Source organism: Agrobacterium sp. ST15.16.024 (genome assembly GCF_027956545.1).
In the GTDB taxonomy this organism is placed as follows: Bacteria; Pseudomonadota; Alphaproteobacteria; order Rhizobiales; family Rhizobiaceae; genus Agrobacterium; species Agrobacterium cucumeris.
On the sequence record NZ_JAQKGO010000006.1, the window covers coordinates 57672 to 173014 of the forward strand.

The following is a 115343-nucleotide window of genomic DNA, read 5'->3' on the forward strand; positions in this document are numbered from 1 at the left end:
GGCTCGAATACGTGACCATCGGGATCGGCGAAGGTGCGGAGATACATGAAACCTAAATCCTGCGGCTCTCGAACATCCGCTTGCCCGCCGGCCTTTGCCGCGGCCTCAACCATGGCGTCGACCTCGTCTCGGCTGTCGCGCGAAAGGGCGATCAGCATGCCATTTGTTGTGTGGGCATCGGCGATCGGTTTGGTGGTGAAGGTTTTATAATAATCATGCTGCAGAAGCTGGAAGGTGATGGTCTCAGACCACACCATCGAGCTTGCGACTTCGTTGGAGAACTGCTCGTTCTTCGTACAGCCGATTGCCTCATAGAAGGCGGTTGAGGCAGCCAGATCTTTCACCGGCAGGTTCAGGAAAATCATCTTGGCCATTGTCTTTCTCCTCATGGTGGAAAGGGATTACAGAAAAGTCTGCTGGAAGGTCTCACTCGGATGGATGCAGATGATCTCCAGCCGGTCAGCGCCGATATTTTCGAAGCGGTGGGGGATATTGGCAGGTCCGACAATGATGTCACCGGATGAACCACGCGCCTGGCTGTCGCCGATGGTGAATTCGACCTCGCCTTTTCGGACGACCCATGTTTCCGGATAGGGATGAACATGCAGATCAGGGCCGCGACCCGGATCGGCGCTGACGAGAAAGATGGATACGCCGCTTCCGTATTCGCATCCTTCATAACGTACCGTTCGGCTCTCGCCAGCTTTCGGTTCCTGATGACGGCGGATTGAAAACATCTGATCTCCTCCCTGAGACAAAACTATCTTCGCGAGAAGATATATGCAGGATTTATCTTCCTGTCAAGATATCTATCTTCCTGTCAAGATATCTATCTTCTCGCAAAGATATATTCACGGAAGAGGTAAAGCCGTATATGGTTTTCAGAGTGGTGATGGGGTGATGAGATGAAGCAGGCGATGCCGGACGCAACGACGGATCGGACGATTGAAACTGACAGGGAAGATCATGTCGACCGTCTGCGTGGCCAATGGGCGCAGGAACTGCCCGATATCAATACGGAGCCGATGGCCATCTTCGGACGCGCCAAACGGCTGAGCAACCTTCTGGCGCCGTCTATCGAAGAGACGTTTGCCCGCTTCGGCCTTGATCGTGGCGAGTTCGATGTTATCGCGACATTAAGACGGTCGGGAGCGCCCTACCAGTTGACGCCAACGGAGATGTACACAACGCTGATGCTCTCTTCGGGTGGCCTGACGCACCGGCTTGACCGATTGGAAAAGGCCGGGCTCATCGAGCGCAGAAAATCGAGGCTTGATGGGCGCAGTGTCGTCGTCTGCCTTGCGCCGGCCGGCATTGAGCTGGCCGAAAAGGCGTTTCGCGAAGACATGGCAAGCGAGGTGGATTTCCTGCAAGGCCTCAGCCCGCAGGAGCGCGAAAACCTTGCTGCGCTGCTGAAAAAGCTGGTGCTGGATATCGAGTCTCGATTGTAGCTTTCGGTGCGGATTTTAGCGGGTACCGCTGAAGATATGTATCGGCGAAACCATTTGTCGCGACCCGCCACGCAGCCGTGAAACCTTTCAAACCGCCGTTCGTTTAAGCATCCATGACCGATGCTGACGCAAACCCGAAACCGGTCGATGGCACCGGCCAGAATGGTGCGAAAAACGCGCCCACGACCGATGATCGTGACATGAATGATCCACTCCCGCCCGAGGAAATAGAGCCCGCTTCCGGGTTGACGCCGGAGGAGGCCGAGCAGGCTCGAAAGAGATATCTGCTGAAGCGCTTCTGGATCAGCGCGCGCGGTTACTGGAGCCGCCGTGGTGATGGGCTGGCGTGGCCGTTCTCGCTCGGGCTGCTGGCGATGATCGGCATAAATGTCGGTTTCCAATATGGCATCAATATCTGGAATCGCGGGATTTTTGATGCGATTGAAAAGAGAGACGCATCTACCGTCTATTTTCTTGGATCCATCTTTCCGCCGCTGGTCCTCGGAAGCGTTCTGATCGTGACGTCCCAGGTCTATGTAAGAATGCTGATCCAGCGTCGCTGGCGTTCATGGCTGACGAAGCTGCTGGTGGCGCGATGGATCGCAAATGGCCGTTACTATCAGCTCAATCTGATCGACGGCGATCACCAAAATCCTGAGGCGAGGCTATCGGAAGATACACGGATCGCCACCGAGGCGCCGGTGGATTTTGTCGCAGGTGTCATCGCCGCGTTTGTGTCGGCTTCCACCTTTATCGTTGTCCTGTGGACGATTGGCGGGGCGTTGACGCTGTCGGTCGCAGAAGTGTGGATTACAATACCCGGCTTTCTCGTGGTCGCGGCAGTGATCTACGCCGTCATTACATCCAGTTCCATAGCGTTGATTGGCCGGAACTTCGTTCGAGTGTCCGAGGTCAAGAACCAGCTGGAGGCGGAATTCCGGTACACGCTGACGCGCGTCAGGGAAAATGGCGAGAGTATCGCCCTGCTTGGCGGCGAAGAGGAGGAACGGAGCGACCTCGACAAGAGGTTTGGCAATGTTCGACGGCAATGGCGGCTGATGGCGCAACAATATATGCGCACAACGATCGTGTCGCATGGGTCGATGCTGATTGCTCCCGTCGTGCCGGTTCTGCTTTGCGCGCCGAAGTTTCTCGACGGAAGCATGTCTCTTGGCGAAGTCATGCAATCCGCATCGGCATTCACCATCGTTCAATCCGCCTTTGGCTGGCTGGTCGATAACTATCCCCGGCTGGCCGACTGGAATGCATGCGCACGGCGCGTCGCATCTTTGATGATGTCGCTTGATGGTCTCGAGCGGGCCGAACAGAGCGACACCCTCGGACGGATCGTGCGCGGTGAGACAGAGGGCGAAACAATGCTCAGCCTCAAGGATGTTTCCGTTTCGCTGGGTGACGGTACCGCTGTTGTCAAAGAGACGGATGTCGAAATCGGGCCGGGAGAAAGGGTGCTGGTTGCGGGGGAATCCGGATCGGGCAAAAGCACGCTTGTCCGCGCAATCGCCGGCCTGTGGCCATGGGGCGGTGGCGACGTGAGCTTTCGCGCTGGCAGTCGGCTTTTCATGTTGCCGCAGCGCCCATACATTCCGTCGGGCACGCTGCGTCGAGCGGTTTGTTATCCGCAGGCGGCCGAGAGCTGGACCCTCGAAGAGATAGGAGCAGCCCTCGACAAGGTTGGCCTTGGTCACCTCAAGGACAAGGTGGAAGAAGAGGCGCCGTGGGACCAGACGCTGTCGGGTGGTGAAAAGCAAAGGCTGACCTTTGCGCGCCTTTTGCTGAACGATCCTGACATCATCGTCATGGACGAAGCAACCGCAGCCCTGGATGAAAAGAGCCAGGACAGGATGATGCAGATGGTGATCGATGAATTGCCCGATGCCACGATCGTCAGTGTGGCGCATCGTGCCGAACTAGAAGCTTTCCACAGCCGAAAGATAACGCTGGAACGTCGGGAGGGCGGCGCAAAACTGGTCAGCGATATCCACCTCGCTCCTCGCAAGGGCAGGTCCCGCTCCCTGCTTCGGCGCATGGTCAAACGCAGGTGAGCACCTTGTGCCTCCGGATGCCGCCTTTGTCGAGTGTGGCATCCGGCACCACTGACAATGTGCACTTCAGACATTTGAGTGCAAAGCAGGAGCGGGAGTGGCGTACGCGCTCGGAAGCTTGCGACGCAGAAACTGATGAAATAATGCATTCGCCAGTCGTCAGATAGGCTTCCAGCACCTCCGGAAGCGCCGCGATGGTGCCGCCGCAACGCCGCAACGAATGTAAATCCTTGGGAGAATTTATGGGCGGCGGTCGCCAGTGCTGACGATTTGTGACAGCGTCGGCGGCTATAAAGGTTGTCCTGGGCAGGTGGAACGATGTATTCGGGGCAGGATAATCATTTGACCCTGCAGGCACATGGAAACTTCGCTTTATCTGCCCGTCAAAGGCTTTCTTGAAAAGGCAGGTTACACTGTCAAAGGTGAGGTCGGCGGTTGCGACCTCGTCGGTTTGAGCGATGATGATCCGCCCGTTGTCGTGATCTGCGAGCTGAAGCTCAGCTTCAACCTGGAGCTCATCCTGCAGGCTGTCGATCGCGCAGCTATTGCAGATGAGATCTGGATCGCGGCCCGAATTTCAGCCAAGGGCAAGGGCCGGGAGGCGGACAAGCGCTATCGCGATCTTTGCCGCAGGCTCGGGATCGGCATGCTCGGGATTTCTGATAGCGGTGATGTCAGTGTTGTCGTCGGTTCCGTATCACCGATGCCGCGAACCAATCCGAAGCGGCGTTCGCGGCTTATGCGTGAACACCAGAGGCGACGCGGAGATCCGGCAGTCGGCGGAAGCACCCGGGCACCGATCATGACGGCTTACCGCCAGCAGGCGCTTGGCTGCGCTTTGGCGCTGGCATCGGGGCCGCTGCGTGTGCGCCAGGTCAGGTCCAGCATACCGGATGCCGGAAAAATTTTGCTTTCGAATGTCTATGGCTGGTTTGAACGGCTCGATCGGGGAGTTTATGACCTGACTGACGCCGGGCGGGAAGCGCTGCAGCGGTGGCCGCAGCAGGACATGCCCGCGACAGCCGCCATTCCAGACTGATTTTATTCAGTGACAGACCCTGAGCTGAGACGTCGATGGCCATCTGCAAGAGATATGGCGCAGCCATCACAATGGAACAGCCGCTTAAGCGGAGGCCTGAAACGGCATCGACGTCGGCTGCCTGACGGATTTACGGCTCATTCTCTGCCATGATCGCCAGAAGCAAGGCGGTGGCATTGGCAGCTCGCGCGCTGATATTCAGCCCGGGGCGAATTCGCAAGCCAACAGGGTTTTACCGCCAAGAGCGTCACCTTCCCGTGCGACAATGGAGACTTTTCCGGGGCCTGCCAGACCTTCCGGGGGCTGCAGGTCCTGCGAAAGTTCCCGCGCATAGCCTTTGCTGGACGTGCCCATCAGGTCGGAAGTTTCCGGCTTCAAATCATACTTCGCTGCCAGATCGTCGGCACGCTGGCCCTTGATCAAAACGCCGACCGCGCCATTGGCGAAGAACACTTCATCAGTTTCAAATCCATCACGGCCGATCTGAAACGGAAGCGTGTAGATTGCCGCGCCCAGTGACGATGTGTCGGGTTTTGCAAGCTTTTCCGCCGCATCGTAAATCTCGGTCGCAGATGTCATTGAGTAAGGCGGATTGCACAGCGCCGCGTCATAAAATGTGGGATCGGTTTCGGCCGCTACAGCGCTTCCGACTTGAAGCATGGCGAAGGCGACGCACATTACGGCCGTGCCGTGACGAAGGTGTGTGAAAGCGAGCATGGGCGATCCTTGAAATTTGCCTGTCGTCTATTAGCGGAGATGCGTCAGGTATCGCTTTTGCTTGGAGCACCAAAGTCCACGCCTGTCGATATCCTATGGAGCCTTTTCACAAAAACAGCCGGCTGGCGCGCAAACAACGCAGCAGCAGGGACAGGCTGTTATGTCACGGCTTTATCGCTGTCGTCTCCTTGCCAAGGGAGAGAGCCTCTTTCACCGCCAGCTCCGCCATGGCCAGCGCAGCATCGCGGGTTTTGGCCGCTGCGACAAACCGGCCGTTGTGACAGAAGCTCGCGCCCTCGACGCCAGACACCGCTTCCAGATCCTTGTCCGTCAGACCGGCCCAGGCGGCTGGCAGATCCGCCCGTAGATCAAAGCCCTCATCGGCGCGACGGATACCGGTCAGGCACCAATCGTTGTTGCGGGGGTGAACGACAAACAGCAGATGGTCGGCGCCCGACTTCACGATGGCGGGCCGAAACGGCATTCCCACCGGCAGTTCCAGAATATGCCCTTCGCCGGCATCCACGATGGCCCGGTTCACAAGCGCCTCAGCCCGCAATTTTGCAGCGCTGTTGGCAATCTTCGCCTCGATGAAGCTGCGGGCAATGGCGAGCGCCGCATGGAAACCGCGATTGTCCGCGTCCGGATCTGTCTCGTCAAAAACAGGTTTCAGGGTTTCCAGCAAAACAGGCAGCGTTAGCCCAGCAAGTGGCCCGGCGACGGAAGGGCTGAGCGCGCCATTGTCGACCAGATCGACCGGCAGCACAAAACTGGTATCGAATGCGGCATGGACGGTTTCGATATGATCTTCCGGGACGCCCGAGGCGGCAAGATAGTCCCGGCCGAAGTGCTTCCAGATCAGGCCGAACGAGCTATAGGGTTGGCCGTCGTCCCGCAACGGCGCGCCGCGCTGGTGGTGGTCGAAGATTCTGCCCGCTGGGTCGTAAGCGCCACCAACGTCGTAGATGATGCGGTCCGCGCCGGGTGTGATCCATTCGGCTGCCCTGCTGCGAACGAGGCGGGCCTGGGGAAAAAGCCGGGTCAACACGACGCTGGACAGAAGTTCATCAGCATGGAAGCCACCGGAATGGGTGACGAGGAAGTCCGGGATCATGTCAGGATACGCCTTGTTGCTTGCGGAAGGCCCGCTTTGGGGCTGGGCATCTGATACCCTGTGCCGGACGTCATCTCAACCCGCCATTCGCCGCGGAGACCAAAAGCAATGATATGCCGTACGTTCTCAGATAGGTGTGGCCTTCCTGCGCGAGTTACGGCGTCAATAGCACGCGAAAGCGCCAGAAAAAACGTCGTGATGTCTCCCCCCGTGGGCGCTGCCGCGTATTCCTCAATACGCATGGCAGCGCCGGTTTAGACGAAATATCGGGAGAGGTTTCGTGCTCAAGGGCGAGCGCCGGCGAGTGCCTCAGGCGTACCGGGAACCGGGCATGCCGGTTCCAATTGAGGACGGAGCGCGAACTCGTCCCGTTATTCGCAAGGTTGTCCCGATCATGATCATCCGGACGGCATCCTCTGCCGCGCGGGCCAGAAGCTTCGGTGCCGATGATATCGCATCTTCCAGGGAGCACGGTCGGGTCAATATCGAGGCGAAGGCATCAATACCGTATTCGAGATTAAGCCTTACGCCCTTGCCGATGGTACCAGCAAGGGCAACCACGGGAACGCCGGCCTCCTTGGCCCTGCGGGCAATTTCGGCTGGAACCTTGCCGAACGGGGTCTGGCCGTCGAGGCTTCCTTCGGCAGTGATCACCAGATCGGCTTTACGCAGATAATCATCAATATCGAGATATTGCATGACAATGTCGTAGCGGGGATGAAGCTTGCCGCAGAGCAGGCCCAGCACTGCCGCTCCCAGTCCGCCCGATGCGCCAGCACCTGGTGCTGAGCCGACATCAAGACCGGTGGCATCTTCGATGCGTGCCGCGTAGATGTCCATCGCCGCAGCGAGCTCTTCCACCTGTTGCGGCGTCGCGCCTTTCTGCGGCCCGAAAACGCGGGCGACACCCCGCTCCCCGAGAAGCTGGTTGTGCCAGTTCACGGCGGCATCAATCCGCACCCCGGACAGGCGCGGATCCCGGTTGCCGAGATCGATGCGGTTTAGCTTCGCCAAGGCTGCACCGCCACGGTCGAGGTCGCGGCCGGCTGCGTCGAGCAGTCGAACGCCCAGCGCCTGCGCCATGCCGGCACCTCCATCATTGATGCCGCTATCGCCGCAGCCGAGCAATATCCGTTTTGCACCACCGTCGAGTGCCGCGCGCACGAGTTCGCCGACACCATAGCTGGTGGTGAGGCAGGGATTGCGACGATCACGCGGAACAAGGCTGAGCCCGGCTGCCGCGGCCATTTCGATGACCGCCGTCGGCTCGGGGCATCCACCGAGAAATCCGATAAATGCGGAGACGGGTTGTCCAAGCGGGCCGGTCACCGTCACCGGGTAGATCGTGCCATTGGTGGCGCCGATCAATGCCCGGGTAAAGCCTTCGCCGCCGTCGGCCATGGGTGCCTTGACGACCTCCGAGCCGGGAAATGCACGCAGAACACCTTTTTCAATGCAATCGGCGGCCTGCTCGGCTGAGAGACTTTCCTTGAAGCCCGAGGGGGCAACAACAACGCGGAAGGGCATGGGAGGATCCTTTCATGACAAGTATGTGACATTGGGGAAACGTGCCGGATCAGCGCTTATTCCAGCGATTAAAAAATTTAGTCGGATAAATAAAAAAAAGGCCGCATGTCGGGGCCTTTAAGTCATTGCAGTTAATTGTTTATGTTAGATTTTTTGCGAAAGACCCTGCATCGGCCAAACAAATATTGCCGACAGAATGAGCAGAAATATGAAGGGCGGCACGAGGAAATAACCAAGCTTGCGCAGGTCGGCCTGAGTGAAGGCTGCGGGTTCCATTCCACCGAACAGGACGACCGGTTTTGCCGATACCATCGTCATCTGGCAAAAGCCGCTTGCCAGTGTCACCACCATCACCAGCACGGCCGGATCCACGCCAAGGCCAGACAGGGGTAGCGCAAAGGCGGGAACGAGAACCGTGACCCGTGCCGTGCGCGATGTGATCACCAGATGGGAAAAAGTGGCGACAATCACCGCAAATGAGATGACGATGACCGGTGCGGTGATCAGGCTCTGGCGGAACACAGCCACCAGCCGATCGGCCAGCATCTGTGCCGTGCCGGTCTCGATCAGCGCTTCGCCGATGACCAGCGTGCCGGCCATGAAAAGAAGCAGGTTCCACTCGACGGTTTTCAAGGCTGCCTTCAACGTCATGCCGGAGACATTCGGCATGCAGAGGACAAGAGCTACCACCATGCCGATCAGCGCCATTCCGACACCGTGAATGGACTGGGTTGAAAACATCAGGACGGTGCAGAAGACCACACCCGCAACGATGATCTGCTCTCTGGAAAAGGGCGCGCTGCGCGTCAGCCCCGATTTGCTCTCCGGGGCCATGTCGCGTTCCTCTCTGGTGAGAAACACACGCAACAGGATGGCGCAGGCGATCAGGCAGGTAACGAGCGAAAACGGTCCGGCCAGCACCAGCCAGCCGATGAAATCCGGTTGCGTCCCGGTGAGGCGGGACAGGAACCCGCCAGCGACCAGATGCGCTCCGGCGCCGATCAGCGATGCGCCGGCGGAAAGCAGAATGATCGTGGGAAAGAGGAGCCCGAGGGCACGGGAAATGCGGCTATTGTCGATTGCGCCTGACAATCCGAGATATACCGGCATGAGAATGGCGGCCCGGGCCGAGGTGGAAGGAATGATAAAGGCGGTCGCGAAGGTCAGAAATGTCAGCATCCAGAACATGGAGCTTATGCTGCGCATTCTGGGCATCAGTCGTGCCGTTACCTGCTCGATAAGACCTACATGCCGCAATACACCGGCAATCACGAAGGCCGACAGAAGAAGCCAGATGATGTCATTGCCCAGCGACTGGTAAAACAGATTTTCCGGTATCGCGCCGACGACGGCAAGCGCGATAGCCCCGGTCAGGGCAACCGGCGTTTCAGGCAGTTCAAGGACCGTCCAGGCGATGATGGCCGACAAAAAGATGAAGAGTGTCGCCCGCATCGGCATTGTCAGGTCGTCGATTGCCAGAAAGATCAACACGGCGGCGAATACAGTCAGCAGCATCGCCACAATCTGTTTAAGGCGCCGCACGGAAATCGTAGCCTCGGTCATGGTGGTTGTCGGCAGGTCTTTCTTCAGATTTGCCGTGGGCAAGGACATGAGATGCGCCACCAGTGGCCTCCTTTGCATCGCGCCGTCATCAGAAGGCAGTTTCGGATCGGGAGAGCCGCCCGCGCGGCACAAATTTCCAACTGTGTCCTGTTATGAACGTTCGATGACGATGAATATTCCCGACGGAGGCAAGTTTTTGAGGGTAGGCGGTGGCCTCAGGAAATTGTCTTTGCGCGGAATAAAGTCGCGTCCGCCGCGTTCCTCGTCAGGTACCGACATTGCAGGTACCGACATGAAACACGAAAGGAGAAACGTCATGAGGCAGATTTTTGCCGCAAGCGCCGTGGCGCTGTTTGCCACGGTAACCTTCACGGCTGCAGCATCTCCGGCATATGCCACGCCAATACAGCCGCAGCTACCGCTTCTTGCGCATTCTCACATCGTTTTGGTGGATGATGGCGACGACGACGATGATGATGACCGTCGCTTCAACCGCCACTATCGTTATGAAAACGATGGATGGCGGGGGTTCCGCGGCAGCTCCCGCGATAACGACGACGACGATGATGATGACGATGACGATTGATATCGTCCATCAAGATCTGACGTTTATGCCCGGCCTCGTGCCGGGCATTTTCATTAAAGCTGCTGCATGGATAACGCAAAATAAAGTGAGGCCGGCAGGCTCAACTCTGGCACAAGGTTCGTGCGTTCAGCAGGCCCCAACCGAAAATCGTGTCCTTGCCCGGTGCGCCCATGTCGCTTGCCGACTGCGCCAAGACATTTGCAACGTCGTTCGGCCGCATGTCCGGGTTTGCGCCCAGCAGCAGCGAGGCCGCAGCCGTGACAAAGGGCGCAGCGAAAGACGTGCCGCTCTTCTGCTTGCCGCCGGAAATGGAGGCGGCCGTCCACACGCCGACGCCAGGCGCTGCGATGTCGATATGCTCGCCGCGAACGGCGCGCCGATAGGGCTTCATGCTTCTGTCCACGGCCGTCACCGCGATAACATCCGCATAGGCGGCGGGGTAAACCGGCTTGGCGTTCGGACCTTCATTGCCGGCTGCGGCGACCACTATCGTGTCCCTCTCGATCGTCGCGCGCACCGCCTTTTCAAGCAGCGTGTTTGCGGGCCCGCTCAGGCTGAGGTTGATGATCCGGATTTTTCTGGCGGCGAGTACGTCAAGCGCTTTGATGAGATCGTATGTTTCGGCAATATCTGCCGTCTTGCGATAGCGCTGGAAGGCATCTATCGCCACGAGGTGGCCGGCGGGGAGGAGGCCGGGCGCACGGCTGCCCGCGGCTCCGACCAGAAGGGCGGCGACTGCGGTTCCATGCTGTTCACCCGATGGCGCTTCCGCACCATTACCAAGCTGAACGACCTCAATTGCCGCGTCAGCGAGTGATGCGTGTCCGGCATTTATGGCGGTGTCGATAAGGCCGATCGGCAACGGCGCGGCGCAGCTTGCCGGTCGTTTCTGACCACCATCGAGAGGCCAGCCGACCATATGCCTTACCAGCCTGCAGCCATCACCAGAACAGGAAGAAGCGTCCTGCTGTTCCGGCTGATAGAAATGGTTGAAATCCACGGATGCCGAGGGAGCTGTCGCGATGACCGCCTGTCGCGCGTTATCCAGTGTCATGCCTCGTGGTATCGTCAGCTTGACCAGTTCGCTGCCGGTAAGCGCTATGGTCGTTCGTTCGTCAACGACAAATCCTTCCTGCGTCAGGTTTGCAATCGCTGGATCGTCGAGGCCGAGCGTCAGGATTTTGTCGGCTGCGCGTTCCGGAATGGCGACAGTCCTTCGCTGCGGCGGCCTTCGCTCCGTTCGCTGGAATGGCCAGCTAAAAAGCGAACGCAGATCGCCGCGGGGACGCCGGTCGTCGCTGCCGCGGTCTCCCCCTCCGGAAGAGCCGCCATATCCGCTACCGCCACCATCATCGTCATCGTCATCGCTGCCGCCATCGTCATCATCGTCTGCCAGCGCTGCGGAAATATCGGGAGCAATGCCCGCCGATTGCAGCAGCGGCAAGGCGACCAGCGAAAAAGCGGCGATGAGGACAATGATAAAAAAACGGAAACGAAGCGGTGCAGTCTTCGACAAATGGTTGTCTCCGGTAGAAATTACACTCGAAACATTCCGAACATATGTGGGAATGTTACCTCAGGTAGACGTTTGGCTCGACAGATTATTCCGTTCCGTGCCAAACAAATCGCATGACGAATGAAACGCCCACAGTGCCGCAGCGGCTGGTCGAGTTCCTGCCGAACCTGCGTCGATTTGCGATTTCGCTCTGCCATTCACGCGAATTGGCCGACGATCTGGTGCAGGCCGCCTGCGAGCGGGCAATCGTTGCTGCCGACAGTTTTGCGCCCGATACCCGGTTCGATGCCTGGATGTTTCGTATCCTGCGCAACCTCTGGATCGATCATCTGCGCCGTGCCCGGACCGCTGGTCCGCAGGAGGAAATCGAGAAAGCGCATGATGTGTCGGTGCCTTCGGGAGAAGCCGCGACACATGCCCGTATGGAACTGATGGAGGTGGTGGCGGCCCTGCAGAAACTGCCGGAGGAGCAGCGCGAAGTGCTGGTTCTCGTCTGCGTCGAAGAGCTCAGTTACCGCGATACGGCCGATGTTCTCTCCATTCCCATCGGCACGGTCATGAGCCGGCTGGCGCGGGCCCGCAAACATCTGGCGGAACTGACGGGAATAAGTCTGGGCGAGAAACGTTCGTCAGATACGAAAGGCGGCGTTGCATGACCAAGGAACATTTTGACGACGAGACATTGATGGCATTTGCCGATGGCGAACTTGACGAGGCGACCAGCCTTCGTCTTGAAACCGCGCTTGAAATAGATGATGCGCTTGCCGAACGCCTTGCCGTTTTCCTCGACACGCGGACGGCGCTAGCCTCGGCGATCAAACCCTTGATCGATGAACCGGTGCCGGATGCGCTTGCTGCATCGGTCCGTCGCATGGTTGAAGATGCTGAAGCGAACAATGCCGATATAGAAGGCGCCAAGGTCATCGCTTTCCGCGGACGGGAAAAGCCGGAAATATCCCGCCTCAGGCAGCGCTGGTTGATGCCGGTTGCGGCCTCCGTCCTCGCCATTATTACCGGTCTCGGCGGTTTTGTCGCCGGGCGTAGCGGCCTTGAAACAGGCGCATCGGTCAATGATGTATTGTCTGCTGCGCTGGACCATCAACCGTCCGGCGGCGATATCACAGTCGGTCAATCCGAAGTGCTGCGCATCGTCTCAAGTTTTGTCGATGGCCGCGGCACATTCTGCCGCGAATACGAATTGAAACGACAGGAAGAAAACACCCTGGCCGTTGCCTGCCGCTCGGATGGCGCATGGGTGACACGTCTCGCCCTGTCTTCACCCAGGGCTGACGGTTATGTTCCGGCGTCTTCACAGGAGACAATCGACACCTATCTGACGTCTATCGAAGCCGGCGGTCCACTTTCCGCAACGGAGGAGCAACGGCTGCTTTCGAAGGCCGAATGAGGTGTTGATACGTCAAGGCTCGGGCCGCTTAAGCCATTCGGCACAGCCGGACGATACAAAGCCTGCCGGATTTGGCTTATTTTCCACCGCACTTTTTCGGGGGTGACGATCTGCCGTCTTTGTTGAAGTTCCCGATCGAAATCAGGTCGTCAGGCGGGATGGCGCAGCGCTTCGATGATCACCCTCATCGCCGGAGACATCTGGCGCCTGCTGGCGTAATAGAGGTGATAGCCGGTGAAAGGCTCACTCCAGTTATCCAGAGCCGCCTGCAATCTACCGTCGGCGATGTGCTCCTCGACGATATCTTCCGGAACGTAGGCGATACCGTAACCCTTCACGGCCGCATCTACCTGAGAGATCGAGGAGTTGAAGCTTAGCTGTCCCTCGACCCTGACCCGCAGCTCGCGTCCATTTTTTTCAAACTCCCAGGCGTAAAATCCTCCCCAGGTGGCCTGACGTGTATTGATGCAGATATGGTCCACCAGATCCTGTGGCGTGAGCGGAATGCCGTGCCTGGAGAAATAGTCTGGCGAAGCCACGGCCCTGAGACGCCAGTCCGGGCCGATCCGTACCGCGATCATATCCTTGTCAACGCTTTCTCCCAGGCGCACGCCGGCGTCGAAACGTTCCTCGACGATGTTGCGCATCCCGTTATCGCTATAAAGCTCAACATGGATGTCGGGATAGTCCGATAACACACGGCTCAATTTCGGCCAGACAATCGTCTGCAAAGCGTGGTCGGATAATGTGAGGCGCACGGTGCCAGAAGGCTTTTCCCGAAAGGCAACGAGGTCCGCCAGGTCCGCATCGATGCCTTCAAACCGCGGAGCAAGCGACAGGAACAAACGCTCGCCGGCTTCTGTCGTCGCAACGCTGCGGGTGGTCCGCGTCAGCAGACGCACGCCCAATCGGGCTTCCAGCTGCTTGATCGTATAGCTCAATGTCGACTGCGACGTTCCAAGTGTCGCCGCAGCTTTTGTGAAGCTGCGTTCCTTTGCCACCTCCATGAACCAGAGCAGGTCCTTCATGTCCTCGCGCTGCATCAAAGCCTCTGATTGATATTGAGTTTCGATAAGTCCATGCGAATTAGCACGGATTGTTCGCAAAGTCCCTCGGCAATATCTTTCCGTCGATACAGGAAATCGGAATTTGACGGGACGGTGCAAGTGACACTCACCTATAATGAGACCATAGACGGCAAAGGCGCGGCGTGGAGCGCCGTCTTCTGCATGACACTGTGCGCTTTCGTATTGATCGCCTCTGAATTCATGCCCGTGAGCCTGCTGACGCCAATTGCCGCCGATCTCGGCGTTTCGGAGGGAAATACGGGGCAGGCGATTTCCGTTTCCGGGATATTTGCAGTTGTCACCAGTCTGTTTATTGCCAGTCTCACGCGACGGCTTGACCGGCGTATCGTCGTCCTCGGCCTTACGGCCCTGCCGATGGTATCGGGCGTGGTCGTGACCTTTGCGCCGTCGTTCCCCATTTTAATGCTCGGTCGCGCATTGCTCGGAATTTCCATTGGCGGCTTCTGGTCGATGTCGACCGCGATCGTGATGCGTCTCGTCTCCCGCGATCAGGTTCCGAAGGCGCTTGCCCTGCTGAATGCCGGCAACGCCGTTGCAGCAACGGTTTCTGCTCCGCTCGGAAGCTTGCTGGGTGTATATATTGGCTGGCGAGGTGCCTTCTTTCTGGTCGTCCCCATCGGATTGCTGGCGCTGCTGTGGCACTGGATCACCCTGCCTGCACTTCCACCGCAGCGCGAGCGTCCATCCGCAAATGTTTTCCGGTTGCTTGCACGCCCGTCTGTCGCGGCAGGCATGACCGCGATCTTCCTGCTGTTCATGGGGCAGTTCGCGCTTTTCACCTACCTGCGGCCATTTCTTGAAAAGGTGACACAGGTGGGAATTGAAACGCTGTCGTTTCTTCTTTTGATCATGGGGTTGGCGGGGGCGGGCGGAACATGGGTGATTGGAAGGCTGCTGCACAAACGCCTGTTCAGCATTCTCGTACTCATCCCCCTGTTGATGGCCGGTATCGCTCTCGTCATGGTCGCCTTTGGCGGTGTGAAAATTCCGGTCATCGCTGCACTTGTCGGCTGGGGCTTGCTTGGAACTGCGGCGCCTGTGGGCTGGGGCACGTGGCTCAGCCGCATTCTTCCCGATGACGCAGAGGCAGGCGGCGGACTGCAGGTCGCCGTCATCCAACTGGCCATCACGGCCGGCGCCTCGCTGGGTGGAATTTTATTCGACACTTTCGGCTGGTGGTCCGCCTTCATGATGAGCGCGTTGTTGCTCTGCGGCTCATCGCTTGCCTCTTTCGCCGCCTGGCGCGTGACACGAAAACCGGCATGAGCATTCGTCCTGCCCAATCGGCCCGACGCGCACTGCTGGTCATGCTTGGCGCATTTTTCCTGCCCGGTCGGGCCTTCAGCAACGACGTCACCAACAGACAGGAGCGGACTGACGTGAGGATCAAGCTGACCTTTGCAGAAAACACGATGATAGCGACGCTCTACGAGAATCCATCGGCACGCGATTTCGTATCCATGCTTCCGCTGGACCTCAAGATCACGGACTTCAGCTCCAACGAGAAGATCGCTTATCTCCCGCGAAAACTCACCATCGAAGGCCATGGGCCATTCGACAACGAGCAACCATACGACCTCTGTTATTACATGCCCTGGGGCAATCTGGCGATGTTTTACGCCGACTACAGGCATCCCGGTCTGATCCGGTTGGGACGCTTCGAACAAGGCTATGAAGCGCTGCATCTCCCCGGGGAATTTCCGCTGCGTATCGAACGCATTTAATCCACCACAGGAGACCTCCCATGACCAACGAAATTGAAACGACCGAGACTTTCAATGCCGGCAGACGCAACCTGATGAAGGCCACGGGCATCGCCGTTGCCGCGATCGGCATGGTGCAGGCTGCGGGCACAACACCGGCCTTTGCCCAAAACGCTGCCTGGGACAAGGTGTTTCCGAAGAGCGACAATGTCGACCATCAGAAGGTCTCGTTCAAAAACCGTTATGGCATCACATTGGTGGGTGACCTCTACCTGCCGAAGAACCGTGGAAGCCAGCCATTGGCGGCTCTCGTCATCAGCGGTCCGTTCGGTGCCGTGAAGGAACAGTCCTCGGGACTTTACGCGCAGACCATGGCGGAGCGCGGGTTTGCCACGCTGGCGTTTGATCCGTCCTATACCGGAGAAAGCGGTGGCGAGCCCCGCAATGTTGCCTCGCCGGATATCAATACCGAGGACTTCAGTGCGGCGGTGGACTATATCGGCCTGCAATCCTATGTCGATCGCGAGCGTATCGGCGTCATCGGCATTTGCGGCTGGGGTGGCATGGCATTGAACGCCGTTGCCGCGGACAAGCGTGTGAAGGCAGTCGTGGCCAGCACCATGTACGACATGACACGCGTCATGTCGAAAGGCTACAATGACAGCGTCACCCTTGAACAACGCACACAGGCACTGGAGCAGATGAGCCGGCAACGCTGGGTGGATGCCGAGAAGGGAACGCCAGCCTATCAGCCGCGCTACAATGAATTGAAGGGCGGCGAGGCGCAGTTCCTGGTCGATTACCACGACTATTACATGACGCCGCGTGGCTATCATGCGCGTGCCGTCAACTCCGGCAATTCCTGGACGCAGACGACGCCGCTATCCTTCATGAACATGCCGATCCTGACCTATATCGCCGAGATATCTCCGCGTCCGGTCATGATTATCCATGGCGAGAAGGCGCATTCCCGCTATTTCAGCGAAACCGCCTTCGCCGCAGCGGCGGAACCGAAGGAACTCGTGATCATTCCGGGCGCCAGTCACGTCGATCTCTACGACCGTGCCGACAAGATCCCGTTTGACAGGATCGCGGGCTTCTTCAACCAACATCTCGCTTAGGTAAGAGCGGCACTGCAGGAACGACTGAAATACCAAGGCCGACGCGCTTGCGCGCGTCGGCTGTTTTGAAGGTCTTTTCTTAAGGCGCATTCCCCGTCAAAACAGCCAGCGACGTTTTTTGAGTGACGTTCTGGTTCAGCTTGTTCACGATGAGCCGATCTGAGAGATCGAGGGGCGTAGCGAGATTGCCAGGGGCAGCGCCGTCACAACCACCGGTAAGATCAGTACAGCCCATGCTGCCCCATAGCCAAAACCGTCGACCAAAAGCCCGAATATGTATGGGCCAATTGCCATGACAGCCAGACAGATCGTGGACGCGAAGGCGATTGTCGATGCTATCGAACCTTTCGGGGCGCTCTCGGCGATCTGCAGAAGATAAAGCGGAAACCAGCCTATCCCGAATATCCCCAATATGACGAGCACCAGGAGGATCACCAGCGGCGGAGTGCCGACGGGAAGAAGTGCCAGGATTGTGGCCGCGCCAGCGGCAATGATGGATACGAGGCCAAAGGATTGGCCACGAAGACCGGGCCGGAAACGATCGCTGAGCCATGGCAGCAGAATACGGCCGGGAATGCCCGCAAGCTGTGTGGCGGCAAACATCGAAGAAGCGACAAAGAGGCCGAGGCCCAATCCATCCGCCATGAAGCCGATGGCGTGTGCGGTCAGGGTGAATTGAAACGCGGACATGGCGATGCCAAGCCGCAAGACGGGCCAAAAGCTGCGATCCTGTCCGACGATGCGGGCGAGTTTTGCCAAAGGCAGTGGACGCTCGGTTTTGGCGGCCAAATCGCCCCCCTCACGATACAGCCCCCAGAAGAGCGCCGCGCCGGCGATGGAAATACCGGCGCAAAGCCATGCCGCGGCATGCCATCCATAACGGACCGCCATGAACGGCAGGAGAGCGGCTGCAATCATTGTTCCGAAGGGAACGGCGGCCTGTCTGAACCCTGTGGCTATGCCGCGTTTGGCAGGCGGGAACCAGCGCATGATCGCCCGCGTGCCGCCCGGTTGGACGGCCGCATAGGTGCCGCCAAGAAACGCGATGCAAACAAGCAGCGCGGGCAGGCTGTCTGCGAATGCCGCAGCGCAGGCCATGGCGATAGCCATGCCGAGCATGGCAATGCCGACGATGCGACGTTCACCGTGAATATCAATGGCGCGGCCGAGCATGAACATTGTCGCGATCTGCACACCGTTCATGACGGTCACAGCAAGCGAGGCAGATGCGAGGGAGACCCCGAATGCTTCCCGCCAGAAGGGCACGAGAATGTAAATTCCCTGCGATACGAATGAACCTGCGGTTTGCGTTCCGACCGCCACGGCAAGGACTGCCCAGATCCGGGGATCGGTCGCGGATGTGGGCGGGGGCGAGGACAAAGAAATCTGTGACGACACGAAAGGCTCCTATCAGGGTTTTCGTGCAGTAACCTTTCTGTTCAGCCGACAGAATTAGGAGCTTGCAAGTTTCAGCGATAACAGCTTGTTATGCAAGCCATGCGCTCATTGGATCCTGAAGCCGTCGAGGCTTTTCTTCTCGTTGCCGAATTGCAGTCGTTCACGCGGGTTGCAGGCGTGATGAATACGACGCAGGCGGCCATATCCCTGCGCTTGCGCCGGCTGGAAGACCTGCTGGGGCATCGCCTCGTTGAACGGACGCCACGCCGGGTGCGGTTGACGGCTGCAGGCGAACGCTTTCTGGAGCCGGCACGCGCCTATGTCGCTGCCGGTCGTCGTGCGCTTGATGTCTTTGGGCAGGAGCCAACGCGTCTGGCGATCGGCGTTACCCATCATCTGATCGGGGCCGACCTGCCTCGGATACTTCGGGTGGTCAGCGAGCGCGAGACGAGCGTGACGCTTCATCTTCGGACGGCCGGCACACGAACCCTGCTTGACCTCTATGACGCCGGAGAACTCGACGCGATTGTCGTGCTGCGGCACGATGATATCCGCCGGGATGGCGAGCTTCTGTTTCAGGAGAGCTTTGGCTGGTATTGCAGCGCGGATTTTGATCTGCCTTCAAACGCCCCGCTGCCGCTGGTACTTCAACCCGAACCCTGCAATTTGCGCACCATGGCCCTTCGGCCGCTGGAGGCGGCGGATATCCCCTGGCGCGAAGTGTTTGTCGGCACCGGTGCCACGGCGGTCGGAGCCGCGGCCGAAGCGGGGATTGGCATAGCACTTCTGGCGCAAAGTGCAGCCCCCGCCGGTGTGCGGCAGGTCAGGAGCCGAGTGTTGCCGGAACTTCCGAAACTGGATGTCGTGATGATTTCGACGGTTACCGGCGACAGTGCGAATGCCGTGCTTCGACGCATCACCGGGGCATTTCGATCATCCTGATCTGGCGTGGGGTTGGCCGTAAGCGCGAAAAAAACGCCCACTTGAGTTCCGGCCATGCAGGCTACCAACGCGGCACACGCCTTTCATAATCGGGGTCGAAGAGCTTCATGTAGGCTGTGTCGTCGCGTTCCTTCATCGCGGTCTGCTCATAGAGAGCCGCAAGTTCGGTGAGCTTCTGCCGGTTGAGGCTGACGCCAAGTCCGGGCGCTGTCGGCACATCCAGACGACCGTTTCGGAATGTGAAAGGCGTGCCCTCGATCACATCGACGCCCGTCCATGGGTAATGTGTGTCACAATCGAAACTAAGGTTCGGCGTTGCGGCGGCCACATGCACCATTGCAGCAAGGGTAATGCCGAGGTGGGAATTGGAATGCATGGATACACCAAGCCCCAGTGTCTCGCAGGTCTTTGCGAGATGGGTCGAAGCGCGCAATCCGCCCCAATAATGGTGGTCGGACAGCACGATCTGTACCGCATTTTTACGGAAGGCGTCGGCGATCTGGTCGAATTCCAGAACGATCATGTTGGTGGCGAGCGGGATTGAGGTTGCGGCCGCCACCTGCGCCATCTGGTCCATGCCAATGACCGGGTCTTCGAGATATTCCAGAATATTTTCAAGCTTGCGGGCAATGTAGATGGCCGTTTCCACCGTCCAGCCGCCATTGGGATCGATCCTCAGGGGGTGATGGGGGAAGGCTTGCCGCAGTTTCATCATCGTCTCGATCTCGAGATCGGGATGCAGCACGCCGCCCTTCAGTTTCAGCGATTGAAAGCCGTAGGCGTCGACCATTTTCCGGGCTTCGCCGACCATCTGGTCAGGGGTCAGAACCTCCCCCCATTCATCCGCTGCTTCGCCGATATGGCCTGCAAATTTGAAAAACAGATAGGCGCTGAAAGGTACGCTTGTGCGAACCGCGCCGCCAAGCAGGTCTGAGAGCGGTCGGCCGAGCAGCTTGCCCTGAATGTCGAGGCAGGGGACCTCGAAGGCCGAAGCAACCACATCCGTCAGCTTGTGATCGGCGACAGCCGATTTGGCATTGATGCCGCCACCGCCCGGCAAGGCCGCGATGACACGCGATTTCAGTTCGTGAAGATGAAACGGGTCCAAGCCGACGAGGGCTGGCGCGGCGCGGCGCAACCCGTCCAGCGCCTTGATGCTTCCGTAACTTTCCCCAAGCCCGGTCGTGCCGTCGTCGCATATGACTTCGATGATGGTGCGTAGTGCATGGGGTTGATGGACACCCTTGCAATTCAGCAATGGCCGGTCTGGAATGGCGACCGGAGTGAGGTGGATTTCGGCTATGCGCATATCAAGAAACTCCTTGTCGCCACCAGTGGCGCGCAGCCTTCAGCGCGTCTTCCAGTGGTGGCAGTTGGGGGTGCCAGTGGCGTTCCCATTCGAGGCTGAGGGGAATTTTCCGTTCGTCCGGCTGGAGCAGCGAAAGCAGTTCCGCGATCGGAAAGTCGCCCTGGCCGGGCAGGACGTAGCGCCGTTTTCCGTCTCTATCGGTCGTGCTGTCCTTGACGTGCAGATGGACGACGTTTTTTGCGATGTGGTGCCAAAGGGTTTTGAGATCGCTGCCCCTGGCCCATGTATGATGGGTATCCCACAATATCCGGGCCGTCGGCACGTATTTCAGAAATACGAGCAGCTGATCGAAATCGGCCAGCGCATCATGGGTTTCGATCATCAGCTCGACATTCAGCCCGCGTGATTGCCGCAGACTTTGCCACTCGTCCAGCAGCGCCGCTGCGCTATCCAGCTCCTCCGCCCCAATTTTTTTGCCACCGTCAAATATCCGCAGATAGGCGATGTTGGCAGCTTCTGCCCAATCGATGAAGGGGTCTAGCTCGGAGAGACTGCTGCTGCCGAACAGCCGCATGGAGGTGTTGAGTGCGGCAATTCTGATGTTGCGTTCGGTCAGGAAGGCCGCAAATCGGGCAGGTGTGCCGAACTCGGCAACGAGCGCGGCGATCAGATCTATGGTGCCGGATAGTGCGCGCAATTCCACGCTTGTTATGCCATGGCGGTTTGCCAGATCGGCCGTCTCATGCAGGCTGAGTTCGGAGCAGCCGAGGGTCGAGAAACAATAGTTGGAACCGTTCATGCCATACGCTCCATATCCTGCTTGTGGACCGGGTGGAGGGGCGGAAGCCCCGCCACGAAGCGTTCAATCTCGGTAATGGCCAGATCGGAAAGTGCACGCAATTCGTTGCCCAGCGCCCCGGCTATATGAGGGGTGAGCACGACATTGGGCAGGTCATAAAATGGGCTTTCCGTTGGCAAGGGCTCGGGTTCGGGCGTGTCGATCAGGATGCGCAGTCGTCCGGAAAGCGCCTCGGCCAGTAATGCCTCGTGATCGACGAGCCAACCCCGCGCGGTGTTGATGAAAATGGCATGATCGGCCATCAGCGCCAGTTCGCGCGCGCCGATCATATGGTGCGTTTCCGGCAGGATCGGCGCGTGCAGCGAGACCACATCGGACCACGCCAGAAGCGCGTCCAACTCCGTTTTCCTCGCGCCGAGGGAAGCTGCTTCTTCAGCTGAGAGAAAGGGATCGTAAACGGCAATCTCAAATTTGCCGCGCGCCAGCATCTCCATCACCAGCCGCCCGATGCGTGAGGCACCGACAATGCCGACCTTGCGGGCATGATTGCCGAGATGAGCCAGGCTTTTGCCACGCCTGCTGCCAAAAACGCCGGTGCCGCGCTCTTCCCTGTGTTCATCCCGCAGCCGAAAGACATCCTTGCCGCACATGATGATTGCCGCATAGGTGAATTCGGCAACCGGCACGGCCATGGCGGAGGCTGCTGTCGTGACGAGAATATCGGACGTCTCCCAGAATTCCGCGGGTGCAACCATCCGTACAGATGATGCCGCATAGGCCAGCATTTTCAGCCGTGGTGCGCGTGAAAGTCGTTCGCGTGTGAGGGATGGCGTACCCCAGGCAGCGAGCAGAATATCCGCTTCGGCGAGAGCTTCGGCACCTTCCGCCGTGTCGAAGTCCATATGGGGAAAACCCGGAATGATATCCGTTATGGCATTCAGCCGCGCCCACTCGCGCGAACCGAAAAAACCTTCCGGAAGCTCGCTGCGCATGGCGATCAGCAGGCGTGGTTTGGTCTGAGAATGTTTCATGCGCGCACCGGATTTGAAACAGGGCGGATGTCGATCTTGGAAACATCGATCTCGATCGGTTGCGAACCGGACTTCAGGATTACATCGAGAAAAAGCGCAGGCGGTGTTTTGCCCGGCCGCAGTTTCAGGGGAGGGGTCCTTAACGCGCCTTGCCACCGTGCCGACGGAAAGGAAAAAAGCCTGCCGTCATCGGCGCGGAACGGTGCGAGCGCTGTCACCGTCTGTCCTTCGTCTGCGACATCTTTCAGCCGCAGCGATATGCCCAGAACGCCATCATGGGCCGGCACCTGCACGTCGCAGATCGCTTCCACCCAGACGCCGGTGCCGGGGTGGACAAGCTGCCCGCCGAGACGATGGTTCTCCTCACCTTTTTCGGTAACGATCCGGGCCGAGAGATCCGATGCGAGATTGCCTGCGGGATTGTTTACCGGATCGAAGCGATCATCCTTGGACAGAAGCCGGACCGGCGCACGGGGCACGATCGTTTCGAGATAATCCGCCAGTAATTTTCCGACGGCAAAGGCGCCGGCGATGGAAAAATGGGTTCCGTCATCAGAATAGCCCGGGTATGGCTCGCCGAATTCGCTATCAGGATCGACCCATGCGGCGTTCCAGTCGAAGACATGGCAATTGGCGTTGTTTGCAGCAAATTCGATGCTTCGCCGGTTTATCCAGTGCGCCTTGGCTCGCTCCACACCACCGGCGGGCCATTTCCCGATACTTCGCGCCAGAATGGGAAGCAGGATCACGGTCTTGCCGGCGGCGAGCAGGGCCGAAGCAATCCTTGCCCGCGTGTCGGCAATCGCCTGGCGCGTTTCCACCATCATGTCGTTGGTACCGGCATCGACAATGACGAGATCGAAATCCGATTGCAGCAACCGTGGCAATCGCCGCTCGATCTCGACCGCCTTCTGGCCGGAGACCCCGAAGTTGAGGCCGGAAAAGAACCGGCTGACACCGGGCCGGTTGCTCGGCTCCCAGCCGGGCGGCACGGATGGATCGTGGTGAACCGGGCAGCAAAGCCTGCCATGCGACAGGACTTCGGCCCAGCTCATCCAGCCGCGTGCCGATGTGGCAAGCGAGCTGGCGTCGCCAATATGGTTCTGCTGGACGAGCGAGGTGCCGAGAATGGCAATCCGGCTCGCCCTTGGTAACGACACGGACATGGTTTTTACCGGGATATCAGGAAAACAGGACGCCGCCATTGATGTCGTAGCAGGCGCCGGTGACATAAGCGGCATCATCAGATGCAAGGAAGGCCACCAGACCGGCGACGTCTTCGCTCGACCCTTCGCGCTTGAGCGATGTCGCGCCGGCCACCCGTTCGCGCACCTCAGGCTTGGTGAAGGTGTCGTGGAATGTGGTTGAGATCATGCCCGGGCAAACGGCGTTGACGCGGATATCGGGGCCGACTTCCTTGGCAAGCCCGCGGGTGAATGTCATCACGGCACCCTTGGAGGTGGCATAGGCAAGAGCGCCGGGGCCGCCGCCATCGCGGCCAGCCTGCGACGAGAAGGTGACGATGGCGCCGCCCTTTGCCATTTTGGGCAATGCGGCCTTCGCCGTCAGGAACAACGATGTCAGATTGACGTCGAGGACCTGATGCCAGAAGGCTTCATCCATCTCTGCAATTGTCTTGCGGGCGATCAGGCCGCCGGCAACATGGACGAGGCCATGGATCTCACCGAATTTGTCGGCAGCTGCGGATATGGCCGCCTCCACCTCGGTTGCTTTCGTGAGGTCCGCTCTGATCGCCAGAGCCGAACGGCCAAGTTTCTCGATTTCGGCGACGGCCGCGGCCGCGCCTTCTGCGGCACCATTATAGGTGAGAACGACATTGGCGCCTTCCTGCGCAAAACGGAGGGCACATGCCCGGCCGATATCCCGGCCGGCGCCGGCGACAACAACGGTCCTGTTGGTAAAACGCTGCATTGGAAAACCTCGTATGATTAGAACTGTTTGGGAAGTGAGAGCTTGAAACGCTCATCATCGACATCGCTGAAGTAGATGTCGGTGGAAAAACCCTGGTCATCGATGAAACTGAAGATGCGCTTCGGCTCCTTCAGGCTGTAAGGCACGAGAAGGGTGACAAGGCGATGCCGGGTGGCGGCCGGAACCGTGGCGCAGACATGGTGGTGAATGTCGAGCCCTTCGAATTCCTTCGGGTCGATATCGGGAAAACCTTCCACGGCGCTGATTTGCGGCGTGCCGGCCGAAGAATAGACGAACTGTCCATAGAAACCGGCCTTCTGGCCATTGTAGCGGAAGCTTGACCTGCCGGTCTGCGGGGCTCCGAGTGTATGGCAAAGCCATTGCAGTTCCTGGGGTTCGGAACATTCCACCTCGTCGACGATCACGAAATAGCTGTCATTGACGAAATGGGTTTCGCGCAGCACCTTTTGAACCAGCGGGTTCGCAACCTGGTAGGCGGCGGTCGCATCGCCGACGATGCGAACATGGCCGGGCTTTTCCTGCACCGAGACGATACGGCCGGCGGCGCGGCGCGCCAACGCCTTGTCCTTTTCCGCATATTGGCCTTTGCCGCCGATCAGCACGGCGTTTTTCGACCGTGTCTGACGCCGCCAGTTCAGGTGCATCTGCGAATTGAACGCCACATAATAACCGGACTGGATCGCCAGATCTTCGCCATGGGCATAAAGCACAAAGGCGTTCTGGTCGCCGTGGCTATGGCTGAGTGAGCCATAGGGGCTGGATTTGAAGACGAATTGCAGATGCTTGTCCGGGTCTTCCATGTCTTTTTGGATGGTCGCCCAACCGATATCATCGAAAACGGCGAGTGCCGGCAAGTCGGCGGGCGACACGGCTTCCACCTGCCGGTAATCGTGGCGATAGACGAGATCGTCGAAGTTCAGGTCCCACCAGCCGTAATTGTAAAACGCCATTTCAGTGCCGGTCGCATCGGCCTTGATGTGATCGAAATACCATTGGTAGTGGCCATTGCCGGTGACGCCGGCGAATTGCCGGACATTGTAGCCAAGTTTCAGGCCGGGAAGATCGCCGAGCGTGGAGTCGTCGCCGAAGTTGGCGCGACGGGTGCCGGGCGCCTTGGTGTAAAGCGGGAAGCGGCCGGTATTCTGGAAAAACGGCCGCTGATAAAGGTCGTAACCGATATAGGAGCGGATCAGGTTGGCGGCCTCGATGAGATAGGCCATGCCTGTCATCCAGTAATGCGGACCTTCCGCCCAGCCGCCATCGGTTCCGGCCCATGGCGAATAGAGCGTGGCGAGGAATTCGACGGTGTAATCAAGCCATTCTCCGGCCTCATCGCTTTCGCCCTGAAGCGCGATGCAGGCCGGTGTCAGCACAGCCGAGAGCGAACGCACCGCATGGCTGTCATAGGGAAAGACGTGAATGCGGGCATGTGCGATGACATGATCGGCAACTTCCCGTGTCCGTTCGAGAAGAACGGATCGAACGGTCCTGCGTTCGTCTTCGCTCAGATGGTCGTACAGCCAGTCATAACCCCAGGCAAGTGCGACGACGACACGGAACCCCGCCTCGTCATTATAGGCACGCGAGGTCGCCCCTCTCGGGTCCCAGCCGGCGACGGCCAGCAGCCATGTGCGGGACGCATCGAGAAGATCGTCGCGCCCGAGCACACGGCCGGCGATGGCCAGGTGCCGGATCGCATAGATCACTTCCTGGCAGTCTATATACATCTGCCGCCAGAGCGTGGCGACACGCATGTTGTTGGGATAGGGCTGCGGTTCCGGCATAACCGGCCGCTGCAGCCATGGTTCAACCGATTTTTCGTAAAACTCGGTCCAGCCGCAATGGTTGGGGTCCTTTGCAACGGCATCGGCGAAGGCGCTCAATTGCCCGGAGTTGAGCCAAAGCCGGGGATGGCTGGTTTGCGCGGCGGCGTGGCGGGCAGACCTGCCGGGCAGCGGCGTTTTTGGCAGTGCGGCACCAATCTCGAAACTGCGCACGGTGCTCCAGTTGGAATGCGCTGTTGCGGATTTCTGATCCCAAAGCGCGTAACACCAGTGATAGTGGCCCTCCGGCAGCGCTTCATCCGGTGTGAAGAAATTCCAGGCGAGATCTTCGAAGACGAGCGTTTTTTTGTCCGCAAAGCCGGGATCGGTTGAAATGCGCAGCACGTAACGCGCGCCGTCGTCGATATCGGGTAGCCATGAAAAGCGCGGAGGGTTCTCCGTCGGCTGTGCTTCTTCGCTCGGCTCGTAGCCAATGGTCAATGAGCCCGGGCGGGGTTCATCGAGAAGTGTCTGTCTGGAGATGGCCGGGGCAGAGGGACGCATTGCGCTCTAACTCCTATGAAAACAGATGGGAAAGGATGGCGGCAACAAAGCCGCCATCATGGTCGGAGGGTTTATTGCGCCGCCTTGTATTGGCGGTCATAGGCCGATTGCATCATCTTGATGACCTCGTCGTAACCAAGGGCGGTGAGGCGCTTTTTGTAGGCGTCCCAGCCTGTATCGACGTCCTGGGCGCCGAGAATCCAGGTCTGCTGCATTTCGGTCATGTAGGTGAGGATGCTCGGCCAGTAGCGGTCGAAGGTCGCCTTTTCCTCGGCGTTCAGGGAAACGCCCATGAACTCGTCCTTGAGGCAGTTGCACTTCTCGTACATGTCGATGCCTTCAAGCGCGATCTTGTTTGTCCACTGGCGCTCATATTCGTAATCCATCCAGTATCCGCGCGGGATCGCCGCACCGACTGCCCATAGCTGGGCATTGACCGGATCCTTGTTATCGAGGATTTCCTTCTTGAACTGCGGTTTGCCGTCGACCATTTCGTAAGTGAGGCCCTCGACACCGAAGTTCGACAGGATGCGGCCCTGCTGCGAGAACCAGAAGTCGAAATATTTGATGGTTTCGACGGGGTGTTCGTTGGTCGCCGAAATAGCCCAGCCAACGGGCTGGACACGCAGGCGGCGGGAATCTTCGAAACGCTCACCTGAAACCGTCTTGGGCGGAAGCATGGGCTTCAGCGCAAAACCCTCGATCTTCGGCGACAGGGCGTCATTATAGGTCGAGGTGCTGGCGAACCAGTCATGTGTCATGCCGCCGAGATTGTTGCCCAAGAGATATTCGCGCGAGCGGGCGCCGCGGGTGAATATCTCCTTGTCGATCAGCCCTTCCTTGTACCACTTGGCGACATTGGAAATGCCGGTCTTGTAGTTTTCTTCCGCCCAGGGGTGACGCAGTTTTCCGTCATAAACGGCAAAGTCGCCATAACGCTCCGATCCGGAAACGCGGGCGTCCCACAGATTGATGAGGCGGACGGCATCGATTTCTTCACGGGCAAAATAAGGCACCTCATCCTTGAGGCCGTTGCCGTTGGGGTCCTTGTCGCGGAAGGCTTTCAAAACCTCGTAGACCTCTTCCGGTGTCTCCGGCTGCTTCAGGCCAAGCTTGTCAAGCCAGTCCTGGCGGATGAACCAGCCGCGCGAGAACTTGCCGTCAGGCACATAGGGAATGAATAAAGCTTGCCATCCGGTCCGGAGATGGCGTTGCGGATTTCCTTGTGGCTATCGAAGAACGCCTTGAGATTGGGGGCGTTTTCCTCGATCAGCTCGTCGAGCGGAATGAACGCGCCCTCCAGCCCGTAACGGATGAAGTCTTCCTTCAAGCCGCCGGTGGCGTCGCCGCCGACGATATCGGGAAGATTGCCCGAGGCGATCAGAAGATTGAAGGCGTCGCGGCTGCTGGTGGTCGCCAGTGACGCCACGTTGCGGACATGAATATTGGTGATTTCCGCGGCCTTCTGCTCCACCGGCCATTTTTCCGAATAGACGTATTTGTCGCGGAAGTGGAAATGGATCGTCAGTTCCAGCGGGTCTTCGGTGATCTTGCCCGTATCCTGTGCCAATGCCGGCAGGGACAGGGTTGCGGCTGTCATCAACGCCAGTAGGGGCGCGCCTTTTCGTAGTGCTCTCACAGGTTCTCCTCCCTTGTGCTGCTACTCTTTGACCCCACCCAGCAGAATTCCTTTGGTGAAATACTTCTGCGCGTAGGGGTAGATGATGAGGACTGGAATGATCGACGCGATCATGATCGCCGATGTCACCGTCTCGAACGAATAGTGGGCGGTGAGCAGGCTTGAGGCGAATTCGTCATTGGAGTTGAGGTCGACGATGACGCGCTTCAGATAGACCTGAAGCGGGATTTTCTCCTCGCCGCGCAGCAGCACCATGGCCCAGAAATAACCGTTCCAGCGCGACACGATGCAGAACAGCGCGACGGTGACGATTGCGGGTTTCGACAGTGGAATGAATACCTTCCACAGCAGCTGCAATTCGCTGGCGCCATCCATCTTGGCCGCCTCTTCGAAGGATTTCGGCACGGCTTCGAAAAAATTGCGCAGCAGAATGACGTTGAACGCATTGGCCGCAAACCCGAGAATGATGCCGAAGCGGCTGTCGAGAAGCCCGAGATCGCGCATGTTCAGGAAGAAGGGGATCATGCCTGCGTTGAACCAGAGCGTAAATGCAATGGCGATGTTGAAGAAGGTGCGACCACGCAGGCGTTTGCGCGAAAGGGCATAGGCTCCGGGGATCATGATCAGCAGGCTCATGAGTGTGCCGCCGAAGGTGTAGATGAAGGTGTTGCCATAGGCGACCCAGAACATCCTGTCGGACAACACCCGGTCATAGGCGGCAAGTGTGACATCGACGGGCCAGAGCGTGACGCGGCCGGCGGTGACGGCAGCGCCCGAGGAGAGCGAGACCGACAGAACGTAAATGAAGGGATAGAGCGTCGACAGGACGAACAGGCCGAGAAGAATGGCGTTTGCCCAGCCAAAAATCTTGTCGCCGCGGGAATAGAGATTGAAGTTTGCCATGTTTCAGCTCCTCACCACAGCGATGTCGACGAGACTTTTCGGCTGATGCGATTTGCCGAATAGACGAGGACGAAGGCGATGACCGCGTTGAACAGGCCGGCGGCCGTCGCCAGATCGTATTGGGTGCCCTGCAGGCCGGTGCGGTAGATGAAGGTGGAAACGACGTCCGCCGTCTCGTAGGTGGATGGGCGGTAAAGCAGGATGATATATTCGAACCCGACTTCGACCAGATTGCCGATGCGGATGATCAGCATGATCACGATTGTCGGCAGGATGCAGGGCAGGGTGATGCGCCACATCATCTGCCAGCGCGACGCGCCATCCACCCGGGCGGATTCGTAAAGCGTCGGGCTCACGCCGGCGATGGCGGCGAGATAGACGATGGATTCGAAGCCTGCCTCTTTCCAGACGGATGAGCCGATGTAGACGGGGCGGAACCATTCCGGCTGGGTCAGGAAGTAGATCGGCTCAAACCCAAGGCCTTTCAGCATGAGATTGACGATGCCGATTGATGGCGAGAGGAAATTGATGACGATGCCGGCGACGATCACCACCGAAATGAAGTGCGGCAGGTAAACGACCGTCTGCGCCCAGCTGCGGGCAATGCCGCTTTGAATTTCGTTGAACATCAGGGCCAGAATGATCGGCACCGGAAAGGCGAAGATCAGGCCAAGGCCGCTGATGGTGATGGTGTTCCAGAAGGAACGAATGAACATGTCATTCTGGAAAAGCTCCACGAAATTCGCAAATCCGACCCAGGGGCTCTTTTCGATGCCGCGAAAGATCGAGAAATCCTGGAATGCGATGACCAACCCATACATGGGTTTGTAAAGGAAAACCGCAAACCAGATGAGCATCGGCGCAAGCAGGAGGTAGAGCTGCCAGTCGCGGCGCATGTCTTCCTGAAGGTCGTGAAGGCGCCCCTGAAAATCCTGTTTCATGGCCGCGCTCCACCCGGGGTTTTGAGCGATCTTCCGGTCGCCGCATCAAAGACGTGGACGCGTGCGGTATCGATGGAAAGCCGGTTGACGCCGTTGAGGGCATGGTCGCCATAAAGCGTTTCGGCTTTGGCGATGAATGGCTGGCCATCGGCCTTCCCATGCAGCAGCGCTTCAGCGCCCAGAGGCTCCACGAGGTCGATGCTGCAATTTAGAACATCGCGGCCATCGCCGGCCTCCACCGACATGATTTCCGGCCGCACACCGAGCTTGACGGCCTGTCCTTGCGTTGCGTTCTTCGCGAAGGCATCGGGAATGTTGAAGCGTTGCCCGGAGCCGCCGCTCAGGGCAACGGTGACACGGCCATCATGGCTTTCGATCGTCCCGTCCAGAAGGTTCATCGGCGGAGAGCCTATGAAACTTGCGACAAATGTGTTTGCCGGTTCGAGGAAAACTTCCATCGGTGAACCGACCTGTTCGATATGGCCGCCATTCATGATGACGATGCGGTCGGCAAGCGTCATCGCCTCCACCTGGTCGTGGGTGACATAGATGCTGGTGGCCTGCATACGCTTGTGCAGCAGCTTGATCTCGGCGCGCATGTGGGTGCGCAGCTTGGCATCGAGATTGGAGAGGGGTTCGTCAAACAGGAAGATTTTCGGCCGGCGCACGATGGCGCGGCCCATGGCGACGCGCTGGCGCTGGCCGCCGGAAAGATCGGCCGGCTTGCGGGCCAGATATTCGGTAAGCCCCAATATCTGTGCGGCTTCCGCAACGGCCTTGTCGACGACGGCCCGCTTCTCACCCCTGACGCGGAGGCCGAACGCGATGTTTTCGGCCACGCTCAGATGGGGATAGAGCGCATAGTTCTGGAATACCATGGCGACATCGCGATCTTTCGGGGCGACCTTGTTGACCACCCGGCCGTCCATCGAAACGGTGCCGTCCGAGATGTCCTCCAGGCCGGCGAGCATGCGCAGCGTGGTGGATTTTCCGCATCCCGAAGGACCAACGAGGACAACGAATTCCTGCGGCTGTATGGAAAGATTGATACCGTGGACGACTTCGAGGGCGCCATAGCGCTTGACGACGTCGTTGATTTGAACTGCAGACATGAAAGGCCCCTCCTCAAAAGCCTTGAATGTTCAGTCAGGCGTCTTCGACCCCCGTGAGGCGCGCTTCCTCGTGACGCGCGTGTTGACCTGCTCGATGAAGGTCCAGATTTTCGGGTTCTTGGAGAGTTCTGCGATCTTGGTTTCGAGTGATCCGAGATGGCGCTGGACGGCTTCGCGTGCGGCCTCGATATCGCCCGACTCGATGGCGCTCACGATCGCTTCGTGCTCCTCGATCACCTTTTCAGTGCGACGAACCGCAAAAACGCGCTTCAGATGGCGCATCCGGTCCATTTCGCCTTTCGCCTGATTGACGACGCTCCAGGCGCCGGGAAGGCGGGCTGCGGCGAAGATGGTGCGGTGAAATTCCTCGTCCAGCAGGAAGAAATCCGTGAATTCCTCGTCCTCGGCAGCGGTGCGCTGCTGGGAAATGCAGGTTTTCAGACGGGCGATGTCTTCCAGCGAGTGCCGCTTGGTTGCCTCGATGACGGCGCCCTCTTCCAGCTTGAACCGGATGAAGCATGCTTCCATGTAACGCTGCACGTCGATGGGCGAGATATAGGTGCCGCCCTGCGGCACGACGGTTACGAAACCTTCTTCGGAAAGGCGAATGATCGCCTCGCGCACCGGCGTCTTGCTGACATGCAGGAGCGCTGCGATTTCCTTTTCCGACAATGCGCGCCCGGGAAGCAGCTTCACTTCGACAATCAGTTTGCGAAGCAGGGCATGGATCCGGTTTGTCATGTTTCCATCAGCCGGCAAGTCTCGCGGGGTGACGAGTTCGGACAATGGCAGCGATGGAAACTCAAGAGCGTTAGACATATCAATTACCAAACTGAGATATCAGATTATGTAGTGACATATCTATTGTGTTTTTGAGAGTCAAGCGCGAATGATCGGTTGGGAAGCGCCACACCGAAAAACCGGAGCGATCTTTTGATCGCTCCGGCGCAAGGATCTTGATTTTGAAGGGAGTTTCAGCGGCGGCCAAAAGCGCCTTGCGGGCATGATAATGCCAGCTTTTTTGCTGCCATTATTATTCCGCGGGCTGTACCGCACATGCCGGGTCGGAGGGTCTCTGCTCTCCGGAAAGGCTGCGCTGACCGAGGCCAATGATGGCGACTGTCGAAAGGCTGGCAACAACGGACATCCAGAAGCCGTTGGTGGCGCCGAAATTATCGATGACCCAGCCGGAGATGAAGGCGCCGAGCGCCATGCCGATACCGATGCCGGTCATCACCCAGGTCACGCCTTCCGTCAGCATCGATTCCGGCACGCGGCGCTCGATAAGGCCGAATGCGGTGATGAAGATGGGCGAGATTGCAACGCCGCTGAGGAAAACCGCAAAGGCGAGCAGGGCAACGGTCGTGGTGGCGAAGAGGAGCGGCAGGGCGGTAAGCGCAAGGACGCTGACGGCGATGAGCAATTGCCGTTGCAACGGCATTTTTGGATTGATCGCGCCAAGCAGCAGGCCGACAACGAAAGAGCCGATGGCATAGACACCGATGACAAGGCTGGCGGCTTCCGGCTGGCCGAGCTGTTTGGTGATGGCCACAGCGCTCACCTCGGCCGTGGCGAAGGTCGAGCCCACGAAGATCAGGGCGAGTGTGATGATCTGGACCGGCCGCAGCCGTATGGCCGATTGCTGCCGTTTGCCGCCTTCCACCGGGCGTACCTTGGGTTCCGTCGAGCGCTGCAGCAGGAAGGCAAAGGTGCCGAGCGCCAGTGATGCCGTGCTGATCATCATGCCCGCTTCCGGAAACAGCGAGACCGCAAGCCCGACGGAAAGCGATGCGCCGGAAATATAAACCAGCTCATCGGCGGCGGATTCAAAGGCAAAGGCCGTGTTCAGCTCTGGCCGGTCGCGGAAGATTTCTGTCCAGCGGGCCCGCATCATGGCGGGGATGCTGGGCATGGCGGCGGCAAGGAAGGCTGAAAGGAACAGGGTCCAGACCGGCCACCTCTGGTTCGTGGCGAGGATCAGAACCACAAAGGCGATGACCGATATGATGGTGGCAGGGATGAGGACCCTGCTCTGGCCCTGGCGATCCACCAGGCGGGAGATCTGCGGTGCCGCAGCCGCATTGGTGAGTGCGAAGGTTGCCGAGACGGCGCCGGCAAGCCAATATTCGCCATGGGTCTGCGAAAGCATGGCGACGATGCCGATCGGCGCCATCGCAATTGGCAGGCGGGCAAAGAAGCCGGCAGCGGAAAAGCCCTTCGCGCCCGGAGCCCTAAAAATTTCTCTGTATGGATTAGACATCGGGATGCACCTTGTTCAGGGAGTATCTACCACACACATACGTGGCGTATGTGAATGAGATAATTGCATACGTCGCGTATGTCAACTAATATACGTGATGTATGTGGACTACGGAGAAAAAATGCGCAAACCCCGCAGTGAAATGATTGCCGAGACACGGGCAAAGCTGCTGTCCGCCGGTCGCAAGGCATTTGGCAGCATTGGTTATGCCGAAGCGTCGATGGATGACTTCACCGCCGAGGCGGGGCTGACCCGTGGCGCGCTTTATCACCATTTCGGTGATAAAAAGGGCTTGCTGCTGGCGGTTGTCGCTGAGATCGACGCGGAGATGACGAAAAGGCTCTGTGAGATCTCGTCGAAAGCCGCGACCCGGTGGGACGGTTTCATCGATGAGAATGTCGGTTATGTCCGCATGGCGCTTGAGCCGGAAATCCAGCGGATCATGTTTCGCGATGGACCGGCCGTGCTCGGCGATCCCTCCCGCTGGCCAAATGCCAATGGCTGTATCTCCGCCGTCGCGCGAAGCCTTGACGTGCTGAAGCAGGAAGGGACGATCACCGATATTGACCCGGAGGCGTGTGCCCGTTTCATCAACGCGGCAAGCAGCAGCGCCGCCCAGTGGATCGCCAATTCCGACGATCCTGAGACGACTTCCAAACGGGCGGTTGAGAGCTTCCGAACCTTGCTCGAAGGGTTGCGCATTCGCAAAGGCTGATGCGCGTCCGTTCAGGCGTGCACCTCTCGATTGAAGGGAGAGCGGCGTGTCGAGCGCCTGCCTCACAGCTTCCCCGTCAGCGCCAGCTTTCACGACATGGCAATCAGCAAGTCATCCAACTGTCATATGGCGGGTCTAGGAGAGGTTGTGGTTTTCACATGTCTCGTGAGGGGAATATGCGCAAAATTGTTGCTGCTTTGGTCGCTACGACCTTTCTTGCCGGCGCCGCTCAGGCTGCCGAGGTCTATCCGCTTGATCGTGCTACGATCCTGACCGGTTCACCGTTTGATTTCAAAGCGGAATTCGACGCCGTCGTAAAGCCGGAAGACGTCAAGATCACCGTCAATGGCCAGGATTACAAGGCTGTTCTCGGCAAGGACGTCGAGTTCGTTGCCGAAGAAAAGAACAAGGACAAGGTTCTTGGTTCGGCCGTCATCCTGCGCGGCATCACGCTCGCCAATGCCGGTGACTACAAGGTTGAAGTTTCGGCCGGTTCCGAGACCAAGAACGTCACCTGGACGGTTTATGGCACGCCTGCCCAGGCGAAGGCCAAGAATGTGATCTTCCTGATCGCCGACGGTCTGTCGGTCGCCCATCGCACTGCCGCCCGTATCATGTCCAAGGGCATGACCGAGGGTAAGGCCAATGGTCGTCTCAACATGGATGACGTGCCGCCGGTTGCCTTCATCGGCACATCCGCCACCGACGCCGTCGCCACTGACAGCGCCAATACCATGTCGGCCTACATGACCGGCCACAAGACTGCCGTGAACGCTATCGGCGTTTATGCCGACCGTACTCCGGCCTCGCTTGACGATCCGAAGGTCGAAACGCTGGCTGAAGCCCTTCGCCGCCAGACCAAGAAGTCGATCGGCATCATCTCCACCGCCGAACTGCAGGATGCGACGCCGGCTGCCGTTGTTGCCCATACCCGCAAGCGTGGCGACAAGGCCGACATTAACGGCATGCTGTTCGACGTGAAGCCGGATGTGCTTCTCGGCGGCGGTTCCGCCTACTTCCTGCCGCAGGCGACCGCCGGCTCCAAGCGTAAGGACGACAAGGACTACATCGCCCTGTTCAAGGAAGCGGGCTACACGCTGGCGACCAGCAAGGCTGAACTCGCAACGGCTGCCGGCACCAACACCGGCAAGATCCTCGGCCTGTTCCACACGGGCAACATGGATACCACGCTTGACCGCGAGTTCCTGAAAAAGGGCACCACGGGCAAATTCCCGGACCAGCCGGGTCTGGTTGAAATGACCAAGGTTGCGCTCGATAATCTGTCAAAGAACCCGGAAGGCTTCTTCCTGATGGTCGAAGCGGCGAACGTCGACAAGATGTCGCATCCGCTCGACTGGGATCGCGCCGTCGTCGACACGATCGAATTCGACAAGGCCATCGGCGTTGCCCGCGAATTTGCGGCCAAGAACCCCGATACTCTGATCATCGTCACCGGTGACCATACCCACGGCGTTTCCATCATCGGCACCGTTGATGATGACAAGCCCGGTACGGACATGCGCGAAAAGGTCGGCACTTACGCCGAAGCCGGTTTCCCGAACTACGAAGACAAGGACGGCGACGGCTATCCGGACAAGGTCGACGTTTCGCGTCGCCTGTTCCTGAACGCCAATAACGGTCCGGATCACTACGAAACCTTCCGTCCGAAGCTCGATGGCCCGTTTGCGCCGGCCATCCAGAACGAAAAGAAGGAATATATCGCCAACGAGCAATACAAGGATGTTCCCGGTGCCGTGCTGGTCACCGGCATCATTCCGAAGAGCTCCGACAGCGGCGTACACGCGGTTGATGATGTCGTGCTGCAGGCCGAAGGACCGGGTGCCGAAGGCTTCCGCGGTTACATGGAACAGAGCGATGTCTACAAGGGTCTCGCCGAAGCTTTCGCTCTCGGTGCCAAGCAGACCAACTAACATCTGAACGGGGTAAGGGCGCGCCACCATGGCGTGCCCTTGCCGTCATTTACGGTCCTGCATTGCCGGCCAAGACGGCTGACGATGAAAGACCTTTCAGGAAGGAAAATGGTCATGAGCAAGCCTGATCCGGCGCGGTTCAATCGCCGCCAGACCCTTGGTCTCATCGCTGGGCTGCCTCTGCTGGCCGCTGGCACGCGCGCGCAGGCGAAAAGCGACATCACCTTCGATGAGCTTTATGGCAAGGTCAGTGTTCTCGGGCTGGAGTTTTCCGAAAAGGTCAAACAGCTGAACGGCAAGGAGGTCGCCATGCGCGGCTTCATGGCGCCGCCGCTGAAGGCTGAAGCACAGTTTTTCGTGCTCACCGAAATACCCATGTCGATCTGCCCGTTTTGCTCCACCGATTCAGACTGGCCGGACAATATTGTCGTCGTCTATCTCGGCGAAAAACAGACCTTTACCCAGCCCAGCCAGACGATCGAAGTGCGCGGCACACTGGAAACGGGTTCCTGGACCGATCCGGACACCGGCTTCGTCAGTCTCCTGCGCATTCGCCAGGCAGAATACGCGACGGTTTGAGACCATGCTGCCTCTGAAGATAGAAAATCTTGCCGTCTCCTTTCCCGGACTGGCGGCTCCGGTTCTTGTTATCGACCATCTGGAAATCGCTGCCGGAAGCCACGTGGCGCTCACGGGTGGTTCCGGTTCGGGCAAGAGCACCCTCATCAACATCATCGCCGGCCTTGAGCGCGTTAAGACCGGCCGCGTCGTGTGGGGGAACGAGAACATCGCTGATCTTGCCGAAGGCCGTCGCGATCGTTGGCGAGCTGCCAATATCGGCCTCGTCATGCAGGAGTTTCATCTTTTCCCCGGTCTCTCTGCACTGGATAACATCCTGTTGCCGGCCCGCCTGTCGCGCGTGGCGAATGCAGAGCTTATAAAACGTGCAGAATCCCTGTTTGCGACCGTTGGCCTCAAGCGCCCCGGACAGCATGTCGAGACCATGTCGCGGGGTGAAATGCAGCGTGTTGCCATCGCCCGGGCGCTGCTGCGCAGCCCCGGTGTCATCATTGCCGACGAACCGACGGCCAGCCTCGATCTCGAAAGTGGCGAGGCGGTGGGCGATTTGCTGCTTGCCGTTGCAGCCAGCACCGGCAGCACGCTGATTGTCGCGAGCCACGATCAGCATTTGATCAGTCGCCTTGACCGGCGCCTGACCCTCAGTGGCGGCCGTCTCGTTGCCGATACTGAGCGGAAGGAGATCGCAGCATGATCGGTTTCATCCTTGCCGACCTGCGTCGCCTGTGGCTGGGCGGGGCCGTCGTGGTTCTGCTGGTGGCGCTGGCCACCGCACTTGGCGTGGCGGTCACGTTGCAGGAACGGTCTTTGCGTCTCGGCAGCGCCCGTGCTGCCGATAAATTCGACCTCGTCGTTGGCGCTGCCGGCAGCGAAACACAGTTGATCCTTTCATCCATCTTCCTGCAGGCGGCGCCCCTGCCGCTGGTGGATGGCACCGTCCTCACCCGGCTTGCCGCGGATTCGCGTGTGGCATGGGCCGCTCCTGTCGGATTTGGCGATTCTTTTGCCGGCTATCCCATTGTCGGCACGACGACGAGCCTCGTCAGTAACACCACGCCGGGCTTTGTCGAGGGCAGGATGTTTGCTTTGGAAGGCGAAGCGCTTCTGGGCGCTGCCGTCAACCTCTCCGTTGGCGCCGAGATCAAGCCGATGCATGGCACCGCCGAAACCGGCGGCCGCACCCATACGGAGATCGCCTACAAGGCCGTCGGCAAACTGCAGCCGACCGGCACCCCCTGGGATCGCGCCATTCTCGTTCCCATTCAGGCTGTGTGGCACGTCCATGGTCTTGGCCAGGAACATGGCCATGATCATGACGAGGGCCAGCACGAGGACCATGGTGAGAGCCATGGGGAAGGCCAAGCGGCTGCGCATGATGAGGGGCGTCAGGAGGATGGCCATGATCACGCCCATGAAGGCGGGGCACATCATGAGGATGGTAACTCGCATGTCGAAGGTGAGGCCGGCCACGCCGATGCCATTATTCAGATCGGCACGCAGGATCCCAAAGCTGCTCTAGTGTTGAACGCCTCTCCGGGACATGCCGAGTCCGATCATCATGGCAGCATCGATCCCGATGCGCCGATCGTGGAGACCTTTGGCGAAAACATGCCCGGCCTGCCGGCCATTCTCGTCAAACCGAAGACGATTGCCGATGCCTATCGGCTGAGACAGGAATATCGTAGCGGCAACACGCTTGGCGTTTTCCCGGGCGAAGTACTGACCGGTCTTTATGCCACGCTTGGTGATGCCAAGATGGTTCTGGGGGCGGTCGCTGCCGGTTCGCAGGGATTGGTGGCGGCAGCGTTGATGCTGGTAACGGTGATCCATGTCGGACAACGGCGCAGGCAGATCGGCGCATTGCGGGCATTCGGTGCGCCCCGCGGCTCGGTCTTCGCCATCGTCTGGCTGGAGCTTTTCTTTCTGGTGGCGCTTGGTGTCGGTATCGGTTTTCTGCTCGGTCTGGGCGCTGCCCATATCGGCGCGCAGCTGTTTACCGCGAAAAGTGGCGTGATCCTGCCTGTTGGCTTCACCCGCGAAGATTTGCGCCTTGCGCTTTTCCTGCTGGGTTTTGCCGCTGTTCTGGCCGCGATACCAGCGCTGCTTGCCTACCGCCAGTCTCCCGCAGCCGCACTCCGCGCCTGAGAGTACCTATAAGCCACGGTTTTTAGATCTATCGAACGGTGTGCCAGTCGGAGTGATTGGCAGGGTGGTGCCCCTTGTTTCGATCACCATGCCGACAGATCGGGGTGTGTCGCCTGTAATCTGGCTTGAACATGCCCTCCGGCCCGGGAAGCGAAAGACGTAGATAAAATATAGTTTTTTTACTGCGGTCGCTTTTTGTGGCAGGCTTTCCCCACACCTGCGAAATCGGCGGGAAACTGCGTGACACTGGAGGGACGAGATGGCTGAAAAGAAAACGGAAAGAGCTGCCGAAACCGCGGAGGTCACAGCTTCCGCTGTCACACCGAAACTTCTTTCAGGCGGCAATCCACAGATTGCCAAGGGGTACGGCGATGCGCCGGTGCAGGCCTATATTGCCGCCATGCCGGGGTGGAAAAGCCCGGTCGGAGCGCGGATCGACATCTTGATTGAAAAACTGGTGCCCGGCGTGCGCAAGGCCGTGAAGTGGAACTCGCCTCTCTACGGCATGGAGGATGGCGTCTGGTTCCTCGGCCTTCACTGTTTTGCCAGATATATCAAAGTTAGTTTCTTCAACGGTGCGTCTCTGGCGCCGCCACCGCCCGGTGCGTCGAAGCAGCCGAAGGTTCGTTACCTGGATATTCACGAGGGCGCATTCGATGAGGCGCAGTTTGGTGAGTGGGTGAAACAGGCAAGCCGGTTGCCGGGTGAAAAGCTCTAGGGCGGGGTGGTTCGTCAGGCCTTCAGGGGAAGGCAACGCCCCGGCATGGGCAGACGAATCACGTCCTGTTTTCCGCTCTGGAAAAGCCATGACGCCCGGCCGGTGATGAGAAATCGCGGGCGCCTCGATACAGTTTTTCCCTCGCGAAGAAAAACCGGCCGATCCGGCGGATTTCTGTTTACTTTTGCCGAAGTTGCACGCCATCACGCTGATTGAACTCGCTGCCAGGCGTATCGCAAACCATGGAGAATGAGATGAAAGCACTGGTGCTGGAAGAAAAAGGCAAGCTCTCGCTCAGGGATTTTGACATTTCGGGTGAACTCGGACCGAAGGATGTGCGCATCCGCACCCATACGGTCGGCATCTGCGGCTCGGATGTCCATTATTATACTCACGGCAAGATTGGCCATTTCATCGTCAATGCTCCCATGGTGCTCGGCCATGAGGCGTCGGGAACGGTCATCGAAACCGGTGCCGAGGTGACGCATCTGAAGGCCGGTGACCGTGTCTGCATGGAGCCTGGCATTCCCGATCCGACGTCGCGCGCATCCAAACTCGGCATCTACAACGTCGATCCCGCCGTTCGCTTCTGGGCGACGCCGCCGATCCATGGCTGCCTCACGCCTGAGGTCATCCACCCCGCCGCCTTCACCTACAAGCTGCCGGACAATGTGTCCTTTGCCGAAGGCGCCATGGTGGAACCCTTCGCCATCGGCATGCAGGCGGCACTCAGAGCGCGCATCCAGCCGGGCGATGTCGCCGTCGTTACCGGTGCCGGCCCGATCGGCATGATGGTGGCGCTGGCAGCACTTGCCGGCGGTTGCGCCAAGGTCATCGTTGCCGATCTCGCCCAGCCGAAGCTGGATATCATCGCCGCTTATGACGGTATCGAGACCGTCAACATCCGCGAGCGTAATCTTGCCGAAGCCGTGGCCGCTGCTACGGACGGCTGGGGTTGCGACATCGTCTTTGAATGCTCGGGCGCTGCACCCGCCGTGCTCGGCATGGCGAAATTGGCACGGCCCGGCGGTGCGATCGTGCTTGTCGGTATGCCGGTTGATCCGGTGCCGGTCGATATCGTTGGCCTGCAGGCCAAGGAGCTTCGGGTTGAGACGGTTTTCCGTTACGCCAACGTTTATGACCGGGCAGTTGCCCTCATCGCATCCGGCAAGGTCGATCTGAAGCCGCTTATTTCCGCAACCATTCCCTTCGAAGACAGCATCGCCGGTTTTGATCGTGCGGTGGAGGCACGGGATACGGATGTGAAGCTGCAGATTCTGATGCCGCAATAACGATCAGGCCAATTGCCCGCTGATGACTGAGCGGCAGATGCCCTGCGGAAAAGTATAAGCGCGAACTGCCGGTGATCGGTCGTTCGCGCTCTAAAAATTCATCAAATCTCTTCCCGTCATGCATATTATATCGGCGTATCACGCAAAATTGCGCGAAAAAATCGGCGCAACTGCCAGCTTAATTGGCAGCCTCTGCATGCAACTATTCAATTTCCGACAAAAAAGAGTCAAAAAAGTATCGGTAATTTCCACGGCTTGATGTGGAAGTAAATGCGCGGCAGGCCATATGCTCCCCGTTAACGCCTGGGACGAGCCATAAAGAGGAATGGCCTTGCTCCGCAAATGCGGCGGACGTGACTGATGGGAGGAGTATTAATGCAGCCCGATCTGGAACTGGTACACATCCGCAAGGGCGAATCCTTCGCTGCCTGGCGGCATGGCTATCCGTTCCGCACCGTGCGCTGGCATTATCATCCCGAATATGAAATTCACCTGGTCGTTGCCACGTCAGGCACGTTCTATATCGGTGACTTCGTCGGTCGCTTCACTCCCGGTCAGCTCATCATGACCGGCCCCAATCTCCCCCAGAACTGGATCAGCGAGATCGAGCCGGACGAGATCGTGCCGACACGCTCTCTCGTGATCCAGTTTCCGGAGACCTTTATCGAGGATGCCTGCACCTCCATGGCCGAAATGGATGTGGTGCGCGCCCTGCTGGATCGCAGCCGCCGCGGCATTCTGTTTGACGACGAGACGAGTGACCGGGTTCGCCCGCTGGTGCTTCGGCTGATCGAGGCGCAGGGGCTGACGCGGCTTGCGCTTTTCTGGGAAATTCTCGATCTGCTCGTCAACGCGCCGTCTTCAGAAGTGCTGGCAAGCCTGAGCTATGAACTTGATTTGACCGGCATCGGCGATAGCGGCATCAACCGCGCTCTGTCGCATCTGCGCCAGCATCTGACGGAACAGGTCGAGGAAATCGATCTTGCCGACATGGTGGGCCAGAGCCCGAGCGCCTTTTCCCGTGCCTTCAAGCGTCACACGGGAACGACGCTGGTGCGCTATCGCAATCAGTTACGCATTGATCTTGCCTGCCAGATGCTCTTGGCGGATCAGGACGTGAAGGTGGCGGAGGTCTGCTACGATGTGGGCTTTTCCAACCTTTCGAATTTTAACCGGCATTTCCTGAAATTGAAGGGAATGTCGCCGTCGAGGTTCCGAACCATATTCGCAGCCCAGAAGGCAGCGGTCATGGCGGATTAAACCAGCGACACATCGCCGATTTTTACCAATTCGGGCAGAGGTCTGTCCGGAAACGGGCACTTGTTGCCCCAACTTTCCAAACGGGAGGAATAGTGAGATGAAAATGAAATCCAAGTTTCTGATGGCAACAGCTGCAATCGCAATGATGGCTGCTCCGGCGCTGGCGCAGGAAAAGCTGAAGATCGGCATGACCTTCCAGGAGCTGAACAACCCCTATTTCGTATCGATGCAGGAAGCGCTGAAAGAAGCCGCAGCAAGCATCGGCGCAGATGTCGTCGTGACCGATGCCGGCCACGATGTGGCAAAGCAGATTTCCGACGTTGAAGACATGCTTCAGCAGAAGATCGACATTCTGCTCCTCAACCCGACGGACAGCGCCGGTATCGAAGCCGCCGTGCATGCTGCAAAGGCTGCCGGCGTGATCGTCGTTGCTGTAGACGCCAACGCAAACGGCCCGGTCGACACCTTCGTCGGCTCGAAGAACCGTGACGCGGGCTACAAGTCATGCAAGCATCTCGGTGACGCGCTCGGCGGCAAGGGTGAAGTCGCAATCCTTGACGGTATTCCGGTCGTGCCGATCCTGCAGCGCGTTGAAGGTTGCAAGGCAGCGCTTGCCGAATTCGCCGACATCAAGCTGGTCGATACGCAGAACGGCCGTCAGGACCGCTCCGTTGCTCTCGGCGTCGTTGAAAACATGATCCAGTCGCGTCCGAACCTCGCCGGTATCTTCTCGGTGAATGACGGCGGCGCGATGGGTGCACTCGCTGCTATTCAGGGTTCCGGCAAGGACATCAAGCTGACCTCGGTAGACGGCGCTCCGGAAGCAGTGAAGGCGATTGCCGAGGGTGGTCCTTTCATCGAAACCACCGCGCAGTTCCCGCGTGACCAGGTCCGTGTCGGCCTTGCCATGGCGCTTGCCCAGAAGTGGGGCGCACGCGTGGTGCCGAAGGAAGTCCCGATCGACGTTATGGTCGTCGACAGCAAAAACGCCGGCGAGTTCAGCTGGTAAGAACTCCTCCCAGGCCCCGTCCCCATCTAGTATGGGGGCGGGGTTAAATCCCGACCATTGAGGAGGGTGAAATGCTGGAACTGAATGGAATAAGAAAAAGCTTTGGCAAGATCGAAGTCCTGCGCGGCGTCGACCTTGAGGCGCGCGCCGGCGAGGTGCATGCGCTTCTGGGCGAAAACGGTGCCGGCAAGTCGACTTTGATGAAGATCCTGTGCGGCATTTTGCAGCCATCGGACGGGACGATCCGCATTGACGGCAAGGATCGCCGCTTCGCCAATTATGACGAGGCGATTGCCGCTGGCGTCGGCATCGTGTTTCAGGAATTCAGCCTGATCCCCTATCTCAATGCCGTTGAAAACATGTTTCTTGCCCGCGAGATCTGCGGGCCGCTTCGCCTTTTGAACAAGGGCGCCATGCGCAAGCGCGCGGCCGAGATCATGAGCCGTCTGGCGGTGGATGTACCACTCGACGTGCCGGTGCATCGCCTTTCGGTTGCCCAGCAGCAATTTGTCGAAATCGCCAAGGCACTGTCGCTGGATGCCCGCATTCTCGTGCTCGACGAGCCGACCGCGACGCTAACTCCGTCCGAGACCGAACATCTGTTCAAGGTCATGCGTGAACTGCGACGTCAGGGCGTGGCGATCATCTTCATTTCCCATCACCTTGAAGAAATATTCGAGATCTGCGACCGCATCACCGTTCTGCGCGATGGTGAGCTTATCGGTTCCTGCCTGACTTCGGAGGTCGACAATGACCGTCTGGTCGAGATGATGGTCGGCCGGCGCATCGAATCCAGCTTCCCGCCAAAGCCGCCGCTCGATCCTTCCGCCGCAAAGGTGATCGAAGTGGAAGAGCTGCAATTGAAGAAGGGCGGCCCCGTCTCGCGCTTTGCGCTGCGGAAGGGCGAAATTCTCGGCTTTGCCGGGCTTGTCGGCTCGGGCCGCACGGAAACGGTTCTCGCCATGCTGGGCGCGCATTCCGCCTCGCGCCGCAAGATCAAGGTCGACGGTGTGGACACGCGTTTTTCCGGTCCTGATGAAGCGCTGATGCGCGGCATCGGCTTGCTTCCGGAAAGCCGCAAGGAGGAGGGGCTGATCACCAGTTTCTCCATCCTGCAGAATATTTCGCTGAATAATTACCGCAAATACCGCAAGGCCCACTGGTTCCTCGATCTCAAAAAGGAACTGGAGCACACGACAAAGGCCATGGCGCAGGTGCAGGTGAAGGCGCAGGGCCCCTATGCCCGCGTCGACACGCTATCGGGCGGCAACCAGCAGAAGATCGTCATCGCCCGCTGGCTGAACCATGACATGCGCGTGCTGATCTTCGACGAGCCGACACGCGGCATCGACGTTGGGGCGAAGGCGGAAATCTACTCGCTGATGCGCGAATTCGCTGCCAAGGGATACTCGATCATCATGATCTCCTCGGAGCTGCCGGAAGTGATCGGCATGTCCGACAGGGTCTGCGTCTTCCGTTCCGGCGGCATCGTCGCCACGGTCGAGGGCGAAGACATCAATTCAGAAACAATAATGACAAACGCCACCACCGGGAGAGTTGAACATGTCGCTTGATGCAAACACCGGCGTTGCCGCGAAAACGGGCGGTTTCAGTCTCGGCGCCATGCTGCGTTCGCCGCTCGCCCTGCCTCTGGCGGGCCTGATTGTCGTATCGATCCTGATGGGGCTTGCGAGCGACAATTTCTTCAGCGTCAACAATATCATGAACGTGCTGCGGCAGGTTTCCGTCGTCGGCATTCTCGCCGTCGGCATGACCTTCGTCATCCTCACCGGCGGCATCGATCTGTCGGTCGGTGCGGTCATGGCGCTTGTCGGCACGCTGTCGGCCGGGCTTATGGTGAATACCGGTCTGTCTCCCGCGGTTGCGTTGCCGGCTGGCCTGTTCATCGGTCTCGGCATCGGCATCTTCAACGGCGCGCTCGTCGCATGGGGCAAGATGCCGGCCATCATCGTCACGCTCGCCACCATGGGCATGGCACGTGGCCTCGGTCTCATCTATTCCGGCGGTTATCCGGTCAGCGGCATTCCGAGCTGGATTTCCTGGTTCGGCGTCGGCCGCGTCGGTGTCGTTCCCGTACCGGTCATCATCATGGTGGTGATTTATGCCATTGCCTGGGTGCTGTTGCAGCGCACGGCTTTTGGCCGCCACGTCTATGCACTCGGTGGCAACGAACTTGCCGCCCGCCTTTCGGGTGTGAAGACCCAGCGTGTCAAACTTGCCGTCTATGGCATTTCGGGTGTCACCGCGGCACTTGCCGCCCTCATCCTCACCGGCCGCCTGATGAGTGGCCAGCCCAATGCCGGCGTCGGCTTCGAACTGGATGCCATCGCAGCGGTCGTTCTCGGCGGTACGGCGATTGCCGGCGGCAGGGGTCTCATCCTCGGCACGCTCATCGGCGCAGTGCTGCTCGGCATTCTCAATAACGGCCTCAACCTGATGGGCATCAACCCCTATCTGCAGGATGTCATCAAGGGCGGCATCATTCTGCTGGCCATCTATATCGGGCGCGAATGGCGCTGAGCCGGCCCGGAAATATCTTCATAAACGCAGGAGAATTAAATGTCTGAATCGCTGCAAGGCAAGATCGCGGTCATCACCGGTGCCGCATCCGGCATCGGGCTTGCCACAACAGAAGCGCTCTTGGAACAGGGCGCAACCGTGGTCATGGTCGACTGGAACGAGAAAGCCTTGAAAGACCTGGCCGCCAAGCTTGGTGACCGCGCCATTCCGCAGGTGACGAACCTGCTCGATGCCGACAGCTGCAACGCCATGATCCCGGAAATCCTAGGGAAAGTCGATCATATCGACATCCTCTATTGCAATGCCGGCACCTATATCGGCGGTGAGCTGACCGAAACGACGCCTGAAGCCATCGACAAGATGCTGAACCTCAACGTCAACGCCGTGATGAAGAATGTGCAGGCCGTCGTGCCGCACATGTCGGAGCGCAAGACGGGCGATATCATCGTCACCTGCTCGATCGCCGGTCATTTCCCGACCTATTGGGAGCCGGTCTATTCGGGCTCGAAATGGGCGATCACCAGCTTCGTGCAGGGCATGCGCCGCCAGATGATCCCGCACGGCGTGCGCGTTGCGCAGGTCTCTCCCGGCCCGGTCGTCTCAGCACTTCTGGCGGACTGGCCGGAGGAAAACCTCCGCAAGGCCAAGGAATCGGGTAGCCTTATCGATGCGAGCGAAGTGGCCGATGCCGTTGTCTACATGCTGACGCGCAAGCGTACCGTCACCATCCGCGACATGCTGGTTCTCCCGACCAACTTCGACCGCGTTTAAAAACTTCTGGAGCGGCTGGGGAAATCGGAACCGGTCCAGCCGCTCCATATCGTTCAAGCACCGGATGATCCGCTCCGAGGAGTATCGCAAATGGCTTCCTACCTTGTTGGCGTCGATGTCGGGACAGGCTCGGCGCGGGCCGGTGTCTTCGATGTCGCAGGCAAGCTTCTCGCTACCGCCAAGCGCCCGATCAGCATGCACCGCGAGGATGGCGGCATTGCCGAACAGTCGAGCGGTGAGGTGTGGCAGGCGGTTTGCGACAGCGTGCGCGAAAGCGTTTCGCGCGCCGGCATTAATCCGGCCGAAGTTGCCGGCATCGGTTTCGATGCCACCTGCTCGCTGGTTGTTCGCGGGCCTGATGATGAGACCCTGCCGGTTGGCGCTGCCGATCATCCCGAACGCGATATCATCGTCTGGATGGATCATCGCGCCGTCGAACAGGCGGAGCGCATCAACGCCGGCGAACATGCCGTCCTGAAATATGTCGGCGGCCGCATCTCTCCCGAAATGCAGACGCCGAAGCTTTTGTGGCTTAGTGAAAACAGGCCGGATGTCTATGCCCGTGCCGAGCACTTCTTCGACCTGACGGATTTTCTGACATGGAAGGCTTCCGGCGCGCTTGATCGTTCCGCCTGCACGGTAACCTGTAAGTGGACCTATCTTGCCCATGAAAACCGCTGGGATGCGGAATATTTCAACCACATCGGGCTTGGCGATCTCGCCGAACAGGGCTTCCGCCGCATCGGTGAAAGCGTCGTCCATCCCGGCACGGCGCTGGGTAACGGCCTGACCGAAGAGGCGGCAAAAGCCATGGGGCTGGTTGCGGGCACGGCGGTTGCCGCAGGCCTGATCGATGCCCATGCCGGTGGCGTTGGCACCGTGGCTGCAGGCGGTGATGCCTCGCGATGCCTCGGTTATGTCTTCGGCACCTCGTCCTGCACCATGACGACCACCACCGAACCTGCCTTTGTGCCGGGTGTCTGGGGTCCCTATTATTCCGCCATGGTTCCCGGCGCTTGGTTGAATGAGGGCGGCCAGTCCGCCGCCGGCGCGGCCATCGATTATCTGGTGCAATTACATCCTGCCTTTGCCGAGGCGAAGGTGCTTGCCGAGAAGGAAGGCAAAGCCTTGCCGGTTTGGCTTGCCGACCGCGCGCTTAGCCTTGCCGCATCCGCTTCCGCCGCAGCGGAAGTCGCCGAAGATTTTCATGTGGTGCCGGAGTTCCTCGGTAACCGTGCCCCCTTTGCAGATCCCCATGCCCGCGCCATCATTGCCGGCTACGGTATGGAAACCGGTGTGGATTCGCTCGTCGCGCTTTATGTGGCGGGGCTTCTCGGCCTCGGTTACGGGCTTCGCCAGATCATCGAAACACAGGCCCGCAACGGCGCGCCGGTGGAAACCATCAGTGTCAGCGGTGGGGCCGGCGCTCATCCGCTTGCCCGGCAGTTGCTGGCGGACGCGACGGGGCTTCCCGTTGAACTGACCGAATGCGAAGAGCCAGTGCTTCTGGGGTCGGCCATGTTGGGTGCCGTTGCTGCGGAAACCTATCCGGACCTGATGGCGGCGATGCCCGCCATGTCGCGGATCGCCAGCTGTGCTTCGCCTGATCCGGCTTTTCAAAAGGTTCATCAGTCGCGGTACGACGCATTTCTGGCCCTGCAAAATGCGGCGCGCGCCATTCGATCCGCCAGCCATTCCTGAGCCGCGTCACAAGTTTAGATCATCCGGCCGTATTGGCCGCAAAATAACGAGGATTCCATGCAGTTTTCCGGAAAGTCCGTCATCATCACCGGCGCAGGCAAAGGCATCGGCCGCGCCTGTGCGCAGTTGATGGCCGCACGCGGTGCGGAAGTGGTGGCGATCAGCCGCACGCAGTCCGATCTCGACAGCCTGAAAAGCGAAATCGGTGGCCGTTCGATCCGCGTCGATCTTGCCGATGTCGCCGCCACCCGTGCCGCCATGGCGGAAGCTGGGCCGTGCGATTTCCTGATCAACAGCGCCGGCATCAATGTGCTGGAAAACGTGCTCGACATGAGCGATGCGGGTTATGAAGCCGTTCTCGGCATCAACCTGCGCGCTGCACTCGTCACCTGCCAGGAATTCGCCCGCGCTCGTGTCGCCAAGGGTGGCGGTGGTGCCATCGTCAACATCACGTCCATCGCCGGCCATCGCGGTTTTCAGGATCACCTGTGTTACGCAGCGTCGAAGGCAGGTCTTGAAGGCGCAACCCGTGTTCTCGCCAAGGAACTTGGCGCACACGGAATCCGCGTTAACGCCGTTGCCCCGACGATCACGCTCACCGAACTGGCGGCGGAAGCCTGGAACGATCCGGTCAAGAGCCAGCCTATGATGGTTCGCCATCCGCTCAACCGTTTTGCCGAAGCTGAAGAGGTGGCACAGAGCATCGCGCTGCTGCTTTCGGATGACAGCAAGATGATTTCCGGCGCCGTATTGCCTGTGGACGGCGGTTTCCTCGCCGTTTGAGACAGGACAAGCTGGTCTCAAAGCGGATCGCTGAAAACCACTAAAACGAATGCGCGGGGTGCAAGATGCACCGCCGCGCATTTCATTTTTATGATGTGGCGTTGTCAGGTCAGGTCCGGATGTCGGCCGACGAGTTCTTCACGTTTGGTCTGCAGAATCCTCTTTTGCTCCTCCAGTTTGACGAGTTCCTCGTCAATCTCCTCGACGCTTTTTTCGATATGCAGATATTGCTCGGCCAGAAGCGATTTCGCTTCCTTTCGGCTGGAGGCATTTGGTGTATCGCCATAAAGCGGCCGGTTGGCGGTTTCCTTCAGGAAGAAGGTCGTGATGATGCCGAAGACGGCTGCGACCATGAGGTAATAGGCGGGCATGTAAATGTTCTCGGTTACCTCTACCAGCCAGGCGGTTACCGTTGGTGTCAGCCCGGCGACGATGATCGAGATATTGAACGCGATTGCCAAAGCGCTGTAGCGGATGCGGGCCGGGAAGAGGGCGGGCAAGGTCGAGGCCATGATGCCGATCAGGCAATTGAGCGCGACTGCGAGAATGAGCAGCCCGAAGAATATCTGCACCACCTGGCCACTGGCGATGAAATGAAAGGCCGGCAGCGAGAACAGCAGGATCGCCATGCTGCCAACGGCAAGAAAAGGCTTGCGGCCAATCCGGTCGCTGAGCAACCCGATTGCAGGCTGGACGAACAGCATGCCGACCATGACAGCAATGATGATGAGAACGCCGTGATCCTCGCTGTAATTCAGCGTTTTCGACAGATAGGTCGGCATGTAGGTGAGCAGCATGTAATAGGTCACGTTGGTGACGAGAACCATGCCGATGCAGATCGCCAGCGATCTTGTATGCTCTCTGGCGATTTCCGCGATCGGCACCATCGGCCGCTCCTTGAGCGACTGGCGATCCTCTTCTTCAGCACGCTGCAGGCGTTCGGTAAAGGCCGGGGTTTCTTCCGCGGCGTGGCGGAGATAAAGGCCGATGAGCCCGAGCGGCGCGGCGAGGAAGAACGGGATGCGCCAGCCCCAGTCGAGGAATTTCGCCTCTCCCAGGGCGGTGCTGAGCAGCACGACGAACCCCGCGCCAAGCACGAAGCCGGCAATCGAACCGAAATCGAGCCAGCTTCCGAGATAACCGCGTTTGCGGTCCGGTGCATATTCCGCCACGAAGATGGCCGCACCGGTATATTCGCCGCCGACGGAAAAGCCCTGAACGAGCTTGCAGAGCAGCAGAAGGATCGGTGCCCATATGCCGATGGTTGCATAACCCGGAATGAGGCCGATGCAGAAGGTGCTGGCCGCCATGATGATGATGGTCAGAGAGAGGACTTTCTGCCGCCCGAACCTGTCACCCATCGCACCGAAGAAAATGCCACCGAGAGGACGAATGAGAAACGGCACCGAAAATGTTGCCAGCGCCGCCACCGTCTGAACGGCGGGAGCAGCTTCGGGAAAAAAGACCTTGCCGACAGCGTAAGCGACAAAACCGTAAACGCCGAAGTCGAACCACTCCATGGCATTGCCGAGGGCGGCGGCGGTCACGGCTTTTTTGACCTTTTCGTCATCGATGACGGTCACGTCGTCAATGCTCAGCGGGCTGGCCTGAATCTGACTGTTCAACTGTTGTCCCCTTGAATGCCTTGCAATCAATTATTGCGCGCAATGAAAATGCCTGACATGCGCAAGCGTTCCATTTGTCGGCAGAAGCGGGCAGGGAGTGACCCATATAAACGAACGCCCGGCGAATGGCCGGGCGCTTCTGAAGTCTGGTGGGATGAATTTAGTGACGATGCTCGGGCATGTCTTTCAGCTGGTCCTTCGTCCATGACGTAACCGCGTGGACATCACCATCCTCATCCCGCATGAAATCGAGATCGCTGAGCGGCACGGCCACGGGCTTTGCGCCGATGCCGAGGAAGCCGCCGACATCGATGATCGCGGTGCTACCGGCCCCAACGCCGTGGACATGGTCAACCTTGCCGACCTTGTGGTCGTCCGCACCATAAACGGTCGCTCCTTCGAGCACCGAAGGTGTGAGTTCCGTTTCAACCAGGCGTACGTGATTGGTGTGATCCATTGTTCTTCCTCCTGTCTTGGTTTGCACAAAACAAACTCCCGCACTGCAAAACCGTTCCATCCAATTTTGCGGCGGGCAAAGGCAGGTTATTTCTCATCGGTACATTGTTGGGTCCCTGGCGGATGCCCGTCCGAACAACTGGAGGAGCAGGCAGCCCTTCTGCGGGAGGCGCTTGGTCCGCCTCTCCCTGCCGGCCGAAAAAAGGCGGCCGTTTGCCTCTACCATCAGGTCAACTTGCAATGGCAGCTTGTGACTTTCCTGCGCTGTTGCGGGTAGCCGCGCGGCGCCCGGAAAGAAATTCATCGACATCCTCTTCTCGCAGCGGCGGTGCATAAACATAGCCCTGCACCAGCGTGGCGCCGAGGCCTTCAAGGGCTACAAGCTCTTCCGGTGTTTCGACCCCTTCCACCACACATTCCAGTCCCATATCCCGGCTGAGGGTGAGAAGCGATTTGACGATCTTGTAGCTCGCCGGCTTTTCGTGCAGGTCGGTCACGAAACTGCGGTCGATCTTGATCTTGGTGAGAGGCAGGGCGTGCAGCCGCGTCAGGCTGGAATAACCCGTGCCAAAATCATCCAGAGAAATCCCGCAGCCGAGACGCCGCAACATTTCGACCGACTGCCTGACCTGTTCGAAATCATGCGCAAAGGCCGTTTCGGTAATTTCAAGGTCAAGACGCCGTGCATCGAAGCCGCTGTTTTCGATGATGCCGATCAGGGACAGCACGCCTTCGCAGGAATTGAGATCATGGGCCGAGAGGTTGAATGATAGCCTGATGGAGGGCTGCCATTGTGATGCGGAAGCGAGCGCCTTCTTGAGAAGCGGTCGCGTCAGCGAACTGACGATGCCGGCGCGCTCGGCAATGGAGAAGAATTGGGCGGGCGGCACATGCCCGAGGATCGGGCTATGCCAGCGCGCCAGGGCCTCAAAACCGTCGGTTCCTCCATCGCGTATATCGACGATTGGCTGGAACACCACTGAAAGCTCGTTTTCCATATCGCGCTGCTTGAGCAGATGTTCGATGCGGGCTTCGATATTGATCTGCTTTTCGTGTTCCGCGTCGAATAGCACGGCATCGCCGCGCCGGGTCTTCTTGGCATGATAAAGGGCATAATCTGCCCTGTCGAAAAGCTGTTCCAGCGTGGAGGCGAGATGTGGAAAGACGGCTATCCCCATCGAGGCGGAAACATGCACCGTTCCCTCCGGCATATGGTAGGGCGCTCTCAGTTGCTCTGAAATTGCATTGGCATTGGCAACGAGCTGCGCATCATCGGGTATGATCGGAGCAACGATGGCAAATTCGTCGCCGCCCAGCCGGAACGCCCTGCTGGCTTTCAGACTGGCGGTAAGGCGTTTGCTGACATTGACCAGCAGTCTGTCGCCGACGGAGTGTCCATAGAGGTCGTTGACCGGCTTGAAGCCGTCGAGATCGATGACGCCCAACGCCAGCCGGGTTCCTGCGGCTCTGGCCTTTTCCAGCTCGACTTCCAGATGGGTGAAAAAAGCGCGGCGATTGGGCAGCTCGGTCAGGCTGTCCATATTGGCAAGCAGCAGGTTCTCGTTGCTCAGCGCTTCCGTACGCTGCTGCGAGACGACCATACGTTCGAAATTGCGGTAGTTGGTCAACAGGATGGACATCATGCCGGCGCAGACCAGCAGAACATTGATGGCAATGGCGATGAATGTCGGTTGCCGTGATGCCAGAAAGAAGACGATGAACGCGCCGTTGACGATGAGGGTGACAATGAAGGCGGCAGAGCGCACATACATCAGACAGAAGATGCAGGAAATCACCGTGATCGCCATGTAGAAGGCGACGTGAGACTGCATATAGGCGTCCCCGTAAGGCACCAGCAAAAAAGACCAGAGCGTGAATGCCATGGCGATGCCGACCGCCAGGCGGTTTGTGCGCTGGAGTGCCGCGTGAGCCATTTTCGGCTTCGGATCGATGCCGCGCGTCTTCCACCAGAATGCGACCCGGAGCGTGCAGCCAAGGGTGAAAAGAGTGGGAACTCCAATGGTGAGCCAAAACGGCGCCAGTTGCATATGCGTAATGGCCAGCGCCCATGTACTTGAAAGCAGTATGAAATACATCATCGGCATCTGCCGCGTGAAGGCGCGATACTGTGCTTTCAGCAAGTCCGGATTGTCAGATCGAACAGACATGAAATTTTGAAATTTTTGTTTGGCAGTTAGTATTTTCATTGGCCGCTCATCAAGTAGAGAGCGGCGTTGATAACATAAATACAGTTACATCATTGAAAATACACAGGGTTAATCGAGGGAAAACCATATCAACCTCGAGATGTGTACAATTGTCTGTCGCAACACATCATTTGCATTGGTCAAAGTGCGCTGATACGTCTTGAGTGATCCAGAACAAGCGTTTAATTCAGCGCCATCAATTGCGATGGATATCCTGCACGGGCAGGATTGGCCATGTCCGACCCGAAACAATCAATTCCTCCAAAAATCGTGCTTGAAAACATTGAACACGTGTGCAATATGAACGCGCGTTCACTCTAAGGGAAATGGTTGTTGCGCATGGACTCGATGCCTTATCCAGATACATTGACGGCTCGCGCCGAACTCTGCCGCAGCGTTATTCTTTCCGCCGGGGAACTGGTGCTGAAAGGCTTTCAGGGCGAAGCGACACGCAGCTTTTCGATGAAGGGGCCGCAGGACTTTCTGACCGTGACGGATGCTGCCTCCGAGGCGCATATTCGCGGTGCCATCGCGGCGTGTTTTCCTGACGACAGTTTTTTCGGTGAAGAAGGCGGCGGAGAGATTGGCGAGCGCGTCTGGGTCGTGGATCCCATCGACGGGACTGCGAATTTCGCCCGTGGCATTCCACATTTCTGCATCTCCATCGCTTATGTCGAAAACGGGCGAACCGAGCTCGGCGCGATCTATAATCCCGCCCTTGACGAGCTTTATTTCGCCCGCCGCGGGGAGGGCGCGACGCGCAACGGCTTGCCGATCCGGGTGTCGGAGACGGAGCGTTTCGATGCGGCGTCGATCGAAATGGGCTGGTCGACCCGTGTGGCGAATGACATCTATCTCGATGTCGTCAAGAACCTGCTCGATATGGGCACCAATGTCCGCCGCGCGGGTTCTGGGGCCATGGCGCTTGCCTATGTGGCTGATGGCCGCTCCGATGCCTATCTCGAATTGCATATGAATTCATGGGATTGTCTTGCGGGACTGCTACTCGTCAGCGAAGCTGGCGGCGATGTCTGCCCTTTCCTGGAAATCGGTAGTCTTGAGGATGGCGGGCCGGTGCTGGCGGCAGCCGGTGGTGTTGCCAAAGGTGTGAGTGAGGCATCGAGCATACCTCTGGCCGAGCGGCAGCCATCCGGTGGGCAGTGGGTCGCATCGGCCTGATTTTAGGCGAAGCTCAGCCCCTGATGAAGGGCTGCTTCGTGCATGTGGAGGAATGACATGGATGGACCCGTTTATGCCCGGCCTGCGATCAGTCTGATTGCGGAAGGGCTTGGCCCGCACAATGCTGCGCTTTATATCGGCGGCAGCGATGGTGCGAGCGATCTCGGGCTCCTGCGCCAGCACGGCATTACCACTGTCGTCAATTGCGCCGTCAACCTCGATATCAATCTCGTGCAGGCGGCGGCGGAAGAGGGCGACAGACGCCCCGTGGGTTATGGCGATATCCGCTATTACAAGCTTGGCCTGATCGACGGAGAAGGCAGCCCCGACACGATGATGCTGGGGGCCTATTATATTCTTGACGGCGCGCTTCGCCAGACCATGCCGAAACGCGAAACCTATCCGTTTCCAGATGGCGGCAATGTGCTGGTCAATTGCCGCAGTGGCCGCAGCCGCTCCGTTTCGCTGGTGGCGCTTTTCCTCCATAAGCAGCAGCCGCATCTTTACCCCACCCTTGACGACGCGGTTTCCGTGATCCGTACCAGGCGGGAATTGCGGCCCGACGAATGGTTCGAGACGCCGAAACCCATGCTTTATGCCGCCGCCCGCCGTGCTTCCGACTGGATTGACATGGTTGAAGGCAGAAAGACCGCCCAATCATGCTGACACGTGCGCTTCCCTCCGTTGCCGTCATTGCCGACGCGCATTTTCATGATACCGCCGCCGATTTCGGATTTCCGGGCATCGAGATCGATGGCGAGCGCATCACCATGCGCAGCTGGTCGGACACGCGCGAATCTACCCGGGTTTTCAACGAGAGCGCCGATGCGCTGCATGCGGCGCTGGAAGAGGTGCGGCAGCGCGGCATTCGCCATGTGGTGCTGCTGGGCGACTATACCGATGACGGCCAGCGGGCGACCAGCGAAACGCTGAAGGGCATTCTGGAGCAGCATCGCGATGCCCATGGCACCGCTTTTTATGCATTGCCCGGAAACCACGATATCTTCGGCCCGCGCGGCCGGCACCATACCAAGGAATTCCTGACGGAAAATGGCCGATGCCTTTCCGTTTCGAGCGATGCACGGCGGGCTGGAGACAAGGTTGTCATCAGCGACCGGATGTATTGCGAGGGCTATCCAGCGGGCCTCGGCCCCATGGCGGGCTTCGGATATTTCCGCCAGCCGGACTATATTCATTGGGAAACGCCGTTCGGTCTCTCCGACTTGGCGGAGGACCGCCTATACGAGGTGCGCTCGCCCGATGGCCGCAATGTCTACCAGCTGATGGACGCCTCCTATCTCGTCGAGCCGGAGCCGGGTCTCTGGTTACTGATGATCGACGCCAATATTTTCGAACCGCTCGACGGTGCGTTCGAAAAAGGTGAGGAAGCAGCCTTTACCGACAGCACTTCCGGCGGCTGGAACGCGCTTTTGCGCTGCAAGCCCTTCATCATCGACTGGATTGCCGATGTGCGCCATAGGGCAGGGGCGCTCGGCAAAACGTTGCTTGGCTTTTCCCACTATCCGGCGCTCGATCCTTTTGATAGCGCAAGCGGTGCCGAGGGCGCGCTGTTCGGCGACACCAATGTCGTGCGCCGCACGCCGCGCAAAGCGGTGGAGGATGCGCTACGCGACGCCGGGCTTGCCATCCATTTCAGCGGGCACCTGCATGTGGAAGGTGTGACAAGGCGCGGGGACGGGGAGAATGCGCTCACCAATATCGCCGTGCCATCGCTGGTGGCCTTTCCGCCCGCCTTCAAGGTTGTCCACCCATCGCGGCAGGAAATCACTGTGGAGACGGTGGAGATGGACGCTTTGCCGATCAACAGCCGCATTTGTCGAGGCTATGCGCAGGAAATGGTGCTGGCCGGCGAAGATGAGGACCGGGTATTTGCGGCGGATAACTACGGTGAGTTTCTGCTTGGCCACAAACGGGCGCTGATCAGGCACCGTTATTTCATCAAGGAATGGCCGGCCGAGGTGGTGGCGGCCGTTGCGGATAAAACCGTGCAGGATGTTATTGGCCTGATTGGGAAAAAGGGCGCATCCATATCGGACGGTCTCGCGCTGGCTTCTGAATTGCCGATGTTCGAGCTGATTGCCGATTGGTATTGCCTGCGTCAGGGCGCGGGTCTTGCCCTGACGCATATCCGGCCAGAGCGGCTTTCCTTCTATCGGGTACTTGCGGAACGCTTCGGCCGCGAGGCGGATCGCCACGACGGTTCCGTTCAAAGCTTTATCGAAATCTTCTTCGGTGCGCTCGGCCTGTTTCTGGAACGTGCTGAAGGCAGTTCGCGTGATCTCACGCTTCAGTTCGCTCCACAATATGAGCGCGTAGCGGTTTGATCTGAAGGTTTTGCAACGGGCCGCTGCATCGTAGCCCCGAGTGCAGACCGGCGGCGGGGACGACAGGCGAGGTGATCCGATGGAATCGGTCGTTGTCAGCATCAATCTGTTCGGCGCGGTGGCGCTGCTGCTTTTCGGCCTTGCGCAGATCAAGGACGGCATGTCGCGCGCATTTGGCGCCAGGCTTCGCACCGGTCTTGCCGCCGGCACGCGGGGCGGTTTTCGCTCCTTCGTTGCCGGTCTCGTGGCGACGATCGCCTTGCAGAGTTCGACTGCGACCGCGCTGATGGTCGCTTCCTTCGTTGAAAAAGACCTTATCGCCCCGGCCATGGCGCAGATCGTGCTGCTGGGGGCCAATGTTGGCACCGCGATGACCGCGTGGATTGTCGCGCTCGGGCTTGGCTGGCTGTCGCCGATGCTCATCCTCGCGGGCGTCATCCTGCTACGGGGAAAATCGGCGCAGCGGCAGGGAGCGGGCGCGGCCCTTGCCGGTGTCGGCCTGATGCTACTTTCCCTGCATCTTCTTTCCGCGGCGACCGATCCGATCAGACAATCTCCGGCGCTTGGTCTCTTCATTTCATTGCTTGGCAATGCCTGGCCGGTGGCGCTGATTTTTTCCGCCGTCCTGGCGGTACTGGCATCTTCCAGTCTGGCAATTGTCGTTCTCATCCTGTCGCTCGCGGCAAGTGGCGGCATCGAAACGAGCCTTGTCATCGTGCTGGTGCTCGGTGCCAATCTCGGCGGTGCGGTGCCGCCGGTGCTGGCAACGCTGAAAGCGCCGATTGCGGCGCGCCGGGTGACTGTCGGCAACCTCATCGTCAGGGCCATCGGCTGTCTCCTGGCCCTGCCTTTTGCCGGATATGGCGCGGTGCTTCTGGATATGTCGCCCTTTTCGCACGCCAATCTCGCTGTTGATGCGCATCTTTTCTTCAATCTGGCTGTTGCCGCCATCGCATGGCCGCTCTCGCCGCTGCTGTTGCGGGTAACGAAGGCAATGCTGCCGGAAAAAGAGGGAGGCGAAAGCAGCCACAGCTATCTCGACAGTCACGATCTCGATCTGCCGGTTGCAGCACTTGCCGGTGCGAGCCGCGAGGTGCTGCTGGTCGGCGACCTGATCGAGCGCATGCTGCGGCAGGCAAATGAGGCGATGCGCGATAGCGACGTCGCGAAACTCAACGACATCAGCACGCTGGAAGGCCGGGTCGACCGTATCCAGCATGACATCAAGGTCTATGTCTCGAAGGTCGGGCATGACGGGCTTTGCCGCAAAGACCAGCGCCGCGCCATGGATATCGTCGAATATGCCATCAATCTCGAACATATCGGCGATATCATCGAGAAAGGCATCCGTCCGGAAATCGCCAAGAAGATCGATCTTGGCCTGCAGTTTTCCGCTGACGGCAAGAATGAGCTGGAGCGTCTTTTCGCCGTCACACTGGATAATATCCGCATGGCCCAGTCGGTTTTCGCGACCCGCAATGCCGATCTTGCCCGCCGGCTGGTGGAAGTGAAGGAAGATGTGCGGCGCCTCGAAAAGCAGTCTTCGGAGCGCCATCTGCAGCGCCTGCGCGACGGCCGGGCCGATAGCATCCAGACCAGCTCCGTGCATCTGGACATGCTGCGCGACCTCAAACGCATCAACGCCCATATCGCCGCCGTCGCTCATCCGATCCTCGATGAAAGCGGCCTCCTGATCGAAAGCCGCATCAAGCAGGTGGGTTAGCGCGCGGTGATGCGCTCGACCATGGAAACGGGCACGACCTGAAGCCGGGTTTCCGGCAGGTCGCTGTCGAGTGCGGTCAGGACTTTTTCGGTCAGCGCGTCGAAGGATTGGGCAACGGTGGTCAATTGATAACTTTTCCAGCCGGCCTGCGGAATATCATCGAAACCGACGATCGAGAGATCTTCCGGCACCCGGCGACCCATTTCCAGACGTGCGGCGTCCATGAAACCGAGCGCCAGCAGATCGGTCACGCAGAAAGCGCCATCAATCGCCTTGTCGGCCAGCAATTCGCAACCGGCCTGATAACCGCTGTCATAGCTTGTTGGTCCGCCGGACCAGGGAACGACCTCGATGCCTTCGATGGTCATGCGCTGGGTGAAGGCGCCGGCGCGGCGCAGCTGCGCCGGGGTCTGGCTGCCGCTGGAAATGACCGCGACCTTGCGGCACTTGGCCGCCACAAGCCGCATGGCGGCAAGGTCGGCCCCGTGGGAATCGTCGCTCAGCACCATATTGGTGTCGGTGCGGTCGAGACGCTGGTTGATGAGGATGAGGCGCACGCCATTGGCGATGCATTCATCGACGATCGAAGCCGGCGGTTCGCCCGAGAGAACGACGATTGCCTGGGCGCGGAACTCGAAAAGAAGCTCGATCAGCGGCGCGATGTCCTTGCGCGCATCCGCCGCATTCAGCAGCAGGCATTGCAGGCCGCGACGCAGAAGGCCGATGCTGAGCAGATCGAGCTGCTTTGAAATGAAGGGCGAACTCAGATTGGCGCCGACGACACCGATGAGGTTGGAGCGGTCATTGTTAAGGCCCTGCGCCAGACGATTGACGCGGTAGCCAAGTTCCTGCGCGGCTTTCAGCACCTTGCGCCGCACCACCTTCGAAACGCTGCCGCCGGGAGTGAAGGTGCGCGAGACGGCGGAGCGCGAGACCCCGGCCTTTTTTGCCACCTCTTCGGCTGTCACGAACCCTCTCGCCATTCAACTCCCCCGGTTGCGAAATCCTATGCCTGATATCACAGGCGATGTGGCGTCGGCTATTCCAATCGAAATTTTTCGGCTGCCTGCCGCTGCGCTGGAGCGGGATGACTGCGCACATCCCGGGGAAATGTCTCATTCGTTCCATTGTCCTCACGTCGGGAAAAACATTCCTCTGAATGTCACGCTCAAAAAATTACAGTTTTGTGACAAAAAGACGTTTTAAAACAAATAAATAAGATAGTGATCACGTGTGCATTTTTTCGTTGACAAAACATCTTTTAAGACGGATCATGCATTCCAAGGTGAAGTGAGTTATGGAATTTTTATTCTACCTCCGCTTTGCCGGCGATGTTTTCGGGAGGAGCTGGGATCATCGTTGTGGGCGGGTTGGAAGCCCGCTTCTGAAGCATTGATGCATTGTTGAAGGTCACGCACGCGCCGTCTGTTTTTCAGGCTTCGCGAAGGCAGATGCTTGCCGGCGTGTCAGGGCAATGGCGTGGCCATACGGGGAGAGATAATGGCTCTTTTAAGCGAATCGACGAAGGCGGAGGCATTGGGGCGTCCCCCTGCGACCGCGCCTTCGGCATGGCAGGCCTGGCGATACCGCCTCAAGGTCGCGCTCCGGGAGCCGACGACGCTGATCGGCGTTCTGACGGCCCTGCTTTTTACGTATCTGATCGTCGTGCCGATCATTTCGATTATTCTCGACGCCGTCCGCGTCCAGTTCGGCCATGAACGGCGTCTTGGCAAGGATGTCGGTGATCTCACGCTTTATTATCTCGACAGGGCGTTTTTCTCGCCTGTCGCGACAGACCTTTTCTGGCGACCGCTCTTTAACACGCTGACAGTGGCTTTCGGGGCGATTGCGCTTTCGCTGGTCATCGGCACCGTGCTTGCCTGGCTTATCAGCCGCACGGACATGTTCGGTCGACGCTGGTTCGCCACCGCGCTGATCGTGCCCTATATGCTGCCGGCCTGGACCTTTGCGCTGGCCTGGACGACCCTGTTCAAGAACCGCACCGTTGGTGGCCAGCCCGGCTGGTTCGAGGCTATCGGCCTCACTCCGCCGGACTGGGTTGCCTATGGGCGTTTCCCGATCACCATCATCCTTGCCCTGCATTATACGCCTTTCGTCATCCTGCTGTTCGGCTCGGCGCTTCGCCGCTTTGACTCGCAGCTTGAAGATTCCGCCCGCATTCTCGGTGCGCACCGTTATCAGGTGGCCTTGCAGGTCATCATGCCGCTGATGCGCCCGGCGCTGCTGTCTTCCATGGTGCTGATCTTTGCAAAGTGCCTCGGTGAATTCGGCGTACCCTATGTTCTCGGATTGCCCGTGAAGTTCGAAGTCCTGTCCACCTCGCTGTTTCGCAGCATCGCCTCGCGCCAGACCGGTGTTGCCGGTGTCGTTGCGGCCTCGATCATGCTCATCGGCATCATCACGCTGATGATCGATGCCCGCCTCGTTCGCGAAGCGCGCCGGTTCGTGACCATCGGTTCGAAAGGGTCGATGAACCGGCAAAACCGCCTCGGCAAGATGCGGCTTCCGGCAACCGGCTTTGCTGCTGCCATCTTCATCCTCAGCGTCGGTCTGCCGCTTCTGACGCTGGCGCTCTCGACCATCATGAAAATGCCGGCCAAATTCACGCTCGACAACTTCACGCTCGACTACTGGATTGGCACCAACCTCAACACCGTTGCTCTGCAGACCGGCGTTCTTTTGAGCCCCGATCTCTGGGCGGCGGCGAAAAACACGATGATGATCGTCGGGCTTGCCTCGCTGACATCAGGCGTTCTCGGCCTTCTGGTCGGTTATGTCGTCATCCGCACGCCGGTGCGCGCCTTGTCGGTCTATCTGCGACAGGTAACTTTCCTGCCCTATCTCGTGCCCGGCATCGCTTTTGCCGCCGCCTATCTGTCGCTGTTTGCCGTTCCGCGCGGGCCGATGCCGGCGCTCTATGGCACGGTGACGATCCTCATACTGGCGCTGATTGCCGACCAAATGCCCTATGCCTCACGCGCCGGCATCTCGGCCATGACGCAGCTTGGGAAGGACCCGGAAGAGGCGGCGCAGATTGCCGGTGCCGGCTGGTTCCGCCGCATGATCTCCATCGTCATCCCGATCCAGAAGGGATCGCTGGTGACGGGGGTTCTCCTGCCCTTCATCTCGGGCATCAAGGGCTTGAGCCTCTTCGTCATCCTCGCGGTGCCGAGCACGGACGTGCTGACCACCTATTCGCTGCGACTGGTCGATTACCACTACACGCAGGCCGCCAACGCCGTGGTGCTGATCATCGCCGGCATCGCCTATTTTGGCACGCTGTTGGCCCAGAAACTGACCCGCACAAATCTTGCAGAAGGACTTGGAAGCTGATGCCTACCATCAACCTGCGCGGTGCGCAGAAAAACTACGGTGTAAATTCCGCAAATGCGGTTTCCGATCTCGATCTTGAAATTCGTGACGGCGAGTTCATGTGTCTGCTCGGCCCTTCCGGTTGCGGCAAGACCACGACGCTGCGGATGATCGCCGGCCTCGAAAACCTCTCCGGCGGGGAAATCCGCGTCGGCGACCGGGTGATCGATTCCGTTACCGATGGCATCTTCGTGCCGCCGGAAAAGCGTGAAATGGGCCTGGTCTTCCAGAGCTATGCGCTGTGGCCGCATTTGACGATCGAGCGCAACACGGATTTCGGCCTGCGCCTGCGCAAGCTGCCGAAGGCCGAACGTGAAGCCCGTGTCGAGCGCGTCATGCAGGCGCTCGACATTGCCAAATATCGCGATCGTTACCCGTCGCAGCTTTCCGGTGGCCAGCAGCAGCGCGTGGCGCTTGCCCGCATGCTTGCCGTCAATCCCGGCGTTCTGCTTCTGGACGAACCACTCTCCAATCTGGATGCCCGGCTGCGGCTGGAAATGCGCGCTGAGCTGAAGCGGCTGCACAAGGAGTTCAAGACCACCATCGTCTTCGTGACGCACGACCAGTGGGAAGCCATGACGCTTGCCACCACCATCGCCGTCATGAACGAGGGCACGCTGCAGCAGATGGGCACGCCGAACGATATCTATGATCGCCCGGCCAACCGCTTCGTCGCCGAATTCGTCGGCAGCCCGCCGATCAATATCCTGACCTTCGGCCAGCCCGGCGTCTCGGATGTTGCCGACAAGGGAGAAGCCTATTTTGCAGCGCGTTATCCGCAGCTGCGCGGCATTGCCTCAGTTGGCATGCGGCCGGAGGCGATGGGTTACGTGATGAAGCCGGAAGACGTGCCACAGGGCAGCTTCTCCGGCGAGATGACGGTGACTGGCGTATTGCCGACAGGCGGCAGCTGGATTCTTGAACTGAGAAGCGAAAATCACACGCTGTTCCTCACCACCCATTCCCTGCCGCGTATCGACAGCGGCGACCGCGTGTTTTTCCACGTGCCGCCGGAAGCCCTGCACGCTTTCGATGCAAAGGGACAGCGGGTCACCGAGGCAGACGCCGTTCTACGCAACAGCACCTACAACTGAAAACGCCGGCAAAAACGGCTGAAGGAGAAACAGTATGAAGCGGACAATGACGGGTTTGAGCCGGCTGTTATGTGCAACGGCAATTGTCGCAACGTTTGGCGGTGCGGCGAAGGCCGAAGAGCCGTTCGACCTCAATGCCCTGATCGAGGCGGCAAAAAAGGAAAAACCGATCACCGTTTATGACAGCACCGGCAAGATCGTCGAAATGGCGAAGAACTTTGCCGCGAAATATGGCGTCGGTGCCGAGGGTGCGAAGGTCAAGGCCTCGGCCCAGCTGGAAATGATCATCCGCGAGGCGCGCGCCAACAATATTCAGGGCGATGTCTCGATCATCAGCGATGCGCCGGCGGCGATGGCGCAGCTTATTCCGATGGGTTTTGTCGAAAGCTGGCTGCCGCCGGATATGGCCGGCAATATTCCGCCGGAATATCAGGATCCGCTCACCGTCGTCACCAGCGCCAACGTCTGGGCCTATAATAGCGAGCTTTTCGACAAATGCCCCGTTTCCAACATCTGGGAACTGACCGACCCGAAGTGGAAGGGCAAGGTGGCGATGCAGGATCCGCTCGGCAAGGCATCCTATGTCGACTGGTTCAACCAGATGGCCAAGCACGGCGATGGCGAGGTGAAAGCCGCCTACAAGACACTCTACGGCAAGGATCTCGAAACAGCAGAGACGAGCGCGACCGCAGCCTGGGTAAAGGCACTTGCCGCCAATGCCCCGCTTTTGACCGATGCCGATGCGGCGGCCGCCGAAGCCGTGGGTTCGCCCGGCCAGAAAGACGCGTTCATGGGCCTCATCAGCTCGGCCAAGTTCCGTGACAACGCCGAGAAGGGCATGAAACTCGGCCTCTGCAAGGAGCTTAAGCCGTGGGCCGGCTGGCTTTATCCGGGCGTCGGCCTGATTACCAGGGGCACGGATAGCCCGAACGCGGCGAAGCTCTTCATTCATTACATCATGACCGCTGAAGGCATCGCGCCGCAGGCAATCGACGGCAAGATGTCGACGAACAAGGAGGTGAGCCTGCCTGCCGACGAGCCTTCGGGTATCGGCGCGGTTCTTAATGACATCCTGCCCTACAGCATGGCCACCAGCCTTGACGACTGGGATGCGCGCGAAACCTGGCAGGATTTCTGGCGCGTGAACTACAAAAAATAACGGGGGGACCGACGCAGTGACTACAATGAAGCAGAACCGATATGGTGGGCTGCGCGGGCGGCGAATGGCCGCCTCTACGCTCTCCCTCATTTTCTCGCTGGTGGTTGGCGCTGCCGCGCACGCGCAGGACGCTTTTAATCTCGATGCGCTCATCGATGCCGCGAAGAAGGAAAAGCCGATCACCGTTTATGCGGTGACCGGCAAGATCGTTGATACCGCGCAGGCCTTCACCGCCAAATACGGCGTGCAGGCGAGCGGCAAGAAGGTGAACGAGGCGACGCAGGTTGAGCTGATGATCCGCGAGCATCGGGCCGGCAATGTCGTCGGCGATGTCAGCGTCGCAACCGATGTCGCCTCCGCCATGGGGGAGCTTTTGCCGGAAGGCATTGCCACGAGTTGGTCACCGCCGGATATGGAAGGCGATATTCCGCAAAAGCTGCGCGATCCGCTCGTGGTCGTCTCGGATCCGCATGTGTTTACCTACAATACCGAGAAATACGACACATGCCCGGTCACCAATATCTGGCAGCTGACGGAGCCGCGGTGGAAGGGCAAGCTGGCCATGCTCGATCTCTTCGACAAGCCGCTTTATGCCGACTGGTTCAACCAGATCGAAACCCACCACGATGCCGATGTCGCCACGGCCTATGAGGACCTCTACGGCAAGAAGCTGGAAACGGGCGAAAAAAGCGCAACGGCAGCCTGGGTGAAGGCCTTTGCCGAAAATGCGCCACTGCTGACGGATTCAAGTTCGGTTGCGGATGCGGCCGGTGCGCCGGGGCAGGCCGATCCCTTCTTCGTCATCACCTCGGTGGCGAAATATCGTGACAATGAGGCCAAGGGGCTGAAGCTCGGGCTTTGCAGCGGCGTAAAGCCCTTTTCCGGATTTCTCTACCCCGGTTTCGGCTTGATTGCCGGACAGACGAAAAGCCCGAATGCGGCGAAGCTTTTCCTGCATTACCTGATGACGGAAGAGGGCATCGCGCCGCAGACCGCCGACGGCAAACTCTCCGGCAATACGAAAATCGCCCTGCCGGCGGATGAACCCTCGAAGGTTGCCGATCATCTCGATGAGCTGATGGCGTTCGATGCCGCAACGGCGGCCGACGACCTCGACAAGCGCGAAGGCTGGCAGGATTTCTGGCGGGTGAACTACAAAAAATAAACGGAAGGCGGGCGCCAAGCCCGCCTGTCTTTTCCTTGGGAGGGGAAACGATGAAAAGAACAAATTTGAGAGCGGCGTCAGCCATTGCTGCGGCAATGATCGGATTGTCTGCAATGGCCGCTGCGGCCGAAGAGGCCTTCGATCTGGATAAGATCCTGGCGGCGGCAAAGCAGGAAAAGCCGATCAATATCTATGACAGCACCGGCAAGATCGTCGAGATGGCCGATAAGTTCAGCGCCAAATACGGGCTGAAGGCAACGGGTGTGAAGGTCTCCGCCAATAGCCAGCTGGAGATGATCATCCGCGAAAGCCAGTCCGGCAATGTGCAGGGCGATGTGGTGCTGATTACCGATGCGCCATCGGCACTCGCACAGCTTCTGCCGGCGGGTTTTGTCGAGAATTACCTGCCGGGCGACATGGCCTCGAAAATCCCGGCGCAGTTTCAGAACCCTCTGGCAATTTCCACCAACGCCAACGTCTGGGCCTATAATACCGAAGCCCATGACAAATGCCCGGTGGGCAACATCTGGGAACTGACCGAGCCGAAATGGAAAGGCAAGGTCGCCATGGTCGATCCCTTGAGCAAGAGCACCTATACGGACTGGTTCAACCAGCTCGAGGCCCATGGAAATCAGAAGGTGGCTGCAGCCTACAAGGCCCATTTCGGCAAGGAGATAGAGGAAAAAGGCGCGTCGGCCGCCTGGATCAAGGCAATGGCTGCAAACGGCCCGCTTGCTACCGAAGGTGATGACCCGGTGGCGGAAGCTGTCGGTGCGCCCGGCCAGAAACAGCCTTTCTTCGGCCTGCTCAGTTCGGCCAAGTTCCGCGACAATGCCGACAAGGGTTACAAGCTCGGCCTCTGCACGGGCCTCGATCCATGGGTCGGCTGGACCTACATCAAGCTTGGGCTGATCGCCTCCAAGACCAGGAGCCCGAATATGGCGAAGCTCTTCATCCATTATGTCCTGACGGAAGAGGGCATCGCCCCGCAGATGAAGGACGGCAAGCTGCCGACCAACATCGACATCAAGATGCCGGCTGACGAACCCTCGGGGCTTATGAAGGTCGCCGACAGGCTGATGGGCTATGATTCCGCCACCGGTCTTGATGACTTCGACCGCCGTGAGGAATGGCAGGACGTCTGGCGCGTCAACTACACGAAATAATCCCGGCTGGCGCGGCCCAAGGCCGCGCCTCCTCCTCCTTCTTTTTTGAAAACAGACTGGATATGCCAATGCAGACCGCATCTTCAACCGAGCGCAAATCTGGAAATGAGGCGGCGCTTTCCCGTTCGATGCGGTTGATGAAAATCGCCGAGACGGCGGCGCGGGCCGTGCGTGATCCGCTGCTTTCGGCGTTCCGCTCGGAAATGGCGGTGGACTATAAAGTCGATCTCCACGACATCGTCACCATTCATGACAAGCGTGCTGAAGCCGCCATTCGTGCCGTCATTCTCGCAAGCGAACCCAATTCAGCAATCATGGGCGAAGAAGGCGGCCAGATCGGCAGCGGCGATGTGCAGTGGTATGTCGATCCGATTGACGGCACGGCTAATTTCGCCCGTGGCCTCGCCTTCTGGTGCGTGTCCATTGCCGCCGTCATTGACGGTGAGGCCGTTGCCGGCGTGGTCTATGATCCCGTGGCGGACCAGATGTTTTCCGCCAACCTTGAAGCTTCCTATCTGGACGGAGACAAGCTGCGCTCCCGCAGTGTTGCAGACGAGACCCGGGCGACCTTGATCACCGGTTATCCTGTCTCGCGTGATTTCCGGCTGGATGGGCGGGAAGCGGCGCTCGCCAATTTCGGCGCTCTTGTCGAGACCTTCTCGACATTGCGCCGGCCTGGCAGCGCCGCGCTCAGCATCGCCCATGTTGCGGCGGGCTGGACGGATGCGGCCGCCGGTTTCGGCGTTAATGCCTGGGATGTGGCCGCAGCCATTCTTATCCTCAAGAACGCGGGCGGAACCTATGAGCCGCTGACCCTTGGAAAGGTGGCGGAAGGCTCCGCCGATTTCCTCTGCCCCGGCTATATCGCCACGGGCGAAGGGGCGAACTACCCGACATTGCAGCGGGTGGCGCGATCCATATCCGCAGACCGCACCGCAAAGGCAAAAGCGCAGCATAGCCAGCCGGCCACGAAGGCCTGAAGACGTAATATCGGCACCGACGGAGACATGACATGCCACAACCGGAAAAGATCCAATCCCCAGAGCAGGAATCCCGCGAATTGCCGAAGCTCAGCCGCATCTATGAGCGGCATCCGCTTTATGGCGTCGATCTTTTCATTTCCGGCAAGGAGGGCGCGAGCGACCTCAACCTTCTGCGTCAGAACGGCATCACCACCGTCGTCAATTGCGCCGTTAATCTCGACTTCAATTTTGTGGAGCAACCGCAAATCGTTTCCGATCATGAGGGCAGTGTCTATGGGCCGGGCGAAATCCGCTACTACAAGATCGGCCTGATCGATGGCGCCGGAAACCCCGATACCCAGATGGTTGCTGCCCATTACATTCTGCGGGCGGCGCTGGAGCAGATATTGCCCGACAAACCGTCCTATCCCCGGCGGGAGCGCGGCAGCGTGCTCATCAATTGCCGGGGAGGACGTTCGCGTTCCGTCGCCGTCGTTGCGCTTTTTCTGCACCTGACGCTGCCGGTGGAATTCCCGACGCTTGACGATGCCATCGACTTCGTTCGCGTGAAGCGTGAATTGCCGGAAAACGAATGGTTCAAGGCACCGAAGCCCGTGCTTGCGGACGCTGCCCGCCGGGCTGCCGGCTGGATCGCGATGATCGACGCCGCGCATTAAAGAAAGGCCGCCTCGGTCCTCGCTGATTTCGGGGCAGTGACAAACCCTCGGCACGAGGCCGGGGGGTGACGCCGTGTGTGCCGAGAGGTTGCCAGTTAGGCATCCTCTCGGCCGTTCGGTTTTAAGCTTCGCTCACCGCGTCATTCCACGCCCGGACCTTCTCGATGTTCCGTTCTGAACGGGATACGATCTCGAAAGCGAAGCCGTCGCCGGAAATACGCTCGCCGACCTCGGGGAGGCGGTTGAGACGCCACAGGATGTAGCCCGCGACGGTGGAGTAACGGTCGGCTTCATCCACGAGATCGATGTCGAGAAGATAAGACGCCCTTCTGATATCGACGGCGCCGTCGATAAGCCAGGAGCCGTCTTCCGCCTTTTCCGAAATCAGCAGTTCTTCGCCTTCTTCGGGGAATTCGCCGGCGATCGCCTCGAGAATATCCGTCGGCGTGGCGATACCCTGCAGCGTACCGTATTCATCGATGATGACGGCCATCTGCAACGGGGATTTACGCAGCTGTTCCATGACCTGCAGGGCCGTGGCGCTCTCATGCACCACAAGCGGCTGCCGCAGCGAGCTTTCAAGGTTCAGGCTGCCGTCACGCAGAAGATCGCGCAGCAGGTCCTTTGTGGCCGCGACGCCAAGGAAGGAGTCCAGCTTGCCCTGCGCGAGCATCAACCGGGAATGGTCGAGTTCCAGCAGGCGGTGGCGCAGCGTCTCCGGGTCGGCGTCGATATCCAGCCAGTCGATCTCGTTGCGTGGCGTCATGATCGAGACGACGGGGCGTTCGGCAAGTGTCAGCACGCCGCGGATCATGTCCTTTTCTTCGGATTTGAACAGGTCGCTGAGGGTGGCCTGTTCGGCGATAAGATCGGCCGTCTCGCCAAGCGGCTGTTCACCCACCCGGCCGCCAAGAAGCCGCAGAATGGCGTCGGAGGTGCGCTCACGCATATCACCGGCGGTGATGCGCTTTTCGCGGTTGCGCCTGCCAAGCTGATTTGCCGCCTCAATGAGTACGGAAAAGCCGATGGCCGCATAGAGGTAACCCTTCGGAAGATGGAAACCGAAACCTTCGACGATCAGGCTGAAGCCGATCATCAACAGGAAGCCAAGGCAGAGAATGACCACGGTCGGATGTTTCGACACGAATGTCATCAGCGGCCTGGAGGCTGCCATCATCACGGCCATGGCCACGCAGACGGCGGTGATCATTACCCAGAGATTGTTGACCATGCCGACGGCGGTAATGACGCTGTCGAGCGAGAACACGGCGTCGAGCACGACGATCTGCACGATGACCTGCCAGAAGACCGCATGGACCACCTTGCCCTGCTTCGGCTTGTGGTCACCCTCAAGCCGTTCGTGCAGCTCCATGGTTCCCTTGGCGAGCAGGAAGGCGCCGCCGATGATGAGGATGAGATCGCGTCCGGAGAAGGAGAAATCCGCGACTGTAAACAATGGCCGCGTCAGCGTGACGATCCATGAGATCGAAAACAGTAGCAGGACGCGCATGATGAGCGCCAGCGACAGGCCGATGACCCGAGCCCTGTGGCGCTGGTGTGGTGGTAGCTTGTCGGCAAGGATCGCGATGAAGACGAGATTGTCGATGCCGAGAACGACTTCGAGAACGATAAGGGTGACGAGGCCGATCCAGATGTTCGGATCTGCTAGGAATTCCATGTTCAGGAGCCTTTATGGGAATGGATGCGAACACGTAAAGCCCCGGACTGAACATCCGAGGCTGAAAGCTGTCGCGTTGAGGAAAACAAGAAAATCCGAGGCTGGCTGCGCTTCACGCGAGCCAGCCTCGTTCGGTGTCGACTACTGTCGGTACTGTCGCCTTCGTCAGGCATAGGGCGAATTTATCCCGCTATCCGTGAATTCTTGTGCGGGCTGAATTAGCAGATTTCTCCTGGACGGGAAAGCATTTTCATCCAGCCTGGCCTGATGCCGGCAGCTGGAGCCTGATGTGGCGCGCTTGCGGAACGGCGAAATCTGCCGGCACTGCGCCATCACCGCGCGCGGCTTGGCCTCTTTCTGGCGGGGGTCATGCGTCGCGTGATCAAGGCGCCGACAAAGGCGATCAGAATTGCGATTGCCGTCGCCAGAACCGCAAGGCCTAGCCAGTGGACTTCGGTGAGTTCGCCAAACTGTTCGGCGCCCTTTGCCGCGAGCCAGCCAGGGGCAAGCAGCACCGGCACCCAGAGAATGGCGGAGGTGATATTGGCGGCCTGGAAGCGGCGCTGATCCATGCCGATCATGCCTGCCACCAGAGGAACCGTGCAACGCAAAGGCCCGAAAAAACGGCCGAAAAACACGGCAAAGAAGCCATATTTCCGGAAAAAGAGCCGCACCCGCGCAACACGTTCGCGATAGTGCCGCAATGGCCATCGATGGACGACGCTCGGCCCCAGCCATTTGCCCATCATGTAGGATACGATGTCGCCAAGTACCGCGCCGAGGATCGCTCCCGTGACCACGGGAAAGGGGTCGATGACGCCGCTGCCGACCAGCCCGCCGATCAGGAGCATCAGCGCAGTGGCCGGAATTATGAGCCCGAGAATGACGATCGATTCCCCGAAGGCAATGAAGCCGACAATCACGCCCGCCCATGTCTGATGTGTGCGAATGAAGGTTTCTGTTGTTTCGAGAAGACTGTCCAAATCGAACTCCGCAGATATTCAAGATGACGAAATTGTTATCGCCGTCCGAACCATAACCAATGCGATGGCCGGCTCACTCAAGGATTGACGAGGTTGCGACGGAACGGTCTCTATCGCGTTTTCTCGCCGATGTCCGATGTCGTTCGCTGGTCGACGCCCTTGCCATCAAGAATGTTTTTCAGGATGTCGAGGCGGTCGTTGATCAGCCATCCATAGTAATTTTCAACCGGCAGGCGGGTTTTTGCGCCCGCATCCACCGCCACCCGCAGCCGTTCGGCGCGCCGCCTTGGCTGGCCGACATTATAGAGCGTCGCGGTAATGCCGGGATTGCCCGAGATGTCGAAGCCCTTTTCCCGGTAGGCATCGATGGAATCCCTGATGATGGCGGCGATGTAGATGATGCTGCGGTCGGGATCCATGACGTCGCGGTAGATTTCCTTTGGCCTTTCCGCCGAGAGTTTCGGCAGGCCGCTCGTCCTGTTGACGAGGTCGGTGACCTGCAACGCCGTCAGCGGGCTGATCTGGCCAAGACCGAAGGTCTGCCCGGCATAAAAGGGCTGGAAGAAGGCGCGTTGGAACGAGATGGCCTCGTAGCTGGCGCCATCCACCACCTTGCCGCGGAAATCCTCGTCCCAGACGGTATCGCGGCAGCTCCATTGTTCGGAGGTGGTGGCAAGCGGCTCGCAGGACCGGAATTCCGGCCGCTGGAGGAATGACTTCAGGGAAACGCCATTATAGCTGAACCTGATATCGAGTTCGGCGTAGGAAATGGCCTTGACGTAATAGGTCTGCAGGCGATCCACGGCCGAGACGTTGAAGGTGTGCTCACCGACGATGGCGCCGACAATGTGGATCGGGTCGATGCCATAGGCCGCTGCTGCCTTCCTGATCTTGCTGAGAAGGGCGGGCTCGCTGTTCAGGAGGTTAATCGTCTTGCCGAATTTTTCCTCGTAGGTCGTGTAGAAAGCCTTGGTCCGGATCGCCGAGGCTCGTGGTATTTCCGGCTGCTCGGCGGAGCGATTTCCGGGAGGAACGACAGTCATCTGCTGCGCGACGGCGTAAGAAGGAAGGCAGGCCAGTGTCATGATGACGGTGGCTGTGCGGGTGATCTTCGCAAACAGGCTCATGCAACATTCTCTGTAACGGGGATTCATCGTGGTGGTGTGTCTTTCTTAGGCAGGCCATCCCCGCATGGCAAGTTTGCCGCCGCTCACATTCCCGTTCTTGGCGATTACGAAGGGTGTCGCACGACCCGGCGGTAGCAGGTTCGCCAATTTTCGGGATCGTTAAAAGTCGAGCGGTTTGTTTCATTTGAACTCAAACCGGCAGCGATAGGTCATGTCATCAGGAGATGAACATGAGCTATTTCAACAAATTGCTGCAGGCATGTTTTGTTCTGACCGTGGCCGGTCTGCTTTCACCGGCAGAGGCTTCGCCGTCGATGTCGACGGGCGCGATCACTTCCCAGCCGGTTGGACATTATGAATTCTGCCAGCGGCATTCGGCGGAGTGTCAGCCCGTGAAGGCCATGCCGCCGCTTCATCTCACGCCCGACAACTGGAAAACCATGGTTTCGGTCAACAGCGCCGTCAATGTCGAAATCGATCAGCGCTCCGACATGGAAGTGTGGGGCTACGAGGACTACTGGGAATATCCCTACAAGGGTGCGGGGGATTGCGACGACCTCGTGCTGGAAAAGCGCAAGCGGCTGATGGATATCGGTCTGCCGGCCTCCAACCTGCTGATCACCGTTGTCCGTGACGAGCGGGGCGATGGTCATGCGGTCCTCACGGTAAGGACGGATCGCGGCGATTTCATTCTCGACAATATGAAGCCGAAAATCCTCCGCTGGGACGAGACGCCCTATAGCTATCTCAAGCGTCAATCCACCGATCATGCCGGTCGCTGGGTGGATATTGATGGCTCCGGTTCGCCGGCCATCGCCGCGCGGGAGGTCGATCGCGGCACCGCTGTGCCCGCAACCACCGCGCACCGTAACATCATCGATCTGTTCAGGAACCGCTGAACCAGCGGTTTCCGGGAGCCTGCTGCAACAGCTAGTCCTGGCGTTTCAGGGCGTCGACTGCGGCTTCTGCGCGTGCGGCCGCCTCCCTTGCTTCGCGCGCGGCATCGGAGGCTGCTTCAGGGTCGGTGGAGGAACCATCATAGCCGCCCATGGCGCGCTCCCCTATGCCGATGTGAAAATCCTTCAGCTGGAAAGCGGCAAATGCCAGAAGGGCGGCCATGCCAATAAAAAGGCAGGTCTTCATGTTCCGTTTCATTCGCGTTTTCCCGATATTCAGTCGGTGATGTGCAATTCGATCGCCTGTGACGAGAAGCAGCCGATGAAGCAGGATATCGGGTTGCCGTCCGTCGCCCGGTCTATCGCGGTATAGGCGAGGACCGGCAGGGATTTGGACGATTTGAGGAAATGATGTTCGTGGGGAGCGGGCAGTCTTGCGACGACGATTGTTTTTGCACGGTGATAATCATCCACGTCGAACCGTTTCAGCGTTTCGCTGATCGACCCGAGCTCTTCGAAAATTTCCGGAAAACCGGAAAACCGTGTCGCGCAACAAAAGCGCGTACCGATGCCGATCGGGTGGCCGTTGGCGTAAGCGCCGATTTCCAGGGCAATCAGCGGCGCTTTTGCGCCGAGACCAAGAGCTGTCGCAACGTCTTCCGTCGCCGGTTCAAGCCACCAGCGCAGCAGTTTGCGTTCCGGCCGCGCATTCACGGCTTCAAGATTGCGGTCGAAATGCACGCGGCGACCAACGACGTAAGGGATCGGCGCTTCGCTGACAAATGTGCCGCTGCCGTGCAGAATGCGCAGCAGGCCTTGTTCCTCCAGTGAGGCCAGCGCCCGGCGCGCGGTCATACGGTTGACGTTGAACTCTCGTGCGATGTCCTGGCTGGAGGGAATTTTTTCGCCGGGTTTCAACTGCCCCTGTTCGATCCGCCCGCGCAACGCGGTGGCGACCTGCCGCCAGAGCGATTGTGTTTCTGATGTTCCGTTGTCCATGCGCGGCGTCCGATTGTCTTGCAGATGTCACATGAATGAGTTTAAAGGTATATACCTCTTAAATGAGATTTATTCCATCTATGACTCATTCATCCCGGTTGTTCGCATGAATACCAGTATTTCGCGTTATCGCTACATTGTTTGGGATTTTGAGGGCACCCTTGCCGTTCGCAGGGGACGTTATACCGGCGCGCTGGAGGCCGCAGCGGGATTGGCCGATCCCGCCTTCCTCGACATGGCTGACAATATTCGTCCGTTTTTGTCCGGGGCGTTTCCCTGGCATCGGGCGGAACTCGCACATGCCTTCGTGGAAGATGCGGAAGGGTGGTGGCGCGCCATTCTCACCGCAGCCGAAGCTGCGCTCGTGGCGCTGGGCATGGACAGAAGCATGGCGGCGGAGGTCGCAGAACGCTCGCGTGAGATCTATCTCGATCCCATCGGCTGGGAAGTCGATCCGCAGGCGATGCCCGTGCTGGCGCAACTATCTGCTGCGGGCTGGCGTCATGTGATCCTGTCCAATTTTGCGCCGGAACTGCCTTCACTGGTGAAATGCATCGGGCTCTCCGGTTACATGGATCACGTTTTCTCCTCCGGGCAGATCGGCCTTGAGAAGCCCTCGGTCGCGCTTTTTCGTCATGTGGCCGGGGTTCTGGCACCGCATCGTGCTTGCTGGATGATCGGTGACAATCCCCATGCCGACATTGCCGGCGGCCGAGCCGCCGGTCTCTCGACCATCTTGCTGCGACCTGAAGGCCCGGGGCCCGGACTTTCGGTCACCGAGCTTTCCGCCATTCCCGCCATTATTTTAGAGGAGAACCGACCATGACATGTTCCGAGGCCATCGCCCTGTCGATGAAAGACAGGCTGCGCCAAATCCCGTCGCTGAAAGCGCCGCTTCCGGAGTGCGATCCGCTTGCGCTGCCCGATACGCCGCAGGACGCTTTCGCCCTGTGGCTGGACGATGCCCTCAATGCCGGTATCCGCGAGCCGCACGCCATGACCTTGTCCACGGTGGACGAGAATGGCTGGCCCGATGCCCGCATGCTGATCCTGAAAAACCTCGATGAACGTGGCTGGCATTTTGCCGTAAAGGCCGAGAGCCCCAAGGGGCGGCAGATCGAAAACAGGTCGCACGTCGCTTTGACCTTCTACTGGTCGGCGCTCGGACGGCAGGTCCGCCTGCGTGGCCCCGCAATCATGCTTTCCGATGGCGAATGTGCGGAAGATTTTCTCGACCGGCCCGTCAGTTCGCGGGCCAGCGCCATCGCCTCGCGGCAAAGCGAAATTCTGGAAGCGGGCGAGGGCCTCGAAAGCCGCATGGCCGAGGCGCAGGCGCTCATCGCGGCCAATCCGGATTACGTTTCGCCGGGATGGCGTGTCTATGCCGTTGCGCCTGTTGTCGCGGAGTTCTGGCAGGGGGCATCCGACCGCAATCACAAGCGGCTGCGATATATTCTCTCCGGAGACAGCGCGACATGGGACAGGTCTCTTCTCTGGCCGTGAAACCGACCCGGGCCGTTGGAAACCGTTTTGGTTTACCAACGGTCCGGTGTCTTGCTTGTCTTCGGCTTATCGGCTTGCGAGACCGACGCCCGTTTCTTCATCGAAGAGATGCATATCGGACGGATTGATATGGAGGCCTATGACCTCGCCGGCCTTGACCTCGCTGCGTCCCTGCACCGCGATGATCAGTTCCGTGGATGTGCCGGTTGTGAGGAAGGTGGCCGAGCCGGTGGTTTCCACGGCGGAAACGGGCAGCGTCAGTGCCGCGCCATTTGCCGCTGTGGGCCTTATGTGTTCCGGCCTGATGCCGACGATCAGTTGCTGGCCCGGCGGCAGGGCGGCCGGATTGCTGATCGGCTGCTGCGGCTCACCTTCGCCGAACCGCAACAGAAGCGAAGCGCCATCCGGGCTGACGGTGGCCGGAATGAAATTCATCGCCGGTGAACCGATGAAGCCCGCCACGAAACGATTGACCGGATGGTCGTATAGTTCCAGCGGCGTGCCCTGTTGTTCGATGATGCCATCTCGCATGACGACGACATGATCGGCCATGGTCATCGCCTCGATCTGGTCATGGGTAACATAGACCGAGGTTGCGTGCAGGCGGTCGTGCAGCGCGCGAATTTCCTTGCGCATATGGACGCGCAGCGCCGCATCGAGATTGGAAAGTGGCTCGTCGAACAGGAAGGCCTGCGGATTGCGGATGATCGCCCGGCTCATGGCCACGCGCTGGCGCTGGCCGCCGGAAAGTTCACGCGGATAACGCTTCATCAGCTTGGAAAGACCTGTTGTGGCCGCAACCTCTTCCGCCGCCTTGCGGGCCTCGGCCTTGGCGACGCCGCGCATGCGCAGGGAATAGGTGAGGTTTTCTTCCACCGTCATATGCGGGTAGAGCGCATAGGACTGGAACACCATGGCCACATCGCGCTTGCGCGGCGGCACGCCGTTCATGAGCGTACCGGCAATGCGCATGTCGCCGGCCGATATGGTTTCCAGCCCGGCGAGCGAACGTAAAAGGGTGGATTTGCCGCAGCCGGAAGGGCCGACAAGCGCGACGAAGGTGCCTTTCTTGATGGAAAGGTCGATATTTTTCAGGGCATGGAAAGCGCCGTAATATTTGTTGACGCCGGAAAGTTCGATCTGAAGGGTCATTTGAGTGCTCCTGAGGTCAGGCCGGACACGATGCGGCGCTGCAAGAGAATGAAGAGGGCGAGAATGGGCGTCACATACATGGTCGCATAGGCCATGATGTTGTTCCATTCGCTGGTGTTGGGGCCCATGAAGGAATTGAGGCCGACGCTGGCGGGCTGCAATTCGGCCGCCTGTATCATCGATTTCGAATAGACGAATTCGCCGAAGGCCTGCATGAAGATGAGGATGGCGCTGACGAGAATGCCGTTTCTGGCAAGCGGCAGCACGATGTTGAAAAATGCGCCGACGCGGGAATTGCCGTCCACCAGCGCCGCCTCTTCCAGCTCCTGCGGCACGGCCATGAAGGTGGCGCGCACAAGGACCACGAAGAAGGGCATGCTTTTTGCCGCAATGGCGAGGATGACCGACAGACGCGGATAATCCAGAAGCCCGAATTGCGAGAAGCCGACGAAGATCGGTGTGATCATCAGCGATGCCGGCAGAACCTGCAGCATGAGGATGAGAAACAGACCGATATCCACCCAGACATTGCGATAGCGGGCCAGCACATAGGCGCAACCGACACCGAGAATCGTGATCAACAGCACGGCGCCGGAGGCGATCAACACTGAGTTCCACAGATATCGGCCCATGTTGCGGCTTTGCCAGACATAGGCATAGGTTTGCCATTGCGGGTCTGTCGGCCAGAAACCGGGCGGGTTGGCGAACATCTCCGAGCCGCTTTTAAGCGAGGTCAGATACATCCAGTAAAGCGGGAAGAGGTAGATGATGGCGAGCACGATGGCGATTGCCAGCATCAGGCGATTGCGGTTGGTGATGCTCATCCGCGCACCTCATGCCGTGTGGAACGCACATAAACGATGGAAGCCAGCATAACGAAAACGATCATGATGACGGAGATCGTTGCGCCCTTGCCGAAATCATATTGTCGGAACGACAGATCCCAGGCCCAATATTGCGCCACGTTGGAACTGTTGTTCGGCCCACCATCGGTAATGGCGGCGAAAAGATCGAATTGCTGCAACGTGAAGATCAACCCGAGCGAGACGATCGCGCCGATGGTGGAGCGCATCATCGGCAGGGTGATGGTGTAGAAGCGTTGCCAGGCGTTCGCCCCGTCCAGTTCCGCCGCCTCGTAAAGATCGCCGGGGATTGAGGCTAGACCGACGGAAAGCAGGATCATGTTGAAGGAGGTGCCGAGCCAGACATTGGCGATGACGACGGCCCAGAGTGAAAAGTTGGCATCCGAACGCCAGAAGATATTGCCCGATATCAGGCCGCTTTCCCGCAGGAAGAAATTCAGCACACCGAAATCGCCGGACAGTATCCAGTTCCAGATGGCGCCGACGACGAGGCCAGGCATGACCCAGGACACGAGGAACAGGCCGCGCAGCCAGGTGGCGCCGGGAAAATTCACCCAGAAGAACAGCGCCAGTCCGAAACCGATGGCGAACTGTCCGGCAATCGAGGCGACCACGAAGGTGACGGTGTTCATCAGGATCGGCAGGGTTTCCGGCTGCCGGAACAGATCGACGTAATTCTTGAAGCCGACAAACGGACGCACGAAGGTGCCCAGGCTGAACATGTCGACTTCCTGAAAGCTCATGACAATGTTGTAGATGAGCGGTAGACCCGCCATGACGAACAGGAAGCCCAAGGGCAGGGCGACAAGGACGATGTCGAAACCGCGACCGTCACTGACGCTGGAAAACAGTTTTTTCATGAAACATCCTCGCAAGCTCCGCTTGGGGCCGCCGCCGCATTTTGCGACAGGCGACCCCACCGGGAGGAACCCTGCGGATGGGCGTCGGACATTCCGCTCGCCCGTCCATCCAATCAGCCTTCGACCAGCTTTATCTTTTCAGCGGCCTGATCGAGCGCGGCTTTCGGCGTCATCTGTCCCGACAGGGCGCCCTGGATGGCGTCCTGAATGGCCTTGGAAATCTTCGGCCATTCGGGTGAGGGGCCACGTGGCTGCGCATATTTCAGCTGCTCGACAAAGGTCTTCAGCGCCTCATCCTTCAGCGCATTGCCGGTTGGCGGCACGGGAACATCCGAGCGCGCCGGCAATTGACCGAAGTTCTTGAACATGTCCTTGTCTTGAGACGCAAAGAATTCGATGGCCTTGAAGGCCTCTTCCGGGTGCTTGGTCTTGGAGAAAATCGCCCAGTTATAATCGCCCATGGCCGAAGACCGGGGGGCGTCCGGTGTAGGCACCGGCAGCAGGGCAACACCCCAGTCGAACTTGGCGTCCTTCAGCATGCGGTCGATTTCCCATGGGCCGGAAATGACCATGGCGGCATTGCCGGCGTTGAAGGTGGCGGTGGAATCCCACTGGCTGCGCGTCAGCGTGTCAGGTGACGCCAGCTTTTCATCCAGCATCAGTTTCCACGTTTCGAGCGCTTTGACGGCACCCTCGGTATTGATGTTCTTGTAGGTTGCGCCCGCCATCTGCGCCCAGGGAAGGAACTGGAAGGTGCCTTCCTCATTGGCCTTGGCGCTGAAGCTGATGCCATAGACGTTCTTTGAAGGGTTGGTCAGCTTGCGGGCCGCTTCCACCAGCTCGTCCCAGGTCTGCGGCGGTTTTGCCGCATCGAGCCCGGCGGCCTTGAACAGGTCCTTGTTGTAATAAAGCGCAATCGTGTTCGTCGCCTTCGGCACGCCGAAATATTTGCCGTCCCACATCACCGATTTCAGCGGCCCGGGAAAATAGTTTTCCGTCTTGATGACATCCGACTTGGCGATCATGTCGGTCACGTCAAGAAAGGCGCCGCGGGCGGCGAACATGGCGTGGTTGGGGTTGTCGATGGCGATGATGTCGGGCGCATTGCCGGTCGAATAGGCGCGCATCGCTTCGCTCACCACATCATCAAACTGCAATTGCCGATATTCGATCTTGATGCCGTTATTGAGCTTGTTGAACTCGTTTATGAGGTTCGGCGCCGGCTGGATATCACGATCCAGCGACCACAAGGTCAATGTCACGTCCTCCGCGTGGGCGGCAATCGCGCCGGCGGATACGCCCGCCAGCACAAATGCGCCGGCCATCATGCATTTCGCGATACCCATAATCTCCTCCTTTTGGTTATCGTCGCTGCAGTTTTCGGAAATCTTCTCCCCAAAGGTTTCCGTTATGTCGGGTCGACGACGAAATCGCCGCCGCGGCATTTTTTCAGATAGTTCAGACCATGCACCTGGCCCGTCATTTCCAGCGCATCGCGATAAACGGGGTCATGCCAGCCTTCGATGTCGATTGAGCCGGACCAGCCGGCAAGGCGCAGTTCGGAAATAATGTCGGTCCAGTTGCTGTCGCCAAAGCCCGGCGTGCGCATGAAGACGAACTTCTCCTTGCCGAAAATGCCGTGCTCGCGAATGACGTCCCAGCGGATGGTCGCGTCCTTGCCATGCACGTGGAAAATCTTGTCCGCCCATTTGCGGATCTGAGGCAGCGGATCGATGAGATAGACCTTCTGGTGGCAGGGTTCCCATTCGATGCCGATATTGTCATCCGGCGTTTCGTTGAACATCAGTTCCCAGGCGTCCGGGTTGTGGGCGATGTTCCAGTCGCCTGTCTGCCAGTTGCCGTCCATGGCGCAGTTTTCAAAGGCGATCTTCACGCCCTTGTCGGCGGCGCGTTTTGCAAGCTCGCTCCAGATTTCCCTGTATCGTGGCAGGCTTTCCGGCAGCGGCCTGCCGCGCAACCGGCCGGTGAAACCCGCAACGCAGGTGGCGCCAAAATGATGGGCATTGTCGATGCAGTCTTTCCAGCCCTGCAATGTCTGCAGGTCGATCTCGGTTTCTTCCAGCGGATTGCCGAACATGCCGAGCGTGCTGATGGTGATGTCGCGTTCGCCGATCGCCTCGCGGCAGCGCTTGCCGAGTTCAGCGATGTCCTGACCGTTGGTCGTCTGCCAGAAGAACGGCTCGAAGCTTTCAAAGCCGAGATCGGCTATCTCGCCGATGCGCTCAGCCGCCTGTCCCTTGGTGGCGCTGACCATGGTGCCGATACGGATGGATTTTGCCGGATTGCTCACGTCTTCAGTCCTTATGCTGCAATGGAAACACGCTGACCAAGGCGGGCGCTTTCAATCGCGCCGATCACCATGGCAAGGCTGTTGATATTGTCGAAAGAGGCTGTCTCCGGCATCCGGCCGGTACGGATGGACTCCAGGAATGACAGAATGACGCTCGCGTGGCCGCGTGTATCCCGTTCAGAAACGGTATCGGAAACGTTTACGGTCGTGAAGCCTCGCAAAAGGCCCTGTTCATCACCCGCCACGGAAGCCGAGAAACCGTCTTCACCATCCCAGAGGATCATTCCCTTCGAGCCGATCAGCCGCCAGCGGGCTTCCCAGCTGGTTCTTTCACCCTCGGCGCACCAGGAGCCACGATAGGTGAAGACCACATCGTTGGAGAATTCAAAAATGGCATTGGCGCTTGCCCCGTGGGCATACCAGGAACCGGCCGGGTTCTTTTCCACGCAAAAGACGGAGAGGGGCTTTTCATTGGCGACAAAACGGGCTGCGTCAAAGGTATGGATTGCCATGTCGAGAAGCAGGACGTTCTTCATCTCTTCACGGAAGCCGCCGAAATGAGGACCAAGGAAAAAATCACAATGAATGGCCGTCAAATCGCCAATGATGCCGTCTTCTAGGGCGCGTCGTAAACGCCGGATACCCGCCACGAACCGTCGATTTTGCACCACCGCGTGGACTTTTCCGGCGTTCTTGGCCAGTTCCACGAGGCTCGCCGCCTCTTCCATCGATGCCGCAAGCGGCTTTTCGCTGAGCACATGGCACCCGGCCTCAAGGCCTGCAGCAACCACGGCAAAGCGCGCCTGCGGAATGACGACGTCAAATAATATGTCTGCTTTTGTTTGCACCAGCACCTCACGGAGATCGGTGCCGATGACCGCGTCCACCAGCCCGAATTCTTCGGCAAGTGCGCGGGCCGTACCCTCGTTCAGATCAACCAGCCCGGCGATCCTGATCGCGCCGGCGATTTCCGGCGTGGATTGAATGGTGCGCAGCCAGCCTTTGGCCATGGCTCCGCACCCGCATAAAACGGCGTTGAATGTCATCTCATCTCCCCGGACTCTTTCGCAAACTCCTCTTTGCGCAAAGCGTCGTAAACGTTTACGAGACTATGACGATGATGTTAGATATGTCAAGACCGTAAAGGGGCGCGTTGATTGCGCATCCGGTTTGGGAGGGGAATGCATGAAAGGAATCCGTCAGCTTGCCGATTATCTGGAGATATCGATAGGCACCGTTTCCCGTGCCCTGAACGGCAAGCCCGATGTGAACGAGGAAACGCGCCGTCGCGTTCTGGAAGCGGCGGAAAAGCTTGGTTATGTCGCCAATCAATCGGGCCGCAGCCTGCGGCAAGGCACCACCAATGTCATCGGCCTGATGACCGGCAGCGACGCGCAGACGGTGGAGAATTCCGACAACTTCTTCATGGGCGTGACGGATGGCCTGCAAAGCGTGTTTTCCGGCCACAATCTCGATCTGATCGTCCTTCCCTGTCCAGGCGAGGAAGATCCGGACGAATATCTGAAGCGCATGGTGGCGCGCCGCATGGTTGACGCGATGATCATTTCCTCGACCCGTCGGATCGACAAGCGTGTTGATTTCCTGAAACAGACCCGTCTGCCTTTTGTGGCGCTCGGCCGCACCTCGTCCAGCACGGACCATGCCTGGATCGATCTCGATTTCGAAGGCGTGGCGAAAAGCGCCGTCAACCGGTTGGTGGCCGCAGGTCATCGTACCATTGCTGTGGCGGCAGCCGATAACGACATCAATCTCGGTTATGTCTTTCTGGAGGCCTATAAACGCGCCCTCGAGGAAAACGGCATAACATACGATCCGTCTCTGGTTATCCGGACAAAATCGAGCGAGCAGGGCGGATATCATGCCGCCAGTGAGTGGCTTCAGATGCGTCCCCGGCCGACGGCCATCGTGCTGATCTATGAGTTGATGGCGGTTGGTCTTTACCGGCGGCTTGCCGAAGTCGGTCTCAAACCGGGGCGCGATCTCGCCGTCATCGGTTTTCGCGACGGCCCGCGCGGCCAGTTTCTCGAACCGCGCCTGACCAGTTTTCGCATGTCGCTGCATGATCTTGGCGTGACGGTCGCCCAGACGCTTTTATCGACCATGCCGGGCTTTGCGCCTTTCTATCCCGATCAGGCCCGCCATTGCATCTGGCCGATGCAGCTTGTGGCGGGAGAGAGTGATCTTGCACCTTAGGCGCTCGCACCCGGGCATCAGGGCGATAGCATCGGTAGCGGCGACTCGCCTCCATGTCAGAGTTTGTAGTCTTGAATGCTCACGACGCCGAACGGATTAAATTTGTAACTATCGTCCTCATACCGCATGTCATTGGACAGGGTGGCATGATGAGCCGTTACTGTCGTTTCCACACCATCGCGCGCCATCTGATCGGCAATATCGTCTATCAGCGCGGCGATCTTCAATTGTTCCGGATTGGTTGATGGCAGGTTTTCGTCTTTCCGGATAAAGCCCACCTCGATATCAGGCAGCCCGACCAGATGAAATCCGACGCTTGCCATGCCGTTGGCATCGTCGCCGATCGGTCGGCGTGCAAAAGCGAGACGGCAGGCTCTGGCGAGCGCCAGCAGATCACCTGACGCGGCGTCGCTGCGCGACTGTTCGAAAAGCTCTTTCCAGCGCCGTGCCCCATGCGCGACGCCTGCGCTTTCGCCTTTGACGGCGATGGCACCGTGGTCAAGCATATGTTGCACGAACTGCAGGGCCGTGGCCGATGTCGTGACCGCATTTTCCGCGTCCATCGACGGGCCAAGCACATAAAGAACCGAGCCGTGTCCCGCGACAGCCTCTTCGTCTGCCTCCTGATAGGTGTCCGGGTCAACACGGTCCCAGCAGACATTGAAGGATCGCTCCATCCGGTCGTCCGGTTCATCCTGCGAATATTCCTCATCGATACTGAAATCGGCAGCAAATGTGTCGACTGCGGTGCGGGCGCTTTGTTGGAGCGCTGCCAGACCTTTTTCTGTTCCGAGGAAACACAGAACATGCCGGGGTTTATATTCGGACCGGGATTCGGCAAAGGCCGATGATTTGCTTGCTGCTTTGCCGAGGGATGGCGCGCCCAGAACAAGGCTGCCCAAAAAAGCGAGAACACCGCGACGCCCTGAATTCATCCGCTTCCCCCTAATGGCTCCGTCAACAGGATGGGGGAGTTTTATATCGGTATATTCATGCAGGCCATACGACAGGCGTCTTTTTATGGCTCCTCAGCCGTCGAAATTGATCATACCCGCCAAAAGAAAGGTGGCGAAAACGCCTGCGCGCTTCGCCACCACAACATCGACGAAGATCGACCGGGGTTATTTGGTGGTGTAACCGCCATTGACCAGAATGGTCTGCCCCGTCATCCACCAGCCGTCGGTAACGAGAAAGCGGATATAGGGAACGATGTCCTCGATATCGGTAAGGCCGGTCTTCGAGAAACCGGAGAGGGCCGCGGCGCTCTTGTGATAGGCCTGCGCTTCCGGCGTCTCCTGACCATAGAAAAACGGCGTGTCCATCGGTCCGGGGCCGATCGCCGTCACCGAGATGCCACGTTCGCCGAATTCCTTGGCGGCGGCGCGGGTGAAGTGCTCCACCGGCGCCTTGGTGCCGGCATAGCTGGCGTAAAACGGCGTGAATGCTCCAAGCAGGGAGGTAACGAGGGTGCAGATCTTGCCATTGTCATTGACGTGGCGGCCGGCCTGCTGGAGGAAAAAGAAGGCGGACTTGGCGTTGACGGCGGTCATCTCGTCATATTCGGCTTCCGATGTTTCAAGGATCGGTTTCTTCAGCACCTTGCCGACCGTGTTGATGGCGATATCCGGCCGGCCGATGGCGGCGACGGCATCGGCAAACAGTTTTTCGACCGCGCCAGCTGTGGTCAGATCGGCCTGAAGGGCAACGGCCTCCGCGCCGGCTGCCTTCACGGCCGCCACGGTTGCCTCGGCATCAGCCTTTGTGGCGGGGCTGTTATAGTGGATGGCGATTGCGCCTGCGCCTTGGCTGGCAAAATCGCGTGCGATCAGCCCGCCGAGGTTTTTCGCGCCGCCGGCGATGATGACTGTTTTACCTTTGATGGAATGATCGGTCATGGGGTTGGCCTCCTTTGCCGGTACGCAGCGATGACTGCCACGCTTTCATGTCGCAAGGATATCGTCTAGAATTGCATGATAAAGGCCGCCATTCTGACATGACTTGTCAGAAAATCCGCACAGTGAAGGATGTCCGTTGGATCGCATCGACCTCTTCCGTATCTTCGCGCGCGTCGTAGACTGCGCGAGTTTCACGCGGGCCGCCGATACGCTGGGCATTCCGCGCTCTTCGGTTTCGGCGGCGGTGCAGGAGCTGGAGGCACGCGTCGGCGCCCGCCTGCTCAACCGCACCACGCGCAAGGTCTCTCCGACCGAGGATGGATCGGCTTTTTACGAGCGTTGCCAGCGGCTGATCGCCGATGTTGAAGATGCGGAAAACCTGTTCCGGCAAAGCGCGGCGCAACCCTCGGGGCGGCTGCGGATCGATGTGCCGGGCCGGATCGGTCGCCTTGTCATCGCACCCGCCCTCCCGGAATTCCTCGATCTTTACCCGCAGATCGACATCAGTCTCGGCGTGACGGACCGGGCCGTCGATCTGGTGGAGGACAATATCGATTGTGTGCTGCGCGTTGGTCCGCTCAGCGATTCCGGTCTCATCGCAAGGCCGATCGGCAAGCTGCCGCTGATCAATGTCGCCAGCCCTGCCTATCTCGAGCGTCACGGCACGCCGCAGTTCCCCCATGATCTTTCCCGCCACTGGGCCGTCAATTATGCGTCGCCCTCCAGCGGGCGCGTCGAAAACTGGGAATGGCTCGAAGGCGAGGCGCTGCATTCGGTTTCCATGCGCGGCCGCGTCACCGTCAACAATGCCGAGGCCTACATTGCCTGCTGTCTGGCCGGTCTCGGTTTGATCCAGATACCCGCTTATGATGTCAGGCCGCATATCGAGAGCGGTGAACTTGTCGAGGTCATGCCCGCCCATCGGGCTGAACCGATGCCGATGACGCTGCTTTATGCGCATCGCCGGCATCTGTCGCGGCGATTGCAGGTTTTTGCGGACTGGCTGGAGGCTCTGTTGCGGCAACGGCTTCTTTAGGTCCCGGCGCTGGCCAAATCCGCGTCCTCTACTCGAGCGGTTTGCCACCCTGAAAAGTGGCAACTGACCTAGTCTCCAGATTGACGCATGGCGGTTGGGGATCGCCGCCATGCGGTGTCGCTTTGGTCAGATGTAATGCAGCTGACGTTCAGCGACGGTAAGGGTAATGCGCTGGCCGGGCGGCGGGTAAAGCGCATCCTGCGCGCTTGCATGTTCGACCTTGAGCGCCACGCCGGCCGCATCCAGCTGGTAACGGACCGTGGGGCCGACGATGCTGATGTCTTTCACCTCGGCGGTGAAGGCCACGCCATTTCCGTCCGCCGCATTGCCGATCGTGAAGGCATGCGGCGGGATGATGCAGGTCCGCTCGAAGCGGTTGCCGGTGATGCGTGACATGTCTTCGGCGGTGATGATGTTGGCGTCACCAATGAAACCGGCGACGAACAGGTCGGCCGGCCGGTAATAAAGCTCCTGCGGCGACGCGGTCTGGGCGATGCGGCCGGCATTCATCACCGATATGCGGTCGCCCAGCGACAGGGCCTCGTCCTGATCATGGGTGACGAGGATGCTGGTGAGGCCGCTTTCGCGCTGAATGCGTTTCAACTCGTCACGCAGGCGTTTGCGAATCTGGGCATCGAGTGCGGAAAGCGGTTCGTCCAGCAGAAGCAGCTTGGGTTCGAGCACCAGCGCACGGGCAAGCGCCACGCGCTGTTTCTGGCCGCCGGAGAGTTGGTGCGGCCGCCGGTCGGCGCGGTCGCTGAGGGAAACGGTTTCCAGCGCGGCGGAGACCTTGTCGTCGATGGTCTTTTTTGCCAGCCGGCGCTGTTCCAGACCGAAAGCGAGGTTCTGCCGTACCGTCATATTGGGAAAAAGCGCATAATGCTGAAACACCATGCCGATGCCGCGATCCTTCGGCGGCAGGGTGTCGATGCGCCGGCCGTCCAGCGTGATTGATCCGGACGAAGGCGAAACGAGGCCGGCGATGGAGCGCAGCAATGTCGTCTTGCCGCAGCCGGAAGGCCCCAACAGCACATGCATTTCACCCGTGTCGATGCCAAGCTCGATGGCGTCGAGAACGGTAGCGTTGCCATAAATGGCGCTGATATTATGGATCGCGAGATGGGTCATGATGCACGCTCCGTTTCCCGGACCATCCGAAAGGCGATCAGGGTAAAGGCAAGGATGAGCAGGAAATAGAGAATGACAATGACGCTGGTGATGCGGCCGCTGAGGCTGCGCTGGGCGAACATGTACATTTGTAGCGTTTCGAAATTGCCGCCGACCAGCATCTTGGCGTAGACGAATTCGCTGAACAGCGTCGCGAAATTCAGCACGATGGCAACCGCGATGGACGGCAGGATGCTGGGCAGGACGACGCGTCGCAGAATGGCGAGGTCGCTCGCGCCGATCAGCCGGCCGGCATCCAGAAGCTCGTTGATGTTGAGGTTGCGCAGGCCGTTCTTCACGGCGATGTAGAACATCGAAAAGCAGAGCGGCACATAGGTCAGCACCAGTACCAGCGGTGATCCGCTGATCTGCAGCGGCGGGGCGGAAAATATCCTGAGATAACCGACCACCAGAATGATGCCGGGTGCGGCATAGGGCAAGATCACCAGCCGGGCGAACCAGCGGTCAAGTGAAGGCCAGTAGATATGGGCGGAAACGACGGCAGGTACGATGATGAGGGTCGCGATCGTCAGGGCGGCTGCGGCAACCAGCGTGGAGCGCAGCAAAGCCGCATGGAAACGCGGGTCCGACAGGATGGTGACGAAATTATCCGCCGTCAGCCCGGCCGGCAGCAGGGTTCCAGACCAGTCGGTCGCCACCGCATTCAACATCGTCGCCAGCAGCGGCGATATCATGATGAGCGCCATCAGCCAGAGAAACAGGCTTGCGCCTTTGAAACCCTGCTGCGTCATTGGCGCTTTTCTCCCACCAGTATCTGGCTTGCGGTGATGGGCACGAGGAGCACGACCAGAAGGCATATGGCGATGGCATTGGCGAGATTGGGGTCAGAGAAAATATCGCCGGATACCAGTTCGCTGATGCGGATGGTGACGACGTTGATGCTTGTGCCGGTCAGAGCGAAGGTCGTCGCGAAAGTGCCCATGGCATTGGCAAAGAGCAGAATGGCGATGGCCACCAGTTGCCGTGCGACGGTGGGCAGGCCGACCCTCAACCAGAACCGCAGCTCGCCGACCCCGATCAGCGCCGCCGCCTCTTCGATATCCTGACCCACGGCAGCGAGCGCCGGCGTGATCAGCAGTGTGGCCAGCGCCACCTGAAAGTAACAATAGGCGATGATGAGCCCGGTAAAGGAATAGACGTTAAAATCGTCGATCAGCCCCAGTTCCTTCAGCAAAAGCGTGAACATGCCGTTCAGCCCGAAGAGGAAAATCAGCGCCATGGCGAGAGGTACGCCGGCGAAGTTGGCGCCAATATTGGCAAAGGCCATGACGATGCGGCGGGTGCCGCCAGACCTTGCCCGCAGCGCCACTGCGACCAGAAAACCGAAAACGAGACCCGTTCCCGTACTGATGAGCGAAATGATCGTCGTGGTCGCGAATGACTGAAGATAAAAGGCATCCGTGAGAATGGTGCGGTAATTGGCGAGCGACAGCGCACCGCCGGCGAAAAAGCTGTCAGCGACGACACTCGCCAGCGGCCAGAGGACTAGAATGGCGATAACGCCCAGAAACGGCGCTGCCAGCAGCCGCATTTTGCGGTTCTGCACGCTCATGCGGATAACAGTCCCTGCGGTACGGGCAGGCCATGGTCGGCAATGGCGAGAAGCGTACAGAGCAGTCCGGCAATATCCGTCTGTGCAAGCTTCTCATCCGCAGCCGGCGTAAAGGCCTCGCCGAATGTATAGAACGGTACCAGAGCCTCGGTCTCATGCGGCCCGCCGTGATTGCCGTCATCGCTCATGCCGTGATCGCTGGTGACGATGATGTTGTAACCCGCAGCGCGCCAGGCTGGCAGATAACGCGCCAGGAGATCGCCGGCGTTACGGGCGGCGTTGCGATATTCCCGCGAGCTGCCGCCGTGTTTGTGGCCTTCATTGTCGATATTCATCGGGTGGATCAGCAGGAAATCCGGGCCATGCCGGCGCAGCAGAACATCCGCATCGGCAAAGACATGGTCGTCCGGATAATGATCCGCCCAATAAAACGAGCCGTGATGAATGCCGCCATCGAAATTTTCGATATGGCGGAATTCCGGGGAGAAAGGCGCCTGATTATAAAGTTCGAAGTACCAGTGATAGGCGGAGGCGGCGGTGGTGCGGCCGGCCGCACTTGCCAGCGAGAAGACATTGGGAAAGCGGGAGCGGCGAACCACGCCGTTGCTGGTGACACCATGAACCACCGGCGGCAGTCCGGTCATCAGCGTTTCGTAAAGCGGTCGCGAAATCGACGGTAATTCGCTGCGTACGGCGTGGATACCGGCCTTTCCGGCCGTTACCAGCCCTTCCATATATCCGAGGCAATCCCTTGCCGTCGCATATCTGAGGCCATCCAGCAGAATGAAGATCGTCTTGTGCATCGCTTTCGTCTCGTCGGTTTGTGGTTCGGTTTGCCCGAGCACTTTTTAGCACGTTCCGCGGGCTCGTTGCCCGCGAAACAGTCGTTCGGTTTTCAGGCCGGTTGCCAGATTACATCTTCGGGGCGACGCTGGCGCGCCAGAGATTGACCAGCTTGCCGGCGGCCTGGGTCCAGACGGCGGCATTGATCGGGCGGGCCTTGGCATATTGTTCCGAAGGCAGCAGGCGTTCCTTCGCCTCGGCCGGCAGGGTGATGCGGTCGACACGGATCGGACGGGCATAACCATTGGCCAGGTTGATCTGGCCGGCATCGCTGAGGATATATTCGCGCGCCAGCTTGGCGGCATTGGGCTGCTTGGAGAATTTGTTGATGATGGTGGCGTAACCGCTGGTCACCGAACCGTCAGAAGGAATGACGACCTTGAACTTCTCGCGGCCAACCACATCGCGGTAGTTGAGGGCGTTGAAGTCCCACATCGGCGCGACCTGGATTTCGCCCTTTTCCATCGTGGCCGGGTTTGCGCCATTGGCCAGCAGGCGGCCTTTTTCCGCAAGCTTGGCGAAGAGGTCGACGCCCGGCTGGAGATTTTCCTCACCGCCGCCCATGGCGATGGCGGCAGCCAGCACGGCGGCATTGTCCTGTGCACCGGAACCGACATTGCCGAGCGAGACCTTGTAGTCGCCCTTCAGCAGATCAGCCCAGGAAACGGGCGGGTTCTTGACATCGGCGGAGATCAGGAAGGCGATGGTGCCGGTGTAACCGATGACCCAATGGCCGTCCTTGTCCTTGGCCCAGTCGGGGATCTGGTCCCAGGTCGTGGTCTTGTAGGGCTGGGTGACGCCGCGGGCGACAGCGATCGGGCCGAATTCGAGACCGACATCGCCGATATCAGCCGTCGCATTGGCGCCTTCATTGGCGAACTTGGCGATTTCCTCGCCGCTGCTCATGTCCGTATCGGCGTGTTTCAGGCCGTATTTTTCGGTCAGCTGGTTCCAGGTGTCCTTCCAGTTCGCCCAGCCGTCCGGCATGCCGACGCTGTAGATGGCGCCTTCTTTGCGGGCGGCCGCTTCAAGGGCAGGAACGTCCTGCGCCTGGGCGGTGAGGGGAAGGGAAAAAACGGTGATAAGGGAAAGGGAGAGGATGGAATTTTTCACGGGGCTTGCTCCTTGGTCTAGACCAGTTGCATGCTCATTATCGGTTCGCTATGACAGGCCAATGACGTTTTCGGCGCGGACATGGCGCGCCCGTTATTTTTTGACTTCCATCGAATGAGGGCGGCAATGCCAGCCAGAGAAACGACAGGCGGCAACCGCGATATCGAAGCCGGCCGGCGCGGCGGGCTGGAACAGCAATTGCGCCTGGCCATTGCCGCAGGCGAGGTGGTGAAGCATGGCCGGCTTCTCTCCGAGAGACAATTGATCGCGAAATACGCCACCACGCGTATCACCCTGCGCGAGGCGCTTTTCCACCTCGAGATCGACGGCCTGATCTTTCGCGAAAGCCGGCGTGGCTGGTTCGTTTCTGGACCGCGCCTGATTTACAGCCCGCTGCACCGTTCCCACTTTCATCGCATGGCCGCGGAGCAGGGGCGCTCCGCCGAAACCCTGCTGGTGGAGGCCGAGGCCGCAGCGCTGCCCGAAGAGCTTGCGCCCCTCATGCGCTGCGCGCCGGGAACGCCGTTCTGGCGCATCCGCAGAAAGCGCAGCATCGACGGCCGGCTGGTGCTTTTTGTCGAACACTATCTTTCGATGGAGATTTTCCCTGACATCGTGCAGCACGACCTCACCCGGTCACTCACGACGATTTATCAGGATACTTATGCCGTCACCTATGGTCCGGCCTATTTCGAAATCAATCCCGTCGCGTTGCGGGGATATCCGGCTCATCATCTTGGTTGCAGCGAAGGGGCTTACGGCCTGAAAATCACGCGCGTCAATCAGGACCAGCATGGCCGCATCATCGATTGCGATCTCGAATATTGGCGCCATGACGCCATATCGGTGCGGGTCGAAACCGGCCAGCCGGCGCAGCCGGCCGGCTGAAGCTCGAATATCCTCAGGATTGCGGCAGCAGCACGCCGACGGCGAATTCCTCGTCCGTCGCGACGTGGCCAATCTGCGTCTTGCGATATTCGCTGGGGCTGAAACCCCGCTCGGCCCGCAAGGTGCGCGAAAGATGCGGCGCGTCGCAAAAACCGGTGGCAAGCGCGATCTGGGTGATCGTGTCTTCCGTTTTGCGTAACAGGGAAAGCGCGCGGTCCAGCCGCAGTTCGAGATAGACTTTCGATGGCGTCGCCTTCAGGTCACCAAGAAAACGCCGTTCGAGGCTGCGACGGCCAAGGCCGAGGTCGCGGGCAAGTTCAAGCACGGTTCTCGGCACTTCGATATTCTGCTGCATGCGCAGGATAGCCTTTTTGACCAGCGGGTCCGTGGCTCTGCGTGCGCTCTGCTGGCCGGGCTGGGGTTTTTCGCCACTCAGTGCGCTGTCGATCATCATGATGTTGAGGCTCTTGATGGCGGCGGACTGGCCGACATGGCGCTCCACCAGGAAGGCCGCCAGATGCGCGGAGCCGTGGCCGCCCGAACAGGTCAGCCGGTCGCGATCGATAACGAAAATCTGGTCGGAGACCATCTGCACCGTGTCGAAACGGTCGAGAAAATCCTGATGGTGGAACCAGCTCACGCAGCAGCGATAACCATCGAGCAGGCCCGCTTCGTGCAGAATGAAAACGCCGGTGCAGAGCCCGATAATGGGAGTGCCGGCCGCCGCACGCTGTTTGAGGAACCGCAGCGCCTCCGGCGGCAGGGCGCTGTGATCGCTGATCAAGCCGCCAGCAACAACGATATAGTCGTAATGCCCGGCGTCGATCAGCCGCGTGTCGGGCTGCACCTTCACACCACAGCTCGATTGAACGCTGCCCATGGTTGCCGACAGCACCGACCATTCGCAGAGAATTGGGCGCGAGCGATCGGCCTCGTCGGCGGCAAGGCGTAGCACATCGACGAAATTTGCGAAGGCCGACAATGTGAAACGGTCGGCAAGCAGGAAAGCGACGCTGAGGCGTTTCTTGGCGCGGTGAGAGGTCATGGCGCAAATATTCATGGAAAGAGACGCGATTGTCCAGCCGCCGCAACGCAAATCTTCATAGCTTTTGCGACACGAGATTTTCAACCATCGGGTCCGCTCATGACGCGTTTTAATGCTTTCAATCTTTTGAAGAACGCCCTGACCGGCCACAAGAACTGGGACGAGCAATGGCCCGACAGCCAGCCGAAGGCTGAATATGACGTGGTCATCGTCGGCGCTGGCGGCCATGGTCTGGGCGCTGCCTATTATCTCGCCAGCCAGCACGGCATCACCAATGTCGCCGTCATCGACAAGGGCTGGCTCGGCGGCGGCAATACCGGCCGCAACACGACGATCATCCGCTCCAATTATCTCTATGACGAAAGCGCCCGGCTTTATGATCACGCCGTCGATCTGTGGGAGAATTTGAGCCAGGAACTGAACTACAACGTCATGTATTCAAAGCGCGGCGTGCTGATGCTGGCCCATAACGTTCACGACGTGCAGAGCTTCAAGCGTCACATTCATTCCAACCGTTTGAACGGCGTCGATAATCGCTGGCTCACGACCGAGGAATGCAAGGAATATTGCCCGCCGCTCAGCATTTCCCCCAATGCCCGTTATCCGATCATGGGTGGTGCGTTGCAGGAACGGGCCGGCACGGCGCGCCATGATGCGGTCGCCTGGGGGTATGCGCGTGGTGCCGCCGCCCGCGGTGTCGATATCATCCAGAATTGCCCTGTGACCGCCATTCGCCGCAATGCCGATGGTTCCGTCGCCGGTGTCGAAACGGCGCGGGGCTTCATCAAGGCAAAGAAGGTGGCGGTTTCCGCTGCCGGCCATACATCGGTCGTCATGGATACCGCCGGTGTGCGCCTGCCGCTCGAAAGCTATCCGCTGCAGGCGCTGGTGTCGGAGCCGATCAAGCCGATTTTCCCCTGCGTGGTCATGTCCAACGCCGTCCATGCCTATATCAGCCAGTCCGACAAGGGTGAGCTGGTGATTGGTTCGGGTACGGACCAGTACACCTCCTATTCGCAGCGCGGCGGCCTGCCACTGATCGAGCATACCATCGCGGCGATCGTCGAAATCTTTCCGATCTTCAACCGCATGCGCATGCTGCGCAAATGGGGCGGTATCGTCGATGTGACGCCGGATCGTTCGGCCATTCTCGGCAAGACGCCGGTCGACGGGCTCTACGTCAATTGCGGCTGGGGCACGGGCGGTTTCAAGGCGACGCCGGGCGCTGCCCACACCTTCGCCTGGACTATCGCCAAAAATGAACCGCACCCGATCAACGCGCCGTTTACGCTGGAACGTTTCCGTTCCGGCCGCCTGATCGACGAGGCCGCCGCCGCCGCCGTGGCGCATTAATTCACGCATTTTCCGGATGTAAAACCGCTTCGCACTTTTACTGGAAATGCTCTGAGGATACGACGATGCTTTTGATCCGCTGCCCCTATTGCAACGAAACGCTGCCGGAAGCCGAGTTCACCTATGCCGGACAGGCCCATGTCGTCCGCGCCGCTGACCCGTCGTCGCAGAGTGATGAACAATGGGAGGAATTCCTGTTCATCCGCGAAAATGTCAAGGGTCCGCATTTCGAGCGCTGGCGGCACCTGCATGGCTGCGGCCGCTTCTTTAATGCCGTGCGTGACACGGTGAGCGACCGGTTCCTCACGACCTATCGCGCGGGTGAGTCGCGTCCTGAACTGTCTTCCCTGACACGCGCACCAGTAAGCTCCAAGGTGTCGAAATGAATTCCTATCGCGTTTCCGGCCGTGGCCGTGTGGATGCCGCCCGCTCGGTTAGCTTCACCTTCGATGGCAAGACCTATCGCGGCGTGAAGGGCGATACCGTCGCCTCGGCACTTCTGGCCAATGGCGTGCATCTTATGGGCCGCTCGTTCAAATACCACCGCCCGCGCGGCCCGGTTGCGGCGGGTTCCGAAGAGCCGAATGCGCTGATCGGCACCCGCCGCGGCGCCGGTCAGTTCGAGCCGAACACCCGCGCCACGGTGCAGGAAATCTGGAATGGGCTGGAAACCAATTCGCAGAACAAATATCCGAGCCTGAAATTCGATATCGGCGCAGTCAACGACATGGCCTACATGCTGTTTTCGGCCGGCTTCTATTACAAGACCTTCATGTGGCCGAAGAGCTTCTGGAACAAGGTCTATGAGCCCTTCATCCGCGCGGCGGCTGGTCTCGGCGTTTCGCCGACGGAGGAAGACCCCGACACCTATGCCTCGCGCAACCTGCATTGCGATGTACTGATCATCGGCGCTGGTCCTGCCGGTCTCGCTGCGGCGCGTGCGGCGGCGGTCGATGGTCTGAAGGTCGTGCTGGTCGATGAAAATGCCGAGGCCGGCGGCACGCTGCTGTCCGAGCCGCAGGCGAAGATCGATGGCAAACCCGCATGGACCTGGCTTGCGGATGAGTTGAAGGCGCTGAAGGAACGCGGCGTCAGGGTCATGACCCGCACCACGGCCATTGCTTATTACCACCAGAACATGATCGGCCTCTGCGAAAAGCTGACCGACCATCTGGAAACCGTACCGAAGGACATGCCCCGCGAGCGCCTTTGGCGGGTCAGGGCACGTCAGGTGGTGCTGGCGCAGGGCGCGCTGGAAAAGCCGCTGGTCTTTCACGGTAACGACCGGCCGGGCGTGATGCTTGCAGGTGCTGCCCAGACCTATCTCAACCGCTATGGCGTCAAGGTCGGCAATAGCCCGGTGGTGGTGACGAGCCATGACAGCGCCTGGTATGCGGCTTTCGATCTTCACGGCGCGGGCGCACGCGTTCAGGCGATTATCGATACCCGCGCCACGGTGCGGGAAGAGCTGGTGAATGAGGCACGGGCGCTTGGCATTCCGGTCAAGCTGTCGCATACGGTGACGGCGACCTCCGGGCGGCTGCGGGTCAAGTCGGTTCGCGTCAACCCGGTCAAGGGGGCGACGGTCGGCGCGGGACAGGAGATTGCCTGTGACGCGGTGCTGATGTCCGGCGGCTGGACGCCGTCGCTGCATCTCTTCTCCCACACGCAGGGCAAGCTCGCCTGGGATGACGAACGGACCACCTTCCTGCCTGCCCTCACCAATGAGGATTGCGTGATTGCCGGGGCCGGACGCGGGCTGTGGGGCATCGAGGCAGCGCTGAAGGACGGCGCGGAGCGCGGGCGTGAAGTCGCCACAGCGCTCGGCAAGGCCGCCAATACCGCCGGCCATGCGGTGGAACATGATCGCACCGGCAGCGGCGTGTCGCACACCGAACTTCCGAGCGATCGCGATGCCGGCAAGGCCAAGGCTTTCGTCGATTACCAGAACGATGTGACCGCCAAGGATTTGCGGCTCGCCGTGCGTGAGGGCATGCGCTCTATCGAGCACGTCAAGCGTTATACGACCAACGGCATGGCCACCGATCAGGGCAAGATGTCGAATATCAACGGTCTCAACATTGCGGCGGAAGCACTTGGCAAACCCCAGCCGCAGGTGGGCCTCACCACCTTCCGCCCGCCCTATACGCCGACGACCTTCGGAGCGTTTGCGGGTTATCACCGCGGCGCGCATTTCGAAGTAACACGCAAGACGCAGATCGATAGCTGGGCTGAGGCACATGGCGCGGTCTATGAACCGGTCGGGCAATGGCGTCGCGCCTGGTATTTCCCAAAACCGGGTGAAGACATGGACGCGGCTGTCGACCGGGAATGCCGGGCGGTGCGCCAGAGCGTGGGTATTTTCGATGCTTCGACACTCGGCAAGATCGAGGTCGTCGGTCCTGACGCGGTTGAGTTCATGAACCGTATGTATACCAATCCGTGGTCGAAGCTCGCCGCCGGCCGCTGCCGTTATGGCCTGCTGCTCGGCGATGACGGCTTCATCCGCGATGACGGCGTCATCGGCCGCATGACCGAGGACCGTTTCCACGTCACCACCACGACAGGCGGGGCGGCACGGGTGCTGAACATGATGGAGGATTACCTCCAGACCGAATGGCCCGATCTCAATGTCTGGCTGACCTCGACCACCGAACAGTGGTCGACCATTGCGCTGAACGGCCCGAACGCGGCAAAGCTGCTCGCGCCGCTGGTGGAAGGTGTCGAACTGACGGAAGAGGCCTTCCCGCATATGTCCTGCGTGGAATGCACGGTGGCCGGCATGCCGGCGCGGCTGTTCCGCGTCAGCTTCACCGGCGAGATTGGCTTCGAGGTCAATGTGCCGGCGCCGCTCGGCCGCAAGCTCTGGGAAATCCTGTGGGAGGCCGGCCAGCAATACGACATCACCGCTTATGGCACTGAAACCATGCACGTGCTGCGCGCCGAAAAGGGTTACATCATCGTCGGTCAGGATACAGACGGGACTGTCACGCCCTATGATGCGGCGATGGGCTGGGCCGTGGGCAAGGCGAAGCCCGATTTCGTCGGCAAGCGCGGTCTTGCCCGCCCCGATCTTGTCGCCAAGGGTCGCCGCCATCTCGTCGGCCTTCTGACGGAAGACCGCTCGAAGCTGGAAGAGGGGGCGCAGATCGTCTTTGATCCGAAACAGCCGATCCCGATGAAGATGGTGGGGCATGTGACCTCATCCTACCATTCGGACGCGGTTGGCCAGCCGATTGCACTGGCGCTGGTCGAGGGTGGTCATGAGCGGATGGGCGAGACCGTCTATATTCCGATGCTGGACCGCACCATTGCCGCGAAAATCACCGGGATGGTGTTTGTCGATCCCGAAAACACCCGCCTGAAAATCTGATCCGGAGATGACAATGAACATGCGTGTTTCCTCCCCCATTTCCGGTACCTTGGCCGAGAGCAAGGCGGCGCGGGTCAGCATCCTGCCGGCGCAGGCGCGGCTGTCGCTGCGCGCCCGTGGTGATGTCGCGTCACTCGGCGCGGCACTTGGCCTCATCCTGCCCGAGCGGATAGGCGCCCGCGCCTCCGCTGGCGAAAGGCAGGCCGTGCGCCTTGGTCCCGATGAATGGACGATCATTGCCCCTGCCGGTGAAGTCGGCGAATTGATCGCGGCCTGCGCCGGCGTTTATGCCGGCCATCCGCACAGCCTTGTCGATATTTCCGGTCGGGAAGTGACGCTGCTGATCGAGGGGCCGCGAGCCGCTGAACTTCTGACGCTTGGCTGCGCCCGCGATATCGACACGATTGCGGTGGGCGAGGCCCGCCGGACGATTTTCGACGGCGTGACCGTGGTGCTCTGGCGCGATGCGGAAGACCGTTTCCGAATGGATATCTGGAACAGTTTCCTACCGCATCTTGGCCATTTGCTTGAAACCGGCTGCAGGGAACTTGCCGCTGAAATCGCCTGAACTCGCCACGGTTTCAAAACTGTCCGAGTGCTGATCCATCAAGGGGGAGCAGGATTTTGACCATCTATGTCATGAAAGTCTCGTGCCCGGCGCGCAGCGGCATCGTTGCCGCCGTGTCCGGATATCTCGCGCGATCCGGCTGCAACATCAACGACAGTTCGCAATTCACCGATCAGGAGACCGGCCGTTTTTTCATGCGGCTGAGCTTCGTTTCGGAACAGGGGCTGGAGCGTGACGCCCTCTTTGAAGGCTTCGCACCGGTCGCCGCGGATTTCGACATGGATTACGATTTCCATGATCTCTCCCGCAAAACCAAGGTGGTGATCATGGTGTCGCGCTTTGGCCATTGCCTCAACGATCTGCTGTATCGCTCCCGCATTGGTGCTCTGCCGGTGAAGATCGTTGCGGTGATCTCCAACCATCTCGATTACCAGAAGCAGGTGGTGAACGAGGATATTCCCTTCCACCACATCCGCGTCACGCCGCAGACGAAACCGGAGGCCGAAGCGGAAATCCTGCAGGTGGTGCAGGATACCGGTGCGGAACTCGTGGTTCTGGCCCGTTACATGCAGGTTCTGTCGGACCGGCTCTGCCAGGAAATGTCGGGCCGCATCATCAATATCCATCATTCCTTCCTGCCATCGTTCAAGGGCGCCAACCCTTACAAGCAGGCCTATGAGCGCGGAGTGCGGCTGATCGGCGCGACTGCCCACTACGTCACCGCCGATCTCGATGAGGGGCCGATCATCGAGCAGGATACGATCCGCGTGACCCATGCCCAGAGCGGCCTCGATTACGTCTCGCTTGGCCGCGATGTTGAAAGCCTGGTGCTTGCCCGCGCCATCCACGCCCATATTCACCACCGGGTCTTCCTCAACGGCAACAGAACCGTGGTGTTTCCCGCTTCGCCGGGGGAATATGTGTCCGAACGCATGGGATAAGTGCAGCAGAGAGCGAGAGCTTTACTCTTCGGGCGGCGGCTCCATGTCGCCGCCCTGCTCCTCCTCCAGGCGCTTCGCGGACCGCGCGGCGGGATAGGCGCCTGTCATGCTGGCGAACTGAATGTCGTTTTCAGCAAAGGCATCCTTCAACATCGAATAGGCCTTGCGCCGCACCACTGAGGATTGCCCGCCGGCGCGCAGCATCATGCCGAAACCGAGCGTCATGCCATATTCACCGAAGTGCTCGACCCCCTTCAGCTTGACGGTCTCGATGAGGAACGGCCCGAATTCCGGATCCTCTTTCAGTGCCTTGCCGATCTCCTTGGTGATGGCCTTGACCTTGGCGATATCTGTATCGAAGGCGACGGTGACCATGAATTTGTCTATAGACCAATCACGGCTCATGTTTTCGACTGCGCCGAGCGACCCGAACGGCACAGTGAAGATCGGGCCGCGATGGTGGCGCAGCTTGACCGAGCGGATGCTGAAGGATTCCACGGTGCCGCGATAGGAACCGCTCTGAATGTATTCGCCGACACGGAAAGCGTCATCGATCATGTAAAACACGCCACTGATGATATCTTTCACCAGCGTCTGTGAGCCGAAACCGATGGCGATGCCGAAAATGCCGGCGCTGGCCAGCAGCGGACCAATATTCACGCCGAGTTCCGAAAGCGCCGTCATGACGGCGACTGCGGCGATGATGATGCCGAGCATGTTGCGCAGGATCGGCAGAATGGTCAAAAGCCGGTCGTCCTGCGGCTGGCCGCCGGAGTGGCCGCTCATTGCGTCGCCGACAGGGGCGCTCAATTCCAGCCGGCGGGCGATCATCGACTTGATGGCGATCCATATGAGATCGGCAAGCAGCAGGATGAGTGCGCCGTGCAGGACGCCGACGACGATGGAGGTGAGTAGGGCGCCGTCAGGCAGGGAATCCGGATGGGCGCGGACGAGGAAGATCAGCCAGACGATGGCCGTTCCGACGATGGCGAGCCGCACGCCGCGCTCGGCCAGAACGGGGCGAAGGTCGCTCTCGCCATAACCGCCAATATCGGTTGCGAGTTTCCGTGCGGCGATGCCGAGCGTCGAGGCAAGGCCCGGCAGAACAAGCGCATAAAGCCCGATCCAGAACAGCACGCCTGCGCCGGCAAGGCGCAATCCGAAGAGGATGATGAGGCAGAAGATCAGCGCGACATCGATCGCCCGCGTCCGCTCAGAACCCGGATCGCCTCCGGGCCGCCGCCATATCCAGAGGCTGGCGAGCAGAAACAGGAGACCGACCATGCCAGTGGACAACAGACCGAGCGTATCGCGCGGAACGCCGAGATTTTCGAGCGTCCTGAGCAACGCCCAGCAAAACCCCGCAAGCGTTGCAAGCCAAGTCCAGCGGACGATCCAGAAATCACGCCGCGGGCTGGTTTCGCGGCCAACCACCTGTCGCAACAGGCCGGAAACGGCAAAAAGCACCGGCAGGAGAATGCTCATAACGAGCCAGGGCAGTAGAACGGCACTCAAAAGGGGCGGCCACTGGATGCTGAGGAACATGGCGGTTGCGACAAGGCCATATCCGAACAGGGGCAGAATCCGCCTCGACACGACGGCGGAGGCATATTTGCCGATATCCCCGCCGTTCCTGCGGGATGCGTGCATGACGATGATGCGGTTTGTGACAATGCCGCCTGCAAGGCCGGCGCCGAAGAGGATCAGCACATGCAGCAAAAAGATGAAGGGGCCGTAGACACGGATCGCATCGCCGAGCCTTTCCCAGGCGGAAGTAATCTGCGAGGACATGACGGGCAGGTCGCCCATGATGCGGGCAAGATGTTCCCGCCGCTTGCTCGCCCATTGGTCGAGATCACTCAACTGACTTGGTGATGCCGTTTGCGGAGGCGGCTCCGCGCCAGTTGTCGCAAGTTTCTGCGCGAGCAGGGCACGAACGTCGTCCTGCCCGAGAAGTTGCAGCAACTGGTCAACCTTCTGCTCCGTCGTCTGTGTGGGGGAAGGCGCTTTTGCCGGTGGTGGCTCCTGCGCAGAAAGGCCGGTTATTCCCAGCACGAAAAATGCGATGACGGCCGCTGCAATCCGTCTGAAAAGGGAGGGAGGGGTTGTCATTCGGTTCTCCCGCACCAGCCGGGAAGATGTCGTGCGTCATGCGAGCGCGCCAGTTCCACGGCCTCGGCCATCGTCTCATCAAAGGAATGCCGCAAGTCTTTGCTGCTCACCCGGCGGCGAAAAAAGTCCGCCCAGAGAAATTCGGTGAAGGGCGCGTCGATCTTGGCGAAACCGCCGGCATCGCGAACCGCGCCGGCCAGCGAGCGGAAAGGATCGTCCTCGAGATCGACGATCCGCTTTGGCAACTCATCGATGGGACAACGCTTGCCGTCCGCGTTGAAAGGATAAACAAGACTGCGATGATCCATCACGGACCAGAATTCTTGCCGGCCGAGATGGGAGAGATCGGCAACAATGCTGGTCAGCACATGTTTTACGCCCTCGTCATGCAAAGCCAGCGCAAGATGATGGTGATCGACCAGATAGAGACGCTTTTTATAGCCGATGACGACGGGCACCATGTGATGGCCGAGAAAATCAGGCCCTTTTTCTTCGCGGATGGCGGCCCATTGTTTGCGTTTGCTTTCCACCTCGCGAAGGCCGACCGTCATCTGCGTTGGCCTGAGCGCGGTGATTTCAACCGGGCTGAGATGGGGTTCAAGAGGCTGTGGCATGATTGTTCTCCCGGCCCATGGCCGTGGTTACGGCATCATCGACACTGAAACTGCTGCGCGCCACCAGATCACTCCCGCCGCCAGCGAGCAGCAAATCACGTACATGGTCGTGCATGCGGGCATAATAGACCGTGGTGCCGCCACGCTGCATCGCCGTATCGAATTCCAGCAGCGCATCGAGCGCGGTGGAATCCAGTTCGAAACTTTCCTCAAGACTGATGATCGCGACGTGCAGTTCCGGCCTTGCGGCGATGCGTTTGGTGACGGCGGCAAGGATCGGCTCGGCATTGCCGAAAAACAACGGCTGCGCCGGGCGCAGGATAATCATGCCCGGTATGTCCTTGGCATCCGGATGGCGTTCCATGTCGACGAAATCGTGGCTGTCGCCCAGCCTGCCGAGATGCATCACATGAGGCAGGGAAAGCCGACGGACGAAGACGGCGAAGGAAAGCGCGACGGCAACGAGCATGCCGTTGAGAACGCCGAATGCCAGCACGCCGGCGGCGGCGGCAAGTGCCAGCCAGGCATCATTGCCAAGCCGCCACAAGCGGATGATCGGCGTCGGATCAAGCGCGTGCAGCAGGGCGACGGCGATGATGGCGGCGAGCACGGCCTGCGGAATGAAGGCGAACCAGCCGGCGGCGAGCAGGCTGAAAATCGCAAGGCCGATTGCGGCGATGGCCGAAGCGAGGCGGCTCTGCGGCCCGACCGCTTCGCTTGCCGCACCGGCGGAGAAACCGGCGCCGACCGGCATGCCCTGCACGGCGGCGCTGGCGATATTGGCAAGCCCGAAGGCCCGCAATTCGCGATTGGAATCGACGCTTTCGCCATGGCGCAGCGAAAAGCTGCGGATCGTGCCCCAGGATTCCGCAAAGAGAATGAGGACCAGCGGCGGTGCAAAACGGGCGACATGCGCGACATCATCGAGCGATACCGAAAGCGGGCCTGCCCATATTCCGGCAAGATCGATGGGGCCGACAATGGCGACGCCGCGGCTTTGCAGATCAAGCAGCACCGAGACGGCAATGCCCGCCACAATCACGACAAGGCTGCCGGGAAGGATCGGGCGTTTACGCAGGAGGAGCAGTATGGCAAGTGCCGTGAGGCCGACAACGATGCTTTCGAGGCTCCAGTCTCGCGGATGGGAGAATATCTGCAACAGGATCGCCAGCGGTTCGCCCGTTTGCTCCTTTATTCCAAAAAGGCTCGGCAATTGCTTGATCGTGATCAGAATGGCGAGACCGAAAGCAAAACCGCGCAGCACCGGGCGCGAAATCACGCTCGACAGCGCGCCGAGCCGCGTGGCCGTCGCCAAGAGAAACAGGATGCCCACCAGTGCGACCGAAATGGCGACAAGCAGCATCTTCTGTGCCGGTGTGACGGAAAGCGTCGCGAGCATCGCGGCCAATATTGCGGCGGAGGAGGATGTGGGCGAGACGACCGCAAACCGGCTCTGGCCAAAAAGGGCATAAACGATGCAGCCCATGATCGCCGCGAGAATGGCGTGCTGAGCCGGAACGCCGGCAATTCCCGAATAAGCGATCGCTTCCGGCAGCATCAGGCCGGCGATCGACAATCCTGCAATCACATCACGCCTGTCGAATGTCACGGACATGGGGTTGCGACCGTATCGGCGCTGATGGAGGCGATAAAACTTTCACCCGCTAAGATCACGATTCTCCACCTTGTATCCGCGATGAGATGAAGGTTTCACCCATTGCGGATACAAGTCAAAGTTTAAATCGTGCGCATGAAATATTTCGGTCTTTCCGGATCTGGCCATCAACCGCTCATCGTCCGGCGGATGATGCGGACGTGCCCGTTTTAGACGCGTAACGGACACCCCCGAATGGTGGTTTCAGCCGCCATATTGGTCGTCCGTCACCTTCTCCATCCAGTCCACCACCTTGCCGTCCTTGACCTCCTGAAGCGCAATATGAGTCATGGCGATATTGGGGGCTGCGCCATGCCAGTGCCTTTCTCCGGGTGCGAACCAGACGATATCACCGGGGCGGATTTCTTCCACCGGGCCACCCTCGTGCTGTACACGGCCGAAGCCGGAGACGACGATCAGTGTCTGGCCGAGTGGATGGGTGTGCCAGGCGGTACGGGCGCCGGGCTCGAAGGTGACCTGCGCACCCTGAACCCGCTCCGCGTCGAAGGGGTTGAACAGCGGATCAATGCGGACGGTGCCGGTGAACCAGTCTTCAGGCCCTTTGGCGGATGCCCGGGTTCCTGCGCGCAATATTTCCATGGTCATTCTCCTGATTGGAATTGTGTGGTGATTTGAGGCGGGAATTCCCCTGTTGTCCACAGCGGCGTTCAAACCTGATGGGGCGGGCAGGCTGCAGACGTTTTTAAAAGCCGCAGGCTTCGATCATCTTGAGGGTTTATCGCACTCTTTTGCGCGTATTTTGCGACAGTGTCAGTACTGATTTTACCTCCCTTCCAGACACCGCCAGAAAAATCCCGTTCGGGATTGACTCAACTATGAAAACGGTTACATTCGTTCATGTAAACGGTTTCATTAGTTAAAAACCGTGCTTGGAGGAGCAAATTTCATGTTTAGACATTTGATGGCTGCCGCCGCTTTGGTGCTGGCGGCCGGCACGTCCGCGTATGCCCAGGAGCAGAGCTTCAAGATCGGTCTTTCCAACTCGTTCGTCGGCAGCGAATGGCGCACGCAGATGATCGAGGAAGCCCAGGCGGCCGCAAAGGCTTGGGGCGAAAAAGGCGTCAAGGTCGAAGTCGTCGTTCAAAGCGGCAATGTCGATGTGCAGGGGCAGATCGGCCACATCCGCAATTTCATGAACCAGGGTGTTGATGCGATCCTCATCAATCCCGGCAGCCCGACGGCTTTCGATCCGATCTTCGCGCAGGCCAAGGCGCGCAACATTCTCGTTGTCGCCACCGACGCCGAAGTGTCCTCGAAGGATGCGATCTATGTCGGCATCGACCAGAAGGCATGGGCGGCACAGTCCGCGCAGTGGCTTGCGGATGCGCTTAAGGGCAAGGGAAGTGTCATCGCCATCAACGGCATCGCCGGTAACCCGGCAAACGAAGCCCGCGTTGCCGGTTACCGCGAAGTGTTCAAGAAATATCCTGACATCAAGGTGCTGAACGAAGCCAATGCGAGCTGGGATCAGGCGCAGGGCCAGCAGGCCATGCAGAACCTGCTTGCCACCTATCCCGATATCAGCGGCGTCTGGGTGCAGGACGGCATGGCGGACGGCGCATGGCGCGCCATCGAAGCCGCCGGCAAGACCAAGGACATTGCCGCGACCGGTGAAATCCGCAAGGACTTCATGACGCGCTGGGAAAAGGAAAAGTTCAATTCCGGCGCTTCGGTCAATCCTCCCGGTGTCATGGCCAGCGCGCTTAATGTTGCGGTGCTGAAGCTGCAGGGCAAGGAATTCAAGGACGGCGTCTTCGGTGGCACCTATGGTAACGCCATCTACATTCCGATCCCCTTCGTCAGCAACGACAACCTTGCCGACAATATCAAGGCCGCCGATGGCAAGCCTGGTTACTGGTCAGTCACGGCAACCGTGACGCCGGAGCAGGCTGGCGAGTTCTTCAAGTAAGACCGCTCTCGGGCTGGCGGTGAACGCCGGCCCGAACCACAATTTCGAGTGCGGAAAGGGCCTTGGCCATCCGCCTGTGACAAGCATTATTCGGGGACTTGCGATGGCGAACGCTTTGGAAGCGGCCGGCATAACGAAGAATTTTGGCGCCGTGCGCGCGCTTTCCGCCGGCAGGCTGACCGTCGGTCGCGGTGAAATTCACGCGCTGCTGGGCGCCAATGGCTGCGGCAAGAGCACGCTTTGCAAGATCGTTGCGGGTGCGGTTGCGCCAACCAGCGGCACGATCCGGTTCAACGGCGCGGAAGTACGCTTCAAAAGCCCACGTGACGCGGAAAATGCCGGCATCGCCCTGTTTTATCAGGAGCTGAGCCTCATTCCGCAGCTTTCCGTCGCCGATAACATCTTTCTCGGCCGCGAGCCGAAACGTGGCATTTTTGTTGACGGCAAAGCCCTGAAAGCCGAAGCGGCGAGACTAATCGCGCTGTTTGACGGCGTGGCGGGCGAGGGGCTGGAGCCGGACGCAATCGTTGGCAATCTGCCGCCGGATCAGCGCCAGCTGGTCGAAATCCTCAAGGTCTTCGCCCAGAATGCCAGCCTGATGATCATGGACGAGGCGACGGCGGCGCTCGATGGCCGCCAGTCCCAGCGCTTTTTCGAGATACTCCGGGCCAAGAAGGCCGACGGTATCTCGACCATCATGATTTCCCACCGTCTCGACGAGGTTTTTGCGGTCTGCGACCGCATCACCGTGATGCGTAACGGCGCGACGATTTCCGAACTCGACACCGCAGCAACCACCCGCGAAGCCGTCGTGCACGACATGGTCGGCGATGTCCGCGCCGCACCCGCCCGCCAGCAGGGACGCGCTGCTGCCGCACCCAGCCTCAAGGTGACTGGTGTTGCGGGTGATGGCGTTCGTGGCGTTACCCTGGAAGCCTATCCGGGCGAAATCGTCGGTCTGGCCGGCCTGCAGGGGCAGGGGCAATCGGCCCTGCTGAAAGGCCTCTTCGGCGCCAGTCCCTTTGCAACAGGCCGAGTCCGCTTCGAGGGCCGTGAAATCACCATCAGCAAGCCTTCGCAGGCGGTTCATAGTGGTTTTGCCTATGTCTCTGGCGACCGTGGCCGTGACGCTTCCCTTCAGGGCCGGTCGATCTTCGAAAATCTCGTCGCGGCGCTGATGGTGCGCGAAAAGATGCGGTTGGTCCGTCCCGCGACTTTGAAGCCGCGGGTGCAGAAGGTCGCTGATGATATGAAGACGAAGTTTGCCGGCATGGACATGGCCATCGGCACGCTTTCCGGCGGCAACCAGCAGAAGATCTTCATTTCCCGCTGGCTCGCCACAGCGCCGAAACTGCTTCTGCTGGATGATCCGACCAAGGGTATCGATCTCGGCGCAAAAGCCGACCTCTTCGCGCTGATGCGGCAACAGGCCGACGCCGGCGCGACCATTCTTCTCTATTCCTCGGAAGATGCGGAAATCCTCGAATATGCCGACCGCATTCTCGTCTTCAACGGCGGACGCATCTCTGCGGAACTGACCGGAGCCGACATGACATCCGTCAACATGACCCGCGCCGCCTATGGAGACGCCGCATGAATTCCCAAGGCTTTCTGCGCAGGCAACCCTGGATCATCACCCTCGTCGTTCTGGCCGTTCTCGTTGCCGTGAACACGTTTCTGCAGCCATCCTTCATTCAGCCCTCCGTGCTGCAATCGAACCTGACGACGTTTCTGCCGCTGATCCTGGTCGCCATCGGCCAGACCTACGTCATTCTGGCGGGCGATATCGATCTTTCAGTCGGCAGCATCGTGGCGCTTGCCAATGTCGTCACCGTCAGCGTCATCGCCGCACTCGGCGGCACAACGGGTGCCGTCTTCGCCGGCATGGCGGCGGGTGCGGCTGTCGGGCTGCTGTGTGGACTGGTCAATGGTTTCTTCATTTCCGGCCTGCGCTTCCAGCCTATCGTCACTACCTTCGCAACCGGTATCATCTTTGCCGGTCTGGCGATCTGGGTTTTGCCGCAGGCAGGTCTTCCGGTGCCGGAAGCCTATTGGCAGACCTATTCCGGCAGCTTCATCGGCCTGCCCTTCGTGCTGTGGGTACTGCTGGCGGGCATCGCCTTCACGCTGATCGTGTCGCGCATTCCTTTCCACACGCATCTGCTTGCCGTCGGTGGCAATCGCACCGGCGCCTTCCAGACGGGTCTGCGCCTCTCCGGCATCCGCATCGGCGCATATATGATTTCCGGCCTGTTTTCGGCGCTGGCGGCGATGTGCCTGACGGGCGAAACCGCCTCGGGCGACCCGCTGCTCGGCGCAAGTCTGGCGCTGTCTTCCATCTCGGCCGTGGTTTTGGGCGGCACCGCACTTTCCGGCGGTTTCGGCAGCTCGACCGGGTCGATCGCCGGCGCGCTGGTGCTGGGCATGATCGGTAATGTGATTTTCTTTGCAGGCCTGCCGTTCGAGTACCAGACATTGGTGCAGGGTTTGATCGTGCTGACGGCGCTGGCCGGCGGTGTTCTGGTGACGAGGCGTTGATATGACCAATCCCGGCTTGCAAATCAAAACCCTCCTTACCGATCCCCTGACCATCGCCATTGGTGCATCGGCCTTCCTGCTGCTGGTCGGCGAATTGCTGTCGCCCGGCTTCGCCCAGGGCTCGCAGATCGTGCGGCTGCTGACGATTGCCGCCATTCTCGGAATCGTCGCGGCGGGCCAGAACCTCGTCATCCTCGGCGGCCGTGAAGGCATCGACCTTTCCGTCGGCGCGATGATCTCGCTTGGCGCCGTCCTTGCCGGCAATATGATGAACGGCCAGAATGCCGGCATTCCGCTTGCCATTCTCGTTGCCGGCGGCATTCCCTTCCTGATCGGCCTCATCAACGGCCTCGGCATCACCTTCGTGCGCATTCCGCCGCTGGTCATGACGCTTGGCATGACGGCCGTCATTCAGGGTGGGCTGGTCGTTTATTCGCAGGGCGTTCCATCAGGTGCGGCAGCGCCCCTGCTGGCGGGCTTCATCAACCGTCCGCTCATTTTCGGTATTCCCGGCGTACTCTTCGTCTGGCTGGGCATCGCCGCGATCATGCTCTTCGTGCTGCGCCGCACCGCCTTTGGTTTCGCCATCTACGCCATCGGTTCCAACGAACGGGCGGCGACGCTTACCGGATTGCCCGTCTCTTTGATCCGCACGCTGCTTTATGGCCTTTCCGGCCTGTTTGCCGGGCTGACCGGGTTGTGCGTCATCGGTTACACCGGCACGTCCTTCATCTCCGTCGGCGACCAATATGTGCTTCCGTCGATCATCGCTGTTGTCATCGGCGGCACCTCGCTTGCCGGCGGTGCGGGCGGATATGTCGGAACCATGGCCGGGGCAGTTGCGCTCACCATTCTGCAAAGCGTACTGATAACGCTCAACCTCGATGTATGGGCACGGCAGATCATATTCGGTGTCACGTTGCTAGCGCTGATGCTGCTTTATGGCCGCCAAAAGCAGTTGCGTGTGTGACAGATGAGCAAAGACCAAGGTTCGAATATCAGGGAAGTTGCAGCTCTCGCGGGCGTTTCCATCGCGACCGTATCGCGGGCGCTGCAGCAACCCGACAAGGTTCGCCCGGAGACCCGCAAGAAGGTTTTCGACGCCGTGCGGCAGGCGAACTTCGTTCCCAATGCGCAGGCGGCCAGCTTCCGCCGCCAATCCAACAACACCGTCATCCTTCTCGTTCGCGATATCGGCAACCCGTTTTATCTCGAAATCTACAAGGGCGTGGAAGAAGCGGCGGGCGAAGCGGGCTTCAAGGTGCTGATGGGCGATGCCCGCAACGACGAGAACCGCGTGGCGACCCATATCGACATGGTGCGCCAGAAACATGCCGACGGGTTGATCCTGATGACCGGCCAGTTTCCCTCCGAGCTTCTCGATCAGGGCGACGCGCTGCCGCCGATCGTCATCGCGTCGGAGACGGTGCCCGGCCTCGCGCTGCCGACCGTCAAGGTGGACAACCGTGCCGCCTCCATGAATGCCATGCGGCACCTCATCGAGGCGGGGCATAAAGAGATCGTGCATCTGGCCGGTCCCGTTCCGGAAAGTCTGGCGCAGGAGCGTTTCGACGGGTACCGCGCAGCACTTGCCGAGGCTGGCATAACCTACACCGACGAACTGGTGGTGACGGGCGATTACAGCATCGAAGCCGGACGTCGGGCGATTGGCAGCCTTCTCGAAGGCGGTATCACCTTTACCGCGATCTTCGCATCGAGCGACCAGATGGCGATTGGCGCGATCAGCGAGTTGCGGGCGCGTGGGGTTTCGGTTCCGGCCGACGTCTCCGTCATCGGCTTCGACGACATCATCTTCGCCAATGCGTTTGAGCCGCCGCTGACGACGGTGCGGCAGCCCCGCCAGGAAATGGGCCGCAGGGCCATGGCGCTGATGGTGGACAGATTGAACGGAAAACGCACGGCTGAAACCATCGTGCTGGATACGGAACTGGTGGTGCGCGGCTCGGTCGCGCCCTGCCGCCCGCCGCATCGGTAGCGGCCAGACTGTGAATGCAAGGAGTGTAAGGACATGAAGACGATCAAAGGCCCGGCAATTTTCCTCGCGCAATTTGCCGGAAACGAGGCCCCTTTCGACACGCTCGACAATCTCGGCCAATGGGCGGCTTCGCTCGGTTACAAGGGCATTCAGGTGCCGACCGATCCCAAACTCTTCGATCTGGAAAAGGCCGCCGCCTCCAAGACCTATTGCGACGATATCAAGGGCCGTCTGGCCGAGATCGGCATCGAGATCACCGAGCTTTCAACCCATATTCAGGGCCAGCTTGTCGCCGTTCATCCCGTTTATGATGAAATGTTCGATGGTTTTGCGCCGGCCGAACTGCGCGGCAAACCGCAGGCGCGGCAGGAATGGGCCGTCAATCAGCTGAAGTATGCGGCGAAAGCCTCGCAGCACCTTGGCCTCAAGAGCCATGCGACTTTCTCCGGCGCGCTTGCCTGGCCGTTCGTCTATCCGTGGCCGCAACGTCCGGCCGGGCTTGTCGAAATGGCCTTTGCCGAACTCGGCAAGCGCTGGACACCCATTCTCGATGCCTTCGAGGAGAATGGCATCGATCTCTGCTACGAGCTGCATCCGGGTGAGGACCTGCATGATGGCGTCACCTTCGAGCGTTTCCTTGACGCCACCGGAAATCACCCGCGCGCCAACCTGCTCTATGATCCCTCGCATTTCGTGCTGCAGGCGATGGATTATCTCGGTTTCATTGACATTTACCACGAGCGTATCCGTGCCTTTCACGTCAAGGATGCCGAGTTCAATCCGACTGGCCGTTCCGGCGTTTATGGCGGTTATCAGAGCTGGGTCGACCGGCCTGGTCGTTTCCGTTCGCTCGGCGACGGGCATGTCGATTTCGGCGCGGTGTTCTCCAAGCTTACTCAATATGATTTCGACGGCTGGGCGGTGCTGGAATGGGAATGCGCGTTGAAGCACCCGGAAGATGGCGCGCGCGAGGGCGCAAGCTTCATTGAAAACCACATCATCCGCGTGACGGAGCGGGCCTTCGACGATTTCGCCAAAAGCGGCATCGATGATGCCGCCAATCGTCGCCTTCTCGGACTTTGAAAGGGATAGCCATGTCCTCCGCTACAAATAAATTCGATAGCCGCCGTATCCGTCTCGGCATGGTCGGTGGTGGTCAGGGCGCCTTTATCGGTGCGGTGCATCGCATCGCGGCCCGGCTGGATGACCGTTACGAGCTGGTGGCCGGCGCGCTTTCCTCCGATCCCGCGCGTGCTAGCGCTTCGGCAACCCTGCTCGGCATCGCGCCGGAGCGCTCCTATGCCTCGTTCGAGGAAATGGCGGCATCCGAGGCTGGTCGGGAAGATGGCATCGAGGCGGTCGCCATCGTCACCCCCAACCATCTGCATTTTGCTCCGTCCAAGGCATTTCTCGACGCCGGCATCCACGTCATCTGCGACAAGCCGGTGACCGCGACGCTGGAAGAGGCGAAGGCGCTGGCCGAGATCGTCAGGGCGTCCGACAGGGTGTTCATCCTGACGCATAACTACACCGGCTACGCGATGTTGCGGCAGATGCGCGAGATGATCGCTGATGGAGCCATCGGCAAGCTGCGCCACGTTCAGGCCGAATATGCGCAGGACTGGTTGACGGAAGCCGTCGAAAAGACGGGTGCAAAGGGTGCGGAATGGCGCACCGACCCCAGCCGCTCCGGCGCCGGCGGGGCAATCGGCGATATCGGCACCCATGCCTTTAACGCCGCTGCCTTCGTCACGGACGAAATCCCGACAAGCCTTTATGCCGATCTGACGTCGTTCGTTCCAGGCCGGCAGCTGGATGACAGCGCCAATATTCTGCTGCGTTATGAAAGCGGCGCCAAGGGGATGCTCTGGGCGAGCCAGATCGCGGTCGGTAATGAAAACGCGCTGTCGCTGCGGGTCTATGGCGATAAAGGCGGGCTTGAATGGCACCACCGGGTGCCGGACGAGCTGTGGTTCACGCCTTATGGCGAACCTAAGCGGCTTATCACCCGCAACGGCGCAGGCGCAGGTGCTGCCGCCAACCGTGTCAGCCGCGTGCCATCCGGACACCCAGAGGGATATCTCGAGGGTTTTGCGACGATTTACCGTGAAGCCGCAGATGCAATCATCGCAAAAAGGGAGGGAAAGACAGCCGCCGGGGATGTGATTTACCCCGGCATAGAGGACGGCCTTGCGGGTCTCGCATTCATCGATGCGGCCGTGCGGTCCAGTCGGACCTCTTCCTGGGTAGGGATCGACATCTAGATCATCGCTTATCGAGGACGGACGACGCAGGGCACAGGAGGTGGTGCCCGGCATAACCTGGCCAGGAGGCCGGGAAAGGCGTGGGCACACGTGTCGTCACATTGATCAAACGGAAAGGGAGTTACGCGTTTGAAAACGTTCAAGTCAAAATTCGTGAAGATGGCAGCCGTCGTCGCACTGGCGGCCGGCATCACGAACCCGGTTCTGGCCGCAGACAGTAAGACGCTGCCGATAGCCGCGCAGATGTACACATTGCGCAACGCGGGAACGCTTGAGGAGCAGCTTGCCATTCTCAACCGCGCCGGCGTTTCGGCAGTTGAAACGGTGGATATGCAGAAGGTCAGTGCCAGCGAGCTGAACGCGCTTCTGGAAAAGCACAAGATCAAGGTCATTTCCTCGCATGTGCCGATCGACAAGCTGCGTGGCAACCTCGATGAGGTCATCACCGAGCAGAAAGCCGTCGGCAATCCTGTTGTCACCGTGCCTTTCCTGAAGCCGGAAGACCGCCCGAAGGACGCCGCAGGCTGGACCGCCTTCGGCAAGGAACTCGGCGGATATGCGGACAAGCTGTCTGCGGCGGGCCTCTCCATGGCCTACCACAATCATGACTTTGAAATGGTCAAATTCGATGACAAGACGGCGCTTGAGCTGCTGCTCGATGCTGCCGGCCCGAAACTGCAGAGCGAGCTCGATGTCGCCTGGGTGGCGCGCAGCGGCAATGATCCGGCCGCGTTCCTCGGCACCTTGAAGGGCCGGGTATTTGCCATCCATGCCAAGGACAACGCGCCTGCGGGCACGGCGGAAAACGAGCGCGGCTTTGCCACGCTCGGCACCGGCGTTCTCGACTGGAAGGCAATTCTGCCGGCGGCCAAGCAGGCCGGCGTCAAGTGGTTCATTCTTGAGCACGACCTTCCGCTCGATGCCGAAGCCGTCGTGACCAAGGGCAATGCGTTCCTCAATGAACGCCTGCCGACCCTTCAGTAATCACTGCCAGTAAAACCAGAACCGCTCCCCGGCGGCCGGTTTCGCCGGGGCGCATGAGGTTCGACAGACGCATGACCAGTTTCCGCCGCACCGCGACGGGAAGTGCTTCGTCTTGTCGTTTTTTCCACGTCACATCGGAGGAGTTATCATGGCAAACAATCATTATGATGCGATTGTTGTCGGCTCGGGCATCAGTGGAGGCTGGGCCGCGAAGGAACTCACGCAAAAGGGCCTGAAGGTTCTGATGCTGGAGCGCGGCCGGAACATCGAGCACATCACCGACTATCAGAATGCGGACAAGGAGGCCTGGGATTACCCCCACCGCAACCGCGCCACGCAGGAGATGAAGGCGAAATACCCCGTTCTCAGCCGTGACTACCTGCTGGAGGAAGCAACGCTCGGCATGTGGGCCGATGAGCAGGAAACGCCCTATGTCGAAGAAAAGCGCTTCGACTGGTTCCGCGGTTATCACGTCGGCGGTCGCTCGCTGCTCTGGGGACGCCAGACCTATCGCTGGTCGCAGACCGACTTCGAGGCCAATGCGAAAGACGGTATCGCCGTTGACTGGCCCATCCGCTATGAGGATGTTTCTCCCTGGTATGATTATGTCGAGCGTTTTGCCGGTATCTCCGGCAGCCGTGAGGGGCTGGATATTCTTCCCGATGGCGAATTCCTGCCGCCCATTCCGCTCAATTTCGTCGAGCAGGATGTCGCAAGCCGGCTGAAGAAGGCGTTCAATGGCACGCGCCACCTCATCAACTCGCGTTGCGCCAACATCACCCAGGAGCTTCCCGATCAGGAGCGCACGCGCTGTCAGTTCCGCAACAAGTGTCGGCTGGGCTGTCCCTTCGGCGGCTATTTCAGCACGCAGGCCTCGACCCTGCCTGCGGCGGTCGCCACCGGCAATCTGACGCTCAGGCCTTTCTCCATCGTCAAGGAAATCTTGTACGACAAGGACAAAAAGAAGGCGCGTGGCGTCGAGATCATCGATGCCGAGACGAACCTGACCTATGAATATACCGCCGACATCATTTTCCTCAACGCTTCGACGCTGAACTCGACCTGGGTGCTGATGAACTCGGCCACCGATGTCTGGGAAGGCGGACTCGGCAGCAGTTCGGGCGAACTCGGCCATAACGTGATGGACCACCATTTCCGCATGGGCGCCACCGGCCAGGTGGAAGGTTTCGAGGATTTCTACTTCAAGGGCCGCCGCCCGGCGGGCTTCTACATTCCGCGTTTCCGCAACACCGGCGACGACAAGCGCAAATATCTGCGCGGTTTCGGGTATCAGGGCTCGGCCAGCCGTTCGCGCTGGGAGCGGGAAATCGCCGAACTCAATATCGGTGCCGATTACAAGGAGGCGCTGACAGAGCCCGGTGGCTGGACCATCGGCATGACCGCCTTCGGTGAAATGCTGCCCTATCATGAGAACCGCGTGAAACTGGATCAAGACAAGAAGGACAAGTGGGGCCTGCCGGTCCTGTCAATGAATGTCGAGATGAAGCAGAACGAACTCGATATGCGCGAAGACATGGTCAATGACGCCGTCGAGATGTTCGAGGCGGTCGGCATCAAGAATGTCAAGCCGTCGCGGGGCAGTTACGCCCCCGGCATGGGCATCCATGAAATGGGAACTGCTCGCATGGGGCGCGACCCTAAAACCTCCGTCCTCAACGGCAACAATCAGGTTTGGGATGCGCCCAACGTCTTTGTCACCGATGGCGCGTGCATGACTTCGGCCTCCTGCGTCAACCCGTCCCTGACCTACATGGCGCTGACGGCGCGTGCTGCCGATTTTGCCGTTTCCGAACGCAAGAAGGGGAACCTGTGATGAACAGACGCGAACTGCTGAAACTGATAGCCATTGCCACGGGTCTTCCGCTGATCGGCGCGGATGTTCTGACGGCCGCGGAAAACGCCACCAAACCAGCCGGTGGTGTTCATGTCTTCACCGCGGAAGAAATCCGGTTTATGGACGAGGTGGCGGAAACCATCATTCCCCGCACCTCCACGCCGGGTGCGAAGGATGCTGAAGTGGGAGCATTCATGGCCGTCTATGCGGCCGATTGTTACACTGACGAACAACGGACGCTCTTCCTTTCGGCAATTTCCGATATCGAGAAGCGCAGCCAGACCGACCACAAGAAGGGCTTTCTGGAGCTGACGGCAGAACAGCGGCAGGCGCTGCTCGCCGCGCTGGACAAGCAGGCCAAGGCGGAACAGACGCCGGCAAAACCGCATGCCTTCACGCTGGTCAAGCAGTTGACGCTGCTCGGCTTCTTCACCTCGAAGATCGGCGCCACGGAAGTGCTCGTCTACGACGAGATTCCCGGTGGTTTCGAAGACCGCGTTCCCTATAAAAAGGGCACGCCCGCCTGGGGCACGACCTGAACAGAGCGACCTCCGGCCCGTCCGCTTTTGCGGGCGGGCCGTATTTATGCGGCAAGACAAGGATGACACGATGCGCAAGACAATAATCATCGCGGCGGCAATGCTGACTGCAAGCGCCATTCCCGCTCTCTCGGAAGGCGATGTCGCCAAGGGAGAGGCGGCCTTCAAACGCTGTTCCGCCTGCCACGCCATTGGCGAGGGCGCGAAAAACAGGGTCGGTCCGCAGCTTAACGGCATCATCGGCCGCGCAGCAGGCGGCGTGGCGGACTATAATTATTCGGCAGCGATGAAAAAAGCGGGCGAGGACGGTCTTGTCTGGACGCCCGAAGAATTGCGGGATTTCCTGAGCGCGCCGAAAAAGAAAATACCCGGA

Annotated in this window: 104 protein-coding genes and 1 pseudogene (2 of these 105 cut by a window edge); 57 read left to right on the forward strand and 48 right to left on the reverse strand. The window is 59.6% G+C overall.

The window, feature by feature from the left end; genetic code table 11:
* A protein-coding gene (locus tag PL640_RS17975; RefSeq protein ID WP_269702320.1) for a VOC family protein crosses the window boundary here: on the reverse strand, positions 1 to 374 show its 5' portion. The gene continues 31 nt to the left of window position 1, outside the view; 374 of the gene's 405 nt are visible here — the first part of the coding sequence; it begins with the start codon at positions 372 to 374; its stop codon lies beyond the left edge, outside the window.
* Between the two features lie 27 nt (positions 375 to 401).
* Positions 402 to 737 (reverse strand): cupin domain-containing protein, encoded by a 336-nt coding sequence (locus tag PL640_RS17980; RefSeq protein ID WP_142842979.1) that lies wholly within the window; start codon positions 735 to 737, stop codon positions 402 to 404.
* A 168-nt stretch (positions 738 to 905) separates the two neighbouring features.
* Between PL640_RS17980 and PL640_RS17985 the strand changes: the two genes are divergently transcribed.
* From PL640_RS17985 to PL640_RS17995, 3 genes are all read left to right on the forward strand, one after another.
* Positions 906 to 1451, forward strand: a complete 546-nt coding sequence (locus tag PL640_RS17985; RefSeq protein ID WP_271362899.1) for a MarR family winged helix-turn-helix transcriptional regulator — start codon at positions 906 to 908, stop codon at positions 1449 to 1451.
* Positions 1452 to 1564: 113 nt separating this feature from the next.
* On the forward strand, positions 1565 to 3514 hold the full coding sequence (locus PL640_RS17990) for an ABC transporter ATP-binding protein/permease (RefSeq protein ID WP_271362901.1): 1950 nt from the start codon (positions 1565 to 1567) through the stop codon (positions 3512 to 3514).
* Between the two features lie 358 nt (positions 3515 to 3872).
* On the forward strand, positions 3873 to 4553 hold the full coding sequence (locus PL640_RS17995; protein ID WP_271362902.1) for a DUF2161 domain-containing phosphodiesterase: 681 nt from the start codon (positions 3873 to 3875) through the stop codon (positions 4551 to 4553).
* A gap of 198 nt (positions 4554 to 4751) precedes the next feature.
* Here the strand turns inward: PL640_RS17995 and PL640_RS18000 are convergent, their stop codons facing one another.
* From PL640_RS18000 to PL640_RS18015, 4 genes are all read right to left on the reverse strand, one after another.
* Positions 4752 to 5270: a hypothetical protein gene (locus PL640_RS18000; RefSeq protein WP_371338333.1), complete on the reverse strand. Its 519-nt coding sequence runs from the start codon at positions 5268 to 5270 to the stop codon at positions 4752 to 4754.
* 163 nt (positions 5271 to 5433) lie between these two features.
* Positions 5434 to 6384 (reverse strand): MYG1 family protein, encoded by a 951-nt coding sequence (locus tag PL640_RS18005; protein ID WP_271362904.1) that lies wholly within the window; start codon positions 6382 to 6384, stop codon positions 5434 to 5436.
* A gap of 309 nt (positions 6385 to 6693) precedes the next feature.
* Positions 6694 to 7911: a glycerate kinase family protein gene (locus PL640_RS18010; protein ID WP_271362905.1), complete on the reverse strand. Its 1218-nt coding sequence runs from the start codon at positions 7909 to 7911 to the stop codon at positions 6694 to 6696.
* 144 nt (positions 7912 to 8055) lie between these two features.
* Positions 8056 to 9534: an SLC13 family permease gene (locus tag PL640_RS18015; RefSeq protein ID WP_271362906.1), complete on the reverse strand. Its 1479-nt coding sequence runs from the start codon at positions 9532 to 9534 to the stop codon at positions 8056 to 8058.
* Between the two features lie 103 nt (positions 9535 to 9637).
* Here PL640_RS18015 and PL640_RS18020 point away from each other — a divergent pair, with 103 nt between their 5' ends.
* A complete protein-coding gene (locus PL640_RS18020; protein WP_271362908.1) occupies positions 9638 to 10060 on the forward strand; it encodes a hypothetical protein in 423 nt (140 codons plus the stop codon).
* 100 nt (positions 10061 to 10160) lie between these two features.
* Here PL640_RS18020 and PL640_RS18025 read toward each other — a convergent pair whose 3' ends face one another.
* Positions 10161 to 11576: a S8 family serine peptidase gene (locus PL640_RS18025; protein ID WP_271362909.1), complete on the reverse strand. Its 1416-nt coding sequence runs from the start codon at positions 11574 to 11576 to the stop codon at positions 10161 to 10163.
* Positions 11577 to 11689: 113 nt separating this feature from the next.
* Between PL640_RS18025 and PL640_RS18030 the strand changes: the two genes are divergently transcribed.
* Positions 11690 to 12232: an RNA polymerase sigma factor gene (locus PL640_RS18030; RefSeq protein ID WP_271362910.1), complete on the forward strand. Its 543-nt coding sequence runs from the start codon at positions 11690 to 11692 to the stop codon at positions 12230 to 12232.
* Entirely contained in the window at positions 12229 to 12981 is a 753-nt protein-coding gene (locus PL640_RS18035; protein WP_271362911.1) for an anti-sigma factor family protein, read from the forward strand. Before PL640_RS18030 ends, PL640_RS18035 begins: the two co-directional genes overlap by 4 nt.
* A gap of 149 nt (positions 12982 to 13130) precedes the next feature.
* Here PL640_RS18035 and PL640_RS18040 read toward each other — a convergent pair whose 3' ends face one another.
* Positions 13131 to 14024, reverse strand: a complete 894-nt coding sequence (locus PL640_RS18040; protein ID WP_271362912.1) for a LysR family transcriptional regulator — start codon at positions 14022 to 14024, stop codon at positions 13131 to 13133.
* A 123-nt stretch (positions 14025 to 14147) separates the two neighbouring features.
* Here PL640_RS18040 and PL640_RS18045 point away from each other — a divergent pair, with 123 nt between their 5' ends.
* Genes PL640_RS18045 through PL640_RS18055 form a run of 3 tightly spaced genes read left to right on the forward strand, consistent with a single transcriptional unit; the run spans position 14148 to position 16893 of the window.
* Positions 14148 to 15335 carry an MFS transporter gene (locus tag PL640_RS18045; RefSeq protein WP_271362913.1) on the forward strand — a complete coding sequence of 396 codons (1188 nt, stop codon included), beginning with the start codon at positions 14148 to 14150 and terminating at the stop codon, positions 15333 to 15335.
* Positions 15332 to 15793, forward strand: coding sequence for a cyclophilin-like fold protein (locus tag PL640_RS18050; RefSeq protein WP_271362914.1), 462 nt, complete (start codon positions 15332 to 15334; stop codon positions 15791 to 15793). The genes PL640_RS18045 and PL640_RS18050 overlap by 4 nt, the downstream gene beginning before the upstream one ends.
* A 20-nt stretch (positions 15794 to 15813) precedes the next feature.
* Positions 15814 to 16893, forward strand: a complete 1080-nt coding sequence (locus PL640_RS18055; protein ID WP_271362915.1) for an alpha/beta hydrolase — start codon at positions 15814 to 15816, stop codon at positions 16891 to 16893.
* Positions 16894 to 17037: 144 nt separating this feature from the next.
* Here PL640_RS18055 and PL640_RS18060 read toward each other — a convergent pair whose 3' ends face one another.
* The gene (locus tag PL640_RS18060; RefSeq protein WP_271362916.1) at positions 17038 to 18291 is read right to left on the reverse strand and encodes an MFS transporter; all 1254 of its coding nucleotides are present in this window, start codon (positions 18289 to 18291) and stop codon (positions 17038 to 17040) included.
* A 90-nt stretch (positions 18292 to 18381) separates the two neighbouring features.
* Here PL640_RS18060 and PL640_RS18065 point away from each other — a divergent pair, with 90 nt between their 5' ends.
* Positions 18382 to 19233, forward strand: a complete 852-nt coding sequence (locus PL640_RS18065; protein WP_271362917.1) for a LysR family transcriptional regulator — start codon at positions 18382 to 18384, stop codon at positions 19231 to 19233.
* Positions 19234 to 19294: 61 nt separating this feature from the next.
* On the opposite strand, the gene PL640_RS18070 is transcribed toward PL640_RS18065, so the two are convergent.
* The 12 genes and pseudogenes from PL640_RS18070 to PL640_RS18125 all read right to left on the reverse strand — a co-directional run bounded on the left by PL640_RS18070 (position 19295) and on the right by PL640_RS18125 (position 33507).
* The gene (locus PL640_RS18070; RefSeq protein ID WP_271362919.1) at positions 19295 to 20542 is read right to left on the reverse strand and encodes a glucarate dehydratase family protein; all 1248 of its coding nucleotides are present in this window, start codon (positions 20540 to 20542) and stop codon (positions 19295 to 19297) included.
* Position 20543: 1 nt separating this feature from the next.
* Positions 20544 to 21341 carry a sugar phosphate isomerase/epimerase family protein gene (locus tag PL640_RS18075; protein WP_271362920.1) on the reverse strand — a complete coding sequence of 266 codons (798 nt, stop codon included), beginning with the start codon at positions 21339 to 21341 and terminating at the stop codon, positions 20544 to 20546.
* Complete coding sequence (locus tag PL640_RS18080) at positions 21338 to 22372, reverse strand: hydroxyacid dehydrogenase (protein WP_271362921.1); 1035 nt, start codon at positions 22370 to 22372, stop codon at positions 21338 to 21340. Before PL640_RS18080 ends, PL640_RS18075 begins: the two co-directional genes overlap by 4 nt.
* Entirely contained in the window at positions 22369 to 23538 is a 1170-nt protein-coding gene (locus PL640_RS18085) for an SGNH/GDSL hydrolase family protein (RefSeq protein WP_271362922.1), read from the reverse strand. The genes PL640_RS18080 and PL640_RS18085 overlap by 4 nt, the downstream gene beginning before the upstream one ends.
* Positions 23539 to 23554: 16 nt before the next feature.
* Complete coding sequence (locus tag PL640_RS18090) at positions 23555 to 24304, reverse strand: SDR family NAD(P)-dependent oxidoreductase (RefSeq protein ID WP_142842964.1); 750 nt, start codon at positions 24302 to 24304, stop codon at positions 23555 to 23557.
* Positions 24305 to 24321: 17 nt separating this feature from the next.
* Positions 24322 to 26652, reverse strand: a complete 2331-nt coding sequence (locus PL640_RS18095; RefSeq protein ID WP_271362923.1) for an alginate lyase — start codon at positions 26650 to 26652, stop codon at positions 24322 to 24324.
* 71 nt (positions 26653 to 26723) lie between these two features.
* Positions 26724 to 28252 (reverse strand): annotated as a pseudogene (locus tag PL640_RS18100) (extracellular solute-binding protein).
* 60 nt (positions 28253 to 28312) lie between these two features.
* Positions 28313 to 29194 (reverse strand): carbohydrate ABC transporter permease, encoded by an 882-nt coding sequence (locus PL640_RS18105; RefSeq protein ID WP_035223884.1) that lies wholly within the window; start codon positions 29192 to 29194, stop codon positions 28313 to 28315.
* Positions 29195 to 29205: 11 nt separating this feature from the next.
* On the reverse strand, positions 29206 to 30135 hold the full coding sequence (locus tag PL640_RS18110) for an ABC transporter permease (protein WP_142842962.1): 930 nt from the start codon (positions 30133 to 30135) through the stop codon (positions 29206 to 29208).
* A complete protein-coding gene (locus PL640_RS18115; RefSeq protein WP_271362924.1) occupies positions 30132 to 31247 on the reverse strand; it encodes an ABC transporter ATP-binding protein in 1116 nt (371 codons plus the stop codon). The genes PL640_RS18110 and PL640_RS18115 overlap by 4 nt, the downstream gene beginning before the upstream one ends.
* A 30-nt stretch (positions 31248 to 31277) precedes the next feature.
* Positions 31278 to 31988 (reverse strand): GntR family transcriptional regulator, encoded by a 711-nt coding sequence (locus PL640_RS18120; protein ID WP_052819159.1) that lies wholly within the window; start codon positions 31986 to 31988, stop codon positions 31278 to 31280.
* Between the two features lie 292 nt (positions 31989 to 32280).
* Entirely contained in the window at positions 32281 to 33507 is a 1227-nt protein-coding gene (locus tag PL640_RS18125) for an MFS transporter (RefSeq protein WP_271362925.1), read from the reverse strand.
* Positions 33508 to 33628: 121 nt separating this feature from the next.
* On the opposite strand from PL640_RS18125, the gene PL640_RS18130 reads away from it, so the two are divergent.
* The 14 genes from PL640_RS18130 to PL640_RS18195 all read left to right on the forward strand — a co-directional run bounded on the left by PL640_RS18130 (position 33629) and on the right by PL640_RS18195 (position 48952).
* Positions 33629 to 34222 (forward strand): TetR/AcrR family transcriptional regulator, encoded by a 594-nt coding sequence (locus tag PL640_RS18130; protein WP_271362926.1) that lies wholly within the window; start codon positions 33629 to 33631, stop codon positions 34220 to 34222.
* 176 nt (positions 34223 to 34398) lie between these two features.
* Positions 34399 to 36153 carry an alkaline phosphatase gene (locus PL640_RS18135; RefSeq protein WP_052819161.1) on the forward strand — a complete coding sequence of 585 codons (1755 nt, stop codon included), beginning with the start codon at positions 34399 to 34401 and terminating at the stop codon, positions 36151 to 36153.
* Positions 36154 to 36267: 114 nt separating this feature from the next.
* Positions 36268 to 36732: a hypothetical protein gene (locus PL640_RS18140; RefSeq protein WP_052819162.1), complete on the forward strand. Its 465-nt coding sequence runs from the start codon at positions 36268 to 36270 to the stop codon at positions 36730 to 36732.
* Positions 36733 to 36736: 4 nt separating this feature from the next.
* Positions 36737 to 37426 carry an ABC transporter ATP-binding protein gene (locus PL640_RS18145; protein ID WP_271362927.1) on the forward strand — a complete coding sequence of 230 codons (690 nt, stop codon included), beginning with the start codon at positions 36737 to 36739 and terminating at the stop codon, positions 37424 to 37426.
* The gene (locus tag PL640_RS18150) at positions 37423 to 38877 is read left to right on the forward strand and encodes an ABC transporter permease (protein ID WP_271362928.1); all 1455 of its coding nucleotides are present in this window, start codon (positions 37423 to 37425) and stop codon (positions 38875 to 38877) included. Before PL640_RS18145 ends, PL640_RS18150 begins: the two co-directional genes overlap by 4 nt.
* Positions 38878 to 39136: 259 nt before the next feature.
* Entirely contained in the window at positions 39137 to 39595 is a 459-nt protein-coding gene (locus PL640_RS18155) for a DUF1801 domain-containing protein (protein ID WP_271362929.1), read from the forward strand.
* Positions 39596 to 39849: 254 nt separating this feature from the next.
* Complete coding sequence (locus tag PL640_RS18160; protein ID WP_153515925.1) at positions 39850 to 40887, forward strand: NAD(P)-dependent alcohol dehydrogenase; 1038 nt, start codon at positions 39850 to 39852, stop codon at positions 40885 to 40887.
* Positions 40888 to 41262: 375 nt separating this feature from the next.
* Entirely contained in the window at positions 41263 to 42147 is an 885-nt protein-coding gene (locus PL640_RS18165; RefSeq protein WP_271362930.1) for a helix-turn-helix domain-containing protein, read from the forward strand.
* A 97-nt stretch (positions 42148 to 42244) separates the two neighbouring features.
* Positions 42245 to 43156, forward strand: coding sequence for an ABC transporter substrate-binding protein (locus tag PL640_RS18170; RefSeq protein WP_080820364.1), 912 nt, complete (start codon positions 42245 to 42247; stop codon positions 43154 to 43156).
* Positions 43157 to 43227: 71 nt separating this feature from the next.
* Positions 43228 to 44730, forward strand: coding sequence for a sugar ABC transporter ATP-binding protein (locus PL640_RS18175; protein ID WP_269702372.1), 1503 nt, complete (start codon positions 43228 to 43230; stop codon positions 44728 to 44730).
* Positions 44720 to 45697, forward strand: a complete 978-nt coding sequence (locus PL640_RS18180) for an ABC transporter permease (RefSeq protein ID WP_142842952.1) — start codon at positions 44720 to 44722, stop codon at positions 45695 to 45697. Before PL640_RS18175 ends, PL640_RS18180 begins: the two co-directional genes overlap by 11 nt.
* 39 nt (positions 45698 to 45736) lie before the next feature.
* Positions 45737 to 46468 carry an SDR family oxidoreductase gene (locus tag PL640_RS18185; RefSeq protein ID WP_269702374.1) on the forward strand — a complete coding sequence of 244 codons (732 nt, stop codon included), beginning with the start codon at positions 45737 to 45739 and terminating at the stop codon, positions 46466 to 46468.
* Positions 46469 to 46558: 90 nt separating this feature from the next.
* Positions 46559 to 48169: an FGGY-family carbohydrate kinase gene (locus PL640_RS18190; protein ID WP_271362931.1), complete on the forward strand. Its 1611-nt coding sequence runs from the start codon at positions 46559 to 46561 to the stop codon at positions 48167 to 48169.
* Between the two features lie 57 nt (positions 48170 to 48226).
* A complete protein-coding gene (locus PL640_RS18195; RefSeq protein ID WP_271362932.1) occupies positions 48227 to 48952 on the forward strand; it encodes an SDR family oxidoreductase in 726 nt (241 codons plus the stop codon).
* Between the two features lie 104 nt (positions 48953 to 49056).
* Here the strand turns inward: PL640_RS18195 and proP are convergent, their stop codons facing one another.
* The 3 genes from proP to PL640_RS18210 form a co-directional block, all read right to left on the reverse strand.
* Positions 49057 to 50577, reverse strand: a complete 1521-nt coding sequence (proP, locus tag PL640_RS18200; protein WP_271362933.1) for a glycine betaine/L-proline transporter ProP — start codon at positions 50575 to 50577, stop codon at positions 49057 to 49059.
* A 160-nt stretch (positions 50578 to 50737) separates the two neighbouring features.
* On the reverse strand, positions 50738 to 51034 hold the full coding sequence (locus PL640_RS18205; protein WP_003522015.1) for a PRC-barrel domain-containing protein: 297 nt from the start codon (positions 51032 to 51034) through the stop codon (positions 50738 to 50740).
* A gap of 229 nt (positions 51035 to 51263) precedes the next feature.
* Positions 51264 to 53240 carry a putative bifunctional diguanylate cyclase/phosphodiesterase gene (locus PL640_RS18210; protein WP_271362934.1) on the reverse strand — a complete coding sequence of 659 codons (1977 nt, stop codon included), beginning with the start codon at positions 53238 to 53240 and terminating at the stop codon, positions 51264 to 51266.
* Positions 53241 to 53579: 339 nt separating this feature from the next.
* On the opposite strand from PL640_RS18210, the gene PL640_RS18215 reads away from it, so the two are divergent.
* From PL640_RS18215 to PL640_RS18230, 4 genes are all read left to right on the forward strand, one after another.
* A complete protein-coding gene (locus PL640_RS18215; protein WP_271362935.1) occupies positions 53580 to 54419 on the forward strand; it encodes an inositol monophosphatase family protein in 840 nt (279 codons plus the stop codon).
* Between the two features lie 57 nt (positions 54420 to 54476).
* Complete coding sequence (locus PL640_RS18220) at positions 54477 to 55085, forward strand: dual specificity protein phosphatase family protein (RefSeq protein ID WP_271362936.1); 609 nt, start codon at positions 54477 to 54479, stop codon at positions 55083 to 55085.
* Positions 55079 to 56764, forward strand: a complete 1686-nt coding sequence (locus PL640_RS18225; RefSeq protein WP_271362937.1) for a metallophosphoesterase family protein — start codon at positions 55079 to 55081, stop codon at positions 56762 to 56764. Before PL640_RS18220 ends, PL640_RS18225 begins: the two co-directional genes overlap by 7 nt.
* A gap of 79 nt (positions 56765 to 56843) precedes the next feature.
* Positions 56844 to 58487, forward strand: coding sequence for a Na/Pi cotransporter family protein (locus PL640_RS18230; RefSeq protein ID WP_271362938.1), 1644 nt, complete (start codon positions 56844 to 56846; stop codon positions 58485 to 58487).
* Here the strand turns inward: PL640_RS18230 and PL640_RS18235 are convergent.
* Positions 58484 to 59470: a LacI family DNA-binding transcriptional regulator gene (locus PL640_RS18235; protein WP_142842946.1), complete on the reverse strand. Its 987-nt coding sequence runs from the start codon at positions 59468 to 59470 to the stop codon at positions 58484 to 58486. The genes PL640_RS18230 and PL640_RS18235 overlap by 4 nt on opposite strands.
* A 517-nt stretch (positions 59471 to 59987) precedes the next feature.
* Between PL640_RS18235 and PL640_RS18240 the strand changes: the two genes are divergently transcribed.
* From PL640_RS18240 to PL640_RS18270, 7 genes are all read left to right on the forward strand, one after another.
* Positions 59988 to 61841: an ABC transporter permease gene (locus PL640_RS18240; RefSeq protein WP_142842945.1), complete on the forward strand. Its 1854-nt coding sequence runs from the start codon at positions 59988 to 59990 to the stop codon at positions 61839 to 61841.
* Positions 61841 to 62974 carry an ABC transporter ATP-binding protein gene (locus tag PL640_RS18245; RefSeq protein WP_046801011.1) on the forward strand — a complete coding sequence of 378 codons (1134 nt, stop codon included), beginning with the start codon at positions 61841 to 61843 and terminating at the stop codon, positions 62972 to 62974. Before PL640_RS18240 ends, PL640_RS18245 begins: the two co-directional genes overlap by 1 nt.
* 34 nt (positions 62975 to 63008) lie before the next feature.
* On the forward strand, positions 63009 to 64133 hold the full coding sequence (locus PL640_RS18250) for an ABC transporter substrate-binding protein (protein ID WP_271362940.1): 1125 nt from the start codon (positions 63009 to 63011) through the stop codon (positions 64131 to 64133).
* 25 nt (positions 64134 to 64158) lie between these two features.
* On the forward strand, positions 64159 to 65298 hold the full coding sequence (locus tag PL640_RS18255; protein ID WP_271363044.1) for an ABC transporter substrate-binding protein: 1140 nt from the start codon (positions 64159 to 64161) through the stop codon (positions 65296 to 65298).
* Between the two features lie 95 nt (positions 65299 to 65393).
* On the forward strand, positions 65394 to 66464 hold the full coding sequence (locus PL640_RS18260; protein ID WP_271363045.1) for an ABC transporter substrate-binding protein: 1071 nt from the start codon (positions 65394 to 65396) through the stop codon (positions 66462 to 66464).
* A 62-nt stretch (positions 66465 to 66526) separates the two neighbouring features.
* A complete protein-coding gene (locus tag PL640_RS18265) occupies positions 66527 to 67444 on the forward strand; it encodes an inositol monophosphatase family protein (protein WP_271362941.1) in 918 nt (305 codons plus the stop codon).
* A 32-nt stretch (positions 67445 to 67476) separates the two neighbouring features.
* On the forward strand, positions 67477 to 68103 hold the full coding sequence (locus PL640_RS18270) for a dual specificity protein phosphatase family protein (protein ID WP_142842939.1): 627 nt from the start codon (positions 67477 to 67479) through the stop codon (positions 68101 to 68103).
* A 121-nt stretch (positions 68104 to 68224) separates the two neighbouring features.
* Here the strand turns inward: PL640_RS18270 and PL640_RS18275 are convergent, their stop codons facing one another.
* The 3 genes from PL640_RS18275 to PL640_RS18285 all read right to left on the reverse strand — a co-directional run bounded on the left by PL640_RS18275 (position 68225) and on the right by PL640_RS18285 (position 71891).
* Positions 68225 to 69781 carry a TerC family protein gene (locus PL640_RS18275; protein ID WP_271362942.1) on the reverse strand — a complete coding sequence of 519 codons (1557 nt, stop codon included), beginning with the start codon at positions 69779 to 69781 and terminating at the stop codon, positions 68225 to 68227.
* Between the two features lie 332 nt (positions 69782 to 70113).
* A complete protein-coding gene (locus PL640_RS18280; RefSeq protein WP_269702410.1) occupies positions 70114 to 70764 on the reverse strand; it encodes a DedA family protein in 651 nt (216 codons plus the stop codon).
* 110 nt (positions 70765 to 70874) lie between these two features.
* A complete protein-coding gene (locus PL640_RS18285; protein ID WP_271362943.1) occupies positions 70875 to 71891 on the reverse strand; it encodes a DUF1402 family protein in 1017 nt (338 codons plus the stop codon).
* Between the two features lie 230 nt (positions 71892 to 72121).
* On the opposite strand from PL640_RS18285, the gene PL640_RS18290 reads away from it, so the two are divergent.
* Positions 72122 to 72790: a transglutaminase-like cysteine peptidase gene (locus tag PL640_RS18290; RefSeq protein ID WP_271362944.1), complete on the forward strand. Its 669-nt coding sequence runs from the start codon at positions 72122 to 72124 to the stop codon at positions 72788 to 72790.
* Between the two features lie 31 nt (positions 72791 to 72821).
* On the opposite strand, the gene PL640_RS18295 is transcribed toward PL640_RS18290, so the two are convergent.
* Together PL640_RS18295 and phnF are read right to left on the reverse strand one after the other, a co-directional pair.
* Positions 72822 to 73046 carry a hypothetical protein gene (locus PL640_RS18295; protein ID WP_142842934.1) on the reverse strand — a complete coding sequence of 75 codons (225 nt, stop codon included), beginning with the start codon at positions 73044 to 73046 and terminating at the stop codon, positions 72822 to 72824.
* Positions 73047 to 73063: 17 nt separating this feature from the next.
* Positions 73064 to 73786, reverse strand: a complete 723-nt coding sequence (gene phnF / locus PL640_RS18300) for a phosphonate metabolism transcriptional regulator PhnF (protein ID WP_271362945.1) — start codon at positions 73784 to 73786, stop codon at positions 73064 to 73066.
* Between the two features lie 106 nt (positions 73787 to 73892).
* Here phnF and PL640_RS18305 point away from each other — a divergent pair, with 106 nt between their 5' ends.
* A complete protein-coding gene (locus PL640_RS18305; RefSeq protein ID WP_271362946.1) occupies positions 73893 to 74612 on the forward strand; it encodes an HAD family hydrolase in 720 nt (239 codons plus the stop codon).
* Positions 74609 to 75289, forward strand: coding sequence for a pyridoxine/pyridoxamine 5'-phosphate oxidase (locus PL640_RS18310; protein WP_271362947.1), 681 nt, complete (start codon positions 74609 to 74611; stop codon positions 75287 to 75289). The genes PL640_RS18305 and PL640_RS18310 overlap by 4 nt, the downstream gene beginning before the upstream one ends.
* Positions 75290 to 75355: 66 nt before the next feature.
* Here PL640_RS18310 and PL640_RS18315 read toward each other — a convergent pair whose 3' ends face one another.
* From PL640_RS18315 to PL640_RS18340, 6 genes are all read right to left on the reverse strand, one after another.
* On the reverse strand, positions 75356 to 76441 hold the full coding sequence (locus PL640_RS18315) for an ABC transporter ATP-binding protein (protein ID WP_271362948.1): 1086 nt from the start codon (positions 76439 to 76441) through the stop codon (positions 75356 to 75358).
* The gene (locus tag PL640_RS18320) at positions 76438 to 77265 is read right to left on the reverse strand and encodes a carbohydrate ABC transporter permease (protein ID WP_271362949.1); all 828 of its coding nucleotides are present in this window, start codon (positions 77263 to 77265) and stop codon (positions 76438 to 76440) included. The genes PL640_RS18315 and PL640_RS18320 overlap by 4 nt, the downstream gene beginning before the upstream one ends.
* Positions 77262 to 78164, reverse strand: coding sequence for a carbohydrate ABC transporter permease (locus PL640_RS18325; protein ID WP_110758742.1), 903 nt, complete (start codon positions 78162 to 78164; stop codon positions 77262 to 77264). The genes PL640_RS18320 and PL640_RS18325 overlap by 4 nt, the downstream gene beginning before the upstream one ends.
* A 113-nt stretch (positions 78165 to 78277) precedes the next feature.
* On the reverse strand, positions 78278 to 79510 hold the full coding sequence (locus PL640_RS18330) for an ABC transporter substrate-binding protein (RefSeq protein ID WP_110758740.1): 1233 nt from the start codon (positions 79508 to 79510) through the stop codon (positions 78278 to 78280).
* Positions 79511 to 79572: 62 nt separating this feature from the next.
* Positions 79573 to 80475: a sugar phosphate isomerase/epimerase family protein gene (locus PL640_RS18335; RefSeq protein ID WP_271362951.1), complete on the reverse strand. Its 903-nt coding sequence runs from the start codon at positions 80473 to 80475 to the stop codon at positions 79573 to 79575.
* Positions 80476 to 80486: 11 nt separating this feature from the next.
* A complete protein-coding gene (locus PL640_RS18340) occupies positions 80487 to 81521 on the reverse strand; it encodes a Gfo/Idh/MocA family protein (RefSeq protein WP_271362953.1) in 1035 nt (344 codons plus the stop codon).
* A 139-nt stretch (positions 81522 to 81660) separates the two neighbouring features.
* On the opposite strand from PL640_RS18340, the gene PL640_RS18345 reads away from it, so the two are divergent.
* A complete protein-coding gene (locus PL640_RS18345) occupies positions 81661 to 82689 on the forward strand; it encodes a LacI family DNA-binding transcriptional regulator (protein ID WP_271362954.1) in 1029 nt (342 codons plus the stop codon).
* Positions 82690 to 82745: 56 nt separating this feature from the next.
* On the opposite strand, the gene PL640_RS18350 is transcribed toward PL640_RS18345, so the two are convergent.
* Both PL640_RS18350 and PL640_RS18355 read right to left on the reverse strand, forming a co-directional pair.
* Entirely contained in the window at positions 82746 to 83624 is an 879-nt protein-coding gene (locus PL640_RS18350) for a hypothetical protein (RefSeq protein WP_271362955.1), read from the reverse strand.
* A gap of 186 nt (positions 83625 to 83810) precedes the next feature.
* Positions 83811 to 84584 carry an SDR family oxidoreductase gene (locus PL640_RS18355; RefSeq protein WP_271362956.1) on the reverse strand — a complete coding sequence of 258 codons (774 nt, stop codon included), beginning with the start codon at positions 84582 to 84584 and terminating at the stop codon, positions 83811 to 83813.
* A 136-nt stretch (positions 84585 to 84720) separates the two neighbouring features.
* Between PL640_RS18355 and PL640_RS18360 the strand changes: the two genes are divergently transcribed.
* Positions 84721 to 85620 (forward strand): LysR family transcriptional regulator, encoded by a 900-nt coding sequence (locus tag PL640_RS18360; RefSeq protein WP_271362958.1) that lies wholly within the window; start codon positions 84721 to 84723, stop codon positions 85618 to 85620.
* A gap of 126 nt (positions 85621 to 85746) precedes the next feature.
* Here PL640_RS18360 and PL640_RS18365 read toward each other — a convergent pair whose 3' ends face one another.
* The 5 genes from PL640_RS18365 to PL640_RS18385 all read right to left on the reverse strand — a co-directional run bounded on the left by PL640_RS18365 (position 85747) and on the right by PL640_RS18385 (position 90316).
* Positions 85747 to 86748 (reverse strand): ABC transporter ATP-binding protein, encoded by a 1002-nt coding sequence (locus tag PL640_RS18365; protein WP_142842922.1) that lies wholly within the window; start codon positions 86746 to 86748, stop codon positions 85747 to 85749.
* Complete coding sequence (locus PL640_RS18370; protein ID WP_271362959.1) at positions 86745 to 87539, reverse strand: ABC transporter permease; 795 nt, start codon at positions 87537 to 87539, stop codon at positions 86745 to 86747. The genes PL640_RS18365 and PL640_RS18370 overlap by 4 nt, the downstream gene beginning before the upstream one ends.
* Positions 87536 to 88360, reverse strand: coding sequence for an ABC transporter permease (locus tag PL640_RS18375; RefSeq protein WP_271362960.1), 825 nt, complete (start codon positions 88358 to 88360; stop codon positions 87536 to 87538). The genes PL640_RS18370 and PL640_RS18375 overlap by 4 nt, the downstream gene beginning before the upstream one ends.
* Positions 88357 to 89163: an alkaline phosphatase family protein gene (locus tag PL640_RS18380; protein ID WP_271362961.1), complete on the reverse strand. Its 807-nt coding sequence runs from the start codon at positions 89161 to 89163 to the stop codon at positions 88357 to 88359. The genes PL640_RS18375 and PL640_RS18380 overlap by 4 nt, the downstream gene beginning before the upstream one ends.
* A gap of 109 nt (positions 89164 to 89272) precedes the next feature.
* Positions 89273 to 90316, reverse strand: a complete 1044-nt coding sequence (locus tag PL640_RS18385; RefSeq protein WP_271362962.1) for an ABC transporter substrate-binding protein — start codon at positions 90314 to 90316, stop codon at positions 89273 to 89275.
* 126 nt (positions 90317 to 90442) lie between these two features.
* Here PL640_RS18385 and PL640_RS18390 point away from each other — a divergent pair, with 126 nt between their 5' ends.
* The gene (locus tag PL640_RS18390; RefSeq protein WP_142842918.1) at positions 90443 to 91204 is read left to right on the forward strand and encodes a UTRA domain-containing protein; all 762 of its coding nucleotides are present in this window, start codon (positions 90443 to 90445) and stop codon (positions 91202 to 91204) included.
* A gap of 13 nt (positions 91205 to 91217) precedes the next feature.
* Here PL640_RS18390 and PL640_RS18395 read toward each other — a convergent pair whose 3' ends face one another.
* Complete coding sequence (locus PL640_RS18395) at positions 91218 to 92264, reverse strand: GlxA family transcriptional regulator (RefSeq protein ID WP_065117797.1); 1047 nt, start codon at positions 92262 to 92264, stop codon at positions 91218 to 91220.
* Between the two features lie 84 nt (positions 92265 to 92348).
* On the opposite strand from PL640_RS18395, the gene PL640_RS18400 reads away from it, so the two are divergent.
* The 5 genes from PL640_RS18400 to purU all read left to right on the forward strand — a co-directional run bounded on the left by PL640_RS18400 (position 92349) and on the right by purU (position 98484).
* On the forward strand, positions 92349 to 93602 hold the full coding sequence (locus PL640_RS18400) for a sarcosine oxidase subunit beta family protein (RefSeq protein WP_065117796.1): 1254 nt from the start codon (positions 92349 to 92351) through the stop codon (positions 93600 to 93602).
* Between the two features lie 65 nt (positions 93603 to 93667).
* Complete coding sequence (locus PL640_RS18405) at positions 93668 to 93988, forward strand: sarcosine oxidase subunit delta (RefSeq protein ID WP_271362964.1); 321 nt, start codon at positions 93668 to 93670, stop codon at positions 93986 to 93988.
* Positions 93985 to 96975 (forward strand): sarcosine oxidase subunit alpha, encoded by a 2991-nt coding sequence (locus PL640_RS18410; RefSeq protein WP_271362965.1) that lies wholly within the window; start codon positions 93985 to 93987, stop codon positions 96973 to 96975. Before PL640_RS18405 ends, PL640_RS18410 begins: the two co-directional genes overlap by 4 nt.
* Positions 96976 to 96988: 13 nt before the next feature.
* Entirely contained in the window at positions 96989 to 97543 is a 555-nt protein-coding gene (locus tag PL640_RS18415) for a sarcosine oxidase subunit gamma (RefSeq protein WP_271362966.1), read from the forward strand.
* A gap of 56 nt (positions 97544 to 97599) precedes the next feature.
* Positions 97600 to 98484: a formyltetrahydrofolate deformylase gene (gene purU / locus PL640_RS18420; protein WP_271362967.1), complete on the forward strand. Its 885-nt coding sequence runs from the start codon at positions 97600 to 97602 to the stop codon at positions 98482 to 98484.
* A 21-nt stretch (positions 98485 to 98505) separates the two neighbouring features.
* Here purU and PL640_RS18425 read toward each other — a convergent pair whose 3' ends face one another.
* The 4 genes from PL640_RS18425 to PL640_RS18440 form a co-directional block, all read right to left on the reverse strand.
* A complete protein-coding gene (locus tag PL640_RS18425) occupies positions 98506 to 100596 on the reverse strand; it encodes a mechanosensitive ion channel domain-containing protein (protein ID WP_271362968.1) in 2091 nt (696 codons plus the stop codon).
* Entirely contained in the window at positions 100593 to 101210 is a 618-nt protein-coding gene (locus tag PL640_RS18430) for a ParB-like protein (RefSeq protein ID WP_271362969.1), read from the reverse strand. Before PL640_RS18430 ends, PL640_RS18425 begins: the two co-directional genes overlap by 4 nt.
* Entirely contained in the window at positions 101194 to 102825 is a 1632-nt protein-coding gene (locus PL640_RS18435) for a SulP family inorganic anion transporter (protein WP_271362970.1), read from the reverse strand. The genes PL640_RS18430 and PL640_RS18435 overlap by 17 nt, the downstream gene beginning before the upstream one ends.
* A 243-nt stretch (positions 102826 to 103068) precedes the next feature.
* Positions 103069 to 103464, reverse strand: a complete 396-nt coding sequence (locus tag PL640_RS18440) for a (R)-mandelonitrile lyase (protein WP_271362971.1) — start codon at positions 103462 to 103464, stop codon at positions 103069 to 103071.
* 307 nt (positions 103465 to 103771) lie between these two features.
* Here PL640_RS18440 and PL640_RS18445 point away from each other — a divergent pair, with 307 nt between their 5' ends.
* The 11 genes from PL640_RS18445 to PL640_RS18495 all read left to right on the forward strand — a co-directional run.
* A complete protein-coding gene (locus tag PL640_RS18445; RefSeq protein ID WP_271362972.1) occupies positions 103772 to 104794 on the forward strand; it encodes a substrate-binding domain-containing protein in 1023 nt (340 codons plus the stop codon).
* Positions 104795 to 104897: 103 nt separating this feature from the next.
* Positions 104898 to 106391, forward strand: a complete 1494-nt coding sequence (locus PL640_RS18450) for a sugar ABC transporter ATP-binding protein (protein WP_271362973.1) — start codon at positions 104898 to 104900, stop codon at positions 106389 to 106391.
* Positions 106388 to 107332, forward strand: coding sequence for an ABC transporter permease (locus tag PL640_RS18455; RefSeq protein WP_271362974.1), 945 nt, complete (start codon positions 106388 to 106390; stop codon positions 107330 to 107332). Before PL640_RS18450 ends, PL640_RS18455 begins: the two co-directional genes overlap by 4 nt.
* A gap of 1 nt (position 107333) precedes the next feature.
* Positions 107334 to 108302, forward strand: a complete 969-nt coding sequence (locus tag PL640_RS18460; protein ID WP_271362975.1) for an ABC transporter permease — start codon at positions 107334 to 107336, stop codon at positions 108300 to 108302.
* Positions 108303 to 108305: 3 nt separating this feature from the next.
* A complete protein-coding gene (locus PL640_RS18465; protein ID WP_174022334.1) occupies positions 108306 to 109328 on the forward strand; it encodes a LacI family DNA-binding transcriptional regulator in 1023 nt (340 codons plus the stop codon).
* Positions 109329 to 109361: 33 nt separating this feature from the next.
* Positions 109362 to 110411, forward strand: coding sequence for a sugar phosphate isomerase/epimerase family protein (locus PL640_RS18470; protein WP_271362976.1), 1050 nt, complete (start codon positions 109362 to 109364; stop codon positions 110409 to 110411).
* An 11-nt stretch (positions 110412 to 110422) separates the two neighbouring features.
* Positions 110423 to 111592: a Gfo/Idh/MocA family protein gene (locus PL640_RS18475; protein ID WP_271362977.1), complete on the forward strand. Its 1170-nt coding sequence runs from the start codon at positions 110423 to 110425 to the stop codon at positions 111590 to 111592.
* 129 nt (positions 111593 to 111721) lie between these two features.
* Positions 111722 to 112576, forward strand: a complete 855-nt coding sequence (locus PL640_RS18480; RefSeq protein WP_271362978.1) for a sugar phosphate isomerase/epimerase family protein — start codon at positions 111722 to 111724, stop codon at positions 112574 to 112576.
* A gap of 148 nt (positions 112577 to 112724) precedes the next feature.
* Positions 112725 to 114410, forward strand: coding sequence for a GMC oxidoreductase (locus PL640_RS18485; RefSeq protein WP_271362979.1), 1686 nt, complete (start codon positions 112725 to 112727; stop codon positions 114408 to 114410).
* Positions 114410 to 114970 (forward strand): gluconate 2-dehydrogenase subunit 3 family protein, encoded by a 561-nt coding sequence (locus PL640_RS18490; protein ID WP_271362980.1) that lies wholly within the window; start codon positions 114410 to 114412, stop codon positions 114968 to 114970. The genes PL640_RS18485 and PL640_RS18490 overlap by 1 nt, the downstream gene beginning before the upstream one ends.
* Before the next feature lie 70 nt (positions 114971 to 115040).
* On the forward strand, positions 115041 to 115343 hold the 5' portion of the coding sequence (locus tag PL640_RS18495) for a c-type cytochrome (RefSeq protein WP_271362981.1). Its footprint extends 93 nt past the window's final position; the window shows 303 of its 396 coding nt (coding positions 1-303); the start codon lies at positions 115041 to 115043; the stop codon falls past the right edge of the window.

Bases quoted from the DNA above. Each gene is read 5' to 3' on its own strand.
- PL640_RS18180 (WP_142842952.1), top strand. From the start codon at position 44,720: ATGTCGCTTGATGCAAACACCGGCGTTGCCGCGAAAACGGGCGGTTTC.
- PL640_RS18485 (WP_271362979.1), top strand. From the start codon at position 112,725: ATGGCAAACAATCATTATGATGCGATTGTTGTCGGCTCGGGCATCAGT.
- PL640_RS18365 (WP_142842922.1), bottom strand. From the start codon at position 86,748: ATGACCCATCTCGCGATCCATAATATCAGCGCCATTTATGGCAACGCT.
- PL640_RS18295 (WP_142842934.1), bottom strand. From the start codon at position 73,046: ATGAAACGGAACATGAAGACCTGCCTTTTTATTGGCATGGCCGCCCTT.
- PL640_RS18040 (WP_271362912.1), bottom strand. From the start codon at position 14,024: ATGCAGCGCGAGGACATGAAGGACCTGCTCTGGTTCATGGAGGTGGCA.
- PL640_RS18415 (WP_271362966.1), top strand. From the start codon at position 96,989: ATGAACATGCGTGTTTCCTCCCCCATTTCCGGTACCTTGGCCGAGAGC.
- PL640_RS18000 (WP_371338333.1), bottom strand. From the start codon at position 5,270: ATGCTCGCTTTCACACACCTTCGTCACGGCACGGCCGTAATGTGCGTC.
- PL640_RS18135 (WP_052819161.1), top strand. From the start codon at position 34,399: ATGCGCAAAATTGTTGCTGCTTTGGTCGCTACGACCTTTCTTGCCGGC.
- PL640_RS18330 (WP_110758740.1), bottom strand. From the start codon at position 79,510: ATGGGTATCGCGAAATGCATGATGGCCGGCGCATTTGTGCTGGCGGGC.
- PL640_RS18095 (WP_271362923.1), bottom strand. From the start codon at position 26,652: ATGCGTCCCTCTGCCCCGGCCATCTCCAGACAGACACTTCTCGATGAA.
- PL640_RS18235 (WP_142842946.1), bottom strand. From the start codon at position 59,470: ATGGCGAGAGGGTTCGTGACAGCCGAAGAGGTGGCAAAAAAGGCCGGG.
- PL640_RS18035 (WP_271362911.1), top strand. From the start codon at position 12,229: ATGACCAAGGAACATTTTGACGACGAGACATTGATGGCATTTGCCGAT.
- PL640_RS18470 (WP_271362976.1), top strand. From the start codon at position 109,362: ATGAAGACGATCAAAGGCCCGGCAATTTTCCTCGCGCAATTTGCCGGA.
- PL640_RS18445 (WP_271362972.1), top strand. From the start codon at position 103,772: ATGTTTAGACATTTGATGGCTGCCGCCGCTTTGGTGCTGGCGGCCGGC.
- PL640_RS18160 (WP_153515925.1), top strand. From the start codon at position 39,850: ATGAAAGCACTGGTGCTGGAAGAAAAAGGCAAGCTCTCGCTCAGGGAT.
- PL640_RS18155 (WP_271362929.1), top strand. From the start codon at position 39,137: ATGGCTGAAAAGAAAACGGAAAGAGCTGCCGAAACCGCGGAGGTCACA.
- PL640_RS17995 (WP_271362902.1), top strand. From the start codon at position 3,873: ATGGAAACTTCGCTTTATCTGCCCGTCAAAGGCTTTCTTGAAAAGGCA.
- PL640_RS18175 (WP_269702372.1), top strand. From the start codon at position 43,228: ATGCTGGAACTGAATGGAATAAGAAAAAGCTTTGGCAAGATCGAAGTC.
- PL640_RS18070 (WP_271362919.1), bottom strand. From the start codon at position 20,542: ATGCGCATAGCCGAAATCCACCTCACTCCGGTCGCCATTCCAGACCGG.
- PL640_RS18230 (WP_271362938.1), top strand. From the start codon at position 56,844: ATGGAATCGGTCGTTGTCAGCATCAATCTGTTCGGCGCGGTGGCGCTG.
- PL640_RS18450 (WP_271362973.1), top strand. From the start codon at position 104,898: ATGGCGAACGCTTTGGAAGCGGCCGGCATAACGAAGAATTTTGGCGCC.
- PL640_RS18305 (WP_271362946.1), top strand. From the start codon at position 73,893: ATGAATACCAGTATTTCGCGTTATCGCTACATTGTTTGGGATTTTGAG.
- PL640_RS18370 (WP_271362959.1), bottom strand. From the start codon at position 87,539: ATGACGCAGCAGGGTTTCAAAGGCGCAAGCCTGTTTCTCTGGCTGATG.
- PL640_RS18115 (WP_271362924.1), bottom strand. From the start codon at position 31,247: ATGTCTGCAGTTCAAATCAACGACGTCGTCAAGCGCTATGGCGCCCTC.
- PL640_RS18205 (WP_003522015.1), bottom strand. From the start codon at position 51,034: ATGGATCACACCAATCACGTACGCCTGGTTGAAACGGAACTCACACCT.
- PL640_RS18345 (WP_271362954.1), top strand. From the start codon at position 81,661: ATGAAAGGAATCCGTCAGCTTGCCGATTATCTGGAGATATCGATAGGC.
- PL640_RS18170 (WP_080820364.1), top strand. From the start codon at position 42,245: ATGAAAATGAAATCCAAGTTTCTGATGGCAACAGCTGCAATCGCAATG.
- PL640_RS18065 (WP_271362917.1), top strand. From the start codon at position 18,382: ATGCAAGCCATGCGCTCATTGGATCCTGAAGCCGTCGAGGCTTTTCTT.
- PL640_RS18440 (WP_271362971.1), bottom strand. From the start codon at position 103,464: ATGGAAATATTGCGCGCAGGAACCCGGGCATCCGCCAAAGGGCCTGAA.
- PL640_RS18425 (WP_271362968.1), bottom strand. From the start codon at position 100,596: ATGACAACCCCTCCCTCCCTTTTCAGACGGATTGCAGCGGCCGTCATC.
- PL640_RS18325 (WP_110758742.1), bottom strand. From the start codon at position 78,164: ATGAAAAAACTGTTTTCCAGCGTCAGTGACGGTCGCGGTTTCGACATC.
- PL640_RS18355 (WP_271362956.1), bottom strand. From the start codon at position 84,584: ATGACCGATCATTCCATCAAAGGTAAAACAGTCATCATCGCCGGCGGC.
- PL640_RS18250 (WP_271362940.1), top strand. From the start codon at position 63,009: ATGAAGCGGACAATGACGGGTTTGAGCCGGCTGTTATGTGCAACGGCA.
- PL640_RS18145 (WP_271362927.1), top strand. From the start codon at position 36,737: ATGCTGCCTCTGAAGATAGAAAATCTTGCCGTCTCCTTTCCCGGACTG.
- PL640_RS18395 (WP_065117797.1), bottom strand. From the start codon at position 92,264: ATGAATATTTGCGCCATGACCTCTCACCGCGCCAAGAAACGCCTCAGC.
- PL640_RS18090 (WP_142842964.1), bottom strand. From the start codon at position 24,304: ATGCAGCGTTTTACCAACAGGACCGTTGTTGTCGCCGGCGCCGGCCGG.
- PL640_RS18270 (WP_142842939.1), top strand. From the start codon at position 67,477: ATGCCACAACCGGAAAAGATCCAATCCCCAGAGCAGGAATCCCGCGAA.
- PL640_RS17985 (WP_271362899.1), top strand. From the start codon at position 906: ATGAAGCAGGCGATGCCGGACGCAACGACGGATCGGACGATTGAAACT.
- PL640_RS18410 (WP_271362965.1), top strand. From the start codon at position 93,985: ATGAATTCCTATCGCGTTTCCGGCCGTGGCCGTGTGGATGCCGCCCGC.
- PL640_RS18150 (WP_271362928.1), top strand. From the start codon at position 37,423: ATGATCGGTTTCATCCTTGCCGACCTGCGTCGCCTGTGGCTGGGCGGG.
- PL640_RS17990 (WP_271362901.1), top strand. From the start codon at position 1,565: ATGACCGATGCTGACGCAAACCCGAAACCGGTCGATGGCACCGGCCAG.
- PL640_RS18430 (WP_271362969.1), bottom strand. From the start codon at position 101,210: ATGCCACAGCCTCTTGAACCCCATCTCAGCCCGGTTGAAATCACCGCG.
- PL640_RS18215 (WP_271362935.1), top strand. From the start codon at position 53,580: ATGGACTCGATGCCTTATCCAGATACATTGACGGCTCGCGCCGAACTC.
- PL640_RS18240 (WP_142842945.1), top strand. From the start codon at position 59,988: ATGGCTCTTTTAAGCGAATCGACGAAGGCGGAGGCATTGGGGCGTCCC.
- PL640_RS18260 (WP_271363045.1), top strand. From the start codon at position 65,394: ATGATCGGATTGTCTGCAATGGCCGCTGCGGCCGAAGAGGCCTTCGAT.
- PL640_RS18350 (WP_271362955.1), bottom strand. From the start codon at position 83,624: ATGAATTCAGGGCGTCGCGGTGTTCTCGCTTTTTTGGGCAGCCTTGTT.
- PL640_RS18310 (WP_271362947.1), top strand. From the start codon at position 74,609: ATGACATGTTCCGAGGCCATCGCCCTGTCGATGAAAGACAGGCTGCGC.
- PL640_RS18220 (WP_271362936.1), top strand. From the start codon at position 54,477: ATGGATGGACCCGTTTATGCCCGGCCTGCGATCAGTCTGATTGCGGAA.
- PL640_RS18475 (WP_271362977.1), top strand. From the start codon at position 110,423: ATGTCCTCCGCTACAAATAAATTCGATAGCCGCCGTATCCGTCTCGGC.
- PL640_RS18340 (WP_271362953.1), bottom strand. From the start codon at position 81,521: ATGACATTCAACGCCGTTTTATGCGGGTGCGGAGCCATGGCCAAAGGC.
- PL640_RS17980 (WP_142842979.1), bottom strand. From the start codon at position 737: ATGTTTTCAATCCGCCGTCATCAGGAACCGAAAGCTGGCGAGAGCCGA.
- PL640_RS18190 (WP_271362931.1), top strand. From the start codon at position 46,559: ATGGCTTCCTACCTTGTTGGCGTCGATGTCGGGACAGGCTCGGCGCGG.
- PL640_RS18290 (WP_271362944.1), top strand. From the start codon at position 72,122: ATGAGCTATTTCAACAAATTGCTGCAGGCATGTTTTGTTCTGACCGTG.
- PL640_RS18185 (WP_269702374.1), top strand. From the start codon at position 45,737: ATGTCTGAATCGCTGCAAGGCAAGATCGCGGTCATCACCGGTGCCGCA.
- PL640_RS18050 (WP_271362914.1), top strand. From the start codon at position 15,332: ATGAGCATTCGTCCTGCCCAATCGGCCCGACGCGCACTGCTGGTCATG.
- PL640_RS18085 (WP_271362922.1), bottom strand. From the start codon at position 23,538: ATGTCCGTGTCGTTACCAAGGGCGAGCCGGATTGCCATTCTCGGCACC.
- PL640_RS18210 (WP_271362934.1), bottom strand. From the start codon at position 53,240: ATGAAAATACTAACTGCCAAACAAAAATTTCAAAATTTCATGTCTGTT.
- PL640_RS18165 (WP_271362930.1), top strand. From the start codon at position 41,263: ATGCAGCCCGATCTGGAACTGGTACACATCCGCAAGGGCGAATCCTTC.
- PL640_RS18005 (WP_271362904.1), bottom strand. From the start codon at position 6,384: ATGATCCCGGACTTCCTCGTCACCCATTCCGGTGGCTTCCATGCTGAT.
- PL640_RS18285 (WP_271362943.1), bottom strand. From the start codon at position 71,891: ATGAGCCTGTTTGCGAAGATCACCCGCACAGCCACCGTCATCATGACA.
- PL640_RS18110 (WP_142842962.1), bottom strand. From the start codon at position 30,135: ATGAAACAGGATTTTCAGGGGCGCCTTCACGACCTTCAGGAAGACATG.
- PL640_RS18315 (WP_271362948.1), bottom strand. From the start codon at position 76,441: ATGACCCTTCAGATCGAACTTTCCGGCGTCAACAAATATTACGGCGCT.
- PL640_RS18225 (WP_271362937.1), top strand. From the start codon at position 55,079: ATGCTGACACGTGCGCTTCCCTCCGTTGCCGTCATTGCCGACGCGCAT.
- PL640_RS18130 (WP_271362926.1), top strand. From the start codon at position 33,629: ATGCGCAAACCCCGCAGTGAAATGATTGCCGAGACACGGGCAAAGCTG.
- PL640_RS18460 (WP_271362975.1), top strand. From the start codon at position 107,334: ATGACCAATCCCGGCTTGCAAATCAAAACCCTCCTTACCGATCCCCTG.
- PL640_RS18030 (WP_271362910.1), top strand. From the start codon at position 11,690: ATGACGAATGAAACGCCCACAGTGCCGCAGCGGCTGGTCGAGTTCCTG.
- PL640_RS18490 (WP_271362980.1), top strand. From the start codon at position 114,410: ATGAACAGACGCGAACTGCTGAAACTGATAGCCATTGCCACGGGTCTT.
- PL640_RS18255 (WP_271363044.1), top strand. From the start codon at position 64,159: ATGAAGCAGAACCGATATGGTGGGCTGCGCGGGCGGCGAATGGCCGCC.
- PL640_RS18400 (WP_065117796.1), top strand. From the start codon at position 92,349: ATGACGCGTTTTAATGCTTTCAATCTTTTGAAGAACGCCCTGACCGGC.
- PL640_RS18390 (WP_142842918.1), top strand. From the start codon at position 90,443: ATGCCAGCCAGAGAAACGACAGGCGGCAACCGCGATATCGAAGCCGGC.
- PL640_RS18435 (WP_271362970.1), bottom strand. From the start codon at position 102,825: ATGTCCGTGACATTCGACAGGCGTGATGTGATTGCAGGATTGTCGATC.
- PL640_RS18125 (WP_271362925.1), bottom strand. From the start codon at position 33,507: ATGTCTAATCCATACAGAGAAATTTTTAGGGCTCCGGGCGCGAAGGGC.
- PL640_RS18120 (WP_052819159.1), bottom strand. From the start codon at position 31,988: ATGACAAACCGGATCCATGCCCTGCTTCGCAAACTGATTGTCGAAGTG.
- PL640_RS18010 (WP_271362905.1), bottom strand. From the start codon at position 7,911: ATGCCCTTCCGCGTTGTTGTTGCCCCCTCGGGCTTCAAGGAAAGTCTC.
- PL640_RS18075 (WP_271362920.1), bottom strand. From the start codon at position 21,341: ATGAACGGTTCCAACTATTGTTTCTCGACCCTCGGCTGCTCCGAACTC.
- PL640_RS18380 (WP_271362961.1), bottom strand. From the start codon at position 89,163: ATGCACAAGACGATCTTCATTCTGCTGGATGGCCTCAGATATGCGACG.
- PL640_RS18055 (WP_271362915.1), top strand. From the start codon at position 15,814: ATGACCAACGAAATTGAAACGACCGAGACTTTCAATGCCGGCAGACGC.
- PL640_RS18265 (WP_271362941.1), top strand. From the start codon at position 66,527: ATGCCAATGCAGACCGCATCTTCAACCGAGCGCAAATCTGGAAATGAG.
- PL640_RS18140 (WP_052819162.1), top strand. From the start codon at position 36,268: ATGAGCAAGCCTGATCCGGCGCGGTTCAATCGCCGCCAGACCCTTGGT.
- PL640_RS18275 (WP_271362942.1), bottom strand. From the start codon at position 69,781: ATGGAATTCCTAGCAGATCCGAACATCTGGATCGGCCTCGTCACCCTT.
- phnF (WP_271362945.1), bottom strand. From the start codon at position 73,786: ATGGACAACGGAACATCAGAAACACAATCGCTCTGGCGGCAGGTCGCC.
- PL640_RS18080 (WP_271362921.1), bottom strand. From the start codon at position 22,372: ATGAAACATTCTCAGACCAAACCACGCCTGCTGATCGCCATGCGCAGC.
- PL640_RS18320 (WP_271362949.1), bottom strand. From the start codon at position 77,265: ATGAGCATCACCAACCGCAATCGCCTGATGCTGGCAATCGCCATCGTG.
- PL640_RS18245 (WP_046801011.1), top strand. From the start codon at position 61,841: ATGCCTACCATCAACCTGCGCGGTGCGCAGAAAAACTACGGTGTAAAT.
- PL640_RS18455 (WP_271362974.1), top strand. From the start codon at position 106,388: ATGAATTCCCAAGGCTTTCTGCGCAGGCAACCCTGGATCATCACCCTC.
- PL640_RS18375 (WP_271362960.1), bottom strand. From the start codon at position 88,360: ATGAGCGTGCAGAACCGCAAAATGCGGCTGCTGGCAGCGCCGTTTCTG.
- PL640_RS18195 (WP_271362932.1), top strand. From the start codon at position 48,227: ATGCAGTTTTCCGGAAAGTCCGTCATCATCACCGGCGCAGGCAAAGGC.
- PL640_RS18020 (WP_271362908.1), top strand. From the start codon at position 9,638: ATGACGATGAATATTCCCGACGGAGGCAAGTTTTTGAGGGTAGGCGGT.
- PL640_RS18105 (WP_035223884.1), bottom strand. From the start codon at position 29,194: ATGGCAAACTTCAATCTCTATTCCCGCGGCGACAAGATTTTTGGCTGG.
- PL640_RS18405 (WP_271362964.1), top strand. From the start codon at position 93,668: ATGCTTTTGATCCGCTGCCCCTATTGCAACGAAACGCTGCCGGAAGCC.
- PL640_RS18465 (WP_174022334.1), top strand. From the start codon at position 108,306: ATGAGCAAAGACCAAGGTTCGAATATCAGGGAAGTTGCAGCTCTCGCG.